The sequence below is a fragment of the Stenotrophomonas sp. 59 genome (assembly GCF_030291095.1).
Taxonomy (GTDB): Bacteria; Pseudomonadota; Gammaproteobacteria; order Xanthomonadales; family Xanthomonadaceae; genus Stenotrophomonas; species Stenotrophomonas maltophilia_Q.
The window spans coordinates 1953093-2066918 of sequence record NZ_CP127408.1; the positions used below are offsets into that span (position 1 = coordinate 1953093).

The window sequence follows — 113826 nt, forward strand, 5'->3', positions numbered from 1 at the left end:
GTGGAGAGCCAACGGGGATTGACGCCGAAGTATCGCGCCCAGCCGGTGAGGAAGACCCCGTTCGGGTTCTGGTTCTGACTCTTCTCCAGGCGGCCGACGTACTGCTTTGTCGTGCCAACCACGTCAGCAACCTGTTGCTGGGTCAGCTGCGCGGCCTTCCTGAGTTCTTCTAAGCGGGCGCCAATGCTCATGTAACAAATGATTGACGGATTCGTGGAAATTATGGTTGACTGCACGAGGTAACCAATGATTTACTAAGCCAATGAACCCGACCCTCGCCCAAGCAAAGACCGCCCTCGGCATTGAGACGAACGCCGAGTTCGCCCGTTTCCTTGGCCTGCCTCGCCAGTCCTTGACTGGCCGTGGAGAGGACAAACCGATCCCTGACGCGTGGTGCTGGAAGGCTGCGCAGAAGCGCCCCGACGTCTTCGGCCCGGCCCCCAAGAAGAAGGGGGCCCGACGTGCTGCCTGATATCGAACCGCCGCCCGTGTGGACGCCGCTCACCAGCTGGGGCCATCCCCGCGTCTGGCTGCGCCAAGCCGTAAAGGCCTTCTCGGCCTGGTTGAACAAGCCAACCAAGGCCGAGAGGGCGGACACCGAAGCATGGTGCGAAGCGGTCAGTTCTTGGTCTATGCGCGCCTGCGGGGAATGTTCATCGGATTCAACGCAGCAAGTGCGTCCTGCAATGCCTGTTTCATCGGTTCCGGCTCCGCAGCAGCGCGGTGATTGACGGTCTGGACGGCTCTCAATAGAGGCGTATCCAGCACTGCATTGATGGGCGGAAGCATCTCCACCAGTGCACGAATTACCGCCGACTGCACCGCGTTCTCGGCTTCCAGCTTCACCAAACGTTCTTCGAGTTCCATCCCTGTCTCCGTCGTAGTTGAGGTTGTGTCGCAACTCCAATGCTACGGCGGGGGCAGGGGCTAAGTAAGTACCCATCACTGACAAGGCTCCATCTATGTACGCAGACCCCACACACCTCCGCGACAACCCGATCAAGGTCCGTTTCAACGACTCGGAAAAGGCAGTGATCGAGGCTCTCGCCAACTTCAACGGTCGTCAGCCCGCAGTGTTCGTGCGGGAGCTGGTCCTGGCTGGGATTGCTTCTTTGGAACAGCGTAGCTCCGACCGCGATGCGGCTTGAAGGTCCATACAAGTCCCCGGGGAGGGCCTATGGAAATACAGCTGTCGCGCGATGAGCGCCGAAGGCTAAAGGAATACGCGGAGGCCCTAGGGCTTCCAGAGCATGAGGCTCTTATCCACGCCGCCCGTATCGAGCTGGACCGGCGATACAGGCTCAAGGCCCAGCAGGGCTCAGTAGTGAACTTTGAGGGACTCAAGCGTGACCGCACCGACCCCTAAGAAGAAGCCGCTTCACCCCTGGCGCAACTTCTCACCCGGCTGGCTGCAGCGGGAATCAGACAGACAGCGCGCCGAACGAGTCATCCCGCTCCACGCCCGCCCAATCAAGAACTGAGATGAGCCACGTACTCACAACCGCCTGCAGGTCGCTCCAAATGCCTCCCACTGCCAAGGCGGTGTTGATGGCTATGGCGGACTACGCCGACGACCAGGGCGTGTGCTGGCCTTCAATTGCGGGCCTGTGTGAGTACACCTGCTTTGGCAAGTCTGCGGTCATCGAGGCAATCAAGCATCTGGAGAAGATCGGCGTAGTTATCGCGAACCGCGCCGACCGATATCGCACCACGTACAGCATCCGCCCCGAGGACTTTTCGGGGTCCGGAGTAGCCCGTAAGGCGGACATGTCCGGGAGCCGGACTAGTCCATCTAACGGCGGACTAGTCCGTTTGGCGGAAGACGAGGTCCGGCAGCCGGAAGACGAGGTCCGGGAAACGGACACGAACCACCACAAACCATCAAGAACCACCAGTAAAGCAACCACCAAAGGCGCCTGCGCGCTGGTGTTGCCGGACTGGATTGAACCTGCCGTGTGGGCTGATTGGGTCGAGTACCGCCGAAAGGGCAAGAACCCGCTGACCGACAAAGCCACCGAGTTGTCGATCCGGGAGCTGGACAAGCTTCGATCCCAGGGATTCGACGCCCGTCACGTGATCGAGAACGCAATTTTGAGCGGTTGGCGAGGCCTGTACGCCCCACGTGGAGGCCCTCAAAAGACCTCAACCGTGGTCCCAATTCGCCCCTCCGCATCCGCCGACTTCCGAGGTAAATCCTATGCAGGCACAGCCATCGAAGACCTACCCCCCGACCTTCGCGACGCTGCCCGAGCAGCCATTGCAGACGGTTGACGCGGTCTGTGGGAGCCACGGCCCGTACACGGCCAAGGTTCTGGACATGACCGAGCTGGGCGGATCGAAAATCATCATGAAGTGCCCGCAGTGCTCGGCTGAGCAGCAGGCTGCAGCTGACGCACGGAAGGCAGAAGAGGCCGCCCGGGAACGGATGGGGCAAGTCGTTCGGCTGTTCCATCGCGCAGGTATCCCGCCCCGGTTCTCCGACCGGAGCTTCGACGGGTACGTGGCAACTCAGCAGGGGCAGAAGATCGCCCTGGGCGTCTGCCGAGCCTATGCCGAGAAATGGACCGACAAGCGCAAGGTAGGTGCATCGCTGGTCCTGACAGGAGCCCCTGGCACTGGCAAGACCCACTTGGCCTGCGCTATCGCCAGCACGGTCATGGAGGCGCACCTGTCCTCGGCCCTGTTCATCACGGTCTCCTCAATGCTGCGGTCGATCAAGGAAACCTACCGCAAGGGCAGCGAGAGGTCGGAGCAGGAGGCTATCGACGCCTTCGGGAAGCCTGACCTTCTGATCCTCGATGAGGTCGGCGTACAGGTCGGTAGCGACCACGAAAAGCTGCTGATGTTCGAAGTCTTGAACGAGCGCTACCAGTCGATGCTTCCGACCATCCTGATCTCCAACCTGTCCGTGGACGAGCTGGAGGAATTCCTAGGCCACCGCGTCATGGACCGCTACCGAGAGTGCGGTTCGGTCCTGGCATTCGACTGGCAGAGCCACCGGGGGCAGCGATGAGCAAAGCATCAACCGTCCGCCTCCTGCACGCCGAGCGCTGCAGCGTGGCCGAGATCGCAGCAGTCGTGGGCTGGAAGCTGTGCGACGTGCGCTGGTTCATCCGTACCTGGATTGGGGGTGAGAAGTGAGCATCCTCGACAACAGGTCGTTTCAGATCGCGATCACATTCGCTGTTTTCTTTGGACTACTGGTGGCCATGTTCTGGGCCGGATTCTGGATGGTGTTCTCACTGTCACTGCCTCGCCTCATCTCGATGGTGCTGTCATGACCCAGATCATCACCCTCCCGCCGAATGGCCGCGAATCGGCGATCAAGAACCTGTCCGAGATGCTGCGCTTCTACAGCGCCGGTAAACCGGTGAACGTGAAGATCAGCATTGCGCGTCCGGAGCGGACTCCGCCGCAGTGCGCGTACCTGTGGGCCGTGGTCTACCCGCTTCTGGCCGACGCCAAGGGCTACGAGCGCGACGACGTGCACGAGTACCTGCTGGGCTGCCACTTCGGATGGCGCGAAAAGCGGCTGCCAGGTGGGCGAGTCGAGCAAGTCCCGATCCGCACCACAACCACCGACGAACACGGGAACCGTGACGTGCTGGAAGGCCGCGCATTCTGGGATTACGTCGAATTTTGCCAACGAGTCGGCGCCCGCGCTGGGGTGTTCATCCCTGATCCGGACCCGTCCTACAACCTGCAGAGGGCAGCAGCATGAATACCAATAGCAATGCGTGTGAGCGCTGCGGCCGTTGCCGTGAAGGCCGTTTCGACCTTTGCAAGAACGCAACACGGTTGGCAGACGCCGGTAAGGCCGCACTGCCATTCGTCGCGTTCGCATACGCACATGGAGTAGACGGCGCGGAGACAGCAGGGCGAGAGCTGGAAGGCGCCATCGGAGCGGTCGACCCCAACTTCAACCACGAGGGCATCTGATGAACCTCGAACAGATCGACACCAGCACTACGGCGGGGAAGGCCGAGGACTTCGCCAACGTCGTGTGGCTTGTGAAGCGGGCGGGGCATCCACCGCTCGTTTGCTGGAGCAGGACTGAGGCGGACTACTTCGCGATAACGGGCGGCGGTGAGGCGACGGCCTACATCCGCGCCGACCTCGCTGGGGAGAAGGGCTGATGGACTTCTCCGACTACAAGACGCGTAGCCGCCTGACCAAGGCTAGCAACGCTGGTTATAGCGCCAGGCTCGACCGCAAGCCGATCACCTCGTGCCCGTTCGATGAAGGGACGGACGAGGCCAAGGCGTTCCAGCACTACTGGGGCCGGGCGGATCAGGACGAGCATCGGCGGCAGGGGAGGGCAGTATGAACCCGTGGCCTTTGAGTGACCTACAAACAGATATCACCATGCATTGGGTGATCAATACGCGAGGGATGGGGAATTCCCTCAACCCGCTGGATCATCCATGGAATTTCGATTCCGCTACCGTGGCGAAGCATCGTCTGCGTTTCGTTATCAAGGCAGACCGTGAGAGCTGTGAGAGTTGGAGATGGGTAAAGAAGAAAGGCACGACCTACACCCCAATCGCTTATAGCCCCCATACGCCTATCGATCTTCTTCGATTTTGGTGGCGAAACGACAAGGCACGCTACCGCTGGGAGCGCCGCCGATGAAGCACTCCACCGGAATGCCGACCGCAGCCGAGGCCGCACGCATCGTAGCCTGCAAGGAGGGTCTGTGCGTGGCCTGCGTCATCCGTAGCGAGCAAGAGGATGCGCCGCAGTTCTTCATGGTCCATCCGGGCTGTGACTACCACCACCTGTTGAGTGGCGGCCGGCGCATCGGCCATATGGATGGCCTGGGTCTCTGCGCTTGGCACCATCGTGGACTGGTCAACTGGGGCTGCACCCATCAGGAAATGAGGGCCCATTACGGCCCCAGCCTGATGGACGGCAGCAAGACGTTCCACGCGGCATTTGGTAGTGACGCCGATCTGCTGGAGCGCCAGAACAAGATGTTGGGCATCGGGGAGGCTGCGTGAGCCTCGTCATCCTCCCATGGCCCCCATCGGTGAACCGGTACTGGCGGACGTTCCGAGGCCGAATGCTCATCTCGGCAGAAGGTCGTACCTACCGCCAGGAGGCAGTAGCCGCGGCTGTCATTGGTTATAGGTTCGGAGCTTCGAAGGTCCGGGTAAGCATCGAAGCATGGCTGCCCGACAACCGGCGCCGGGACGTAGACAACTTGCTCAAGGCCCCCCTTGATGCCCTGTGCCACGCAGGCATCTACGAAGACGACAGCCAGATCGTGGAGCTTTCCATCAGGCGGGCAGGGCTGGACAAGGCCAATCCCCGCCTGGAAATCACGCTGGAGGCAGCATGAGCCGCGCCCAGCAGATCCGGCAGTGGCTGGCAGAGAACCCGGGGTGGCACTTCCCAGCCGATGTGGCCGAAGTAGTCCCCGCCTCGACGCAGAGAGTTGCAGCCTGCCTGAGTGAGATGGCGAGCCATCGCCAGATCGAAAGAGCAGGCAAGCGCGGAATGTTCAAGTACCGATCCAAACAGGAGAGTATCCAATGACTGACGTTCGCGAACTGCCCGCACGGCTCAACCAGCAGACCGTCAGGCTGGACACTGGCCGGGGTGGGATTCCAGAGCTGACCAATCAGGACATCGCCGCTGCGCTGGCCTTCGTCCCGGCTGGGCTGGGACGCGAGGTGTTCATCGCCTGCCACTGGCCGGATGGGGCGGCATTGAGCCGACGCAGGCTGGATGCCCTATTCAATCACCTCGCGATCACCGAGTGGCGAAAGCGGATCAACCGCGCCATCGACGCCAAGGTGACCTATGGTCTCGCCGTGGCCCTGCGGCAGTGGCAACGGGCCGAGACAGCAGAGCAGCGAGCCGAGGTCTACCGTGCCCAGGTGGCGCTGGACAAGGCCAAGGAGGAGCAATGGCCCGAGAGCTTGCCGGAGATGCTGCCGGGGCTGCTGCGGGTCATCGTGGAGGAGATCGCATGCCCGAGGAACTGCGGGACTTGCCAGGGGCGTGGCACCGTTCTGGCTGGGGAGCTGGTCAAGGCCTGCACTGACTGCGACGGCACCGGCCACACCAAGAACAGCGACGGCTGGCGGGCCAAGAAGCTGGGCAAGGATCCGTCCAACTTCCGGCGCGACTGGAAGGGCTGCTACCAGTGGCTGTTTGAGCGGGTGCGTGACGCTGAGGCCGAGGCGGCGCACCAAATGGCCGACGCTGTGAAGCGCGAGGCAGCATGAGGTCGTGACCTGACCTCGTTTTAGGTGTCATCCTACGCGCGACCAAAGTAGCCCCTGCAGAGATGTGGGGGCTTTCTTTTTGCCCGGAGGAACCCGTGTCTGCCCTTGCCTATGCCATCTCACTGATAAAGCGGTGGGAAGGGTGCGAGCTGGAGGCATACCCGGACCCCGGCACTGGCGGAGATCCCTGGACGATTGGCTACGGAGCCACCGGCCCGGGTATCTCCAAGGGGGTTAAGTGGACGCAGGCGCAGGCTGACGAGCGCCTAGCGCAGGACGTGAGCCGATTCCTCAAGGGCGTGCAGTCGGCGGTGAAGAAGCCAGCCACTGACGCCCAGATCGGGGCAATGACCAGCTTGGCCTACAACATCGGCGCCAAGGCATTCGCCAACTCCACCCTGCTGCGGAGGTTCAACGCCGGGGACGTGGCTGGCGCGGCTGCTGAGTTCACCCGATGGAACAGGGCTGGCGGTCGGGTCATGAAGGGCCTGACCAACCGGCGCCTGGACGAACAGAAGGTATTCCGGGAGTGAATGCTTTCCAGATCTTGGCGACCTGTGGGACGGCCTTGGGACTCCTGCTGACCGTCGCCCTGTCCATTGCGGGCTGGGTCATCAGTGGGCAGCGGGCCAAGATCACCGAAATAACGAGCCTGATCGGCAGCCTGCAGAAGGACATCGCCAAGGTTCACTTGACGATGGTCGAGGAATACGTAAAGGACCACGACCTGCAGTCCACGCTGGAGCGTCTGGACAAAACCCTGGACAAGATGGCGAGCAGCATCGAATCGACCGGAGCCCAGCTGCAGGCCTTGGGCCTGACGATGGCTCGGATTGAGGGCGCTAGCTCGGCATCGGCAACCAACAGGAGCGCAGGGTGAAGCCTGATGCAGATATGGCAGAGGGCGTTGGCCTGTTGCGGGGCCTCATGGGCGCACGGGTTGGGGGTGACTCCAACATCAACGTCAACCTAGTTGGCGGCAGCTCGTGGATGGTCTGGATCTCTGGAACCTGCTGCATGGTCATGCTCGCCGTTGCCCTGATGGGCGGCATGTGGCTGATCAGCGACCGCGCCGAGATCCGCGCCCAACTCCGAGAACGACGCGACGGCGAGAACGCCATCCGCGCCTACATCAACACGGGCATCCTCAAGCCCCAGAACGACAAGGACAAGAGCGATGCCGAGTGAAGAAGAGACCATCATCATTGGCGGTGGAAAGAACGCTGCCCGCTCCGGCCTGCTTCCGAGAGGTCTGATGCCGATCCGGGACACCCTCAAGCACTACAGCACCTGGGCGCTGGCCGTCCTTGTCGCCTCCCCGGACCTGTACCAGGCTGCCAACTCGCTGGGCATGCTTGCTGACGAGGCGATGCCCGAGGCCGTGAAGTGGTCCATCCGTGGCGTGGCCGGCATCGGCCTGATCGCCAAGTTCATCAGCCAGCGGAAGCCAAACTGAGGTCATATGGAAAACCAACATCGCAAGATCACGGGCTACCGTGAGCTGAGTCAGGCCGAGATCGACCTGATGAACGAGATCAAAGCCAAGGGCGCTGAGCTGCAGGCCCTGGTGGAGAAGGTCAACGACACCAACACCGTCATCGAAGGCGACAAGGGCGACTGCTATCGCTGGTCCGCTATCGCGAAAACCGACTTCCAGACTGGGCTGATGGCCCTGACCCGCGCCGTGGCGAAGCCGGAATCCTTCTGACGTGAGCATCCTGTCCCGTGTCCTGCTGGGAGCTGTACTGCTCCTGGCAGGCATCGCCGTGTGGCAGCGCGGGACAGTGGCTCAGGCAGAGCGCGCTCGGGACTACGCCCAGACGGCCAAGGCAGTCGCCGAGCAGGAACGCGACAACGCCATCGCCGTGATCGCGGTCGAGCGGCAGCGGGTCAAGCGGGCCGAGGCAGTTGCAACCCAATACGAGCAGGAGAAGGCAGATGCTGAATCGAAAGGCGCGGCTGTCGCTGATGGCCTGCGTGCTGGCAACCTCCGCCTGCAGCAGCGCTGGGCAGGCTGTGAGGCCCGAGTGTCCGACCTTGCCGCCGCCTCCGGCCAGCCTGATGGTGCCGCCGACGACCGAGCAGATAGTGCGGGCCGAATTGTTCGTGCCGCTGCCGCCTGCGACGCCCAGGTCCGTGGGCTCCAAGCCTTGGTGAGGGCTGACCGTGAGTGACATGGGCCGCGCTACCCGCAACGTGGTCAGTGGCTACAACCGAGACCGCGTGTTCCAGGCTCGCATCTATGCGCCGGAACGCCGTGCGCTGGTCACAGACTTCAATGGCGCGCTGCCTGCTGACGTGAAGATCACCAAGGCAACGTGGAACACCTGGGACAACTACCCGGCAGTGATGGCAAGCCCGTCAATCGACGCCAATGGACGTTCCTGTCAGGTCATGGTCACCGCCCAGGTAGACGGCATCTCCTGCATCCGACTGGCGGTTGACCTGGACAACGGTGAGCGATTCGTCGCCCATCACGTCATCCAGGTCCTGCCAGCCCGCTACATGCAGCCGGACAACTGGATCAACGGGCCGACGCAGTTGGTTGCTACGGCCTAACTAAAGTGGATTGAACTAGATATGGGCGCGCCAAAAGGTCGAACCAAGGCCGGAGGCCGGAAGAAGGGCACCCCCAACAAGCAAACAGCGGAGTTCCGCGAGACTGTTCGCAAGCTGCTGGAGGACAACAGCGCCAATGTCGGGCGCTGGTTGAGCCAGGTTGCCGAGGGCGATGGCACCGATAACGGGAAGCCGGACCCTGCCAAGGCTCTGGATCTGCTGTGCAAGCTGGCTGAGTACGCTGCACCGAAGCTCAACCGCACCGAGCATGTTGGCGAGGACGGTGGCCCTGTGAAGACGGTTACCACCTTCAAGCTTGCTGATCTGGAATGACTGAGCTGACCATCCGGCTGCCGCGCAAGTTGCGGCCGGTGTTCCTTGGGCGCGCTGACGTTCGCGGTGCCCACGGTGGTCGTGGCTCAGGCAAGACGCGCTCCTTCGCCAAGATGGCAGCGGTGCAAGGCATGCGCTTTGGGCAGGCCGGTATTAAGGGCCAGATACTTTGCGCTCGCCAGTTCATGAACTCTCTGGACGACTCCTCGCTGGAGGAGGTCAAGCGGGCCATTGAGGACGAGCCAGCGCTGGCTGCCTATTGGCAGGTCGGCGAGAAGTACGTGAAGAGCATCGACGGGAACGTCTGGTTCTCCTTCGCTGGTTTGGACCGCAACATCGGCTCGGTGAAGTCGAAGGGCAGGATTCTGCTGTGCTGGGTAGATGAGGCTGAGCCAGTAACCGAGCATGCCTGGAACACGCTGATCCCCACGCTGCGTGAAGAGGGCGAACAGTGGAATGCCGAGCTGTGGATCACCTGGAACCCGGCCCGTAAAACGGCGCCGGTTGAACGGTTCCGTAACTCGGGTGACCCGCTGGTCAAGGTCGTGGAGCTGAACTGGCAGGACAACCCGCGATTCCCGGCCAAGCTTGAGCGTGACCGGCAGCGCGACCTGCAGGAGCGGCCTGACCAGTACGACAACATCTGGAATGGCGGGTTCGTTGTCGCCATCTCTGGCGCCTACTTCGCCAAGTCCATCGCCGTGGCTCAGGAAGAGGGTCGCATTGGCCGTGTAGCCATCGACCCACTGATGACGCTGCGGGCCTATTGGGACATTGGCGGGACCGGCGCCAAGGCCGACGCATGCGCAATCTGGGTCGTCCAGTTCATCGGGCGTGAGGTGCGCGTCCTGCGGTACTACGAGGCCATTGGGCAGCCGCTGGCGACCCATGTGGACTGGCTGAGGCGCAACGGCTACGAGCGCGCTATGTGCGTTCTGCCCCATGACGGTGCGGCGCACGACAAGGTGTTTGCGGTCAGCTACGAGAGCGAGCTGCGCAAGGCTGGGTTTGAGGTCAAGGTGATCCCGAACATGGGCCAAGGCGCGGCGATGACCCGCATTGAGGCTGTCCGCCGACTGTTCCCGAGCATCTGGTTCCACGCGGACGGCACTGAGCCTGGGCGCGATGCGTTGGGCTGGTATCACGAGAAGCGCGACGAGGCACGAAACATCGGCTTCGGCCCCAATCACGACTGGGCCAGCCATGGCGCAGATGCCTTCGGCTTGATGGCCGTTGACTACCTCAGCACTGACCACAGCGAGCCGGACATGTCGGCCCTGGACAACTACACGACGGATTACTGATGGCCGAGAAGAAGCGGGACGATGCGCTGGCTGAAATGCTCAAGCGCAGGGATCTTGCGTCCGAAGCCTGCGTGGAGCTGTACGACAAGGCCCGCGACGACGTTCGTTTTGTGACGGTCCCGGGCGCGCAGTGGGACGAGAAGCTCAAGGCTCGGCGTGGCGATCGTCCTACCTACGAGTTCCCCAAGCTGGCCTCGCACGTGCGTCAGGTCGTGAACGAGATGCGCCAGAACCGTCCTCAGGGCAAGGTGCGCGGTACGGAAGAGGGCGATACTGGGCTGGCCGAGATCATGCAGGGCCTGTGCCGGAACATTGAGTCAGTCAGCAACGCAGATCAGGCCTACGACATCGGCTATGACTTCGCGGTCAAGGGTGGGTTCGGCGCGTGGCGTATCTGCACCGACTACCTGAACGATGAGGACTTCGAACAGGACATCTTCATCGAGCCGATCCGCAACCCGTTCGCGGTGAAGTTCGACCCTGCTGCCATTGAGATCGATCGGTCAGACGCTGGGTTCGCGTTCGTGGAGGAACTGATCTCCAAGGACGACTTCGAACGCCGCTGGCCAAACGCCAGCATCTCGGATTGGGAAGACAACCATGACTGCGTGACCTGGCGCGAGAAGAACCAGGTTCTGATCGCAGAGTATTGGTACAAGGATCCGATCAAGGTCGAGATGTGGGCGCTCTCCAACGGCGCCGTTGTCTCGGTCGAGGAGCTGGAGAGGCGCGCCAAGGATCAGGGCCAGCAGACCGACGCATTGACGCTGGAGGCGCTGCTGGCCGCTGAGGGGATTGCCGTCACCAAGCGCCGTGAGGTCGAATCGCACGTCGTGAAGATGCGGATGACCAACGGCAACGAGTGGCTTACGGAGCCCTACGAGTTCCCGTCCAAGTACATCCCGATCATCCCGTGCTGGGGCAACATCACCAACATCGATGGCGAGGATTTCTGGTATGGGATGGTCCGACAGAACAAGGACCAGCAGCGTCTTCACAACATCCACCGCACAGCTGCCATTGAGGCGGTGGCAAAGGCTCCCAAGGCTCCGTTCCTAGTCAAGCTGGGGTGGATTAAGGGACTTGAGGACAAGTGGCGGCAGGCAAACTCCGCTGATTACCCCTACCTTCCGGTGCATGACAGTGCTGACGGCATGCCACAGCGTGCGCAGCAGGCGGAAGTTCCTGCAGCCTTGATCCAGCTTGCCCAGCTGGACAATGAGGACATCAAGGCCAGCACGGGCATGTACAACCCGAGCCTGGGTGCACAGTCGTCGGAGACGAGCGGACGGGCAATCCTCGCCCGCAGCCAGCAGGGCGCCACGGCCACCTTCAACTACATCGACAACCTGGCTTACGCCATTCGTTACACCTACAAGATCCTCGTGGACATGATCCCGCGCGTGTACGACACGCCGCGAGTGGTTCGCGTCCTAGGGCCGGACGGTGGCGAGAAGTGGAAGCAGCTGTATCAGAGCGTGGTTGACCCTCGCACGGGGCAGTCGATCACCCTCAATGACCTGAGCAAGGGCAAGTACGACGTAACGATCACGGTCGGCCCGAGCTTCGCCACGCAGCGTATGGAGGCTGTTGATGCCTTCACGACACTATTGGGCCAGATGGGCCCGGGTCTGCCGCCGCCGATTGCCTCTCTGATGGCCTATTCGGCGATCAAGAACATGGACCTGCCTGGGATGGACGACGTTGACAGCGCCTTCCGCCAGATCCTGGTCAGTGGCGGCGTGCTCAAGCCGAAGGACGGCGAGGAAGCGCCAGAGCCGCAGCAGCCGGACCCGAAGATGCTGGCCGAAGCGAAGAAGGACGATGCAGACGCCGCGAGGTCGCAGGCGCAGGCCCAGCTCTACGGCGAACAGGCCATCGGTCAGGCCCTGGAGAACGCAGCCGGTATGGCGCTTCTCGGGCCTCCACCGCAGCCGCAACCCATGCAGATGAATCAACCGCCTCCGGGCGGTTTTTTTGTGCCCGAAGAAACAGGCGGCTTCCCCGTCTGACCGCATCGGCCCGGTCAGGCCGAATCCCGAGAGGAAGACATGAGCGACGAGAACAACGCCCTGGAACAGGGTGGCGGCGAAGCAGTGGCCGCAACTCAGCCGAAGAACGATGCGGAAGCGGCCCAGCTGGAGCAGTCAGCCACGCAAGAGGCTGACAAGGCGAAGGAGGCCGAGGCCAAGAAGGCTGAGGAAGAAGCTGCCAAGCGCAAGAACCGCACCAGCCAGTACATCGACCGGCTGAAGGGTGATGCCGATTCGGCACGCCGCGAGAACGCCGAGCTGCGCAAGCGCCTCGACGCCATCGAATCCCGCTTCCCCAAGCAGGAAGCCAAGCCGCCCACCTTTGAGAGCGCTGGATTCGACCCGGAAGAGCTGACCCGTCAGACGGTCCGCTATGAGGTCGATAAGGCCCGCCAGACGTGGGAAGAGCAGCAGAAATCCGAGTCTGCAGCCCGCTCGGAGCAGGAGAAGGTCCAGACGTACATGAACCGTGCGCAGGCCTTCGCGTCGCAGAACCCGGACTTCGAAGAGGTCGTTTCGGGTATCCCGATGCAGCTGCTTCCGATGGAGCTGCAGAAGGCGGTGATGGTCCACGAGCGTGGCCCTGAGATCGCCTACAAGCTCGCTTTGAACGAAGACGAGCTGTTCCAGCTGGCCTCAACCCGGCCGGAACTGATGGAGCTGGCAATCGCCCGCTACGCATCGCGCCTGGACGCAGCGCCGCCGCAGCAGGAAGCCGAACAGGCTCCCCCGGCATTCGCGCCAACCCCAACCAACAAGCCCATTTCGCAGGCGCCCGCACCGGCACCGCGCGTCAGCGGTCGCGCTCCGACGGAAATCCCGTCCGAGAAGTTGACTGATGACGAGTGGTATCGCCGCGACCGCGAGCAGCGCCGCAAGCGATAACCAATCGAGGAATACGCAATGGCAAACATCAATCAGGCGCTGACCCATCAGATGATCGCCCGCGAGGCGGCCAAGATCCTGTGGGAAGAGAACAGCGTTGTCCGCAACATCAACCTGGACCGCGAAGTCGAGTTCAGCGAGGAAGTGAACGGCTACAAGAAGGGCGACTCGGTCCGCGTCATGATCCCGCCGACCCCGGTCACCTACAGCGGTTCCAACTTCGCTGGCGGTGGCGCCGCTCCGGCCGTCAACGAAACCTCGGTCAACCTGACCGTTGACCAGCAGCTGCACGTCCCGCTGACCTTCACCGCGAAGGAGAAGAAGCTGGAGCTGAGCCGGTTCCGTGAGCGCTTCCTGCGTCCGGCCATGTCGTCGCTGAACAGCAAGATCAACCAGGTGCTGCTGGCTTCGATGGTGGCGCAGACCTCCAACGTCGTCGGCACCTGGGGCACTGTCCCGGCCACCCGTACCCCGTGGCGCAATGCGTCCTCGATGCTGGATCGCTTCCTGGCCCCGGAAGACGAGCGTTACGCGCACTTCTCGGTGGACGCCAACGATGCTCTGGCCGAGGCCAATGCGCCGCTGTTCCACACCGCCGACGAACTGCGTGGCGAGTTCAGTGAGAACGCTGTTGGAAAGTTCGCGGGCCTGGAGTTCCACAAGCAGCTGTCGCTGCCGGTCCAGACCAACGGCGCTGGTACTGGCTACACCGTCAACGCTGCAGGCCAGACCGGCACCACTCTGGCTGTCACCGCTGGCACGGGCGCGATCACTGCGGGCTCCATCATCAGCATCGCGGGCGTCAACGCGGTCCACCCGATCACCGGCGCTGACATGGGCGTGCCGCGCTATTTCCGCGTGACCGCCAACTACGCGGGCGGCGCGGGCAACGTGCAGATCTTCCCGGCCATCATCCCGACCAGTGCCAGCCAGATCGGCACCGTGACCGCTTCTCCGGCTGCTTCGGCTGCCATCACGATCTTCGGCGCCGCCTCGGCTGGCCGAGTCCAGAACCTGGTGTTCCACCGCGATGCGTTCGCCTCTGCGTTCGTCCCGCTGCCGGTCCTGGCGTCCTGCGAGGGCTACACCTCCAAGATCGGCAACGTGTCGTGCCGAGTGATGAGCTTCGGCAACGGCCTCACCGACCAGGAAAACACCCGAATCGACGTGCTGTTCGCGCTGCCCGCAGCCGTCCGTCCGGATCACTCCTGCCGCGTCACCCAGTAACGCCCAACGGGGGCGACCGTCTTGGTCGCCCCCTTCTTTTTGGAGGGCACATGGAATTCCCGAAGATGATCTATCTCGGCGGCGATCTCGCTGCTGAGTGGCGGATCGTGGCCGATGAGGCAGAGCAGGGTGCTGCAGCCAAAGAGGGGTTCTATCCCCATGGCGAAGGCAAGAAGGTCGCTACCGAGCCGGTTGCAGACGATCAGCCCAAGCGTCGTGGCCGTCCGCCGAAGGCCGCCCAATGAGCAAGGTCAGCGAGGTCATCCGCGATTCGCTGCTGCTTCTCCGCGTCGTTGACGCTGATGAGGCGCCGGAAGCCAAGGATGCAGAGGACGCTATCCGCGCTCTGAACCTGATGATGACCACGCTGGAGGCTGAGGGCCTGAGCCTTGGCTGGTCGGCGGTATCGAAGCCGGATGACGTGATGCCGGTCCTTCCGGAAGCGGAAGAGGCGATCACCTACCTGCTGGCAACGCGCCTGCGTGCCAAGTACGGCGTGGCAATGGATCCGGATGTGTTCCAGATGGCTCAGGACCTGCTGGGCAACCTCCGCGCGCAGGTCGCATCCGCCGACTACTCCCGAATTTCCTACCCGGATCTCCCTGTCGGACAGGGTCAGCCATGGGGCGCTTGGTATGAGGGGTACTACCGCTAATGCGCGCCAATCCCGTTGACCTGATCGGCGGCGTCTACAAGGACGACAGCCTGCCGTGGTCATGCCAGGACACGGTGAACTGGTTGCCGGTGATGGCCGAGGTTGGCGGCACCCGAACGGTGTCGAAGTTCTCCACGGTGCCTGGGTTGAAGCCGTATCAGCGTATCGGCGGTGGCCCGATTCGCGGCATGCACGACTGCGAGGGCCTGCGCCTGATCGTGTCGGGGCGGATCCTGTACCGCATCGGCTCGGACGGCATCGGCGTGCCGCTGGGTACGATCCCCGGCGTCGGCCGCGTCCAGATGACGCACAACCAGTTCAGCACCGGCTACCAGGTGCTGGTTGAGAACGGGCAGGGCGGGGGCGGCTACGTCTACAACACGGTAGACGGGACGTTCATCAAGATCACGGACGAGGGCTATCCGGGGTCGATTTCGTCGGACTACCTCGACTCGTTCCTGCTAGGCGTGGAGCCGCAGGGCCGCTTCTGGTTCCACTCCAATCTAGCCGATGCGACCGACTACAACACGCTGGATCGGTACGAGGCTGAGGCATCGCCTGACCGGATCATCGGCCTTGCGGTCAGCCAGTTCGAAGTGGTGGTGTTTGGTCAGCGCACTATCGAGTTCTTCTTCAACTCCGGCGCTCAGACTGGAACCTTCCAGAACCGCCGTCAGTCGATCACCCGTGGCTGCGCATCGCGCCACACCATCCAGAAGCTGGACAACACTCTGTTCTGGCTGGGTGATGACGGCGTTGTCTACCGCTTGAATGGTTACTCGCCCCAGCCTGTCTCCACACGTGCGCTGGAGAAGTCCTTTGCCGAGTCCAACTGGTCTGAGGCCATTGCCCATGTGTGGGAGGATCGCGGCCACAAGGTCTACTACCTGACCTTCCCGGACGGCCAGTCCTACGGCTACGACGTGATCACCGGCCTGTGGCACCGCCGCCAGTCCTTCGGTCTGGACCGCTGGCGCCTGAACCATACGATCAAGTGGGGTCGTGATTGGTACGGCGGCGACTACCAGAGCGGCCGCATCTGGCAGCTGGATTGGGACTATTTCCTTGAGGGTGATCAGCCCATTGTCAGCGAGCGCATCTCGGGCGTCATCGCAGACAACCAGAGTTCGCTGGTCATCCCGAATGCCGAGCTGATCTTCGACACCGGCCAAGGCCCAGGCACCACGCCAATCGTATTCCCGCCTCAGCCTACCGCACCGACGGTCACTGGCTCGGCGCCGGACGGCTTCGTCAACTTCCCATACACCTACACCTATGTCGCGACAGGTGGCACTGGCGCGCGCACGTTCTCGATCCATTCGGACACGGGCGGCGCGGTTCCGGGCGTCACCATCAACCCGACCACGGGCGTCGCCACGTTCAGCGCGGCAGCTGCAGGTACGGCTCGTTTCTACGTTCGCGCCACCGACTCTCTGGGCATCTGGGGTGAGGTCTACGACACGATCCAGATCGCGGACCGGTTGCCGTTCCTCGATATGGCGGCTGCATTCTCCGGCGTATCGGTTGCAGCATTGCATTATGACGCGCTCACCAAGATCGTTACGCGAGAGGCGTTCGCCAACGTATCCGGGGGCTCAACTGTGATGGGGGCCGCTGTTGTCGGGGACGTTTACCTTTCGGCCAATCTTGCGTCGCCATATGTCGCCGCCTGGAAGCGAAGCGGCGCAACAATGACGGCCATGGCAGCTCCAGCATCCCCGCCAACTGGTGCCGCTCAGACGATTTCGTCGTTTGGGGATGTTGTGTTCGTCGGACATTCCACTGCGCCATACATCTCGGCCTATCGAATCAACCAAACGACCGGCTTCGCCAGTAAGTTCGCAGCCCCTGCCAGTCCTCCGCCCGATACTGTGTATGGTGTGAAGATGCACCCTAGCGGCCAGTATGTTGTGGTAACCACAGCGCTGCCGCCCTATGCCATCGTCTACCGATGGGACAACACCACCGGGTTTGGAGCAAGGCTAACTTCTCCAAGTCTCAATGGCTGGTCAACTGGCATCGCATTCAACGAGTCAGGAACGCACGTCGCCATTGCGAGCTACTCAACGCCGAGTGCTCGACTTTTCCAGTGGTCTGACGGCTTTGGCGCTCCTGCTGGATCAATGCCAGAGAATGTTGGCTCTGTCGCAGTAGCGCTTTCGGATAAGGCTGGACTCTTCACTGCGGGCTCTGAAAGCGGGGGCGGAAATGCACGCGTGTACCGATGGAGTGCATCAACCGGGATCGGCGCACTTGTACCTAACCCTCCAAACTTCGTCTCCGTGGTGCGTTCCATTGCCATCTCCTCCGACGGCAATGTTGTCGCGCTGACATCCACCGGGAACGACGGTGTCGGTCTTTGTGAATGGGACAAGGACGCAGGCGTTCTGTCGTCGCCCTCCAAATATGGGGCGTCCGCTGGCATCTCCATCCAATTCAAGGCATAGCCATGGCCGACACAGATCACTTTGTAGAGGTCTGCTACAGCAAGGACGGCGGCAGGAACTGGAGCAACTGGAAGCGGCGTGACCTGGGGGCCATTGGCCGCTATGAGGAGCGCATCCGCCTGCAGCGTCTCGGCCATGGCCGCCAGTGGGTGTTCCGCATCCGTGTCTCATCGCCGCGAAAGCATGACCTCCTCGGCGCCGTATTGACCACCGAACCGACAGACGGCTAATGAAAATCTCGACCGATCCATGCTTCCTGCAGGAAGTCATGGATCACCCCGCCGTGCGTCCGTGGATTGCCCCGGATGGCGTGGATGGCCCGTTGCCGCTGTCTGCCATCTTCGATCAGGGCATCGGCATTGAGTTCGACGGTGGCGGGTTCTTCTTCCACCGCCTTGGCGACGGAGTGGTAGAGGTTCACACGATGTTCCTGCCTGGCACCAAGGGTGTGGCTGGCTTCTGTGCGCAGGCGGCGGAATACCTGTTCTGCGGGACTGAGGTCACCAAGATCGTGACCAAAGTGCCCGTGGACAACGTCCCGGCCATGCGTCTGACCGAACGCGTCGGGTTCCGCCTGGATTACATCGCCGAGAAGGCATTCCAGCGCGGCGGTGTGGCCCACGACGTGAAGCACTACAGCTGGGACATCGATCTCTGGGTACGCGGCACAGAGGGCCCTGTGTGGGCGCTCAGGCGCTGCTGCGAGCTGGGCAACAAGAACAAAGGGCTGCGGCTGGCGTATCGCTGGGCCGTGACGAACGACGACTACTCGGTATTGGAGAGCTGATATGCCTGCTGCAGGCGCAATTGTAGGAGCTGTGGGTAGCCTCGCTGGCGGAAAGATGCAGGCCGATGCGGCTGGCCGGGCTGGTGACGCGGCGACGAACGCCTCCCGTGACGCTATCAACGCCCAGGTGGCGATGTACAACCAGAGCCGAGCCGATACGCTGCCGTATCAGGTGACCGGCACTGGCGCACTGAACCTTCTGGCGCAGATGTACGGCCTTCCGACCTATTCGGCACCGATCTCGGGCGGAATCCAGATCACCCAGCCCGAACCGGCCAAGAAGAAGAAGCGAAGCCTGTTCGACAAGATCACCGACCCGGCCAACCTTGCCGGTCAGTTCGGCGGCACCAGCTACGACCCCATGGGGTTTTTCAGCAGCGGCAGCACTGGCGGCGGTGGGAGCCTCCAGTTCTCCACTGGCGGCGGAACTGGCAACGCGCTGGCAGGCGGCGGAACGCTCAATCAGGGCACCGGAACACCTGATTTCAGCATGTTCTACCAGACGCCCGACTACCTGGTTGCGCGGGATGAAGGCATCAATGCCCTCGACCGTGGTGCTTCTGCGCGCGGTGGCCTGTACTCCGGCGGTGCCGACGCCGACCGGATGACCTTCGCGTCGAACCTTGGTTCAAAGGCTTTCGGCAACTTCCAGAACAACCTTTTCCGCCTCTCTGGGCTGGGCAGCAACGCAAACAGCGAGCTGAACAACCTGGGGCAGAACACCGCAGGCCAGATCGGCAACCAGCTTGCCAACGCAGGCAACGCCCGCGCGTCGTCCTTCCTCAATCAGGGGCAGGCATGGAACAACGCGCTGGCCGGTGTCGGCGGTGCAATCGGTGACTACTGGTCCACTCGGAGGGGCTAATGGCAAATTTCTACGAGGCTTTCGCGCAGGGTCAGGCAAACGGGCTCGAGCGTCAGAAGGCGATCACCCAGCGCAATCAGCTGGCGGAACTGCAGTCCCTGGCACCGCAGGTCATGAGTGGTGATCTCAACGCAACGAGCCGCGCCTTTGCTCTCAATCCGCAGGCTGCGCAGGCCTATCAGACCGAGGGAAACCGGCAGAACCAGCAGCTTGTGGGGTTGGCAAAGACCCTCAAGCAGTACGCCGACAATCCGCAGATGCAGGCAGGCGTGTACCGCTCAGCGCTGCCGTACCTCAAGCGAAACTTTGGGGCCGAGATCCCCGATCAGTTCGACCCCGTGACCGTTATGCCCATCGTTGAGCAGGTGCTCTCGGTGGCGAACAACACGCCGAATTTCAACGGTCAGACGCCTACTGATGTGCGCTCCTTCCAGATGATGACCCAAGGCCTCAAGCCGGAGGATGTTGAGCGCGCGCGGCGGATCAACCTCGGCTTGGATGGACGTGAGTCCTCGGCTGCCATTGGCTACCAGAAGGTCAAGGGTCCAGACGGAATTGAACGTCTGGTCGCGGTGGATCCGCGCCAAATCGGCGCCCAGGTGGTCGGTGATGGAGTGGGGTATGGCTCCTTCTCGCAACCAGCGCCGGTGGCAGCCGGTGGTGGCAGCCACTTCGCCGCCTTCAGTCAGCTGGCGACCGAGTTCCCCTCTGTTTCGATGACCAGTGGTGTTCGCTCGGCTGAGCGCAATGCCCAGGTTGGCGGCCAGCCCAACAGCCAGCATCTCAGCGGGACCGCTGCTGACTATGCCGTCCCGGCCAATCAGAAGCCCGCCTTCATCTCCCGCGCCCGGCAGCTTGGCTATCAGGCCATTGATGAGGGCGATCACATTCACCTGCAGCTGCCTCGTGGTGCTGGCGGCGGTGGGCAGAATCCGTTTGCTGGCCGTCGCCCTGAGGATGAGGCCGCAGCGGTGGAGGCAGCAAAGCTTGGCGCGCAACAGCAGTTCCTCCCGCAGGAGCTGGCAATGCGTACTCAGGCAGCAATCCAGCAGGCTGGCGGCTCGGCTCAAGCGAAGGGTGAGGCTGAGGCAAGGCTGGAGGCAATTCAGGGCTTGCCCCGCGTGATGCAGGAATCCACGAATGCCATCAACCTGATCGACAAGGCTCTCAGCCACCCCGGCCTAGCGACTGCTGTTGGCGCATCTGGCCGTACCGATCCCAGGAACTACATCCCCGGGACAGACGCAACTGACTTCCGCGTCCTGCTAGATCAGATCAAGGGTGGTACGTTCTTGCAGGCCTTCCAGAGTCTCAAGGGCGGCGGCGCAATCACCGAAGTGGAAGGCACCAAGGCCGAGCAGGCAATAGCTCGACTGAACCGAGATCAGAGCGAAGCGGCGTTCCGGCAGTCGCTGCAGGATCTTCGCGACGTTGCCCAAGCCGCAATCACTCGCGCTCAGACCAAGGCCCAGGCTGCTGGCGGTGGTCAGGCACCTATACCGCCGCAGGGGGCGCCGCGCCAGATCCAGTCTGCCGCTGAGTACAACGCACTCCCGAGCGGAGCCCTGTTCATTGCGCCTGATGGCACCCAGCGGAGGAAGCGCTGATGGCAAACCCCTGGGACAACGATCCAATCGTTGAGGCCCCGGCTGCGCCTCAGATGCAGGCGCAGGGCAACCCGTGGGACGACGACCCGATCGTGGCGGATGACGGCCAAGGCTTCGATCAGGCTCCCCTGAACCTCGAGATCGTGGGCGGAACGCGCGCACCTGATGGATGGGAGTATGGCCCTGCCCGTGACCTGGCCTATGGCGCCCGCTCGGTGCTGCAGGGCGCTGGCGGCTTGCTAGGCGCTGTTGGCGGAGATGCCTTCAACAACTACGTTGCCAACCCCATCGCCCGTACTCTCGGCATGCAGGAGGCGCGTCCATATCGTGAGGAAGCCGCCGCATTGGCCGACCGTCTCGGTTTGCCTCAGGCGCAGACATCTGGCGACCGCGTGCTGGGCGATGTGGGCGAGGCGCTGACCGGAACCGGCCTGACTCTTGGAATCGGCGGCGGCATCAATGCCCTAGCCAACGCTGGGCGCGGTGCTGCCGCTCCGGCATCCAACCAACTGGCAAACTTCCTCACGGCGCAGCCAGCCATGCAGGCAGTATCGGCTGCTGGCGGTGCTGGCGCATCCTCGGTGGCCCGTGAGTCTGGCGCATCGCAGGGCAACCAGCTCCTGGCCGGTTTGGCTGGCAGCCTCGGCCCGGGTGCGCTGGCAACTGGAACTGGCGCAGCACTCCGTGGCGCCGTTCGCGGCAGCTCCGGCGAGCAGATGCGCAACACTCTGGCCGACTTTGAGCGACTTGGCGCTACTCCGTCTGTGGGGCAGGCATCGGGCAACCGGATGGTGCAGGGTGTCGAAAACCTGCTGGCAGGCGGCCCCACCAGTGCTGGCGTGATGAACCGATTTGCTACGCGCCAGGGCGAAGACATCGGCCAAGGCCTGGGCAGGCTGGCAGAAGACCTGACGCCGCGCGCCAGCGCAGAGCGGGCAGGGCGCGCTATTGAGCGCGGAACCGAGACATTTGCCAAGAACGTCAATGCCCAGAAGCGGGCGCTCTACTGGCAGGCCGACAGGTTCATCCCGGAGTCCACGCCAGTTGGCCTGAGCAACACCATGCAGACCGTGCAGAAGCTGACCACGCCGATGCCGGGCGCTGTGGAGACGACGGGCTCCCTGATCAATCCTCGCATCGCAGCCCTGCAGCAGAATCTTTCTGCCGACCTGCAGGCCGGAGGCGGCCAGATCCCGTATTCGGCGCTCAAGCGTATCCGCACCGACATTGGCGAGCAGATCAGCGATTTCTCACTGTCGCCCGAAACGCCGACCCGCGAGCTCAAGCAGCTCTATGCCTCCCTGTCGAGGGATATGGAGGCTGCGGCGCAGTCCCAGGGGCCGCAGGCGGTTGCAGCAGCCAAGCGTGCCAACAACTACACCCGGGCCGCGGCTGATCGGCTGGAGCAAGTCCAGCGCGTCATCGACAAGAACGGGGGTGGCGAGGCTATCTACAACGCCGCGATGTCGGGCACCCGGGATGGCGGCACCACTCTGCGCGCTGTGATGCAGTCGCTACCGCAGGACGGCCAGAAGGCTGTGACAAGTGCCGTTATCAAGCGCATGGGCCTCGCCAACCCTGGCGCTCAGGACGCAACTGGCGAAGCGTTCAGCGCCGCCACATTCCTGACCAACTGGAACCGCGTCAGTCCGGAGGCCAAGCGCGCATTGTTTGACAGGCATGGGCCAAGTTTCAGCCGAAGCATGGACCGTATCGCGAGCGTGGCTGACAACATCAAGAGCGGTTCTCAGGTATTCGCCAACCCGTCGGGTACTGCGAACCGTGGCGCCGCAATGAGCTATGCAATCGGTCTTCCGCTATCGATCGCTCAGGCTCCAGTAACCGGTCATTACTGGCCGGTGATTGCCACTATTGGCGGTGGCGTTGCTGCGAATGTGGCCGCACGCGCAATGACAAGTCCACTGGTAGTCAACTGGCTTGCAAACTCAACGAAGCTTCCGCTCGGCTCTATCAATGCGTCAATTCAGCAGCTTGCACGAGCGGCGGAGAAGAGTGGCGATGAGGCGGCGATGGAATACGCGGCGGCGCTAGCCAGCCAACAGCCGGAATCCACCCCAGACCAAAGCGGCAATCGTCAGCAGAACAAGCGCACCGGCACCCAATAGGAGCAGGCTGCCCTTCGCGCCCAGGCCTGGCGCGATGCTCTTTTCATGTTCCTTCTGCATCCAATCCTTCGGCTGTCCGCCGACGTTGGAGAGGTCGAACTTTTCCTTACTCATGGCCCGGGCCTGTGGATATCTGGCCCGAATCCTACCACCCAAATGTCAATGGCGCTGATCTTAGATATCCACAGGATTGCCCATCACTAAGAGGCGCTGTCTATAGCTAGCATTTACGTAGCGGTGAGCGTGATTGAGCTTACCGACCCTTAGATACGGCGAAGGGCCACCAGGTGCGAACTGGTGACCCTTCATTGATCCACACGTGTCTGCACCACGGAGGACTATGAGCAATCGTACACCCAAAACCCATGTTGGAGTTAAAGGAAACATGACGGCGAAAGGCGCTGATCGTGTGGGCCTCGTCCTGGCCTTCACGGCAATGCTAGCCGTGGCCCTTTCTGGGGCTGCCCTGATTGTGTGGGCAGCCTCCTAGCCAGCGGCTAACAACCTGAACACCCGAAGCCCCGCCTTGAGCGGGTTTTTTTATGCCCAAAGCCCGGCCACAGCGGGCTTTTTCTTTGGGAGAGCCCATGACCAGCCCGTTCTACAACCCCGCCCCCATCTTCCTGGACAACACTGGGAAGCCGGTGGCCGGAGGGTTCCTGTACTTCTCTGAGTCAGGGACCACAACGCCGAAGCTGACGTGGTCAGATGAAGCCCTGACGATCCCGAACCCGAATCCTGTCCCCCTCGACAGCGCGGGCCGAGCCAACAACAACATCTGGATCAAGGGCAGCTATTCGGTCCGGTTGACGGACAGCCTCGGCGCCATGATCTGGACCCGGAATGTCAGCGACGGCTCTACCGGCCAAGCCCAGTTCCCCCCGATGGAGTCTGGCAAGTTCCTGACCAATGACGGTTCGGCGTACCTGTGGGACGACGTGCGCCAAGTTCCGGACCCGACTGGCTCGGCCAACAAGATCCTCAGCACGGACGGCGCCAACCTGATCTGGATTGCCCAGCAGGCTATCCCGGCCTCCAATGCCTCCTCGGGGGCTGGGTTCCTGCGAATCGGGGACTACATGCTCCAGTGCGGCAAGTCCCAGTGCCCGGCGACCGGCACGCCTGCCACCTCGACCACTGTGACGATCCCTGTGGCCTATACGCAGACCCCGTTCGTGGTCGCCACAGTCGGCACCTTCCCGTTCTACACCCCGTCGTGGGGTGGTGCTGGCGTCATCATGGCCCGGCCGTCCAGCCTCAACTCCATTGAGGTCCAGATGCACGGCAACGCAGGCACGATCAACAGCGAAACCATCGTGGTGGCACCCATCGACTTCTGCTGGTTCGCGTTCGGCAAGGTGACCTAAGGATGCCGACTCCTGCGGAGCAGCCGCGCTTTTCGGAGCCGGTAGTCGACCAGCGAGGCTACGTCACCAGGGCATGGGCCGACTACTTCCTGCGCATGGCCAGTGCGCAGAGCAACGACGATCTGCGCCAGCTATATGAGGCATTGGCAGCCCGGGTAGCCGAGCTGGAAGACGGCCAGCTGGCCTCGTTCCAGATCCTTGGTCCTCAGTCCGTAATCGTGCAGGGCGTCCCCAGCAACGGCGTGGTGATCCTGTCCCTGCTGGGCGACAACCCGACACCGGGCAGCACCGCCTACTACGGAACCGGCCCGGATGGCATCAAGGGCTGGCACCCGGTGGCTGAAACCATCACGGTGGTGGCTGGCGACCTGGTGAAGACGGTCAGCCCGCAGGGTGTGATTACCCTCGGGCTGGCGAATGTGGACGATTCGGGCACTGGGACGCTGCTGGCGACTACATTCGACGCCAAGGGCCGGAAGACCGGCAGCAAGGACGCCACGATCACCGGCACCGCCCAGCAGATCAACGTGGCCAACGGCAATGCGGCAGCTGGATTGCCGACGTTGTCGCTGGCGCCGGAAGTGCTGGCCTCCCTGGGAAAGGCGGACAGCGCGGTTCAGTCCATCGTCCCCGGCGTCGGGATCACGGTGAACAACGCCGACCCACGCAACCCCATCGTCTCAGCGCCAGCGTCAGGCTTTGGGCCACCGCCTACGGATGACAGCCCCTACGTTGGGCTCAACGGCGCATGGGAGCGAACCAACTCTGCGGATTCTCGGTTCTGGCTGATCGAGTATCCACTGCTCACCGATCAGGCTGGTAACCAGTTGACCGACCAGGCTGGCAATTTCCTGATGGGCAACAGCCCCATCGTGCCGCCCGGCTGGCCGTCAACCACGACCGTCATCAACAACGTGAGCAGCGGCGCTCTGCAGTCCATGATGCTGGCTCAGGCCAACGCATTGGCATCTCCGGGCGACTTCCAGATGGTCGCAATCACCGACCTGACCGGCGGCCGCGAGCCTTGCTGGTACGACGCAACGGTAGCCAGCGGGACGAAATGGCGCCGCTTCTCTGACCGGAGCATCGCGAACTAATGGCCCTCGACCCGTCAATTTCTATCATTCGTGGCCTGCAGGCCTCTGTGGCGCTCAATGGCCTGACGGTCAGCGTCACGCCGGGCATGTGCTATGTCCCGGGGACGGGGCGCATCCTGAGCGACGGAACGGCTACGGTAACCTTGTCCAGCCCGACGCCGAACACGTTCTATCACCTCTACGGCTACGACGCTGGAGGCGGCGTGATGGCGCTGGAGGCCAGCACCACTGCACCAGACACGCCATACCTTGGCAGTGCGCGGTGCAAGACAGGCGACCCGACCCGGCGCTACCTGATCTCAGGCCGCACCAATGCCAGCGGCGTTCTGCGCCCCGGTCGGCATACGCGCCCTGGAGAGATGGGCAACCGCGTCATGCTCGATGCCGCCAGCGCTGCTGGTTCCGTACCGGTGATGCTGCTTTCGGGCCTTGTGGCAACGACGCCGCAGACCATCGACTTGTCGTCGGTGATCCCGGTGACGGCAACCCGGGCAATCATCCAGATCCTGAACCCAACCAATTTCAGCCTCTACGTGGCGCGCTCGGACGTGGGCGCTCCATCGGCCACCAATTTCCAGTGGGTCGCGCTTCCTGGGTCATCTCCGGCCTGTGATGTGACGCTGGACGCAAACCGTCAATTCACGGTCCTGCTTAGCGCGACCCTCCCTCTCATCGGCCCGATCTTGGGCATCCTCACGGGCTCGGTGTCGATCACCCTCGTGGGGTACGAATTCGACCGCTAGGAACGCCATGACCAACATCAAGTATGCCGACCCCAGCTACACCGATACCAATGCGACCGACGATGACCGGGTGATGCTCCGCACTGGAGCCGGTGGCGACGCTCGAGCCCCGCTCGTGCAGCCAAAGGGCTATATCGACGGCCTCAAGATGGTTTACGTATCGGCTACCCAGATCCAGATTACCACTGGGGCTGCCTATGTCCCTGGGCCCAAGCGCATTGCCGAGCTCACGGCAGCCATTACGCTTACACCCACCCTGGCGGCAAGCACGTGGTATCACCTGTACTTGACCGTGGCGGGAGCAACGGTTGGCGTTGAAGCGGTGACTACGGCCCCAGCGGCACCATATGCGGGGACCGCACGTGCGAAGACCGGCGACACCTCGCGTCGGTACATCGGTAGCTTTCGAACCAATGCAAGCAGCCAAGTGTATGACTTCGACCACAATTGGCAGAAAGGCGAAGTGATGTATCGGTTGCCGGGTACGTTGTTCCGCGTCCTGTCCAACGGATCCGCGACTACTGCGACAACAGTGGCATGTGCAACCGCAATCCCTGTGACGTCAAAGTCAGTCTATGGGCGCGTTCTTAACCTATCCACATCGGCAAACCTGATTGTCGGGCCTGGTGATGCTGCCATCACGACCAATGACTATTTCCTGGGAGTAAGCTTTGGCGGCCAGGCAGTGGTGGCCTTCCTGCCAACTGATTCGTCCCAACAGCTTCGCTATCTGATGAGCGCCGCTCAGTCTGGCGCCTACATTGACGCCTATGGGTTCGCTTATGAGCGCTGAATTCTATGCAGTGACGGACTCCAGCTTCCGGGCCGTGAGCGCAGGTGCGCCATTGAACCCAGGAGAATCCCTCGTCCAGCAGATCCCATCCTCCATCCTGGCCAAGATCAAAGCCAATGAGGTACTGGTTGAACGCAGCCAGAGGCTCAGAGATACGGACTGGACGCAGATGGCCGATGCCCCGCTGACTGCAGCCGAGAAGCTGGCACATCAGGTGTACCGCCAGGCGCTGCGCGATATTCCGAGCCTTCCAGGGTTCCCGAACATCACATGGCCGGTGCCTCCAGCCCTGAACGATGGCGCTGCCAGCGGCGCAGAGATTCCCGTGACGCCCTGATCGCAACCCCTGAGACGGGGAGGCGTATCCTCCCCGGCATGGAACTACCGTCCGACTTCAAGTGGCAGAAGGCTTCGACTTACGCACAGATCCCGGACATGATCTGCTTTGACTTCGTGTGCGTGGCCAGGATCCAGCAGAGGGTGGACGATCTGAGGTGGCAGGCGTTCCTAGACTTCCATCTGGACTACCGGCAGCACATCGTCCGCCCCTGCGAGAACCAGTGGACGGGCAGGGCCGGGATGGAGCAATGGGTGATCCGGCATCAGGACAGGCTGCGGCAGGAAGTCGCAGCTATCCTGGCGGCGAAGGAGGCGGGGAAGATCAGGCCCGCAGAGTGAGTTGGCACAGTTCGGTCACAGTATACGCGTAAGCAATTGAATCATAAGGCCATGCAATCCCCCTCCTAAGGGGAAGGTCGCCCGTTCGAATCGGGCCGGGGTCACCAGAATCAATAACTTAGGCGGTCTCAGTGGTGCGCATTTCCCACTGTTTTCCGCATATCCTCAGGATTTGGTCCCGGTGGTCCCAGCGGCGCAGATCAGTACTTGAGCTTTGCTACGGCTCCGTCGTCGCCCTCAGGCGTTAGGTGGGCGTAGAACTTCTCGGTCGTGGCGTAATCAGCGTGCCCGGCCAGAATCTGCGCCCGTCGCAATGGCACTCCGGCCATGACCATGTGGGCGCAGAAGGTGTGCCGCAGCCGGTGGAGGCTGCCACCGATTCCCGCACGTTTGGCATCCGAGGCGAACCAGTCGGACAGCGTGTCCCTGTGCACGGCCACCAGTGGATCGGGTAGGTGGCGAAGCGCCCAGCGCGCATACCGGTTCAGCGGCACCTCGCGCCACTTGCCCGACTTCGTGCGTCCCTGGCCATCTTCGTCTGGATCGCTTTCGACCCTGAGCATGCACCCGGTCACCGCATCCTTGCCCATTCCAACCACCTCACCGCGGCGCAGACCCGTGTGGGCCATGAACAGCCACAGGGGTGCCCGGGCAGGGTTTGCCCGGTACAGCTTGCGCATCGCGGCCCGGTCGTAGAACCGCACCGCCACGCTACGCACGCCTCGCGGAGCCCTGGTTTCCTCCAGCGGGTTGAAGTCCAGTTCCTTCCACTGCAACCCACGTCGGAACGCGGCCTGCAGCCTGCGCACTTCCTTCCCCACGGTCTCCGGTGAAACCTTGTCCTTGGTCAGGCGGTCCGTCTTTTAGGACTCCATTTCCATCGGGCGCAGCGTATCGATGGGGCGATGACCGAAGCGGGCAATGAACAGCCGAACCTCGCTCTTGGCCTTGCCGTGCGTGGTGGGATGCTCGGCCTTGTACCACTCCAGGTCCCGACCCAAGCGGGTGAAGGCCAGGCCGGTCGCCGCTGGTCCGGCTGAAACGGTGGAGGAATTCAAGGCGCGCGGCGGGCGGGTGCAGTACCTGACGGCAAGCTGGGGGCGGCGTGCATGAACACCGTGTTCCACGTGGGCCAGTTGGTCGTCGTGAAGGAGGATCCCGACGTGTTCCCGTTCTGTGGCGAGATCGCGCGTGTTTCCGTTCTCGATGTGCCTTGTATGGATGGGATCGGAATGGAGGTGGTCAGCAATCACCTGGGCCGGTTCAAGGGCACCTACGAGCAGTTTGAGCCGATTCCTGAAATCAAAGGGAGGCGCTGATGGACGGCATCGAGAAGCGGGCGCGATCGCGCGCTGCACGAGCAAGCCACCAAGGGGAAGGCGCATGGAAATGAGCAAGGCACGCGAACTGCTGGCAAGTCGCATGGGGCCGGCCACGCAGAGGTTCGACGCATGCGGCGGCGGCGGACGCCCCGAGCTGACGACGCAGGACATTGCCGCTGCCATGGCGTACGTGCAGGACGGTCTTGGCCGGGAGCTGATGGAGGCGCTGTGGTGGCCAGAGAGCGCTTCTCGGCGCCGCGAGCATCTGCGCAAAGCGGTAATCGGGCTGGTTGCCCCGGAGTTCATCCGGCAGATGCATGGCTTGGCTACCGCACGAACAGAGTTCGGCATCGCCAAGGCATGCATGGGGTGGGGTGGCAGCCAGGTGACGGAGGCGCAGCGGCGCGAACTACAGAGGACCGAGAACGCGCTGGATGAGGCGCGCTCTGCAGCCTGGCCGAACAACACCATGGAGCAGCTTGGGGTACTGGCCGGCGCAGTGATTGCGGAAATGGCCAGCTGCGGCTGCTGCAAGTCCTGCGAGGGCACGCGGGTTCAGGCCGCGCCGACGGGGAGTGGTGTCGTTGAATGCGAGGTATGCGGCGGCATGGGGTTGGAGCAGCTCAGCGGGCGCAAGCGCGGGGTGGCGATCGGCGCTTACGATGCGGCGTATCGACGGTTCTGGCGCCCGGTATACGAGTGGATGCTTGAACGCATGCGTAGTGCGGAGCATGTTGCTGCGGAGCAGTTTTCGAGGGCGCTGAATCGCGCCGCTTAGTGAGGACTTGCAGGGTCCGCAGATTGGCGGGCAAATTGACCACCATCCAGACGCAAGCCCCGGCCCAGCCGGGGCTTTTTCGTTGCAGAGGGCTTTAGCAGTTCTCCAGGGCGTCAAAGATCTCAGAACGAGCTTGCAGGGCGGATTTCTCAGAAGGATAGGCCTCCGACAACGTGACGCCGGCGACAATGATGTTGACCTGATAGCGACTGCTGCCAGCTTGCGGTCCGCAATCAACAACGTCGCTGATTGCACTGATGTGAGCAAGGCGGATGGTGTAAGCGGCGAAGTCGGTGAAATCGTCGGCGTTCATGCCCAATGGTCCGTTCTGAATGAGTGCCCATCGTGCGCCATGGGCAGCACAAGCGCAAAAAAAACTGCAGAGATTCCATGAATTCCACGCCTCTCTCAACAATGAGAAGGTGATGGACATTCGCCAGTCTGAGGCCGCCACCCTGTATGTATCCCCAGGCTCCTACTTCGTGAAGCTCGACACAGGCGGTGGCGCCTGTCCGAACATTTCAACTTCCCAGAACCTGACCATCAACGCGGGCGAAAGGCAGGTCTATCGAATCCTGCTCCCGTCCGACGGGAGCCTTCGCCTGACCCGCGAGCAGTAGCCAAGCGCTGCAGGTCATGCAACGCCATCTCCGACGAACGCGGTGTACCCCGTTTCGACCAGCACCATTGGTGGCGGCGTGCGTCCGGGCTGAGTACCTGGCCCAGGTGGAGGCTGGATTCACGCGCGACCGCAGGCCATGCAACTGCTGGCCGCCAAGCTGGGCCCGGTAAAAAGCAGGCAGAGTCGGATTGTCGCGCCCGTGAAAGTCGGAATCCTGTGGTAGTAAAGGCCCCAGCGGTGGCAAGACGCCGCCGACAGGGGGCAACATGAAAGCGATGATCGCTGTTCTGGTTGCGGCTGTGCTTTGCGTTGGCTGTTCAACCACGGGTGGTTCTACTGCGCCTTACAACGTCTCTTTCGTTGGCCATCCTTCCCGGGCCGACGTAGCACCACCTCCACCTCCGCCGCCCCCCGTTGGGGGGCAGACCCAGGCGCCTGATCCCAACGGGGTCAAGCCTCCGAGGAGGCATCCCCGCGACGGATGGCATGAGCCTGAAGGGGAGGTCGATGACGCCTCAGACGTTGAGGAGGCGTTGCCAGCGGTACTGGCGGAATGCAAGAAGCTCATCCTCGGGATGGAGAACAAATCCGTTGATCAGCGAAAGGCGTCCCTCTGGGTGTACGGGATCGGGCTGGTCGCGGGCACGGTCATCGCACCTGCACTCACGGCGGCGAACGCTGCCAAGCACGCCGGTGCGATAGCCGGACTAAGTGCATTGGGGGGCGCCTCTGGGATGGCGGGAAAGGCGCTGGAGGACTCTGGGTTTGGCGGATCCGCAGCAATTGCTGATCGTAGAGCCGTCGCTGACGTGATTCGTCTGAAGCTCCCGGTGATCACGGATCGCAGAGAGACGTCGCACGATCGACGGAAGGCGCTTACCGAAATGCAGGCTGCATGCTTTGCCTACGATCTAACCACTCCGAAGCCCATCCAGTCGTCAACAACTGGAAAATGAATGAAGAGGGGCCCGCTCTCCAGCGGGCCTTTCTTTTCTGCACCCCACCCAGTTCGCCGCCGTCGCCATCGCCCAGGTGAAGGAGGTCGGCGCCATCGTCGTGCGGTACGACCTGCCCGATACCTTGATGGCCCTGAAGGGAAAGGGCATCGGGAAGAAGCGCCCGAAGACCCCGAAGGCGATGGACGATACGTTGCGTCTGTGGGTGAGGCCGACTGGGTTTTCTGTTGGGGCAGCCGGCATGTATTTCAGAAAGGCCAGTAGAATCCGCGCCAGTCCCCTCTCTTCCGGGTCATCATGTCAATACGAGTAGCGTGCCTGTGCGGGAACGTCGCCATTGAGCTGGCTGGAGCGCCGGTCGCACGCGCCAACTGCCACTGTTCATCGTGCAGGGACTTCTACGGTGTCACCATGTTCTCGGCGACGGCTTGGGAGGCTTCGTCGGTTCAGATGGCCTCCTTCGATGCGAGAAGCTTCAGCCATCCCCAGAAGCAGCTGAAGAAGACCTTCTGTGCTACGTGCGGCGAGGTTGTATTCGGCACGAATCGTCTGGGCATGTGTGTTGTTCCCAACGCCATGCTCGCCCGAGCAAGCGATGGATGGCTGGACGTTGCCATGGCGCCCACAATGCATCTCTACTACCGGCAGCGCGTAGTTGAGGTTCGCGATGAGTTGCCGAAGTACCTTGATGGGTGGGACGGCCCTACCTACCTGCAGGGCTGAAGCTGCGGCTGTGGTGGTGATGGTGCAATGGCATTCTGATCGGTCTGCAATTTGGTGACTGCGGCGTTGTAGGCCTGCCGCCCTGTGGTGAGAGGCATGCAGGGCTGCTGCAACGCGGGCTGGCCCGGCTAGCGCAGCCCAAGCTGCTCAAGCACGTTCGCTACAACCGCCCGGTCATCACCCTCCAGGCCAAGCAGCGGCCGCGGCAGGTTGCCGTGCCCACTCAGCCCCATCAATGCCGCAGCGCACGCCATTACACGTATCCCACCGAACCGGTCATACAGCGCCCACAGTGGCGCCAGCCTCGCCGACAAGGCCTTCGCCGTGGCGATCTCGCCGCCGAGGGCCACGCGCGTGATCCGCAGCGCCACCTCGGGGAACAGCCCGCCGATCACCGAATACCAGCCATCGCAGCCGGCGGCCAGCCCACGCACTGCGGCCGCATCGCCGCTGATGCCCAGCGTGACGTGCTTCGGGATGAGGGCGCGCAACGTGGAAACCCGAGCTACCGCTTCCGCAGGGTCATCGGAGAGGCGAGGCATCTTGATCGAGGCGATGTTCGGCAGGGCAGCGATTCGCCCATGCAGTTCATCGCTGAACCGGAAGTGGGTGGCAACGGGGTTGTCGTAGACACAGATCGGGGTACGCACTGCATTGCACACCGATTCGAACAACGCGTAGACCTCGTGTTCCTTCAACGGATGGTAGGACACAGGTGCCAGCAACAGACCGGCGGCGCCCGCATCCTCGGCATCCTTGGCCAGTTCCACCACGTCGCGGGTACGCAGTGCGCCAATCCCGGCGATTACTGGAACGCCACCGGCGTTGGCCAGGGCCTGGCGCAGCACCCGCTTGCGTTCGGCCTTTTCCAGGTAGGCATAGCTGCCGGTGGAGCCAAGGATGCCCATCGAGTCCACTCCCGACGCCGCGAGGCGCTCGACCAGGCCGGCGAACGCGCGGGTGTCGAGGTCTTCGTTGTTGAAGGGCGTGAGCGGAAACGCGCTGAGACCTGTGAACATGAGGGGGCCTGGAGAGGTGAAGGGAGGGCTGCCGGGCGCAGGCAGGTGCATGGACGCATGGCATTGTTTATTGTCCTAGGACAAAACTCAAGGGCTGCCGCGCAGCGTGACGGCGCCGGCCGGGTCGCTCACAATCAGCAGACCAGACCACACTGGCATCCTCATGCCCGCTCAGTTGCAACCGGTTCAACCTCCGCATTACCCGTGTATCGCTGGCTGGCTCGATTCGGTTGCAGCGACGCAACGCTGGGCTGGCCCAGGCGTCGCGTTTCCTCTGCCGCCTGAAGCGTTCGCACAGACACTTGAACTGGCCAAGCGCCCGGGTTGGGTGCTGCTGGACGGGGAGGATGCGTGCATGGGGTTCGGCCAGTACTGGTTGACCGCGCCTGGCACCGCCCACCTGGGCCGCATCATTGTTTCGCCGCAGGCGCGTGGGCGCGGCCTGGGGCGGGTGCTGATGCAGTTGTTGGGTGCCGAGGCCCTGCGGTCGCCGGCGGTGCAGCGCCTGACCCTGCGTGTCTATCGTGACAACGTCGCGGCGGTGGCCCTCTACAGCGATCTCGGCTTCCAGCCGGTGGAAGACGCTTCAACGCCGGAGCTGCTGTTCATGCAGCGCAGCGGGGGCTGATCCAGCCCCAGCGTCGGCTACTGCGGGTGGGGGCGGTATCTTGAACATTTCGGTACTTTTCACAAGTCTGGCAACGGGCCCGATATGCTGGGCCCCGGAATCCAGCCGGATCAGCCCGTGGATCGCATTCCCCAGCTTCTGGAACAGGAAGAATCCATGCGCCTGGAGGTCAGCACGCTGGCTGAAGGCTTGGGTGTTCCACTGTCGTTCGGGCACGCGTACCTGGCGGTGCTGGTGTGCGTGTCCGGGCGTGCGCGTTTTGCACTGAACTTCCGCGAGGCGGCGGTGCAGCGGCACGACGTGCTGGTGCTGGCCGAGGATACGCTGGCGCTGCTGCGGCAGCGCTCGCGCGGTTTCCTGGCGGTGGTCTGCCTGATGCCGAAAGCGCTGGCGTCGGAGGTGGCCTATGTGCTGCCCGATGCATTGTTCAAGTTCCTGGACGAGCATCCCCATTGCGTGCCGTCACCGCTGGAGGTGCCGCTGCTGCAGGGTTGGCTTCAGCAGTTGATGGATGTCCAGCACAACGGTGGCCGCCACCGGCACGTGATGCTGCGCAACCTGCTGCAGACCTTTTTCCTGAAGTTTTCCACGCTGCTCCCGGCACACTACGAGGCCGCGCCGCAGGTCGGCCGGCGCGAGCGCCTGGCCTGGAACTTCTGGGAGCTGGTCGGCCAGCGCAGCATGCGCCAGCGCGACGTGCAGTCCTATGCCGAGGCGCTGTGCATCACCCCGTTCTATCTCTCGCAGTTGACCCGGGAATGCTTCGATGAAACGCCGAAGGCGTTGATCGACCGCCAGGTGGTGCTGGAGATCAAGGCACTGCTGAGCTACAGCGAACTGCCGATCGGACGCATCGCCGAACGCCTGTGCTTCGAGGATGCGTCCTACCTGTGCCGCTATTTCCGGCGGCATACCGGACAGTCACTGACCGGCTACCGCCGCGCCGGGCAGGGCGGCACTAGTGCGATACGAACAGCGGCGCCGGAACTTCGGCCAGCAGATCCTCGGTGACGCCGCCGAGCACGCGTTCGACCACGCGGCTGCGGCTGTAGGGCCCAAGCACCAGCAGATCGGCTTCGGCATCGAGTACATGCTGGCGGATAGTGGCGGCAACGCCGCCCTGGCTGGAGCTGATTGCCTGGATTTCGACCTCGACACCGTGCCGCGCCAGATGCTGGGCCATTTCGGCGCCGGGTGCAGCCTCAGCCTTGGGCGTGTCGACCATCAGCAGGTGCACGGCCTGCGCCCGGGCCAGCAGAGGCAGGGCATCTGCCACGGCACGGCGGGCCTGTTTGCTGGCATTCCAGGCCACCACGATACGCCGGCCGACCTGCTCGCCCTTCCAGTGCGGCGGCACCAGCAGCATCGGCACCCCGGTCTGGCGCAGTGTGCCCAGCGGATGCCAGCCGGAGGGAGCGCCGGGCGTATGCGGATAGCCGGCGACGATCAGGTCGCAGTACAGCGACTGCAGGGCCAGATCGGCGCCACCCAGATAGTCCGAGACGATGCGCAGTTCGGTGCTGATCTGCAGCGGTTCGGCGGCGTCGCGCAGGTTCTGCATCAACTGCGCGGTGCAGGCGGCGTCAGCGCGGGCTTCATGGTCGAGTGCGGCGGCGATGCCCGCACCACGCGCGAAACCGTTGGCGATGTCGGTGGGATGCTGGGCGGTCGATACCGCGACCAGATGCGCCTGCTGCGCCTGCGCCAGATGCGCGGCAATGTTCAGTACGCGGTCCCCGGTATCGCTGGCGTCGAACAGCACGGCGATGTCGCGTAGCGGATGCAGCATGGCGTTGTCTCCTTCGATGCCTGTGACGCGTTCCCTGCCGTGCACCGACCCGGGTGCACCGGACGCAGGCCTGTTGTAGCGCATTCGTGATTCGAGTGAATCAAATGTGATTCAGTTTATTAATTGATGATTCATGCTAGCGTGGCCGGACCCCGCATCCAGGCCCCTCCATGCGACCTGCCGCTGCCCGCACACGCCGCGACCTGCACCACGCCCTTGCTGCCACCCTGGTCAGCCATCCTCGCTGCACGCTCAGCGAACTGGCGCGCGGGGCAGGCATCAGTCGCGCGACCCTGTACCGGTTCGCGCCAACGCGGGAGGCGATTGACGAGGCCTTGTTCGCGGCGGGATTCGAACGCCTGGAAGCAGCGGCAAGCTCGTTCGATGGCAACGTGGATGCGCAGCAGGTGCTGGAGCAGGTCACGGCGGCGCTGCTGGCCGACTGGGAGTTGGTGACGCTGGTGTTCGCGCGGATGATGGAAGAGCAGCAGCGCCAGGGTGACCTGCATCTGCTGCCGGAGCGCTGGGCCCCGATCGGTGAACGTTTCGAGGCGTTTTTCCTGCGCGGCCAGCGAGTGGGTGAGTTCAACGTGGAGTTCACCGCGGTGTGGCTGGCCGACTTCTACTGGACCTGCTTCTACGGCATCACCTGGTCGCTTGCGCGCGGCCGCCTGGCTCCGGCAATGGCCGCATCCACGCTGTTGGCCTCGTTCCGGCATGGGGCGATGAAGGGCTGATCGTGGCGCCCATGGCGCATTTCGTGCCGACGCGAGTCATGCGGAAACCTGCGCCGAATTCGCGTGACGTCTTGCCGGAAAGGGCGTTCGCGCTGCCGGAATCGTGCACGGTGCCGCACTTCCGGATTGCTACAACTGTGGTCGTCGAATAACGCCGGAATCGGCAAAACTAAATGAGACGTTCATCACACTTTTGTTGCGGTGCGGTATCGTAGTCACTGAACTTCATACCTGACCAACGAGGTCCAGGGACGGTTGTAGTGGCCATCGAGCCGGCAGAACGTGCTTCGCGCGCGTTGCGTGGCTGATGAGTTCGTCCCAGGCGACCTACTGAACAGCGGCCTCTGCGGGCCGCCCGGGGAAATCACCATGTGGCAGTCGACGACGTCGCGCATTCGCGCGGGCGGTGGATGCGTTCATCCCAAGAAAAACACCCGATGCGTGCGGCCCGGCCGCTGGATCGCGCTTGTGCTGATCCTGCTGCTGTCGATGGTGGCGCCATCGCTGGCCTGGGCAGCCGCCTACGCCACCGGTGGCAGCAGCCCGTATCGCAATACGGTGTTGTGGTTGACCTGGGGGGGCGGTGCCAACGGTGTCGACAACGTCGTGCTCAATGATGGGGCGCTGTCGTCCATCGACATGCCGATTGCCGCGGGCATCAACCTGCGCGTCGATTGCCGCTTGAACACGGCCGAGACCGGCGTGCTGCGCAGCTATCGGCCAGGCAACTTCGGCGGTGACAGCCTTGACGATCTGTACAACATCGGCGGCACTGGCACCAGCAACCAGCTGATTGCCGGCATCGCACGTGCGGGCGGCACCTCCAGTTTCAACATCACCTGTACGTCGACCCTGGGGGGCGCGCCCTACCGCCTGCGCGGCGTGGTGATGGCCGACGCCGAATCGATCAACAACAGCGGCGAGTTCGTCGAAGCCAGCGCGCAGGGCACCTGGAACGTGGTGGAGGTTCGCAAGAACCTGGCCAATGCCACGCCCTATCTGGTGAACAAGTCGACCAGCGGCGTCAACCAGGTGATCCGCTTCGGCCCCGGCAACGACGACAACACGGCGGCCGTTACCTTCCTCAATTTCGACAATGCTGCACACGCGCCGGGCAACCTGGCGGTGAACATGGGCTTCTCGATGCGCGGCGGCGGCACCACCGCCATCGCCATCGGCCTGCTGGTGCCGTATGCCGACTTTGGTGACGCACCGCAGAGCTACGGCGATGCGATGCATGTGGTGGACGATCTGCAGTTCCGTTCCGATGGCATTCCGCAGGGCGCCAGCAACTTCAACATCAACACCGCCGGTTACACGCCGGGTGGCCTGGCACCACCGTTGACCGATTTCCTCGGCAGCCTGGGCCCGGATACCGAACAGAAGAGCAGCTACAGTGCGGACGCACTGGGTGATGACAACTTCCCGCAGGCGGGTAGCCGTGAGGAAGACGCGTGGCCGACCAGCTATCGGTTGACGGTGATGCAGGCCGGCACGCTGATCACCCAGGCGGTGGCCTGCGTGGGCAATGGCAGCGTCGCCGGCTGGATCGACTTCAACCGCAACGGCCAGTTCGATGCCAACGAACGCAGCACCACGGCGCTGTGCAGTGGTGGCCAGGCCAACCTGGGTTGGACCGTGCCGACGTCGGTCAGCGCGGGTACCAGTTACGTGCGCCTGCGCTATGCCACCAACGCCACACAGATACAGAGCCCGACCGGCGTGGCCGATGACGGCGAGGTGGAAGACCACCGCATCACCATCACCGCCCCGTCGTTGAAAGTGGTCAAGGGCAACAACGCCACCGGTGGCATCTGGAACTACGGGCAGGCCGGCACCCAGTACACGCTGACGGTGAGCAATACCAGCGATGTCCCCACCGGCAATCCACCGAATGTGCCGGCGGGCGCGATCATCGTGCGCGACCAGCTGCCGGCCGGGATCGTGCCGAACTGGACGGGTGCCCATGTGAGCGGCAGCTGGAGTTGTACGGCCAGTGGCCAGGACGTCACCTGCACCAGCAGCCAGGTGCTGGCCGCAGCCGGCAGTCCCGGCTCCAGCTCGGCGTTCACGCTGCCGGTGACGGTCACCGCGGCTGCGAGCGGCGTGCTGACCAACCATGCCAGCGTGGGCGGCGGCTACGATCCCTTCAACAACGGCAATCCGCCGGCACCCGGCAGCAGTTGCACCGACGTTGACCACTGCACGCGCAGCGATGTGACCGTGCCGGTGACGCGGGTGGGCTACGCCAAGCGTTCGAACACCACCGGCCCGGTCGCGGTAGGCGCGACCGTGAGCTACACGGTGGATGTCACCGTGGCCGACGGCAACACCCGCGATGTGCTGACCCTGACCGACACCCTGGGCACCGGCCTGGATTTCGCCAGCGTCAGCAGCCCCGGTGCATTTACCTGCAACGCGGCCAACCCGCTGGTGTGCACGCTGCCGGCAGGCACGGTGCCGGGCACCTACAGCCTGAGCTACACGGCCACGGTCAATGCGCAGGCCAGTGGCCAGGTGGTCAACACCGTGGTCGGAACGGGTACTGACACGCCCACCTGCAGCAGCAACTGCACCACCACCACGCCGGTGGCGGCGCCGCGCATCTCGGTATCCAAGGCCAGCGGCACCGCCGGTCCGGTTGCCATCGGCGACAGTGTTGCCTACACCGTGACGGTGCTGGTGGCCGACGCGCGCACCACGGCGGTGACCACGCTGACCGACACGCTGGGTACCGGCCTGGACTTCGGCAGCGTCACCAGCGCAGGCAGCTTCAGTTGCACGCCAGGCAATCCGCTGGTCTGCACGCTGCCGGCTGGCACCGTGCCGGGCAGCTATGCGTTCTCCTACACCGGCGTGGTCAACGCGCAGGCCAGCGGCCAGGTGCGCAACGCCGTCGTACCCAGCGGTACCGACAATCCTTCCTGCGTGGGTGCGTGTGATACCACCACACCGATGGCTGCCGCGCAGGTGGTCTATGCCAAGCAGGCCTCCACCGGCGGCCCGGTACGGGTGGGTGACCGCATCGACTACACCCTGACTGCAACCGTGACGCGCGCGCGCACCAGTGCCGTGGTCACCCTGACCGATACGCTGGGCAACGGCCTCGATTTCGCTGGCGTCAGCAGCGCAGGCATCTTCACCTGCAACGCCGCCAATCCGCTGGTGTGCACGCTGCCGGCCGGCACCGTGCCCGGCACCTACAGCCTCACCTATGGCGCCACCGTCAACGCGCAGGCCAGCGGCAGCGTGCGCAATGCCGTGCTTGGTAGCGGCACCGACAACCCGTCGTGCAGCGTGAACTGTGACACCACCACCCCGGTGGCGACACCGGGCGTGAGCTACGCCAAGTCGGTGAACAGCACCGGTCCGGTTTCAGTGGGCGATCGCCTGACCTACACCCTGACCACGGTAGTGACCAACTCGCGCACCACCGATGTGGTGACCCTGACCGATACGCTGGGCACCGGCCTCGACTTCGGCGCGGTGACCAGCGCGGGCGCCTACACCTGCAATGCCGCCAATCCGCTGGTGTGCACCTTGCCGGTGGGAACCACGCCGGGCAGCTACAGCCTGACCTACACGGCGGTGGTGAACGCGCAGGCCACCGCCCAGGTCACCAATGCCGTGCTCGGCAGCGGTGGCGACAACCCATCGTGTACCGCCAACTGCGGTACCAGCACGCCGGTGACCGGCAGTGCGATCGACTATCGCAAGACCTCGGCCGCGGCGGGCTCGGTGAAGGTGGGTGACAACATCGCCTACACACTGACCGCGGTGGTCAGCAACTCGCGCACCACGGCAGTGTTCACCCTGACCGACACGATGGGCCCCGGCCTGGACTTCGGTGCGGTGACCGCCAGCCAGGGCTTCAGCTGCAATGCCGCCAATCCGTTGGTGTGCACGCTGCCGGCTGGTACGGTGCCGGGCACCTACACGGTGGACTACACCGCGCGGGTGAACGCGCAGGCCAAGGGCAGCGTCAGCAACGCAGTGCTCGGCAGTGGTACCGGCATCAACACGTGCACCAGCAACTGTGGCACCACCACGCCCGTGCTGTCGGCGGTGGTGACCTACCGCAAGCAGTCGAGCACCGTTGCTCCGGTTGCCGTGGGCGATGCGGTGGACTACAGCGTGGAAGTGACGGTCGCCAACTCGCAGACCCTCGATACGCTGACCCTGACCGATACCCTGGGCACGGGCCTGGACCTGCAGTCGGTCACCCAGCCCGGGCCGTTCTCCTGCAGCGCCAGCAATCCCCTGGTCTGCACGCTGCCGGCCGGCACGGCGCCGGGCACCTATACGCTGGGCTACCGCGCGCTGGTCAATGCCCAGGCCAGTGGCAGCGTGCGCAATGCCGTACTCGGCACCGGCGGTGACACGCCCACCTGCAGCGGCGACTGCAGCACCGAGCACGCTTTGGCCGAACCGCGCGTGGTGCTGGAGAAGCAGTCCGGACCTGCCAGTGGCACCGAAGTGCGACCGGGCGACCGCCTGCGCTACACGCTGGTGGCCACGGTCGAGCGCGCTGCGCTGCGTCGTCCGCTGCAGCTGGTGGATACGCCCGATGCCGGCTTGAGCATCGAGGGCCTGCCGGCCGGATGCGTCCAGCAGGCGCCGGACATCGTCTGCACGGTGCCGACGGGTACCGCTATCGGTCGCCACGAATTCGTCTACGAGGCCGTGGTCAACCAGGAGGCCCGCACCGAAGTGCTGAACCGTCTGCGAGGCCAGTATCCGGACGGCTCGCCGCCGCCGGACTGCACGACCTGCGAGACGCGCCACAAGGTGGTGTCCGATTTCGCCCTGCGCATCACCAAGACCGCCAGCCCGCGCCGGGTGAAGGTGGGCGACCTGGTGCGCTACCAGCTGGTGGTCGAGAACGTGGGCGGCAGCCATTGGCGCGACGGCGTGGTGGTCGATACGCCGCCGCCGGGCTTCAGCTATGTCGACGGTTCGATGCGCGTGGCTGACGATGACGGTGCGTTCGCGCTGGCCAGCAGCCAGCCGCCGTTGCGCATCGGTGCGGTGGACATCGCGGTGGGTCGCAGCGCGACCATCACCTACCTGTTGCGGGTGGGCGCCGGCGTGCGCGCGGGCAACCACGTCAACCGGGCCGTTGCCACCGCCGACGATGGCACGCCGCTGTCGAACATCGCCACCGCCGAGGTGGCGATGGACGCCGATCCGCTGCTGGAAGACAGCCTGGTATTCGGCACGGTGTTTGATGATCGTGACGGCGACGGCTGGCAGGACAGTGCGGAGCTGAGCGGCGTTCGCGTGCAGGGTGGCTTCGCTGCTTCGGCCTATGTCCCGGGCTCGACCACGCTGGATCGCGGCGATGGCCCGCAACCGCTGGCCGATGCCAGTGCACCGCTGCTGCACGGTGTTCAAATTGGCGTGGTGCATGGCCGCGCGTCCACGTCCGACACCGCCGAGGCGCATCAGGTGGTGCTGCGCCAGCGCCTGCGCGAACTGTCCTTCAGCGATGACTTCGTGCTGGAAAGCGCGCAGGGCCACCGCCTGCGGATGGACGCGCAGGGCGCCACGCGCGTGGAACGCAGCGGTGAGGCCGGCAAGGGCTTGACTGCGGCCGAGCCGAGCGTGCGCCGCGAGATCGCCCGTGTCGCCGAGGGCTACGAAGTGGCCTACGTGATCGGCAACGAAGGCATCCAGGAGCAGGGCATCCCCGGCGTGCGCCTGGCCACGGTGGAAGGCCTGCTGGTGGAGACCGATCCGTTCGGGCGCTACCACTTGGCTGACGTGCACGGTGGTGACGCGCGCCTGGGCCGCAACTTCATCATCAAGCTGGACCCGGCCACGCTGCCGGCCGGTGCCGAACTGACCACCGAGAATCCGCTGCTGCGGCGGGTGACGCAGGGCGTACCGACCCGCTTCAGCTTCGGCGTGCGGCTGCCGCCGTCGCCGCAGGCTGCCGCTGAGCGCATGGAGATCGCGTTGGGTGAGGTGCTGTTCGCGCCGGGCAGCAGCGAGCTGCAGTCCAGCTATCGCCCGGTGCTGAAGAAGATGGCCGAGGTGGTGGACCGTTACCAGGGTGGCGACGTCGTGATCGCTGCCAATGGCGAGAGCCAGGCACTGGCCTTTGCCCGCGCCGCAGCGGTACGCGATGCACTGCAGGCCGAAGTGGCAGAGAGCGCACGCGCCGGCCTGACCGTGCAGCTGCGCACCGATGCGCGCGATCCCCACTCGCTGCTGGCCGGTGTGGATGCCGGTGGCGCGCTGCTGGGCAACGTGCTGTTCGACACCGACAAGGCCACCGTACGTGACGAGTTCAAGCCGCTGCTGGCCGCCATCGCCGCGCGCCTGGAAAAGCTGGGCGGTGGCCAGGTGAGCCTGGTCGGCCACACCGATGTGCGCGGCAGTCATGCCTACAACCAGGCACTGGGCCTGCGCCGTGCCAACGCCGTGTTCGAGGCGCTGCGCAGCCAGCTCAGCCCCGCCGTGCAGCAGCGCCTGCGCGTTCGCAACGAGGAGAGCGCCGCCACCCGTGCGGCTGCCCGCCAACAGGAGGCACGCCGATGAGCGCGCATCACTCTGCCGCCCGCCGTGCGGCCCGCCTGCCGCGCGCTGCGCTGTATCAGGCCCTGCTGCTCGGCCTGGCCGGCGCCGCCCAGGCCACGCCGCCCGCCGCCGAGCCGGCGCCGATCCGTTGTGACGGCACCCAGTGCAATGCCGACGGCGAACTGTTGTTCAGCCTGCGCTCGCGCAGCTACGACGAACCGGTGACCGAGGGCACCTCGACGCGTTCCAGTTCGCAGGCCCTGCAACCGGACCGCCGGGTCAGCCTGGCGATCGATGAGCCGGGCAAGGCCACGGTGCGCGGTGAGTTCATGATCCGCCTGCCGGAAGGCGGCGCGATCTGGGCCACCGAAGATCCGGCGATGGGCCAGCCGGAACTGTCGGTGTCCGCACCGGGCATGGTCGCCTTCGACGAAGGCCGCATCGTGCGGCCGGTCGAGTTCTACGTGCGTGGCAACTACACTGCCTTCATCCAGCGCCTGGAAGTCAGCGTCTATCGCGGCAGCGACACGGATCGCGTGGCAGCACTGGCGACGTTCGAACTGCCGGTGGCCGCGGTTGCCCAGGGCGTGTGGGATGGCACGTTGCCAGCCTCGGCGCCGCTGCGCCGGGGCGATCGCCTGGTCTACGTGCTGCGCGCCTTCGATGCCGAGGGCAATGTCGATGAAACCACCGCGCAATCGATGCAGCTGGTGACGCCGGCGGAATTCGAGCGCGGCAACCAGCAGTTGCGCGACGCGCTGGAAGACCGCCGCGGTACCTCGGTGGACGCCAACCAGGCAGCGTCGTTGTCACTGCTGCAGCAGGTGTTCGATGGCAATGGCCTGCGCCAGCAGAACATCCCGGTGTACGGATCGCGGGTGCGCCTGCGTGGCCGCGACCTGCCGCTGGGGGCGTCGCTGAAGATCAATGGCGACAGCTATCCGCTGGACCAGGATCGCAAGTTCGCCGCCGAGTACCTGATGCCGATCGGCCATCATGCGTTCGACGTGCGCGTGGAGCGACCGGATGCGCCGGCCATCGCGCGCACGCTGGAAGTCGATGTCAGCGGCCAGTATCTGTTCGGCGTCGGCCTGGCCGACATCACCGTGTACCAGAACAAGGCCAGTGGGGCAGGGCAGGATCTGGCGCGGGGCGAGCGCAATGATGACGTGCTCAGCGATGGCCGCCTGGCCTTCTACCTGAAGGCCAAGACCCGTGGCCGCTACCTGCTGACCGCGCAGGCCGATACCCAGAACCGTCCGCTGGACGAGCTGTTCACGGGGTTCACCAACGCCGATCCGCGTGACCTGTTCCGCAGCCTGGACCCGGACCTGTACTACCCGACCTATGGCGACGACTCGCTGACCCAGCGCGATGTCGACAGCATGGGCCGGTTCTACCTGCGCGTGGACTGGGACAAGAACCAGGCGCTGTGGGGCAACTACAACACCGGCCTGACCGGCACCGAGTACGGGCAGTACGTGCGTTCGCTGTACGGTGCGGCACTATCGTGGCGCTCGCGCGGTGCCAACGCCTGGGGCGATGCGCGCAGCGAGCTGCGCCTGTTCGGCTCACAGGCCGAGACCGCGCCGGGCCACAGCGAGTTCATCGGTACCGGCGGCAGCCTGTACTACCTGCGCCATGCCAGCATCCTCAGTGGCTCGGACCAGGTGGTGCTGGAAATCCGTGACCGCACCACCGGCCGTGTGGAGCAGCGTGTGCCGATGGTGCGTGGTGCCGACTACGAGATCGACGCCCTGCAGGGGCGCATCCTGCTGACCCGGCCGCTGGCCCAGGTCAGCCGTGAGAACCTGCGCCGGATCAGCCGCGACGTGCCGCTGGACGGCTATGAGCAGCGCCTGATCGTCGACTACGAATGGGTCCCGACCGGATTCGACAGCGATGACATCACCGCTGGCGTGCGTGGCAAGCACTGGTTCGGCGACCACGTTGCCGTGGGCGCCACCTACGTGGACGAGCAGCGCTCCGGCCAGGACTATTCGCTGAAGGGCGCGGACCTGACCCTGCAGGCCGGCCGTGGCACCTACCTGAAGGTCGAGCACAGCCGCAGCGAGGCGACCAGTGCGCCGGTGTTCTTCTCCGACAACGGCGGCCTCAGCTTCAGTCGCCTCAACCCGGAGGGGCCGCGCGAAGGCGAGGCGACCGCCGTGGAAGCGCGCATCAACCTGCGTGAGCTGGGCTGGACCCAGCGCGACTGGAGCGCTGGTGCCTGGTGGCGCCAGGTGGACGGCGGCTATTCGGTGGGCCGCTTCGACACCGGCCAGCGCGTGCGCGAGCAGGGCGCCGAGCTGCTGGGCTACGTGACCGACGACTTCAGCCTGTATGCGCGCTACAGCGAGGCCCGCCGTGGCAATGAGTCGTTGATCCAGTCGCAGGCCACCGCCGAATGGCGGATCGGCGAGAACGACCGCCTGTCGGCTGAACTGCGTCGCGTGCAGGAAGACCGCGGTGCGGGCGGCAACGTGGCCGGCGTGCTGGCTGCGGCGCGCTACACGCACCGCATCGGTACGTCGCTGGACGTGTACGGTGGCGGCCAGCTGACCGTCGACGACGACCATGGCCGCTATGCCGACAACGACGCGGTGGTGGCCGGTGGCACCTGGACCTTCGCCAATCTCTCCACCCTCGGTGCTGAAGTCTCGGACGGCGACCGTGGCACCGCCGCGCAGGTCAACGCCGAGTACCGGTTGACCCCGCAGCACAGCTTCTACGGTGCCTTCACCCAGTCCACCGACCGCAGCGAGTACGACCCGTTGTTCAGCCCGAACGCACAGGATGGCTGGACCCTGGGCCAGCGCTGGCGCCTGTCAGATCAGGTCAATGTGTTCAATGAAAGCCAGTTCCTGAAATCCGGGCAGGAGTCTGGCCTGGCACACACCTTCGGCATGGACTTCTATCCGGCAGTGGGGTGGAACGCGGGCTTCACGCTGAGCAACGGCAAGCTTGATGCCAGCAGTGGCCAGGTGGATCGCAAGGCGGTCAGCCTGTCCGGTGGCCGCACCGCGCCGGGCACCGAGTGGCAGAGCAAGCTGGAATGGCGTCGCGATACCGGTGCCGAGCGGCGCACGCAGTGGGTCAGCACCAATCGCCTCAGCCACCGCCTCAACGACAGCTGGCGCATCGCGGCGCGTTTCAACTATGCCGACACCGACGATGCGATCAATCCGGTGGCAGGCGCGCGCTTCATCGAAGGCAACCTGGGCTTCGCCTACCGGCCGTGGGACAACGACCGCTGGGCGTTGTTCGGTCGCTACAGCTACCTGTACGACCTGTCGACGATGGGCCAGGTGAACGGCGTGGACTACGATCAGCGCACGCAGATCCTGTCGCTGGAAGGCGTGTACCGCATCGACCAGCGCTGGGAGGTGGCGGCCAAGGCGGCGCGGCGCGAAGGCGAAGTGCGCTATGGACGCGGCACAGGCCCCTGGTTCGACTCGGCCACCAACTTCGCTGCGGGACAGCTGCGCTATGACCTGTATTACCAGTGGCACGGCCTGCTGGAGTACCGCGTTCTGGACGTCCGCGATGGCGGCAGCAGGCAGGGTTGGCTGGCCGGTGTCGACCGCGATATCGGCCGCAACTTCCGCGTGGGTGTGGGCTACAACTTCACCGACTTCAGCGATGACCTGACCAGGTTCGACTACACCCATCGCGGGTGGTACCTGAACCTGGTGGGGCGTTATTGAGGAGCGCGGCCGGGCATGGGCCCGGATCTACAGGAACGGATACGCCGGGCCATGCCCGGCGACGGATCATTCCTGCCTGAGCAGCTGCACCAGCTGGCGCAGGCGATAGGGCTTGGGCAGGAACTCCACCTGCTCGGGCAGCGGCGGCAGCTGCGAACGGGCATAGCCGGATGACAGGATCATCCGTGCCTGCGGCTGTTCGCGAGCCACATGCTCGCTCAGCTCGATGCCGGACATGCCGTTGGGCATGCTGACGTCGCTGAACACCACGTCGAAACGTGCCTCCCCCTTCAGCAGGGCGGCGGCCTCATGCGCGTCGGCGGTCGTGGCCACGTCGATGCCAAGGTCGCGCAGGGCCAGGCCGATCATTTCACGCAGATCGGTCTGGTCTTCCACCATCAGTACGCGGATCGGGTCATCGGTCATGGGCAGGGTCCTCCATTGCGGGTAGCAGCAGGCTGACCGTGGTGCCGACACCGGGCGTGGTGGACACGTCGACGAAGCCGCCGCTCTGGGTAGTGAATCCGAACACCTGGCTCAGGCCCAGGCCGCTGCCCTTGCCGATGTCCTTGGTGGTGAAGAAGGGCTCGGTGGCCCGTTCGGCGATGTCGGCCGCCATTCCGTGGCCCTCATCGCAGACGCTGAGCGTGACATAGCCACGTTGCAGCGTGGAGTCCGCATCCGGGTCGAGGCGATGCTCCAGTGCGGTGCCGATCAGAATGCGCCCACCCTCGAGGGTGGCGTCGGCGGCATTGGCCACCAGATTGGCCAGTGCGGTCTGCAGCTGCATCGCATCGGTGTTCACCGCGGGCAGGCCGGGCGTCAGCTGGGCATCCAGCACCACCGTTGGTGGGCAGGCGCGCTGCAGGTCCGGCAGCCATTGCCGTACCAGCGTATTGATGTCCACGGGCTCGCGGATCAGGGTCTGGCCGGTGCTGAACGCCAGCAGCTGGCGGGTCAGCAGCGCGCCGCGGTCGGTGGCGGCCTGCGCAACATCCAGCAGCTCGGCCGCGCGCGCATCGTCACCACTTACGCGCAGCGACAACAGGTCCAGCGCGTTGCCGATGGTGGTCAGCAGGTTGTTGAACTCATGCGACAGGCCGCGGCTGAGGCGGCCGACGGTCTCGAACTGCTGGGTGTTGCGCAGTGCACGCTGGGCATCGCGCAGCAGCCGCTGTGCCTGCCACTGCTCGGTGATGTCGCGGGTGATCTTGACGAAGCCGAGCAGCTCGCCCGCCTCGACGACCGGCTCGATGACCACGCTGGCACGGAACGAGGAGCCATCGCGGCGTACCCGCCAGCCTTCACTGGCAACGTGGCCATGCTGCGCCGCCAGGCGGAGCAGGCGCTGTGGTTCACCGGCATCGCGGTCGTTGGCCAGGTAGAAGCGGCTGAAGTGCGTTCCTACCACTTCATCGGCTGAATAGCCCTTGATGCGTTCGGCACCCGGGTTCCAGCTGCAGACCACGCCTTCCGGATCAAGCAGGTACAGCGCATGGTCGCGCACGCTGTCGATCAGCAGTCGCAGTTGTCGGGAAGGGTCCGTCAGCACGGACGTCGTAGAAGCGGCTGCGTCCACGTGGAAATGAGCATTACCCCTGGGAGGGACGTGAAGCTAGGCAGTGCAGTGTGAAGAGTGTGTGGAGGCGTGGCACGTGCCATTTGTCCTGTGCGGCTGAATACGACACGGAGTAACATCACCGACCCTTTGTGTTCTGGAACCGACCTGCATGCGTCCTGGTGCGACCACGCGTGACCGCTGGATCTGGATGACCTCCGCCGTGCTGCTGGCGGCAACCATCGCCCTGGAACTGGTGGTTCCACTAGGCTATGCCGTGTGGCTGGCCTATTTCCTGGCCGTGGGCGTCACGGTGTTCCAGCGCAGTCCACGCGCGCCGTTCATCGTGGCCGTGCTCGCCTGCGTCCTGCTGGTCATCGGGTTCAACATCGCCCCGGCCAGCTCGAATTCGGCGTTCTCGCTGGTCAACCGAAGCATCGGCGGTTGTGCGTTCCTGATGATCGCGCTGATCGTTTCCCGCGCGATCCAGGCACGCCGGGATGCAATGCGGGCGCTGTGGCTGCAGGAGGCCGAGAACGCAGTGGCGATGAGCCTGCGCGGCGACCTCGGTCCGGAGCAGATTGCCGAGGCGGCAGCCACCAGCCTGGGCGCCCAGCTGCAGGCGGACGTCGGTGCCGTATATCGGCTGGACGGAGGGCGGTTGCAGCTGACCGGTGGCCTGGCGTTGCCGTCCGGCATGCCGGCGTCGCTGGCATTGCAGGAGGGCGTTGCCGGGCAGGTGGCGCGGGACGAGCGCATCCGTCACCTGCAGGGGGGCGACGACGCTGTACTTGAACTGCAGACCAGCCTGGGGCGCCTGCCGGTGCGCGAGCGCATCCTGGCGCCGATCAGCAGCGACGGTACCGTGGTCGGCATCATCGAGCTGGGACGCGCCCGCACGGGCGAGCAGCGCGATCTGGACCGCGAGCTGCTGGAGCGCTGCGCCGAGACGATCGGCATGGCGCTGCGGGCCTCGCTGCTGCGTGCGCAGCTGGTTGTGCTGCTGGAAGAGTCGCAGCGCCAGGGCGAGGAGCTCCAGGCGCAGCAGGAAGAGCTGCGCGTGGCCAACGAGGAGCTGGAAGAGCAGAGCCGAAGCCTGCTGCAGTCGCAGAGCCATCTGGAAGAACAGCAGGCCGAACTGGAACAGAGCAACGTCCAGCTGGAAGAGCGCACCCATGAGCTGGAGGCGCAGAAGCAGGCGCTGCTGGTTGCACAGTCGCAGCTGGTGCGCAACAGCAACGAGCTGGCGGCTACGTCGCGCTACAAGTCCGAATTCCTGGCCAACATGTCGCACGAGCTGCGCACGCCGCTGAACAGCTCGCTGATCCTGGCCAAGCTGCTGGCCGACAACAAGGACGGCACGCTCACCGAAGAGCAGGTGAAGTACGCCCGCGCGATCCTGTCGTCCAACAATGACCTGCTGGCGCTGATCAACGACATCCTCGACCTGTCCCGCATCGAGGCCGGCCACGTCGAGCTGGCCGACGAAGTGGTGGTGGTGGACAGCGTGCTGCAGCGCCTGAGCGAGACGTTCGAGCCGATGGCGCGGCAGAAGGGCCTGTCCCTGCAGATCGAGGCCGACGCACTGGCGCCAAGCCAGCTGATGGCCGACAGCCAGCGCCTGCAGCAGATCCTGAAGAATCTGCTGGCCAACGCACTGAAGTTCACCGAGCACGGCAGGGTCGGCCTGCAGGTGCGTGCGGGTGGCAATGGCCGCGTCCGGTTCGAGGTCAGCGACAGCGGCATCGGCATCGCGCGGGAGCAGCTGCAGGTCATCTTCGAGGCGTTCCGCCAGGCCGACGGCAGTACCCGCCGTCGCTATGGCGGCACCGGCCTGGGCCTGTCGATCTCGCGCGACCTTGCCGAGCGCATGGGCGGCAGCATCCAGGTCGACAGCGAACCGGGTCGAGGCAGCTGCTTCATCCTGGAACTGCCGTTGCAGGGCGCCCCGGTGTCTGTGCCCGGCGACACCCCCGTTGCCGCATCTCCGTTGCCGCTGCCTGCGGTAGCGGTGGTCGATGCACGCAGCCCGACTGCGCCCGTGGTTGCGCCAGCACCTGCGTCTGGTGCCGCCAGCGTGGCCGATGATCGCGGCCGCCGCCAGCGTGCCGGCCGGCTGATCCTGGCGGTGGAGGACGACGCCACCTTTGCCGAAGCCCTGGTGGCATTGGCCCATGAGCTGGACTTCGACTGCGTGGTGGCCGGTACCGCCGAGGAGGCCCTGGCCCTGGCCAGCGAACTGCGACCGAACGGCATCCTGCTCGATATCGGCCTGCCGGACGTGTCCGGCCTGAGCGTGCTGGAACGCCTGAAGCGCAACCCCGATACCCGCCACATTCCGGTGCACGTGGTCTCGGCGATGGACCGCAGCCAGGTCGCGCGCGAACTCGGTGCGATTGGTTTTGCGATCAAGCCGACCACGCGCGAACGCCTGGTGTCGGCCATCGAGCAGCTGGAGCAGACCAGCCAGCGCGACGTGCGGCGCCTGCTGATCGTCGAGGACGACAACGAGCTGCGCCACAACCTGGAACTGCTGCTGGGTCGCGAGCAGTTGCAGATTGTCGCGGTGGGCACCCTGGCCGGTGCGCTGGAGCAGCTCAGCACGGTCACCTTCGACTGCATGGTGATGGACCTGTCGTTGCCCGACGGCAGCGGCTACGACCTGCTCGAGCACATGGCCGGCAACGACGATGTCGGCTTCCCGCCGGTGATCGTCTACACCGGCCGCGCGCTCAGCCGCGAGGAAGAGCAGCGCCTGCGCCGCTACTCGAAGAGCATCATCATCAAGGGCGCGCGTTCGCCCGAACGCCTGCTCGACGAAGTGACCCTGTTCCTGCACAGCGTGGAGGCCAGCCTGCCGAGCGACCAGCAGCGCCTGCTGCGCGAGGCCCGCCGTCGTGACACCGTGCTCGATGGCCGTACCGTGCTGCTGGCCGAAGACGACGTGCGCAACATCTTCGCGTTGTCCAGTGTGCTCGAGCCGCTGGGTGTGACGCTGGAGATCGCACGCAACGGCCAGGAAGCGGTGGACCGCTTGGCCGAGCGGGACGTCGACCTGGTGCTGATGGACATCATGATGCCGGAGAAGGATGGCCTGGCCGCGATGCGCGAGATCCGTGCGCAGCGCCACCTGCAGGACCTGCCGATCATCGCGCTGACCGCCAAGGCCATGCCCGACGATCGCGAGCGCTGCCTGCAGGCCGGCGCCAACGATTACATCGCCAAGCCGATCGACGTCGACAAGCTGGTCTCGCTGTGCCGGGTCTGGTGCTCGCGGCAATGAACGAACAGGCCCTGTTCGACCTGGAGCTGAAGGTCCTGCTGGAGGCGCTTTACCAGCGCTACCACTATGATTTCCGCAGCTACGCGGTATCGTCGCTGCGCCGGCGCATGCGCCAGGCCATGCTGCGTTACGAATGTGAGCGCCTGTCTGACCTGCAGCACCGTCTGCTGCACGAGCCGGAACTGTTTGCCCAGGCCATGCAGTTCTTCACCGTGCAGGTCTCGGAGATGTTCCGTGATCCGGCCTATTTCCGTGAGCTGCGCGAGCAGGTGGTACCGGTACTGCGCACCTATCCCTCGGTGAAGCTGTGGGTGGCCGGCTGCAGCACCGGTGAAGAAGTGTGGTCGCTGGCGATCCTGCTGCACGAGGAGGGCCTGCTCGAGCGCAGCATCGTCTACGCCACCGACATCAACCCCTCGGCGCTGGCCACGGCCGAAGCTGGCGCCTATGGCATCGACCGGATGGCCCAGTTCAGCCGCAACTACCTGGCCGCCGGTGGCACGGCGTCCTTGTCCGACTACTACGCCACCGCCTATGACGGTGCAGTGTTCGACCGCCAGCTGCGCCGCAACGTGGTGTTCGCCGATCACAGCCTGGCCACCGATACGGTGTTCTCCGAAGTGCACCTGGTGTCGTGCCGCAACGTGCTGATCTATTTCAACCGCGACCTGCAGGACCGCGCCGTCGGCCTGTTCCGCGAGGCGCTGGTGCATCGTGGCTTCCTCGGCCTGGGCAGCAAGGAGTCGCTGCAGTTCGGGCGCCACCACGATGCCTTCGAGGTCTGTTCGCGCGAGCACCGCCTGTACCGGAAGGTGGCCTGATGGTGGTGCCGGCGCGTCCCGCGCTGCTGGTGGTCGGTGCGTCGGCGGGTGGGGTCGCGGCCCTGCAGGCCGTGCTGGGTGCGTTGCCGTCGGGGCTGCCGGCGCCGGTGCTGGCCGTGCTGCACCTGCCGCGTGACCGCACCAGCCGCATCGCCGAAGTGCTGGCGCCGTACTGCGCGTTGCCGGTGCGCGAGGCCGAGGACAAGCAGCCACTGCAGCCCGGTACGGTGACGTTCGCGCCACCGGACTATCACCTGCTGGTGGAGGACGCCGGTTCGCTGGCGTTGTCGGTGGACGCGCCGGTGCTGTTCTCGCGGCCGGCCATCGACCCGTTGTTTGAATCCGCCGCCGCGGTGTTCGGCCCGCAGGTGCTTGCACTGTTGCTGACCGGTGCCAGCAGCGATGGCAGCGAAGGTGTCGCCGCGGTGCGTGCTGCCGGTGGCCGTGCCTGGCTGCAATGTCCCGAGGAAGCCGAGGCGTCGATGATGCCGGCGTCCGCCCTGCAGCACGCCGGTGCCGATGCCGTGCTGCCTCTTGAAATGATGTGTCGCCGCCTGAAGGAGTTGTTTGCATGAACCTGCTGCCACCGGACCCTGCGCACTCGCAGACCCGGGTCAACCTGCTGATCGTCGACGACGTGCCGCAGAACCTGGTAGCCATGCAGGCATTGCTGCAGCGCGAAGGGGTCAACCTGCTGCTGGCTGCCTCGGGCGCACAGGCACTGGAGCTGCTGCTTGAGCACGAAGTGGCGTTGGCGCTGCTCGACGTGCACATGCCGGAGATCGATGGTTTCACCCTGGCCGAGCTGATGCGCGGTTCGCATCGAAGCCGCGACGTGCCGATCATCTTCCTGACCGCCTCGCCTGACGATCCGCTGCGCGTTTTCAAGGGCTACGAGAGCGGCGCAGTGGATTTCCTGCACAAGCCGGTGGCGCCACAGGTGATCCTGAGCAAGGTCAACGTCTTCATCGAGCTGTACCAGCAGCGGCAGCTGCTGAAGGCGCGCAACGAGGCACTGGAGCGCGCGTTGAAGCTCAACGAGACGATGGCCGCGGTGCTGACCCACGATCTGCGCACGCCGCTGTCGGCGATCCTGCTGTGCACCGACAAGCTGGCGCTGGAGCTTCCGGAAGGCAACGCAGGCGCGCAGCAGACCCTTCAGTTCCTGGAAGCCAGCACCCTGCGGATGGCGCGGATGGTCGAGCAGCTGCTGGATTTCTCGCGGATCCGCAGCGGTGGCCTGAGGCTGGAGGCAAGTGCCTGCGATCTGGCCGACGTGACGCGCGCGGTAGTGGCCGAAGCGGGCAGCGCGCATGGGATGGACCGGATCCGCCTGGACATGCAGGGAGACACGCGGCTGCAGGGCGATCTGGATCGCCTTGGCCAGGTCGCCGCCAACCTGGTCGGCAACGCGCTGACCCATGGCAGCGAGGCGAGGGTGGAGGTGGATGGGCGCGACCCGCGCAGCGTACTGCTGCGGGTCAGCAACGCCGGCCGGATCGATGACGCGCTGTTGCCGCGACTGTTCGAACCCTTCAAGGCCAGCTTCCACCAGAGCAAGGGCCTGGGCCTCGGCCTGTACATCGTCGATCAGTTCGTCCGCGCACACGGCGGGCGCATTGCGGCCCGCAACGAAGCGGGGCAGGTGGTGTTCGAGGCAGTGCTGCCACGGCGTTGCGACGGCGCGGTCATGGCGGCAACCTGAACTCTTCAGGCAACGTCCTGGCGGACTGAGACGGACTCGTCCGCAACTGCTACCGTGGGTGCACATCCTGTCAAGGAAGCACCATGCCATTGAGCGCCATCGCCTACGTCAGCCGGGCGCAGCCGGACCTTTCCGCCGAGCGCCTGCATCGGCTGGTCGAGGACGCGGCACGTTTCAACAAGCTGGCAGGGGTGACCGGTGTGCTGCTGCATGACGGCGAGCGTTTCCTGCAGTACATCGAGGGCCCACCGGACGGCATCGATTCGGTCTACGAGCGCATCCTGCAGGCAGGAAGCCACATCGACATCATCGAACTGGGACGCGGGCGCCTGGGCCAGCGCCAGTTTCCCTATTGGGCGATGCGTTCGCTCCCGGTCGACGCGGCGATGCTGCGCCAGCTTTCTTCCAGCGACTGGTCCGGATTCACCCGGGCCCTGCAGGGCGACCGTTCGGCACCGACGCCGGTGGACCTGCTCGATCAGGTGGTGCAGCCGGCGCTGCACGCTGGCTGAAGGCCTGCGCCGGATTCAGCGCGAAGTACCACCGCAGTAGGCCGCATGCAGCGCCTGCAGCACGCCCAGCGCCGGCCCTTCAACGACCCGGTAGTGGATCGCCTGTGCTTCGCGCCGGGTCGCCACGATATCCAGTCCGCGCAGTACCGCCAGGTGCTGTGACAGCGCTGATGCGCTCAGGCCGGTCAGTGCCTGCAGTTCCGGCACCGGTGCCTCACCTTCGACCAGGCGGCACAGCACCCGCAACCGGGCCGGGTGGGCCAGGCTTTTGAGCAGCGTGGCTGCCTGTGAAGCGTGTTCGGCCATCGCGGCGCTGTCGAGCTGGGTGCGGGCCATGGTTGACCATTTTGTTTAGGATAATCTAATTTAGAATAATCTAAATAAATGGGCAATCCCATGTGCGGCAGCGAAGAGGGTGGGGCATGAACCTGCCATGGAGTGCGGTGGCAGGCGGTGCGTTGATCGGCGCCGCTGCGGTGCTGTTGCTCGCCACCATCGGACGCGTGGCGGGCATCAGCGGCATCGCCGCGGGCAGCCTGCACGCAGCCAAAGGCGAGCGTGGCTGGCGCTGGGCCTTCCTGGCCGGCCTGCTCGCGTCGGCTGGGCTGGTGCTGTGGTGGCAATCGGTGCCCGAGGCATCGCCACGCGTGTTGCTGCGTGATGCTCTGCCGGCCTGGCAGTTGATGGGAGCCGGCCTGCTGGTCGGCTTCGGTACACGGCTGGGCAATGGCTGCACCAGCGGTCACGGCGTCTGCGGCATGGCCCGCGGTTCGAAGCGATCGCTGGCAGCCGTACTGGTGTTCATGGCCTGCGCGATGCTGACCACCTTGCTGATCCGTCATGGTGGAGGCCTGGCATGAGCCGCGCAGTCTGGGCCGCCGGCGCGGCGGGCGCATTGTTTGGCATGGGGTTGGCGCTTTCGGGAATGACCGACGCGCGTCGTGTCCTCGGCTTCCTCGACATCACCGGCGACTTCGATCCCACGCTGATGTGGGTGCTGGGCTCGGCGTTGCTGGTCAGTGTGGTCGGGCAGCGCTGGGTGCTGCGGCGCGTGCAGCCGAGGTTCTCGCTCCACTTCCAGCTGCCTGCTGCCCGAGGTGTCGATGCTCGCCTGCTGCTGGGTGCCGCGCTGTTCGGCGTCGGCTGGGGCTGGGCGGGCTATTGCCCGGGCCCGGCCATCGCCGGGCTGGCCGTGGCGTCGCGCGAAGCCCTGTGGTTCGTGCCTGCGATGCTTGCAGGATTCTGGCTGCACGACCGCTTCGTCCGTTGAGGCTTCACCCCTGTGTCACCCTGCTTGGGGTCCTATCCCTGGATCACGGGGAAAGGAGTGCAATGACATGGCACGGTTGAAGTGGATGGGAAGGGGGATGCTGGTGGTCGCGCTGGCCGCAGCCGTGGCACCGGCTCTTGCCTGCACGCGCGCGGTGTACCTGGGCGACAACGGTGATGTGATCACCGCGCGCTCGATGGACTGGAAGGTCGATGTGGCGACCAACCTCTACATACTGCCGCGCGGCATTGCGCGCACCGGCCAGGCAGGCCAGAAATCGTTGGCCTGGACCGCGCGCTACGGCTCGGTGGTGGCGACCGGCTACGACGTGTCGACCACCGATGGCATGAACGAAAAGGGGCTGGTGGCCAACCTGCTGTGGCTGGTCGAATCGGAGTATCCACAGCAGCGCGGCAACAAACCGGGCCTGGCGATATCGCTGTGGGCACAGTACGTGCTGGACAACTTCGCTACGGTGGAGGAGGCCGTGGCAGCGCTGAAGCGGGAGCCGTACTCCATCGTCACCGACAAGGTGCCGGGCGAGGATCGGCAGGCAACACTGCATCTGTCACTGTCCGATGCCAGCGGCGACAGCGCCATCGTCGAGTACATCGGCGGTCGCCAGGTGATCCACCATGACCGGCGCTACCAGGTGATGACCAACTCGCCGATCTTCGAGCAGCAGCTGGCGCTCAACACCTACTGGCAGCAGATCGGCGGCACGGTGATGCTGCCCGGCACCAACCGCTCCGCGGACCGTTTCGCGCGCGCCTCGTTCTACATCAACGCCATTCCCAAGGCGGAAGACCCGGTGGTGGCCCTGGCCAGTGTGTTCAGCGTGATCCGCAACACCTCGGTGCCGTATGGCATCACCACGCTGGGCGAGCCGAACATTTCATCCACGCGCTGGCGCACCGTGGCTGACCACAAGCGGCGGCTGTACTTCTTCGAATCGGCGCTGACCCCGAACACGTTCTGGGTCGACCTGAACAAGGTCGATTTCGCCGGCAAGGTACTCAAGCTCGACCTCGGCAAGGACCAGCGCAATACCTTCGCCGGCGATGCACTGGGCCAGTTCGTGCCCAGCGCACCGTTCACCTTCCTCGGCGTCGACGGTTAGTTCGACGCCTGGCCGGAGGCCGGGTAGACCGCCTGGATCGTGCAGCTGCCGCGGGTGTACTGCGGCAGCGGCGCGATCCCGTCATGGCGCAGGTCGCCTGCTTCGAACCCGGCGGTCGTGACCCGGTCGCCGGGATTGCCGCAGATCAGGCCATTCTGCAGGCCGGAGTGGAAGCTGAGCTGTGGCGCACGATCGAGCTGGCGGCAATGGCTGCCCAATTCCACACGGTAGTAGCGATGCCCGCCATTGCGGCGCGGATTGGTCTCCACCAGCATGCCCTGCGGGTCGGACGACCATGCGCGCACGTTGCGGGTCGCGAAGCAGTACGAGGGCGAGCCGCCGAAGCTGCGGCGCACCTCCTTGCGTTCGCGGATGGTCATGGTGGGCAGGGTAGCGGTGCGCAGGCGGTCGCTGTCGCGGGCCACGCTGGCATAGTCGCGGTTCTGTACCGGCGTGACCGCGCTGACGGCGCAGCTGCGGCCGTCAACCACGACGCGCTCGCTGGGTCGGCCGCAAGCCCAACCGGCGGGCGCTTCCAGCTTCAACGTGGTGGCTGCGCGGACCCCCGGGCAATCCTCGCTGAAATCGATGCGATAGGCCTGGCCGGACGCAGCGCGCAGGGCAATCGAGCGCGGCGAGGCCTGCTCCACTTCCTGCACTCCCACAGCGTCCATGCAATGCGGTGCCGGTGGCGTACGTTGCTGTGCGGAGGCCGTCGCGGCGAGGGCCAGGCCGAGGCTGGCAGCAAGCACCAGGCGCACGTACTGATCGGTCATGACCTGCACTCCCTGCGTTGGATGACGGATCGACTGTAGCAGCGGTTTGCGCGGCCGGTATTACACGCGCACACTGCGCCGATGGGCGCCATCTTCCACCTGCGGCACTACGGCCAGGCCACCGGCCTGGACCGCCATGACTACGCGCAGTGGGTGCTGCCACTGCAGGGTGAACTGCAGTTCGAAATGGAAGGCCGCGGTGGTCGCCTGGACGTCCTGCAGGGGGCGTTCGTTGCCGCCGGCGAGGCGCATGACCAGATGGCCGATGGGCCGAATGGTTTCGTGATCGTCGATTGTGCCCCGGGCGTGCTTGATGACGGCACGCAGGAACATCTGTGCCGCCAGCGCTGGCTCTACTTGCCATTGGCGCTGCGCCAGCGCCTTGCCAGCGTGCAGGCAGGGCAGCCGATGCCGGCGCTGTTGCCGCAGTTGCTGCAGGTGTTTGCCCCGGCCGGCAGTGGCGCACGCATGCAGGGGCTGTGCGCGGCAGTGCAGGCGGAGCCCGGCCAGGCGTGGCCGGTGGCGCGCATGGCGGCGTTCGTGGGTGTCAGTGAGAGCCGCTTGCATGCGCTGTTCCAGCGTGAGTTCGGGCTCAGCCCGCAGGCATGGCTCAGTGCATGCCGGTTGCGCTGGGCCAAGCACCAGCTGCGCACAGGCGTTGCGCCGATCAGTGACATCGCACTTGCGGCAGGCTATTCCGAGCAGAGCGCACTGACCCGTGCGCTGCGCCGCGAGTGCGGCCAGACCCCCGCAGCGTGGCGCCGGGGTGCAGGACTGTAGCGTCGAGCCATGCTCGGCGGCCGTTCGCGGGATGGCTGGTGCAAAAGCAGTCGAGCCCACGCTCGGCTGCGATTGCCCGCTGCGTAGACAAAGGCAGCCGAGCATAGGCTCGGCTCTACAGATCAGCGGCAGCGCAGGGCAGTAGCCTGGGTCAAGAGCGTGCACCGGCCAGCGCTTACACTGCGCGGCCTGTTCTCTTTCCCCCGAAGAACCCGAATGCGCAACAACCCGATGGCCCTGGGCATCGCCAATGGCGTTGCCGCCGGCGCGCTGTGGGGCGTGGTCTTCCTCGCGCCCGCTGTGCTGCAGTCGTTCAACGCCCTGCAACTGTCCGCCGGTCGCTACCTGGTCTATGGCCTGATTGCCGTTGCCCTGCTGCTGCCGCGCTGGAAACGGCTGGCGCCGAAGCTCGGTCGTGCCGAATGGATCGGCCTGCTGTGGCTGAGCCTGGCCGGCAACCTCGTGTACTTCCTGTTGCTGGCCACTGCGGTGCAGTGGGCAGGCGGCGCGGCGGCGTCGCTGATTGTCGGCCTGATTCCGGTGGTGGTCACCCTGGTCGGCGTGCGCGAACAGGGCGCAGTGCCTTTGAAGCAGCTGCTGCCGGCGCTGGGCCTGTGCGTGCTCGGCGTGGCCCTGGTTGGATGGGAAGCACTGATGTCCGAGCACCTCGCAACACCGTGGCGGCAGCGCCTGATCGGCCTGCTGTGCGCGTTCGGTGCGCTGTTCTCGTGGGCGCTGTACTCGATCGGCAACAGCCGCTGGCTGGCGCGCCGGCCGGACCTGTCCAGCCACGACTGGTCACTGCTGACCGGCGTCACCACGGGCGGCCTGGCCCTGCTGCTGGTGCCGATGGCGTTCGTCGGCCATACCGGCAGCCACACGGCGGCGCAGTGGAGCGGGTTCTGGGCGATCAGTGCCGGCGTGGCGGTGGTTGCCTCGATTCTCGGCAATGCGTTCTGGAACCGCGCCAGCCGCCTGCTGCCACTGACCCTGACCGGCCAGATGATCGTGTTCGAGACGCTGTTCGCGTTGCTGTATGCCTTTGCCTGGCAGCAGCGTTGGCCCTCCCTGCTGGAGGCGCTGGCGATCGTGTTCCTGGTTGCCGGCGTGATGATGTGTGCGCATGCGCATCGCACGCCGCGGGCAATCGCCGAACATGCCGGCTGAATACGGCACGCAAGCGTGCTGATGTCGGCTTTGTCTCAGTTGCAACCAAATGCCGGCACGTTGGCCGATGATCGCCGCAGCGAATTTTTGCATCGCAGCACTTGACAGCCGCCCGGCGTGCAGTGTTTTCTGTACGCCATGGTCCTTGATGCCGCCCACGCCAGCCTGATCGCCCCCGCCACTGCGGGCCGTTCGACTGCGCCGGTCGCCACCACCACCATTACCACCACCACCGTCACCACTCGCCTGGTGCGGCCCGTCGTCTTCGTGTAACTCCCGAAAACCACGGCCCCGCACCATACAGGTGGCGGGGAAACTCGACACCTGCATGCGACGGGGCCTCCTGCCGAGGTCTGCATGTCATCCCACGCCCCCGCCCAACCCGTTGCCCCGGCCGATCTGGCCGCACCGTCCATTGTCGTGCACAAATTCGGCGGCACGTCGGTGGCCGACGCCGAGCGCTACCGCCATGTCGCCGGCCTGCTGCTGGCCCGTCCCGAATCGCTGCAGGTCACTGTCGTCTCTGCGATGAAGGGCGTCACCGACGCGCTGATCGAGCTGGCGCAGCTGGCGGCCAAGGGCGACGAAGGGTGGCGCGAGGCCTGGCATGCGCTGCGCGCACGCCATCGGGGCGCCGCCGTGGCGCTGCTGGGCGAGCAGGTGGGCGAGACAGTGGAATGGATCGATGCCCGCTTCGAGCAGTTGGCCGAGGTACTGGCGGCGCTGGCGGTGATCGGCGAGCTGCCGCGCGAAGTACTCGACCGCGTGCAGGGCCTGGGCGAAGTATTCTCCGCGCAGCTGCTCGGCACGCACCTGCAGGCGCTGGGCGAAGACTGCGCGGTGCTGGATGCGCGTGATGTGCTGGTGGTCGGCCATGGCGAACTGGGTGTGGATGTCGACTGGGAGGCCAGCGCGGACCGCCTGGCCAAATGGCGCCTGCGGCATCCGCAGATGCGCCTGGTCGCCACCGGCTTCGTTGCCCGTGACCGCCATGACCGCATCACCACGCTCGGCCGCAACGGCAGCGACTATTCCGGCGCGATCTTCGCTGCGCTGTTCAATGCTGATGAACTGCACATCTGGACCGATGTCGACGGCGTGCTGTCGGCCGACCCGCGGCTGGTGCCCGAGGCGGTGCAGCTGGAATCGCTCAGTTACGACGAGGCCTGCGAACTGGCCTACTTCGGCGCCAAGGTGGTGCACCCGCAGACGATGTCGCCGGCGATCCGCCTGGGCTTGCCGATCTTCATCCGCAACACGTTCCAACCGGCGCATCCGGGTACGCGCATCAGTGCCGAGCGCTCGCCGCGTGGGCCGGTGAAGGGGCTGACCCTGAGCCCCGGGCTGGCCCTGCTGAACCTGGAGGGCACCGGCCTGATCGGTGTCCCCGGTACGGCCGAACGCGTGTTCGCGGCGCTGCGCCAGGCGCAGGTGTCGGTGGTGATGATCTCGCAGGGGTCGTCGGAGCATTCGATCTGCTGCGTGGTGCGTGCTGCCGAAGCGGCGCGCGGCCGCGAGGCGCTGCTGCACGCGTTCGCGCATGAACTGTCGGTCGGGCAGGTGCAGCGCGTGCAGGTCAGTGAGGGCGTCAGCGTCCTTGCGGCGGTCGGTGACGGCATGGCCGGGCAGCCGGGTGTGGCCGCACGCCTGTTCGAGGCACTGGGGCGTGCGCAGGTGAACATCCTGGCGATCGCGCAGGGCTCGTCGGAGCGCAACATCTCGGTGGCGGTGGACAGTGCCGATGCCACCCGCGCATTGCGTGCCGCACACGCCGGCTTCTGGCTGTCGCCGCAGACGTTTGCGGTGGGCGTGATCGGGCCGGGCAATGTCGGCGCGGCGCTGCTTGACCAGCTGCTGGCGGCGCGCCCGCAACTGCTGGCCAAGGCCAATGTCGACCTGCGCCTGCGTGCGCTGGCCTCGCGCTCGCGCATGCGGTTGGAAGTGGATGGCCTGCACGCCGATTGGCGGGAGGCACTGCAGGACGCGGGCGAGTCCAGCGACCTCGATCGTTTCACCGAACACCTGCTGGCCGCGCACCTGCCGCATGCGGTGGTGATCGACTGCAGTGGCAGCGCCGACGTGGCCGAGCGCTATGAGGGCTGGCTGGCGGCCGGCATCCATGTGGTCACCCCCAACAAGCAGGCCTGTGCCGGGCCGCTGCCGCGCTACCAGCGCATCCGCGCTGCTGCGGCCGCCAGTGGTGCGCGCTTCCGCTACGAGGCCACGGTGGGCGCGGGCCTGCCGGTGATCACCACGCTGCGTGATCTGGTGGATACGGGCGACGAGGTGCTGGCAATCGAAGGTATTTTCTCCGGCACGCTGGCCTGGCTGTTCAACCGCTTCGACGGCAGCCAGCCATTTTCTTTGCTGGTCGCGCAGGCGCGGTCGATGGGCTACACGGAGCCGGACCCGCGCGATGACCTGTCCGGCGTGGACGTGGCACGCAAGCTGGTGATCCTGGCGCGCGAGGCCGGCCATGCGCTCAGCCTGGAGCAGGTGCAGGTGGAAAGCCTGGTGCCGGCGCTGCTGCGCGAGGGCAGCGTGGATGACTTCATGGCGCGCCTGGGCGAGTCCGATGCCAGCCTGCTGCAGCGGTTGCACGATGCGCGGGCGCGCGGTGCCGTGCTGCGCTATGTGGCGCGGCTTGGCGCCGGTGGTGCTTCGGTGGGCCTGCAGGAGCTGCCGGCCGATCACGCCTTCGCCAACCTGCGGCTGACCGACAACGTGGTGCAGTTCCGTACCCGCCGCTACTGCGACAATCCGTTGGTGGTGCAGGGGCCGGGCGCCGGCCCCGAAGTCACCGCCGCCGGTGTGTTCGCCGACCTGCTGCGGGTGGCTGCCGGTGAAGGAGCGCGCCTGTGATCGCACGTGCGTTTGCGCCTGCGTCGGTGGCCAACGTGGCGGTGGGCTTCGACATCCTCGGCCATGCCATTGCCGGGGTTGGCGATAGCGTGAGCGTGCGCCGCATCGAGGAGCCGGTGGTGCGCATCGAAGCGATCCGTGGCAGTGCGGTCGAGCTGCCGCTGGATGCAGCCGGGAACACTGCGGGCGCTGCGCTGATGTCACTGCGCGAAGGCCTGGGCCTTGACTTCGGCTTTGCGGTCGAGATCGACAAAGGCATTCCGTTCGGTTCCGGCATGGGGGGCTCTGCGGCGTCATGCGTCGCGGCGCTGGTTGCCGCCAACGCGCTGCTGGATGCGCCACTGTCGCGCGGGGCGCTTTACCCGTTTGCGCTGGATGGCGAGGCAGTGGCCAGCGGTGGCCGCCACGGTGACAACGTAGGTCCGTTGCTGCTGGGCGGTCTCGCGCTGTGCACGGCCGATCGCCTGCTGCCGATCGCGGTGCCGGCCAACTGGCACAGCCTGCTGGTGCATCCGCATGCGGTGCTGGAAACGCGTCGCGCCCGCCAGGCGCTGCAGGGCAGCTATGCACTGGGTGAGTTCGTGGCGCAGAGCGCGAATCTGGCGCTGGTACTCAGTGGTTGCCATCGCAGTGATGCGGCGCTGGTGCGGGCTGGACTGCGTGATGTGCTGGTGGAGCCACGGCGGGCCGGCCTGATTGCGGGTTTCGTGGCAGCCCGCGATGCGGCGCTGTCGGCGAATGCGATGGGCGCAGGCATTTCCGGTGCCGGTCCCAGCGTGTTCGCCTGGTTCGAAGACGCCGACCAGGCCCACGCCGCGGTGGCGCCGGTGCGGGCCGCCTTCGCGGGTGCCGGCTTTGACAGCGATGCCTGGGTGTCGCCGCTGGACGCGCCGGGAGCCCGGCTGTGCTGAATCCTTCCCCCTTACTGGATACCTGACCCATGCAATTTGTTTCGACCCGCGGCCAGTCGCCGGCCGTTGGCCTCAGCGCGGCCATCGCCGCAGGACTGGCGCCCGATGGTGGGCTGTATGTACCCCAGGTGCTGCCGGCGCCGCGTGAGCTGCAGGCCGGTGCGACGCTGGCCGATACCGCCGCCGACCTGCTGGCGCCGTTCTTTTTCGGCGACGCGCTGGAGTCTGCGTTGCCGTCGATCTGCCGGGAAGCGTTCGATTTCCCCGTGCCGCTGCGCCCGCTCGGCGATGGCGACCATGTGCTGGAGCTGTTCCATGGGCCGACCGCAGCGTTCAAGGATATCGGTGCGCGGTTCCTGGCCGGTACGCTGTCGCGGCTGCAGGCTGGCCAGGATCGCGACCTGACGATCGTCGTCGCCACCTCCGGCGATACCGGTGCCGCGGTGGCGGCGGCGTTCCATCGCCAGCCCGGCGTGCGGGTGGTGGTGCTGTATCCGGATGGCCGCGTGTCACCGCGGCAGGCACACCAGCTCGGCTGCTTCGGCGACAACATCCAGGCGCTGCGCGTGGCCGGTGCATTCGACGACTGCCAGGCCATGGTCAAGCAGGCGCTGGCCGACCACGAACTGCAGGCGCAGGTGCCGTTGAGCTCGGCCAACAGCATCAGCCTCGGCCGCCTGCTGCCGCAGATGAGCTACTACGCGCATGCGGCACTGACCCATCATGCTGAAACCCGTCGCCGGCTCAACCTGGTGGTGCCGACCGGCAACCTTGGCAACGCAATGGCTGCGGTGCTGGCGCGTGCGCTGGGTGTGCCGATCGGGCAGATTGTGCTGGCGACCAATGCCAACGCCGTGTTGCCGGCCTACTTCAATGGCGGTGATTACCAACCGCAGGCCAGCGTGGCCACCGTGGCCAATGCGATGGACGTGGGCGCGCCGAGCAACTTCGAGCGTCTGCGCTGGCTCTATCACGGCGATGATGCAGAGCTGCGTGCGGCCTTCCGTGCGTTCGCGGTGGACGACGTGACCATCCGTGCCACCATTGCCGCTGCGCATGCGAGCCGCGGCGAACTGTTCTGCCCGCACACGGCGACGGCGGTGAAAGTGTTGCAGGACCTGCGTGCGCGCGGCGCCAAGGGTGACTGGGCGGTGGTGGCCACCGCACATCCGGCCAAGTTCGAGGCCGTGGTGGAGCCGTTGATCGGCGAAGCGGTGGCGGTGCCGCCGGCGCTGGATGCGTTGCTGCAGCGACCGGCGCACGCCGAGCCATTGGCGGCCGATTACGCGGCGTTGCGCGAGGTGTTGTTGGGTTGAGCAAGAGCCGCCGAGCATGGCCCGGCGCTACCGAAGGTCAGCGAGCGGGGTAGCGCCGGGCCATGCCCGGCGAGCGTTAGCGGAGGTCAGGCCAGGCCTTCGCCCGCCAGTCCGCGCAGTCCGTCCTCGTCGAGGATCTCCACCACGTTCAGGTGGGGCAGGGCAATCAGCCCCTGCTGGCGCAGTTTGGTGAAAGTACGGCTGACCGTTTCCATGGTCAGGCCCAGATGGTCGGCGATATCGCCACGGCCCATCGGCAGCGAGACGCGCAGGCCATCGCCGCCCAGCTTGGCTTCGCGCGCGGCCAGGCGCAGCAGGAAATCGGCCAGCTTCTCGGCCGGCTGCAGGCGCGCCAGTGCCAGTGCGGCGTCCTGCGCGGCGTCCAGCTCCTGGCAGGCGCGTTGCAGCAGCTTGCGCTCCAGGTGCGGGAAGCGGCTGCGAAGTGCCTTCATCTGCGGCAGGGCGACGCGGCATACGCGGCTGTCGGCGATGGCCTCGATATCGTAGCGATGGTGGTCGCTGCCGCTCAGGCCCAGGTAGTCGCCGGGAAGTACGAAGCCATTGATCTGGCGGCGACCATCGGCCAGGGTGCGCACCAGGCGCAGGGCGCCGCCGGTCAATGTATAGACATGGCCGCGCTCTTCGCCGGTGCGGGCCAGGGTACTGCCCATGCTGACCTGCTGGGAAACGGTGACCTGTTCCAGTGCCTGCACTTCATCGGGCGACAGCGCCGAGCACACCGCAAGGTGGCGAACCGAGCAGTGCAGGCAGTCCAGCGTGGTGCAGGACGGCGAGGCGGGATCGTTGGTGGCGGGCGGAGCGCCGGAAGGCCGTGACATGTTGCGGGGGCGTATCGCGGGCGGGGAGGGCCTTATGATACTTCAAGCGGCCGTTCGACCCTGCCCGAGGCGGGGGCGCTAGAATGTCGCCCCCTCCCACGTCCCGTTCCAGCAGGAGTTCCGCCCGTGATCAAGCCCCGTACCCCGCCCGGCACCCTTGAACTGCTGCCGCGCGAGCAGATTGCGTTCCAGCGCATGCTGGACGTGATCCGCCGCAACTACGAGCGCTTCGGGTTCCTGCCGGTGGAGACGCCGGTGTTCGAGCTGTCCGACGTGCTGCTGACCAAGTCCGGTGGCGAGACCGAGCGCCAGGTGTATTTCGTGCAGTCCACCGGTGCGCTGGCCAACGCCGCCGAATCAGGTGACCGTTCGCTGCCGGAGATGGCGCTGCGCTTCGACCTGACCGTGCCGCTGGCACGCTACGTGGCCGAGCACGAACACGAACTGACCTTCCCGTTCCGCCGTTACCAGATGCAGCGCGTGTACCGCGGCGAGCGCGCCCAGCGCGGCCGCTTCCGCGAGTTCTACCAGTGCGACATCGACGTGATCGGCAAGGACAGCCTGAGCGTGCGTTACGACGCCGAAGTGCTGGCGGTCATCCACGCCGTGTTTTCGGAACTGCGCATCGGCGACTTCAGCATCCAGCTGAACAACCGCAAGCTGATGCGCGGCTTCTTCGAAAGCCTGGGCGTGGCCGAAGGCGAGCGCCAGCTCGCCGTTCTGCGCGAAGTGGACAAGCTGGACAAGCGCGGCGCCGATTACGTGCGCGAGACGCTGGTGGGCGAGGGCTTCAACATCCCGGCCGAGCAGGTCGAGAAGATCCTGGCATTCGTGGCCGTGCGTTCGCAGGGCCATGCCGATGCGCTGGCGCAGCTGGCCGCGCTGGAAACCGGCGCGGCTTCGTCGGAAACGCTGCGTACCGGCGTGGCCGAACTGCGCGAAGTGCTGCAGCTGGTGCAGGCGCTGGGCGTGCCGGAAAGCGCCTACTGCCTGAATTTCTCGATTGCGCGTGGCCTGGATTACTACACCGGTACCGTGTACGAGACCACGCTGACCGACCACCCGCAGATCGGCTCCATCTGCTCGGGCGGCCGTTATGAAGACCTGGCCAGCCACTACAGCAAGTCGAAGCTGCCGGGCGTGGGCATCTCCATCGGCCTGTCGCGCCTGTTCTGGCAGCTGCGCGAGGCCGGCCTGATCGACGGCATCGAAGCCAGCAGCGTGCAGGCGCTGGTGGCGCTGATGGACGAGCAGGGCATGCCGCAATCGCTGGACATCGCCCGTCGCCTGCGCGCCGGCGGCATCAACACCGAAGTGCAGATGGAGCCGAAGAAGATCGGCAAGCAGTTCCAGTACGCCGCCAAGGCCGGTATCCGCTTCGTGGTGCTGGCGGGTGAGGATGAGCTGGCGCGCGGCGTGGTGGCGGTGAAGGACCTGCTGCGTGAGCAGCAGTTCGAAGTCTCCCGCGATGAGCTGGCCAGTACCTTGCAGGTGGAGCTGGAGCAGTCGAAGGCGATGGTGTGATGCGGGTCGCGGCAGGAGGGCTGTTCGTCCTCCTGCTGGCGGGCTGCCAGAGCGATCCGGCGCTGCATGCGGCGCGGATCGGCCCGGCACAGTACCGGTTGCAGGTCGATCGCTGCCATGTGATCGATCGCGCGCAACTCGAAGGCGACCTGCACGCCCTGGCCGCACAGAAGTGCCCGGTGGGCGTGGGTGCGTTGGAAAACATCCAGTCCCTGCCGAGCCGGCAGGGCAGCCTGTTCGGCGAATGCCTGCGGCGCGGGGCGCTGCAGGCCGAGGTGCGCTGCTTGAAGCCCTGAGTTGTGCCAAATCCATGATTTAGAAGAAAAACGCCCACCTTTGGTGGGCGTTTTTCTTTTCCGGCTGCCCGTTAAGGGGTCAGATCCGTTTTCCGCAGGAAAACGGATCTGACCCCACGCCGCCCGGATTTGACGCACTGCGCAAGAATGCGCTAATGTACTAACGCGCTATTACATTGATGCATGGAAACGACCCCGTGAAAGCCCGCCCCGAAATTGCCGCCAAAGACCCGAAGGCCGACCTGGAAGCCCTGGCCCGGGCCTTTGCCGCCCTGCGCGAGCCGGAGCAGGTGGAAGCGTTCCTGCGCGATCTGTGCACTCCTGCCGAACTGGAAGCCATGGCCGACCGCTGGAAGGTGGTGCCGCTGCTGCAGCAGGGCGTGCCGTATCGCGAGATCCACGAGCGCACCGGGGTCAGCGTGACCACCACTGGACGGGTGGCACGCACGCTCGAGCATGGCCATCGAGGCTATGCCACCGCCATCGACCGCCTTGCTTCGCGCTGATCCGCGCCCCGTTCCGAACTTCGAGACCTCCCCCATGAGTGCAACCCAGGCAGCGCCGGCACGCGACCGGCTGCGTATCGCCATCCAGAAGAGTGGCCGGCTGGCCGAGCCCGCCCGCAACCTGCTCAGTGCCTGTGGCCTGAGCTGGCGCGAGAGCCGCGACAAGCTGTTCTGCTACGGCGAATCGCTGCCGGTGGACCTGTTGCTGGTGCGCGACGACGACATCCCGGGCCTGATCGCCGACGGCGTCTGCGACCTCGGCATCGTCGGCCGCAACGAGCTGGATGAGCAGGCTGCGGCTCGCCGCCAGATCGGCCTGCCCGATGCCTACCAGGCGCTGCGCGGGCTGGGCTTCGGCCAGTGCCGGCTGATGCTGGCGGTACCCGAGGAATGGCAGTGGCAGGGCCCGGCGCAGCTGGCCGGCACCCGCATCGCCACCAGCTACCCGGCGATCCTCAAGCAGTGGCTGGATGAGCAGGGCGTGGATGCGCAGGTGGTCGAGCTGTCCGGTTCGGTGGAGATCGCGCCACGCCTCGGTACCGCCGACCTGATCTGCGACCTGGTCTCCAGCGGCGCCACGCTGCGCGCCAACCAGTTGACCCCGGTGCACAACCTGCTCGACAGCGAGGCGGTGCTGGCGGGCGCGGTGCGCGTGCCGGATGACGCACGCGCGTCGCTGCGGGCGATGCTGCTGCGCCGTCTCGACGGCGTGGTGCAGCGCCAGGATCGCAAGCTGCTGATGTTCCGCGCAAGCGAGGATCGCGTCGATGCGCTGGCACAGTTGCTGGCCGATGCCGAGCCGCTGGTGCGGCTGCCGGCCGATGGCGGCGCACTGCGCCTGCAGACCATGTGCCCGGGTCCCTTGAGCTGGCAACGCATGGAAGAACTCGAGCGCGCCGGCGCGCAGGGCCTGATGGTGTTGAGCGTGGAGCGGTCGCTGGCATGAACCGTCTGATCTGGTCCCGACTTGATGAGGCCGCGCGCAGCGCGGCATTGACCCGCCCGGTGCAGACCGTGGCGCAACAGACCCGCGACGCGGTGGCGGCGCTGATCGCGCAGGTGCGCGCACAGGGCGACGAGGCGCTGCGTGCGATTACCGCACGTTTCGATGGCGTGGAGCTGGCGTCCTTCGAAGTGTCCGATGACGAGTTCGCGGCCGCCGAAGCGGCGGTACCCGCGGAACTGCGCCAGGCCATGGTGGAAGCTGCCGAGCGCATCACGCGCTTCCACGAGGCTGGCATGGGCAAGGGCTATGCCGTGGAGACCGCGCCGGGCGTGGTCTGTGAACGCATGCTGCGGCCGATCGGCCGGGTCGGCCTGTACGTACCGGCAGGCAGTGCACCGCTGCCGTCCACCGCGTTGATGCTGGGCGTGCCGGCGCAACTGGCTGGTTGCCCGCAGGTAGTGCTGTGCACGCCGCCGCGCGCCGACGGGACTGCCGATCCGGCGGTGCTGGTGGCCGCGCGCCTGACCGGCGTGCAGCGCGTGTTCAAGCTCGGCGGCGCGCAGGCGATTGCCGCGATGGCCTATGGCACCGCCACCATCCCGGCCTGCGACAAGCTGTTCGGGCCCGGCAACAGCTTCGTTACCGAAGCCAAGCAGCAGGTCGCACAGGACGGCGCCGCCGCCATCGACATGCCGGCCGGCCCGTCGGAAGTGCTGGTGATCGCCGATGCGGGTGCCAATCCGGCGTTCGTGGCTGCCGATCTGCTGTCGCAGGCCGAGCATGGCCCGGATTCGCAGGTGCTTCTGCTGACCGACGATGCCGCGATGCTGGCGGCGGTCGAGGCCGAAGTGGAGCGCCAGGTGGCCCTGCTGCCGCGCCAGCAGATCGCACGCCAGGCATTGTCGGCTTCGCGGTTGATCCAGGTGGAGACGCTGGGTGAAGCCTTTGCGATCAGCAACCGCTATGCGCCCGAACACCTGATCCTGGCGTTGCGCCAGCCGCGCGATTGGCTGGACCAGGTGCAGGCGGCCGGCTCGGTGTTCCTCGGCGATTACACGCCGGAAGCACTGGGCGACTACTGCAGCGGCACCAACCACGTACTGCCGACAGCAGGCGCCGCACGTGCCTACAGCGGTGTCAGCGTCGCCAGCTTCCAGAACCTGATCAGCGTGCAGAGTGCCAGCGCTGCAGGACTGGCGGCGATCGGTGGTTGCGCGCGCACCATTGCCAGCGCCGAAGGCCTGGACGCGCACGAACGTGCGGTGGCCCTGCGCATGGAGGCCGCCGCATGAGCGCCCCTATTGATGATGTGCTGGCACTGGTACGCCCGGATCTGCAGGCCTTTGCCGGCTACAGTTCGGCGCGCAGTGCCGCGGTGCAGGGCGAGGTCTGGTTGAACGCCAATGAATCGGCCTGGGCCAATCCGGCCGATGCCGACGGCAGCAGCCGGCGCTATCCCGAACCGCAGCCGCTGGCGCTGCGTGAAGGCCTGGCCGCACTGTATGGCGTGCAGCCGCAGCAGCTGCTGGTCGGGCGCGGCAGTGACGAGGCCATCGACCTGCTGGTGCGCGCACTGTGCGTGCCCGGTCGTGATGGCGTGCTGGTCACGCCGCCGGTGTTCGGCATGTACGCCGTGTGTGCAAGGTTGCAGGGCGCCCCGCTGATCGAAGTGCCGCTGGTGGACGGCGAAGACGGCCTGCGTGCCGATCTGGATGCGGTGATCGACACCGCCAGGGCGCGCAATGCCAAGCTGGTGTTCCTGTGCGCACCGTCGAACCCAGCCGGCAGTGATATCGCCCTGGATGAGGTCGAGCGCGTGGCCACGGCGTTGCGCGGGCAGGCGCTGGTGGTGGTGGATGAGGCCTATGTCGAGTACGCGCAGCGTCCGTCGGCGACCACGCTGCTGGCCGTGAACCCGAATCTGGCGGTGCTGCGCACGTTGTCGAAGGCGCACGCGTTGGCGGCTGCCCGCATTGGAACCCTTATCGCCGCACCGGAACTGATTGCCGTGCTGCGCCGCTGCCAGGCGCCGTACCCGGTGCCGACCCCGTGCGCCGAACTGGCTGTGCAGGCACTGCAACCGGCCGCACTGGCGCGCACCGCCGAACGCGTGGCCACGGTCATCGTCGAGCGTGAACGCCTGTTCGCGTCGCTGTCCGGCCTGCCCGGCGTGCGCCGCGTGTATGCCTCGTCCGGCAACTACCTGCTGGTGCGCTTCGCCGATGCCCAGGCCGCATTCGATGCGCTGCTGGCTGCTGGCGTGGTGGTGCGCGACCAGCGCGCCGCGCCACAGCTGGGCGATGCTCTGCGAGTCAGCATCGGCAGCCCCGAAGAGAACGACCGCGTGCTCGCGGTCCTGTCGGCGCGGAGGGCCGCCGCATGACCCCGATCCTGTTCATCGACCGCGACGGCACCCTCATCGAGGAGCCGGCCGATTTCCAGATCGACGCCTATGAGAAGCTGCGCTTCGTGCCGCAGGTGATCCCGGCGCTGCTCAAGCTGCGTGATGCCGGCTACCAGTTCGTCATCGTCAGCAACCAGGATGGCCTTGGCAGCGATAGCTATCCGCGCGCCAGCTTCGATGGCCCCAACGACCTGATGCTGCAGATCTTCGAGAGCCAGGGCATCACTTTCCGTGACGTGCTGATCGATTGCAGCTGGCCGCAGGACAATGCGCCGACCCGCAAGCCGGGCATCGGCCTGATGACCGCCTACCTGCAGGACCGCAGCATCGACTGGGCACGCTCCGGCATGGTGGGTGACCGCATCACCGACCTGCAGTTCGCCGACAACCTCAATATCCGTGGTTTCCAGCTGCGTACCGAGCAGTTTGGTGGCGAGTGGGACTGGCCGGGCATCGCCCACGCGCTGGCCGACGCGCCGCGTACCGCTGTGGTCCAGCGCGATACGAAAGAAACGAAGATCCGCGTCGAACTGGATCTGGATCGTGCGGGCGATGCGTGCATCTCCACCGGACTGCCGTTCTTCGACCACATGCTGGAACAGATCGGCAAGCATGGCGGCTTCGCCCTGGACATCCAGGCCGAGGGCGACCTGCACATCGACGAGCACCACACCATCGAAGACACCGGCCTCGCGCTGGGCCAGGCGCTGCGCGAAGCACTGGGCGACAAGCGCGGCATCGGCCGCTACGGTTTCACCTTGCCGATGGACGAGACCCTGGCCAGCGCTGCGCTGGATTTCAGCGGCCGCCCATACTTCGTGTTCGACGGCGAGTTCAAGCGCGAACGGGTGGGCGACATGCCGACGGAACTGGTGCCGCACTTCTTCCGTTCACTGTGCGATGCCAGCGGGCTGAACCTCAACCTGCAGGTACGCGGTGACAACGACCATCACAAGGTGGAGGCCTGCTTCAAGGCACTGGCGCGCGCGCTGCGGCCGGCGTTGGCCCGGCAGGGCACGGCGTTGCCGACCACCAAGGGGGCGCTGTGAGTGACGTAGCGCTGATCGACGCGGGCGGTGCCAATCTTGGTTCGGTGCGCTACGCGCTCGAACGCCTCGGCGCCAGCGTTCGGCTGGTGCGCGATGCCGATGGGCTGGTCGGCGCGCAGCGGGTGATCCTGCCCGGTGTCGGTGCGGCGGGTCCAGGCATGCAGCGCCTGCATGCGCAGGGCCTGGTCGAGCCGTTGCAGCGGCTGGAAGTGCCGTTGATGGGCATCTGCCTGGGCATGCAGCTGTTGTTCGAGCGCTCCGAGGAAGCGGGCGTGGAAACGCTGGGGCTGATTCCCGGCGTGGTACGCAAGCTGGTGCCGGCCTGCGGCATCCGGGTGCCGCACATGGGTTGGAACCGGCTGCTGCCGCTGCGGGAGTCGCTGCTGTTGCAGGGTGTACCGGAGCGGGCCAGTGCCTACTTCGTGCACAGCTATGCGGCGCCGCTGAATACCCACACCGTTGCTGCCTGCGATCACGGCGGCCTGTTCACGGCCGTGGTGGAGCAGGGCCGCTACTACGGTGCGCAGTTCCATCCCGAGCGTTCCGGCGAAACCGGTTCGCTGATGCTGCGCAATTTCCTCGAGGGCACTGCTGCATGAGCTTCATCGTTTACCCCGCGCTGGACATCCGTGATGGCCGCGTGGTGCGGCTGCGCCAGGGCGACTACGCGCAGGAAACCTCGTATGGCGACAACCCCCTGCCGCGCGCGCAGGCATTTGCTGCGCAGGGCGCGCAGTGGATGCACCTGGTCGATCTGGATGCGGCGCGGGCCGGCGGCTATACGCTGGCGCCACTGCTGGCCGGGATCCGCGCGCAGACGCCATTGCGGGTGCAGACCGGCGGTGGCGTACGCGGTCGCGATGACGTGGCGCGCATCCTCGATGCCGGCGCCCACCGTGTGGTGGTCGGTTCACTGGCCGTGCGCCGCCCCGATGAGGTGGTGGGCTGGCTGGAGGAATTCGGTGCCGAGCGCATCACCATTGCGCTTGATGCCCGCCAGGATGCGCAGGGCCAGTGGCAGCTGCCGGTGCACGGCTGGACCGAGAACGCCGGGGTGACCCTGGATGATCTGGCCCAGCGCTACGCACGCGCCGGCATGCGCCACCTGCTGTGTACCGACATCGCCCGCGACGGCATGCTGGCCGGGCCCAACATCAGCCTCTACCAACACCTTTCGGCGCTATTGCCGGGCGTGGCCGTGCAGGCTTCCGGCGGCATCCGTGACGTGGCCGACGTTGCCGAAGCGCGAAGTGCAGGCTGCGGTGGCGCGATCCTTGGCAAGGCGCTGCTGGAGCAGCGCATGGACCTGGCGGAGGCACTGGCATGTTGAGCCGGCGCATCATTCCCTGCCTGGACGTGCGCGATGGCCGCGTGGTCAAGGGCGTGCGTTTCCGCGACCACGTCGACATGGGCGATATCGCCGAGCTGGCGCAACGCTACCGTGACCAGGGCGCCGACGAGCTGGTGTTCTATGACATCGGCGCCAGCCCCGAGGCGCGTTCAGTGGACGTGGCCTGGATCGAGCGTATCGCGCGACTGATCGACATCCCGTTCTGCGTGGCCGGTGGCATCGACAGCGTCGAAACGGCACGCCGCGTGCTGTTCGCCGGTGCCGACAAGGTGTCGATCAACTCGCCGGCGCTGGGGCGCCCGGAACTGATCACCGAGCTGGCCGACGAGTTCGGCGTGCAATGCGTGGTGGTCGGTGTCGATTCGGTGCGCGAGGCCGATGGGCAGTGGCGGGTGCGGCGTTTCAGCGGCGATCCGGACAAGACCCAGGCGGTGCCGCTGCGCACGCTGGACTGGATTGTCGAAGCACAACGGCGTGGCGCCGGCGAAATCGTGCTGAACTGCATGGACAGCGATGGTGTCCGCCGCGGCTACGACGTCGCGCAGCTGCAGCAGGCGCGTGCACTCTGCCAGGTGCCGCTGATCGCCTCCGGTGGCGCCGGTGCGATGGAACACTTCGCCGAGGCCTTCGACCAGGCCGATGTGGATGGCGCGCTGGCCGCCAGCGTGTTCCACAGCGGCGCCATCGCCATTCCGGAATTGAAGCGCTACCTGCGCGAGCAGCAGATCGAGGTGCGGGATGTCTATTGAAGTGAGGCCGTCACTGGATGCGCTGCAGGCGCTGGACTGGGGCAAGGGCGAAGGCCTGCTGCCTGCTGTCGTGCAGGATGCCGATACCCTGCAGGTGCTGATGCTGGGCTATGTCAGCGCTGAATCGCTGGCGGCCACCCTGGCGATCGGCCACATGACGTTCTTCAGCCGCAGCAAGCAGCGGTTGTGGACCAAGGGCGAGCAGTCCGGAAACGTGCTGGTGGTGCAGTCGATCAGCGTGGACTGCGATGCCGATACGCTGCTGGTGATGGCGCGCCCGGCCGGGCCGACCTGTCACACCGGTGCGGAGAGCTGCTTCGATGGCGCGCCGAAGGACTTCCTTGGCGGGCTGGGCCAGCTGGTGGCGATGCGCGAGGCACAGCGGCCACCGGGCAGCTACACCACGAGCCTGTTCGAGGGCGGTATCCGCCGCATCGCGCAGAAGGTGGGCGAGGAGGGCGTGGAGACCGCGCTGGCAGCGGTGGCGCAGGACGATGAAGCGCTGCTGGGCGAGGCCTCGGACCTGCTTTACCACCTGCTGGTGCTGCTGCGCGCGCGTGGCCTGTCGCTGGAGGATGCGCGGGCAGTGCTGGAAAAGCGCCATCGTTGAAGGAGGCGTGCGGACCAACGGTCCGCACCCACCTCTGCAATGCAGCCAAGCATGGCTCGGCTCTACAATAGGGAGTCTTCTTCTCTCCCGGACCGTCCCATGAAACTGCCTGCCGCCTGGCTGTGCTGCCTGTTGCTGACCTCGCCGGCCTGGGCCGCGGACACCGTGGTCACCGGCAAGGTCTATCTGGAGCGCGACGGCAAGCCGGGCCGCGGTGCCACCGATCCGGGCCTGGCCGGGGTGCAGGTCTCCAACGGCGAGACCATCGTCAAGACCGCTGCCGATGGCAGTTACAGCCTGCCGGTGCGCGACGGCCAGACCGTGTTCGTGATCAAGCCCGATGCCTATGCCTTCCTGAAGGCGGCCGACGGCCTGCCGTCGTTCTGGCGCCACTACCGTCCGAACGGCTCGCCGGCGCTGAAGTACGGTGGCATCGCCGCCACCGGCGATGTCACCCGCAACTGGGATTTCGCTCTGCAGCCGGACCGCCATGACAGCCGCCGCGGCTTCCAGATGCTGGTGTTCACCGATTCGCAGACTGCCAGCCTGAAGGACATCGGCTACTACCAGCAGTCGATCGTGGCGCCGCTGGTCGGCCAGACCAGGGCGCGCCTGGGTACCACGCTGGGCGACATCGTCAACGACGACCTCACCCTGTATCCGGCGATCAACAAGGTCACCACGTCGCTGGGCGTGCCGTGGTTCCATGTGCCGGGCAACCACGACCTCGACTTCGATGCAGCCAGCGACGACCATTCGCTGGACAGCTGGCGCAACATCTATGGCCCGGACACCTACGCGGTGGAAGAGGGCGGCGCCAGCTTCGTATTCCTCGACGACGTGGTGTACGACCCCAGGGCCAGGCCGAAGTATGTCGGCGGCCTGCGCGAAGACCAGTTCGCCTTCCTCGCCAGCTATCTGAAGGGCCTGCACAAGGACCGCCTGCTGGTACTGGGCATGCACATTCCGCTGTTCGATGCGGCGCCAGGGCGCGAGACCTTCCGTCATGCCGACCGCCAGCGCCTGTTCGACCTGCTCAAGGACTTCCGCAACGTGCTGGTGCTCAGCGGCCACAGCCACACCCAGCAGCACGTCTATCACGGCAAGGCCGAGGGCTGGAACGGCGACAAGCCGCTGCACGAATACAATGTCGGTGCCAACTGCGGTGCATTCTGGTCCGGGGTGAAGGATGCCGCCGGCGTGCCGGACAGCACCATGAGCGATGGCACGCCAAAGGGCTATGCGCTGCTGGATGTCGCCGGCAATGGCAGCTACAAACTGCAGTACCGCGTGGCCGGCAGGCCAGCCAGCGAACAGATCGGCCTGCATGCACCGAAGGTGCTCCGCCAGGGCGCCTACCCGGCATGGGGCATCTATGCCAACGTCTACATGGGCGAGGATGCCAGCGTGGTCGAGTACCGCGTCGACGGCGGCGCCTGGCAGCCGATGAAGCAGGTCAGCCAGCCGGACCCGCGCCTGATGGTGGAGAACGTGGCCGACGATATGGCAAACAGCCTGCGTGGCTACGATCGTTCGCCGGAGGCCACCGCATCGCCTCACCTGTGGCGTGGCGCACTGCCGACCGATCTGGCGGTGGGCAGCCACAAGGTCGAGGTACGCTCCACCCAGCCCGATGGCGCAGTGTTCACTGCCACCACCAGCTACAGCCTGCAGACTGCCCAGCCCTGATACGCCGCAAGGCCTCTCCAGCGAAAGGACCCCGCATGGATATCCGCTTCATGGCCGGCACTACGCCGGTGACCCTCAGCCGCCACTGGTTCACCGGCGCGATGCTGCTGCAGAGCGCCACCGAGAAGGTCTGGGTGCAGCACCCGCTGCATCCGGGCACCCACTTCTCGTTCTCGCTGGTACAGTCGTGGCTGCGCCACATTGCTGGCCATGAAGTGCTGGTGGAACGCACCCGGCCGCTGCTGTTCGCCGGCTTCCGCCCGCAGCGCCTGCGCGTGCTGGTGGACGGCGTGCAGGTGGCCGAACAGGAAGGCATGTAGGCCAACCTGAACCACCGGCGTGCTAGGCAAAGCCGCCCCGATGCCTGAGAATCGGGGCGATTCAATCGATCCAAGCAGGCCAGCGTGACCATCGCAGCAGCGTCCCCGGTTTCCTCCGACTCCGCCCGCGGCGGTCTTCCGCGCCATCTGGTCGTCGCCGATGTCGGCGGCACCTTCGCCCGTTTGGCGTTGGCTGAAACGCAACCCGGCCAGGCGCCGCTGCTGGGCAGCCATCGCACCTACGCCTGCGCCGAGCATCCCAGCCTGGCGGCGATCCTTGCTGATTTCACCACTGGCCTCAGCCAGCCGGTGCAGACCGCCGTGGTGGCCATCGCCGGCCTGCTCGATGGCGATGTGCTGATCAATTCCAACCTGCCGTGGACCGTATCGCTGTCGGCCACCCGCGCGCAGTCCGGGCTGCGCGAGCTGCAGCTGATCAATGATTTCGAGGCGGTGGCACTGGCCATCCCGTACCTGCAGCGCGAGACGCTGGTGCCACTGAACGGCGACGCCGATCCGGCGCAGGCGTTCCCGGCGCTGGTGCTGGGCGCGGGCACCGGCCTGGGCGCCGCGCTGCGTTTCGCCGATGGCGAGCGCCCGGTGCTGGCCAGCGAGATCGGCCATGCCGCGCTTGGCGCCGGCAACGCGCTGGAACTGCAGGTGCTGGGCAAGCTGCTTCAGCGCTGGGCGCACGTGGACAACGAGCGCGTGCTTTCCGGCAGCGGCCTGATGAACCTGTATCCGTGCCTGTGCGAACTGCGTGGCGTCACCCCGGTGTGGTCCAGCACCGAGGCGCTGATCGGCGCCGCCCGCAGCGGCGAGGATGCGCTGGCGGTGGAGACGCTGCAGGTGTTCTGCGCCTGGCTGGGCAGCCTGGCCGGTGACGCGGCGATCGCCGTCGGCGCACGCTCGGTGTACCTGGCCGGCGGCATTTCCGCGCACGTGCAGGATTTCCTGGCCGATGGCCGTTTCCGTGAGCGCTTCCTCAACAAGGGCGTGCTGACCGAGGTGCTGCGCCAGGTGCCGGTATGGCGGGTGGAGCATGGCCAGCTGGGGGTGCTGGGCGCAGCGGTCTGGCACGCCGCACGGCAGCCCGCGCACGACTGATCGCTGCGACCGGCATCGTGCCGGCCGCACATTGCAGACTGGGAGGGGAAGATGGTGGATCGCAGGCAGTTCCTGCAGGCCGGAGCACTGGCTGCAGGCATGGCAGCATTACCGGGCGTACACGCGCGCGCGCAGGGTGGAGCCAAGGTGGTTTCGACCTGGGACTTCGGCGTGCCGGCCAACCAGGCTGCGTGGAAAGTACTGGCGCAAGGTGGCAGCGCGCTGGATGCGGTGGAAGCCGGTGCGCGCTGGGCCGAGAGCGAACTGTGCAATCCCACCGTCGGTCATTGCGGCAACCCGGATCGCGACGGCGTACTGAGCCTGGATGCCAGCATCATGGATGGTGATGGCCGCTGTGGCGCGGTGGCCGCGCTGGTCGACATCCTGCATCCGGTGTCGGTGGCCCGCAAAGTGATGGAGAACAGCCCGCATGTGCTGCTGGTGGGCGAGGGCGCACAGCAGTTTGCCGTGCAGCAGGGCTTCGAACGCCAGCGCCTGCTGACACCGCAGGCCGAAGCGGCTTGGCGCGAGTGGCTGAAGACCGAGAAGTACCAGCCGCAGATCAATGCCGAGCGCCGTGGCATCCCCGGCAACAGCGACAACCACGACACCATCGGCATGCTGGCGCTGGATGCCAAGGGCCATCTGGCCGGTGCCTGCACCACCAGCGGCATGGCCTGGAAGCTGCACGGCCGGGTCGGCGACAGTCCGATCATCGGTGCCGGCCTGTATGTCGACAACGAAGTGGGTGCGGCCACCGCCTCTGGCGTAGGTGAGGAGATGATCCGCAACGCCGCTTCGTTCCTGGTGGTCGAGCTGATGCGCCAGGGGCGCTCGCCGGCGCAGGCTTGTCGCGAGGCGATCGACCGTGTGGTGCGCAAGCGCCCGGAAGCGAGCAGAACGCTGCAGGTGTGCTTCCTGGCCATGAACAAGCAGGGCGAGGTGGGCGCGTACGCGTTGCACCGCGGTTTCGTCTACGCGGTGTGTGATGCGCAGCGCCAGGATGACCTGCGCGACTCGCCGTCGATCTACACGAGCACGCAGGCGTGAGCACGCGGCGCACCCTGGAGATCGCCAGCAACTCGCTGGCCTCGGCGTTGGCCGCACAGGCCGGCGGCGCCGACCGCATCGAGCTGTTCGACAACCTGGCCGAGGGCGGCACCACGCCGTCGTTCGCCAGCATCGCCATCGCCCGCGAACGCCTGTCGATTCCGCTGTTCGTGCTGGTGCGCCCGCGCCCGGGTGATTTCCACTACGACGCGCTGGAAACCGAACTGATGCTGCGTGACATCGCGCAATGCCGTGCCCTCGGCTGCGATGGCGTTGTGATCGGCGCACTGGATGTGCAGGGCAACATCGATCTGCCGCTGTGCCGCGAACTGGTGCAGGCCGCCGGGCCGTTGCAGGTGACCTTCCACCGCGCCTTCGATGCCGCCCGCGACCTTCCTGCCGCACTGGAGCAGGTGATCGGGCTGGGATGCCAACGGGTATTGACCTCGGGGGGCCAGGCAAGCGCCGAGGCCGGTGCCGAGGTGCTGGCGGGCCTGGTCACCCAGGCGGAGGCGCGCATCACGGTGATGGCTGGTGCCGGACTGGGCCCGGCCAACATTGCCACGGTCGCGCGGAAGAGTGGCTGCAGCGAACTGCACGCCTCGGCCAAGGGCCTGCGGCGCTCGGCCATGCAGTTCCAGAATCCGGCCCTGCGCGGCCTGGACCCGGACTGGAGCCAGACCGCCACCGCCACCGTGGCCGCACTGCGGCAGGCGCTGGACGGCTGATTGCAGGCGCGGGGTCGGATCCCTTCGCAGAAGGGCTCCGACCCCGACCGCGCACGCAATTGGGTCAGAGCCCTTCTGCGAAGGGATCTGACCCCTGCAGCAGGCTTGCCGCGGACAAAACCGTTCCGCGCGTGATTGTCGCAATCGTGTCATGCATTCCTGCGCTGTTCTCTCAGCCATAGTCCGCAACCCATTGATTGCTCTCGATACCGGTAGCCAATAACGGCACGCCGTCACCGGTTTGTGCGTCGCCGCATGCCGGGCATGGTTCAGCTGTGCTTTAGTTTGGATCGATCCACAGGGGAGGGCGCCGCGACGGTCTTGAACCGATCCAGGCGCCCGGATCAGCCGTAGTGCCGCGCCACCACCCGTCCGTGCGTCCACACTTTCGAAGAGCAACCACCCATGGCTCAGATCGTCCGCAAGCGTCGTCACCTGCTGTCCCAGGCCCTGGTCCTGGCCCTGCTTCCCCTGGCTGCCAATGCGCAGGAAACCTCAAGCTCGTCCACCAAGGATCTCGACGCGGTCACCGTGACCGGCTCGCGCATCAAGCGCGCCAGCGTCGAAGGGCCGGCGCCGGTCAATGTGATCACCGCCGCGCAGATCCAGAAGGAAGGCTTCGTCAGCGTGTACGACGCGCTGAAGACGCTGACCGAAGCGACCGGCACCGTCGAGGCGGCCTCGCAATGGGGCTCGCACACACCCAACGCCAGCGGCCTGAACCTGCGCGGCATGGGGCCGAACCGCTCGCTGCTGCTGGTCAATGGTCGTCGTGTGGCCGACTACCCGCTGCCGTACGGCGGCGAGACCAACTTCTCCAACTACGGCAACATTCCGGCTGCTGCGGTGGAACGCATCGAAGTACTGACCGGAGGCGCCTCGGCCATCTACGGTTCCGATGCGATTGCCGGTGTGGTCAACGTCATCCTGAAGACGAACTACGACGGTGATGAAGTGCGCGTACGCGGCGGCACGTCCACCGAAGGCGGCCGTGATACCTGGGATCTGTCCTGGGCCGGTGGCAAGACCGGTGACAACTGGAGCGTGACCTACGCGCTGCAGTACACCAAGCGCGATCCGTTGTTCGGCCGTGACCGCCCGCAGATGGACGACGCAGACGATGCGCCGTACCCGTCCTGGAACATGGAACAGCGCAAGGTCGGCTTCCGTCCGACTGCCGGCCTGGCGCTGATCGATCCGAGCAATGGCCAGCGCCTGGCGCCACCTGCCGGCACCTGCGAGAAGTTCAACGGCGAGTACTACACGGCCGACCGGCTGGTCTACAACTACGCTGCCAACACCGTCACCAACACCGGCCGCCTGTGCGGCATGAGCGCCGACTACGCCAACTGGCTGCTCACCGGCGGTGCCGAGAACGTGTCCGGCAACCTCTATGCCACCTTTGATTTCAGCACCGACCTGCAGGCCTGGACCAACCTGGCGGTGTACCGCTCGGAGGCGATATGGGGCACCAATCCACCCAGCGTGTCGCTGATCGACGATGACAACGGCTATTATTGGGATGCCAACCGCAACCGCCCGATCCTCGGCGTGCGCCAGTTCACGCCGAACGAGGTCGGCGGCCTGGATACGCTGCGCAACACCAATCGCGAACTGTCCTGGGACTGGAGCGCCGGCCTGCGCGGGCGCCTCGCCGACCGCTTCGACTGGAGCGCAACGGTCGGGCGTTCGTACTACCGTGTGGAAGAGCGGCAGAACGTGGTCGACAAGCAGAAGTCGTACGACTACTTCCTCGGCCCGAAGCTGGGCACCACTGCCGATGGCGAGGCGATCTACGCGTTGAACGAATCGCGCTGGTGGAATCCGCTGACGCCGGACCAGTACTGGCAGATGGGTACGCTGGCGAAGAACCGCGCGACCTCCTGGGTCAACCAGGCGTCGGCGGACATCACCGGCGAACTGTTCCAGGGCTGGGCCGGACCCATCTCGTTCGCAGCCGTGGCCGAAGTCGCGCAGCAGGGCTACCACCTCAGTCCTGACCCACGCGCCGGCATCGACTTCGATCTGCAGAATGTCGACCGTGGTGGTGGCGAGCGCACCCGCTATTCGGCGGGCGTCGAGTTCAAGATCCCGCTGCTGGAGAGCGTGACCGCCACCGCGGCCGCGCGCTATGACCGTTATGGCGACTACAAGGCCGACGACAGCAGCGAAGCGCTGAACATCGGCAGCCAGAAGGAAACCACCTGGAATGTCGGCCTGGAATGGCGCCCGGTGGAATCGCTGCTGGTGCGCGGCTCGTATGCCACCAGCTTCCATGCGCCGGACATGCACTACCTGCTGGGCCAGCCAAGCAGCTCCGAAGTACAGACCTATGACCGCCTGCGCTGCATCCAGAGCGGCGCCTATCTGGTCAACAACTGCGGCGTCGGCAACACCGATGTCTGGTACACGTTCGATGTGAACCGCCGTGGCACGCCGCTGCTGCGCTCGGAAACCGGTGATTCGTGGACGGTCGGCTTCGTCTGGGACGTGCTGCCGAACCTGTCGGTCAGCGCCGACTACTGGGCGATCAAGCTGGAAGACATGATCGTCGACGTTGGCGCCGACGAGGTGCTGGCCAGCGAAGCGGGCTGCCTGACCGGCAAGAACATGGACGGTACGCCGTGGGCGAATCCGGCCGGTGGCGAGTACTGCGCCGGCATCCTGGCCCGCGTGAACCGTGACAGCAACGGGCGCCTGGTATCGATCGAGCGCGGCCCGTTCAACCTGGCCAGCCGCGAGGTGCGTGGCATCGACCTGACCGCACGCTATCGCCTGGACACCGCGCAGTGGGGCAGCTTCCAGCTGGGCCTGAACTACACCAACCAGATTTCCACAAAGGAACAGCGCTACGCCAACGACCCGAATCCGGAGCGGCGCGATCGTGACCTGCGCAGCAAGCTGCGCGCGAGCCTGGCCTGGCAGCGTGGCAACTGGAACGCCAATGTCTACGCCGACCGCGTCGGCTCGGTGCCGGGCGTGCGCTACCACTGGGGCACCGACCGCCTGGACAACCCCGGCGGCTGCCTGCCGTTCGCCGATGGCTACGTGCCCAGCGACAGCCCGTCGCTGAACTGCCTGGAGCCGGCGACGCGTCCGGATGGCTCGCCCAACCCGAACCCGAATGCGGGCCAGCAGACCGCCCGCTATTTCGGCCGGGTCGGGCCGTTCATCACCTGGAACTTCAACGTGGGCTACCAGGTGACCGAACACGCGAAGGTGAACGTGTACGTCAACAACGCGTTCAACTCGGCCAGCTGGAACCACAAGGATCCGTACAAGCTGGACTACGACTTCGCCCCGACCCGCCTGCTGGGCGCGGTGGGCCGTGAGTTCGCGCTGGAGTACGTGTTCACCTTCTGAGGCGGGTTGCAGGCGGTACGCCGGGCATGGCCCGGCGCTACCGCTTGGTCCCGGGGCGGCTGGATTTGACCTTCCCACGATGGCAAGGTTTAGCCTGTCCGCATCCAGAAGGAACCCCGGGAATCCGATCATGAGCACGCCGCGCGCTACTGCAGTCCCCGCCAGCCCCTCCACCATCAGCCTTCCCATCGAGGGCATGACCTGTGCCAGCTGTGTCGGCCGGGTCGAAGCAGCGCTGTCCAAGGTCGAGGGCGTCGGCAGTGTCTCTGTGAACCTCGCCACCGAGCGCGCGGACATCCGGCCCTCCGGTCCGGTTGATCGCGCGGCGCTGATCCAGGCGGTTGAACGGGTGGGCTACGACGTACCCGCCGCGACCGTTGAACTGGCGGTGGAGGGCATGACCTGCGCATCCTGCGTGGGTCGCGTGGAGCGCGCGCTGCTGGCGGTGCCCGGGGTCAGCCAGGCCAGCGTGAACCTGGCCACCGAGCGTGCCACCGTGCGCGGCGTGGCTGATACGGCCGCCCTGGTGGCGGCCATCGACAAGGTCGGCTATGCCGCCCGCCCGATCGAGGCCGGTGTGCAGTCCGATGATGAAGCCGCTGAAAAGAAGGATGCCGAGCGCGCCGAACTGAAACGCGACCTGATCGTGGCGTCCGCGCTGGCGCTGCCGGTGTTCGTGCTGGAGATGGGTTCGCACCTGATTCCCGGCATGCACGAATGGGTGATGGCCAACATCGGCATGCAGACCAGCTGGTATCTGCAGTTCGCACTGACCCTCCTGGTGCTGGCCATCCCCGGTCGCCGTTTCTACCAGAAGGGTTTCCCGGCGCTGCTGCGGCTTGCGCCGGACATGAATTCGCTGGTGGCGGTGGGCACCGCCGCAGCGTTCGGTTATTCGGTGGTGGCGACCTTTGCACCGCGGCTGTTGCCGCCGGGCACGGTGAACGTCTACTACGAAGCGGCAGCGGTGATCGTTGCGCTGATCCTGCTCGGCCGCTTCCTCGAAGCCCGGGCCAAGGGCCGCACCTCCGAAGCGATCAAGCGCCTGGTCAACCTGCAGGCCAAGGTCGCCCACGTGATCCGTGACGGCCGCGCAGTCGATATCCCGGTCAATGAAGTGCAGAGCGGCGACGTGGTGGAAGTGCGGCCGGGCGAGCGCGTGCCGGTCGACGGCGAGGTGGTTGAAGGCCGCAGCTACATCGATGAATCGATGATCAGCGGCGAGCCGATTCCGGTCGAGAAGCAGCCGGGCAGCGGTGTGGTGGGCGGTACGGTCAACCAGAAGGGCGCACTGACGGTACGTGCCACGGCGGTGGGCGCGCAGACCATGCTGGCGCAGATCATCCGCATGGTCGAACAGGCGCAGGGCTCGAAGCTGCCGATCCAGGCGGTGGTCGACAAGGTCACGTTGTGGTTCGTGCCGGCGGTGATGCTGGCTGCGCTGGCGACCTTCCTGGTCTGGTTGATCTTCGGCCCGTCACCGGCGCTGAGCTTCGCGCTGGTCAATGCGGTGGCGGTGCTGATCATTGCCTGCCCGTGCGCGATGGGCCTGGCCACGCCGACCTCGATCATGGTCGGGACCGGTCGTGGCGCCGAACTGGGCGTGTTGTTCCGCAAGGGCGAGGCGCTGCAGCTGTTGAAGGATGCGCAGGTGGTGGCGGTGGACAAGACCGGTACGCTGACCGAGGGTCGCCCGCGCTTGACCGATCTGGAGATCGCCGACGGCTTTGATCACGGTACGGTGCTGGCAGCGGTGGCGGCAGTGGAGTCGCGCTCGGAGCATCCGATTGCCCGCGCCATCGTTGACGCGGCTGCCGAGCAGGGCATGGCGCTGCCGGCGATGGCCGATTTCGAATCGGTCACCGGCATGGGCGTGCGTGCCAGCGTTGATGGCGCGCGCGTGGAGGTTGGTGCTGATCGATTCATGCGTGAGCTCGGCGTCGACATCGGCCCGTTCGCTGAACTGGCCAGCCAGCTTGGAACGCAGGGCAAGTCGCCGCTGTATGCCGCCATCGACGGCTGCCTGGCCGCGATCATCGCGGTGTCCGATCCGATCAAGCCGAGCACGCCGGCCGCGATCGCGGCGCTGCACCAGCTTGGCCTGAAGGTGGCGATGATCACCGGCGACAATGCGGGTACCGCGCAGGCGATCGCGCGGCAGCTGGGCATCGACGAGGTGGTGGCCGAGGTGCTGCCGGAAGGCAAGGTTGAAGCAGTGCGCCGGCTGAAGGCCGCGCATGGCCATGTCGCGTTCGTCGGCGATGGCATCAACGATGCGCCGGCGTTGGCCGAGGCCGATGTCGGCCTGGCCATCGGCACCGGTACCGATATCGCGGTGGAATCGGCCGACGTGGTGCTGATGTCAGGCAACCTGCAGGGCGTGCCGAATGCCATCGCGCTGTCGAAGGCGACGCTGGGCAACATCCGCCAGAACCTGTTCTGGGCCTTCGCCTACAACACCGCGTTGATCCCGGTGGCGGCCGGCGTGCTGTACCCGGTCTGGGGCGTGCTGCTGTCGCCGGTGTTCGCGGCCGGTGCAATGGCACTGTCCAGCGTGTTCGTGCTGGGCAACGCGCTGCGCCTGCGCCGTTTCCAGCCACCGATGGCGGATGCCCCCGCAGCGACTCATTGAAGGAGATCCGTATGAACATCGGCGAAGCCGCCAAGGCCTCCAGCGTGTCGGCGAAGATGATCCGCTACTACGAACAGATCGGCCTGATTCCTGCGGCCGATCGCACCGAGTCGGGTTACCGGGCGTACTCGCAGGCGGACATCCACCGCCTGCGTTTCATCCGCCGCGCACGCGATCTCGGCTTCCAGGTTGCCGAAATCACCGACCTGCTGGGCCTCTGGAACGACACCTCGCGGCACAGTGCCGACGTGAAGCGCCTGGCAGAACAGCACATCGTCGATCTGGAGCAGCGCATCGAGAGCATGCGGCAGATGGCCGACACGCTGAAGTCGTTGATCAGTTGCTGCGCGGGCGACGAGCGCCCGGAATGCCCGATCCTGCAGCGGCTGGGCGAGGATGACGAAATAGAGTCACCGGTTGATGCTCCGAAGACCGGTGCGGTGCGGCGCCGTCCACACAAGCACTGAGCCGCTGTCGCGCACATGAAAAAGCCCGCCCGATGCGGTTGCACCGGGCGGGCTTTGTTGTTGAAGCGAGGCTGCGGATCAGGCGGTGCGCGGCGGGAACCCGGCATCGTTCACCGCGGCGAAGACATCTTCCTGTGATGCGGTGGTCTGCACCTTGACCAGGCCGGTCGGCGGGTCGGCGACCACGCTGGCATTGGGATCGATCTGCTGGATTGCACGGGTCACGCTGCGTGCGCAGCTGCCGCAGGTCATGCCGTCAACATGGAATTCCATCTGTAGCTCCTTCTGTGCTCTTGGGTGGAGCCAGTGTGCACCTTCCAACGATGGCAGGGTCAAGCGCCGGACTGAACGCCGGGCATATCGGAGCCAATGAAAACGGCAGCCACCTGTACCAGCGCGGCTGCCGTGGAGGAATGGCCCCGCGCGGAGCGGGGCGGGGCAATGCCGGGCAGGACCCGGCAAGCCCGGTCGGGCCTTAGAACTTCCAGGTCAGGCCGACGTAGTACTGGCGGCCCGAGTAGGTGTTGGACAGCAGGCGCGCCTTGGTGTCGTTGCCCAGGTGCACGCGCTGCTCGGACTTGGTGACGTTGAGCACCGAAGCGGTCAGTGCCAGGTCCTCGCGGATGTTGTACGCCGCGTTCAGATCCAGCTGGTCGTACGGCTCGGAATAGGAGCTGAAGCCGTTGTTGAGGCCACCGACCACCACGCCGCGACGGTTGTACGAGGCGCGTGCCAGGAACTTCTCGTTCTCGTAGAACATGGTGAAGTTGGCCTGGTTCTTGGCACTGCCCACCAGCGGCGAGGAACCGATCTGTTCGCCGTTGATCTCCACCGAGGCCATGTTGGTGTCGTTGTAGGTGTAGTTGGCCTGGAAGCCGAGACCGAAGTCCAGGGTGTACTGGCCGTAGATTTCCACGCCCTGCGACACGCCGTCACGGCCGTTGGCCTGGGTCTCGTACTTCTGCACGGTCACGTTCTGGCCGCCGACGTTCATCTGCTGGTCGCGCACCACCGGCACGGTGAAGTTCTTGACGTCCTTGCGGAACACGCCCACACCCGCCACGGCACCCGGCTTGAAGTACCACTCCAGGCTCAGGTCGTACTGGGTGGCCTTGAACGGTTCCAGCTCCTTGTTGCTGCCCGAGCCATACCAGCCGGGGTTGGTGGCACCACCGGCCACGCGACGGTCGTTGCTGTACTCATCGGAGTAGTAGCTCAGGCCGCCCGGGTAGGCGATGTTGGTGTAGCTGGGGCGGGCGATGACCTTCGACGCAGCACCGCGCAGCACCAGCGAATCGGTGATGTCCCAGGCGATGTTGAAGCTCGGCAGGATGTCGGTGTAGGTCTTTTCCAGCGAGGACAGTTCGTAGGTCTTGGCGCGGGCCAGTGCATCCGGCAGGCGCACGAAACCGCTTTCGCAGCCATAGCCGCTGTTGGAGCCGAGCAGGGCAGCTGCCGACGGATCGGTGCAGGCCAGCGGCGAGCCGGCGGCGTTGTCGGCGAAATAGTCGTTGAAGCGTTCGACAGAATCGCTGGAGGCGGCGTGCTGCTTGGTCCGTGCCACGCGCACGCCGATGTTGCCGCGCAGGCGCTCGGTGCGGAAGTTGGCCTGGAAGTAGCCGGAGTACACCTTTTCCTGCACGTCGTAGACGAAGTCGTCCTCGGTACGGTTCTGCACGCTGCCGTAGCGGTTGTTCAGGTAGTCGATGTAGGCCGGGTAGTTGATGCCCGGGAACACATTGGCGTTGAACCCACCGGCGATGTTGTCCATCGGCTTCGACAGGAAGAAGCCGGGCTGGGCGATGCCGGCGGTCGAATCACAACCCGCCTGGTAACGCTTGCTGTAATCGCTCGGGTCGGCCCCCTGGCAGACCCAGTAGGTGTTGCCGGTATTGCGGTGGACCTTGCCATCGCTGTACTTGGCGCCGAACTGGATCGAATCCAGCCAGCCGGCCTCGAACAGCTTGGTGACGTCAGCCTGGAAGTGGTTCTGCTTGACCTCGGTGCGCTTCCACGACGAATCGGTCGAGCCGGTGTCCACTTCGGCGATGCCGTTCATCAGCTGCTGCTGCAGGTCGGGCGAGAAGTTCACCGACGGCGTGCCGGTCAGGTCCCACGCGCTGTAGGTGTTGCCGGCCTGCCACTGGCCGTTGACCTGGCGGCGCGGCTTGGCCGACATGCGGAAGTTCATCGACGGGCCGCCTTCGGACCACGTCCGGCCACCGGCGAAGCTGGCCTTCCACAACGGGCTGATGTCCCAGTCGATGGTCAGGTCCGCGGTCTGCGACAGCGCCTTTTCCTTGCTGTAGGTGCCGGTCAGCTGCGGGGTGGGGATGGTGCAGTCATCCGGGCCCCAGCCGCCTGGACGCAGGCCGGCGGCGGCGGCCTGGTCTTCGCTGCAGATGTAGTTGCGACCCGGCTGCATCTGGTACTGCGCGCCGGTCACGATGGTGCCACTGGGGTCCATGGTGAAGCCGTTGAGCATGCGGCCGCCTTCCCAGTTGCCGTCGCCGGCCACGCGCGCGAGGTTCCATTCCGGAACCTTCAGCATGTTCTGGGTGTAGTTGCCCTGCAGTTCGAAGCGGAAGTAGTTCGCCGTCATCGTGACGTTGTCGAGCGGCTTGAACTGGAACGTCAGCTGGCCGCCGGTGCGCTCGCGGCGCTCGTCACGCACGGCGAAGTTGACCGACGTCGGCATGAAGAAGCCGGAGTAGTGGCCACCATTCTGGTTGTAGATGCCCGAGCGGCCCCAGAACTGGGAGGCGTCCGGCAAGGCGTTGCCGTACACGTCGACGGCCGGATTGCGCGTGCGGCCCGCGGCGTTCCAGACGTAGTCATGGATGACGCCGCCGTTGGCATCGACACGGTCGCTGTACCACTGCCAGTCTTCGGTACTGACTTCCATGCTGCGGTTGGTGCGGACCTGCTTGGTCGCACCGATCAGCAGGCCGAAGCGCTCGTCCTTGCTGTGCCAGGAGTACATCGCCGATGCCTGCGGGTCGACACCACTGCTGGTGTCCGACGAGGTGCCTTCGATCGAGGCGAAGCCGGAGTTGGCTTCCATGTCCAGCGGACGGCGAGTGCGCAGGATCACGGTGCCGCCGATGCCGCCTTCGTCGATGCGCGCTTCCGGCGTCTTGTACAGCTCGGCTGCCGACAGCATGTTCGATGGCAGCAGGGTGTAGTTGAACGAACGCGAGGCCTCGTCATTGGTTTCCGAGGTGGCGACGTAGTTGCCGTTCAACTGGGTCAGGGTCAGGTCCGAGGCCAGGCCGCGCACGCTGACGTTCTTACCCTCGCCACCGCTGCGGGTGATGATCACGCCAGGCACGCGCTGCAGTGCGTCGGCCACGTTCTTGTCGGGGAACTTGCCGACGTCCTCAGCGGTGATCACTTCGACCACGGCATTGGCGTCGCGCTTCTGCTCAAGGCTCTTTTCGATGGCGTAGCGGTAGCCGGTGACCTGGACGCTGTCCAGGTTGGTGGCTTCCTGCGAGCCGGTGGACGTTGCCTGCTGCGCGGCGGCGCCGGCCGGAACGACGGCGGCGGCCAGGGCCAGCGCGATGGCCAGCGACAATGCGTCCTGGCCATGCGTACGTGTTGAATGCTTCATTCCCATCTCTCCCTCTCTCCTGGATTGATCCGGTGACGTGGCACGGACAACTTGAATCGATCTAATTTGAAGTGACATTGTCGCTATCGCCATGCAGTGGCAGTAGCACCGTGCGCGTGGCCTGGTACGTCCTGTTGCTGCTCCCCCAACTCCCGGCCATCGCAATGTCGGCTTGGATCGATCTAAGCGATGGGCGGGCGTTTTTTAGCATGGGTCGCCCGTGGGCGCATGCTGCTGCGCAATATGGTACTGGCGTGGCGAAGGGATGACGGTTTGCTGAAAACAGTGGAAACGTTTTCGTGCGCAGGAGAGGGTGGGTCGGCAGGGCTGCGCCCTGCACCTGCAGAAGCCTTCAAGCCAGAGCAACGTCAAAGGCAACAGCCGGCTCTGGGGTGTCTGCTGGTTGGGCGGGGCGGTGTGGGCTTGCAGGACACGCCGTAAACCCCCAGACCGGCCCAGCCGCTGGCGGCTGGGCGTTCGGGCGCTTGCGAAGCAGTGCTTCGCAAGCAAAGCGCCCTCACCCCTGGGGGCTCGATGGCGCCATCCATGGCGCCAACGGTCCTGCCAGCCCACACCGCCCCGCCTTCGACAGTCTCCCGGTGACGGTTGGATTGATCCTGGAACAACATGGGGTCGTGGGGTCAGATCCGTTTTCCTTTGGAAAACGGATCTGACCCCGATTGATTTCGTTATCTGTCAGAGATTCATCCACGCATGGCGTGGATCCACAGACCGCAGAGATCTGTCGAAGGCGGGGTGGGTCCGGTTGCGGGGGGGGGGCCGCGGCATGGATGCCGCGGCCAAGCCCCCAGGGACGGGTTTACGGCGTCCCCCGCAACCGGACCCACCCCGACTCCCCACAGGAAACCGGCTTCTGCTGTTGCTGTCGGTCCAGCTCGTAGCAGGTGCAGGGCGCAGCCCTGCCGAACACCCCCTCTCATGCTGCGCCGCAGAATGCATTCGGCTGAACCTGCATGCTCTACTTGAATCGATCTAAATTCACGGTCGAATGGGTCGGGCGTCATTCCAGGGGGAGCTCTCTGCCGGTCACGGCGGGGCTCAGCGGAACGGTGCCGGAAGGCCCCGGCCGTCTGCCTCCGCATCATCGACTACAGGAACCCGACATGCGTCCAGTGCCGTCCGCTCCCGCCGTCCCATCGACCTCGCGCCCGTTGGCGCGCCTGGCCTGCCTGCTGGCGCTTTCGGCCGTGCCGATGCTGCTGCAGGCGGCACCGGCGGCGCTGGAGCGTGAGGTCAACACCTTCATCGGCAGCAAGGACGACGGCAATACCTTCCCGGGCGCGTCGGCACCGTTCGGCCTGATCCAGGTCAGCCCGATCGGCAGCCACTATTCCGGCTGGCGCTACGACGACGAGAAGATCCGAGGCTTCGGCCACTCCTTCATCTCCGGCGCGGGCTGCTGGGAGCAGGGCGGGCAGGTATCCATCCTGCCGGTGACCGGGAGCATCGGCCCCGGCGGTGATTTCGATACCGGCAATGCCAAGCAGTTCGACCACAAGGCCTACGCCTCGAACTACACCCATGACGGCGAGATCGGCCAGGCCGGCTACTACAAGGTGCGCCTGACCAGTTACGGCGGCATCGATGCCGAGGCCACCGCGCGTACGCGCGCCGCGGCCGAGCGCTACACCTTCAGCCAGCGCCAAGGCGATGGCCACGTGCTGGTCAATGTCGGCCAGGCCAACGAGCGCCATTCGGTGATCGGCAGTGTGGTCGATGTGGTCGGCGACCGCGTGGTCGAAGGCAAGCTGGTGACCAAGAGCTTCTGTGGCGGCCACCAGTACACCACCTGGTTCCGCATCGAGTTCGACCGTCCGTTCAAGGCGCACGGTACCTGGGGTGAGGGCGGTGGCCTGCCGGGCGCGCGGCACAGCATGGAAGGCGAGCAGAAGCCCAATGGCGCCTGGCTCAGCTTCGATCTGGCCAAGGGCCAGTCGGTGACTGCGGTCAGCGCGATCTCGCACGTGGATGCCGAAGGCGCGCGCACCAACCTGCGCGCCGAGGGCATGCAGGGTGGGGCGCTGCTCGGTTTCGACCGCATGCGTGCGCTGTCGCAGCAGTCCTGGCGCGAGCAGCTGGGCCGGGTGCGCGTGCAGGGTGGCAACGCCGACGACCGCGCCGTGTTCTACAGCGCGGTCTACCACGCATTGCTGCAGCCGATGACCGGCAACGATGCGGACGGCCGCTATCGCGGCTACGACGATGGCATCCATCGCGCCGATGGCTGGACGTACTACGAGTACTTCTCGCTGTGGGATACCTACCGCGCGCAGAACCAGTGGCTGGCGCTGACCCGCCCGGACGTGGCACGCGATATCGGCCGCACGCTGCTGGCGATCGACGAGCAGGGCGGTTGGCTGCCGCGCTGGGGCTATGCCAACTTCGAGACCAACATCATGACCGGCGACCCGGTCACCCCGTTCATGGTCGACCTGTGGCGCTTCGGCGCGCTCAAGGGCCGTGAATCGCAGGCCTGGGACGCGCTGCGCCGCAATGCCTTCGGCACTCCGCCGCTGAACTCGCGCATGGCTGGCCGCTCCGGCAACCCGACCTACCTGGACAAGGGTTACGTGGTCTACGACCGTGCGTTCCCGTCCAAGGGCATGGACGTCGATCCGCACCACGGCGGTTCGGCGACGCTGGAATATGCGCTGGCCGACTGCGCGCTCTCGCAGATGGCCGATGGCCTTGGCCACGCGCAGGACGCGGCGACGCTGCGTGAGCGCGGCCGCAACTGGCGCAAGGTGTGGGACCCGCAGGTGCGCGATGCCGAGACCGGCTTCACCGGTTTCCCGCGCCCGCGTACCGAGGACGGCCAGTGGTACACCCCGGCCGATGGTCACTACAGCCCGCGTTCGCACCACGGTTTCCATGAGGGCACCGCGTGGCAGTACCAGTGGCTGGCGCAGCAGGACGTACCGGGCCTGGTCGAAGCGATGGATGGCCGCGAGCAGGCCGGTCGTCGCCTCGATGCCTTCTTCGCGATGGATGCGCTGCAGGCGGACCCGCTCAACGCTGCCCGCAAGGAGTGGGTGGTCGGGCCGTACAGCTACTACAACCAGTTCCGTTACAACCCGAACAACGAACCGGACCTGCACTCGCCGTGGCTGTACACGCTGATCGGCCAGCCGTGGAAGACCGCTGCCGTGGTGCGTGCCGCGCAGCAGCTGTTCACCAACGCCCCGAACGGCGTGACCGGCAACGACGACCTCGGCACGATGTCGGCCTGGTACCTGTTCAGTGCCATCGGCGTGTACCCGGCGGTGCCGGGCAGCGGCCAGTTCCTGCTGCACACGCCGCGCTTTGCCAAGGTGGAAGTGGACATGGGCAATGGCCGCACGCTGCGCATCGATGCGCCGGGCGCCGATGGCCGCCGCCTGCAGTACGTGCAGGGCGTGCAGGTCGATGGCCAGGCGCATGCACCGGTGTGGCTGGACTGGAACCGCCTGCAGCAGGGCCCGCGCCTGCACTTCGCGCTCGACGGGAAGGCGCCGGAGCAGGGCTGGGGCACGGCGGTGAAGGACCTGCCGGTGTCCTGGTGCGCGGCACCGGGCAGCCAGCTGCGCTGAGCCGGACTGTGCCGTTCGCGGTGACCCAGCGAACGGCACGGCACGACACGGTCCTGATCCATTAGGCTTGAGCCTCCAGCGGAGTCCGGGAAGACGATGAACGACAACGGCAGCAGTCCCAGCAAGCGCGCCGGCAAGGCGGTGACGGTGACCGACATCGCGCGTGCCATCGGCGTGTCACGGGCAACCGTGTCGCTGGTGCTGCGTGGCAGCCCGCTGGTCAACGTCGATACCCGGGCCAAGGTCGAGGCCGAGCTGCGTCGCCAGCGCTATGTCTACAACCGCGCGGCCGCCAACCTGCGTCGTCGTACCTCGTCGAGCATCGCGCTGGTGATCAACGACCTGTCCAACCCGTTCTTCGCCGAATTTGCGTCCGGCGTGGACGAGGCGTTGGGCGGGCGTGGCTACGTGACATTGCTGGGCAGCACCGGCGAATCGCCGGAGCGGCAGCAGGCGGTGCTGTCCACGCTGATGGAACACACCCCGGCCGGACTGATCCTGTCGCCGGCCGAGGGCAGTGATACCGCGCTGCTGCGGCAGGCGCTGGGCGCCAACGCCAACGTGCTGCTGTTCAACCGCGAGCTGGAAGGGGCCGACTGGGATTTCCTGACCCTGGACAACCAGCACGGTGCCTACCTGGCGACGCGTCACCTGATCGAGCGCGGCCATCGCCAGATCGCTTTCTTCGGCGGCCACGCGGCGTCGAGCTCGTGCCACCAGCGCCGTGCCGGCTTCCAGCAGGCGCTGGCCGAGGCCGGTCTGTCGCTGCCGCCGGGCTGGATGATCGAGTCGGCACCGAACCGCCTGGAAGCCGCGGCGCGCACCGATGAGTTGTTTGCCGATGGCCATCGCCCGAGTGCAGCGGTCTGCTACAACGACACCGTCGCGCTGGGCCTGATGCTGGGCCTGAACTCGCGAGGCATTCGTCCGGGCGGTGACTTTGCCGTGACCGGCTTCGACGATATTTCCGAGGCATCGGTCGCGGTGCCGCCATTGACCACGCTCACCGCCGATCCGCGCGAGCGAGGCCGGCAGGCGGCCGCGCTGCTGCTGCAACGATTGGACGAACCGGACGCGCCACCACGGCGCACGGTGGCGCCGGTGCAGTTGCGCATCCGCGAAAGCAGTGCCGCACGGCCGAACTGATTCCTCCCACGTACCCCTTCCACGCAACAACGACCTTCCGCGCATCGAGGCGCGTACCGCATGCCGATCTCCGCAACGCCCCGTCCATCGGGTTCTTTGGGCAACGCACCCGCCGTCACCAACGGCAAGGCGCTGGCCGTGGTCACCACGATCTTCTTCATGTGGGGCTTCCTGACCTGCCTCAATGACATCCTGATCCCGCACCTGAAGGCAGTGTTCGAGCTGAACTACGCCAAGGCGATGCTGGTGCAGTTCACCTTCTTCGGCACCTATTTCCTGATGTCGCTGCCGGCCGGCCGCCTGGTGGCGGCGCTGGGCTACAAGAAGGGCATCGTGGCCGGCCTGGTGATCGCCGGTATCGGCGCACTGGGCTTCTGGCCGGCGGCCGAGCTGCGCGTTTATGGCGCCTTCCTCGGCGCACTGTTCGTGCTGGCCACCGGCATCACCGTGCTGCAGGTCGCTGCGAACCCCTACGTCGCGCTGCTGGGCCCGGAGCAGACCAGCTCCAGCCGCCTGACCCTGGCGCAGGCACTGAACTCGCTGGGCACGGCCATCGCCCCGATCTTCGGCGGCATGCTGATCCTGTCCAACACGGTCAAGAGCGCCGATGAACTGAACGCGCTGCCGGCTGCCGAACAGCTGGCCTACCGCGCCGCCGAGGCGCAGGCCGTGCAGGGCCCCTACGTAGGCCTGGCGGTAGCGCTGGTACTGCTGGCGCTGTTCGTGTTCCTGTTCCGCCTGCCGGCACTGAGCGACGCCACCGAACAGGCCGACCAGGGGCACCACCACAGCTATCTGGATGCGCTGCGCAAGCGCCACCTGCTGCTGGGCGTGCTGGGCATCTTCTTCTACGTCGGTGCCGAAGTATCGATCGGCAGCTTCCTGGTCAACTACCTGTCGATGCCGAACATCGGTGGCTTCAGCGAACAGGAGGCCACCCACTACGTGTCGGCCTACTGGACGATGGCAATGATCGGCCGCTTCGCCGGCTCGGCGCTGCTGGCGCGCTTCTCGCCCAGCCGCCTGCTGGCGATCTTCGCGCTGGTCAACGTGGTCCTGCTGGTCACGACCATGCTGACCTCCGGCAACATCGCGCTGTACTCGGTGGTGGCGATCGGCCTGTTCAATTCGATCATGTTCCCGACCATCTTCGCGCTGAGCATCGAGCGCCTGGGCCCGCTGACCAACAAGGGCTCCAGCCTGCTGATCATGGCCATCGTCGGCGGTGCCGTGGTGCCGTACCTGCAGGGCGTGCTGGCCGACCACATCGGTGTGCAGGCCAGCTTCATCCTGCCGCTGCTGTGCTACGGCTACATCATTTTCTACGGACTGGTCGGCGCACGCACGCCGGCTTCCGCAACGCAGGGAGGCTGAGTCCGGAATGGGTTCCATCGTTTGCTTCGGCGAAATTTTGATCGATCTACTAGCGCAGCCGCCGGCCTCGGCCGACACGCCGCGCGCGTTCCTGCAGTACGCCGGCGGGGCGCCGGCCAACGTTGCGGTGGCGGCAGCGCGACTGGGTGCGAAGACCCAGTTCGTCGGCATGCTGGGCCGCGACATGTTTGGTGACTTCCTGGCCGAGAGCCTGGTCGAACACGGCGTGGGCACGGATTACATCGTGCGTACCGATGCGGCCAAGACCGCACTGGCCTTCGTCGCGCTGGATGCCAGCGGCGAGCGCAGCTTCAGTTTCTACCGCCCGCCGGCCGCCGACCTGCTGTTCCGTGACAGCGACTTCCAGGCCGCGTGCTTCGACAGCGCGCAGTGCTTCCACGTCTGCTCCAACAGCCTGACCGAGCCGTCCATCGCCGAGGCGACCTTCGCCGGCATGGAGCGCGCCCGTGCCGCCGGTGCGGTGGTCAGCCTGGACCTCAACCTGCGCCCGGCACTGTGGCCGGCCAGCGAAGATCCGACGCCGCGCCTGTGGCAGGCGCTGCAGCGTGCCGACCTGGTCAAGCTGTCGCGCGAGGAGCTGGACTACCTGGCGGCACCGCTGGGTGCCGATGGTGAGGCAGTGGTGCTGAAGCGCCTGCTGGCCGCGCAGGCACGCTGGGTCATCGTTACCGATGGTGCGGCCACGCTGCACTGGTACACGCGCGACAACCACGGCACGGTCACCAGCTTCCGCGTAGCCACCGTCGATACCACGGCCGCCGGCGATGCCTTTGTCGGTGGCGTGCTGGTCGGACTGCTGGAGCGTGGCGGGGCGGGCGCAGGCTTTGCCGCGTTCTGCCAGGACCCGGAGGCGATCACCGCCACGCTGCGCTTCGGTGCCGCGGTCGGCGCGCTGGCTGTTACCCGCAAGGGCGCGTTCGCCGCGATGCCCTCGCTCGATGAAGTGCAGCAGCTGCTGCAGGCCCAGGACATTACCGCATGAACACCTCGCCCGATTTCCGTTCGCCCGCGTTCCTGCGTGCGCATATCGCCGACACGATGGCGTTCTACCACCCGCGCTGCATCGACCCGAACGGTGGCTTCTTCCACTACTTCCGGGATGACGGCAGCATCTACGATGCCAGCCACCGCCACCTGGTGAGCAGCACCCGTTTCGTCTTCAACTACGCGATGGCCTACCGCGAATTCGGCAACGCCGAATACCGCGACGCTGTCGAGCACGGTGTGCGTTACCTGCGCGAGGTGCATCGCAATCCGGTTACCGGTGGCTATGCCTGGACCCTGCGCGACGGCAAGGTCGAGGACGACATGAACCACTGCTACGGCGTGGCGTTCGTGCTGCTGGCCTACAGCTGCGCGCTGAAGGCCGGTGTCGAGCAGGCCCGTGACTGGATGGACGAGACCTGGCAGCTGCTGGAAGCGCGCTTCTGGGAACCGCAGCACGGCCTGTACAAGGACGAAGCCGATGGCCAGTGGAACTTCACCGGCTACCGTGGCCAGAACGCCAACATGCACATGTGCGAGGCGATGCTGGCCGCGTTCGAGGCCAGTGGCGAACAGCGCTATGTGGAGCGCGCGCTGCAGCTGGCCGACAACATGACCCGCCGCCAGGCCGCCAAGGCCGGTGGCCTGGTCTGGGAGCATTACAACGTCAACTGGGAGATCGACTGGGACTACAACCTGGACGATCCCAAGCACCTGTTCCGCCCGTGGGGCTTCCAGCCCGGCCATCAGACCGAGTGGGCCAAGCTGCTGCTGATCCTCGATCGCCATGTGCAGGCCGACTGGCTGGTGCCGACCGCGCAGCACCTGTTCGATGTGGCGGTGGCGCGCAGCTGGGATGACGCCCGCGGTGGCCTGTATTACGGCTTCGCGCCGGAAACGCGCCGGCAGCCGGGCATGGACGGCGCCCCGATCGGCGGCGACAGCTTCGTCTGCGACGATGACAAGTACTTCTGGGTGCAGGCGGAAACGCTGGCTACGGCCGCGCTGATGGCCAAGCGCACCGGCGATGACCGCTACTGGCAGTGGTACGAGCGCATCTGGGCGTACTCGTGGGAGCACTTCGTCGACCACCAGTACGGCGCCTGGTTCCGCATCCTCGATGCCGACAACCGCAAGTACAGCGACGAGAAGAGCCCGGCCGGCAAGGTGGATTACCACACCATGGGTGCGTGCTACGAAGTGTTGAACGTCGTGCGTTGAGGTCTGCCGCGCTGCGCCCTCGCCGGACGTGGTCCGGCGCTACCGTGGCGTGTTGAATTGGTAGCGCCGGGCCATGCCCGGCGGAAAAACAGGAGCATCCCGTGCATCGCCTTCCCCTCGTTGTCCGCCTGCCCCTGCTCCTGCTGCTGATCGCAGCCTCTGTGTTCCCTGCACCGGCGGCCCCGCTGCAGGCGCAGTGGGAGTTCCGCATGTTGCCCGGCGACGCGCAGGGCGCGGCCCATCCGGGCCTGCAGCAGTGGCGTACGGCGAGCGTACCCGGCAGCGTGCACACCGACCTGCTGGCCCACGCGCTGATCCGCGATCCGTATGTCGGCGCGCCGGAGGCCGAGCTGCAGTGGATCGGCCTGGCGGACTGGGAATACCGCGCCCGCTTCGATGTGGATGCCGCGACGGTTGCCAAGCCCAATGCCGAACTGCGCTTCGACGGGCTGGATACCTATGCCGAGGTCGTGCTCAACGGCAAGCCGCTGCTGCGCGCGGACAACGCACACCGCACGTGGCGTGCCCGGGTCGAAGGCCGCCTGCGTGCGAAGGACAATGAGCTGCAGATCGTGTTCCGGTCGCCGATCCGCACGCTGTTGCCGGGCGTGCAGGCGATGCCGCACAAGATCGCCGGCAACTATCCTTCGCCCTATGGCGATGAGCCGAAGGACGCGATGGTCGGCAACTTCGCGCGAAAACCGGCCTACCACTTCGGTTGGGACTGGGGCCCGCGCTATGTCACCGCCGGTGTCTGGCGTGGCGTCGACCTGCAGGCCTGGGATACGCATCGATTGACCGACCTGGCCGTGCGCACCGATGCATTGAGCGCGGAGCAGGCGAAGCTGGCGGTGCTGCTGCAGGTGGAGCAGGGCAGTGCAGCCGGTTCTGCGGTGGTCAATGTGGATGTGCGCGATCCGCAGGGTCGCAGCGTGGCCCAGGTGAAGCGCACGGTGCTGTTGAAGCCCGGCCAGAACAGCATCGAGGTTCCGGTTGAACTGGCTGATCCGCGGCGCTGGTGGCCAGTAGGCCACGGTGCGCAGGACCGCTACACGGTGCAGGCCCGCCTGGACGACGGTGGCGCGCCGGAGCTGGCCCACGAGCAGCGCATCGGCCTGCGTACGGTCGAACTGCGCCGCGAAACGGACGACAAGGGCGGGCAGGGCTTCGCTTTCGTCATCAATGGCGTGCCGATCTTCGCCAAGGGCGCGAACGTGATTCCGTTCGATGCCTTCCCCGCACGCGTTGATGCCGCGCGCCTGCGCCAGGTGCTGGTGGCCGCGCGCGACGCCAACATGAACATGTTGCGCAACTGGGGCGGCGGCTATTACGAGGACGACGCGTTCTTCGACATCGCCGACGAGCTCGGCCTGCTGGTCTGGCAGGACTTCATGTTCGGCGGCGGCATGCAGCCCGGTTACGATCCGGCGTTCCGCGCCAGCGTGGTCGCCGAGGCGCGCGACAACGTGCGGCGTCTGCGGCATCACCCCAGCATCGTGCTGTGGTGTGGCAACAACGAAGAGGAAACCGCCTGGAAGGACTGGGGCCACGGACGCGACCTGAAGGCGGCCGATCCGGCGTTCGCGGCGAAGGTCTGGCAGGGCTATGTCGACCTGTTCGGCCACGATCTGCGTGCGGTGGTTGGCGAGGAAGGGCTGGGCGTACCGTACTGGTCCAGTTCGCCCAGCAACGATCTGGATGAAAAGGCCAACGACTCGAGCCGCGGCGACAAGCACTACTGGCAGGTCTGGGGCAATCCGGCGCTGCCGGTGCAGGCCTACCTGCGCGAGACGCCGCGCTTCATGTCCGAGTACGGCCTGCAGGCGTGGCCGTCGGTGGCGACGGTGGACCAGATCGCTACCCGTGCCGAGCAGCGCATCGACAGCCCGGTGATCCGCGCACACCAGAAATTCATGGCCGGCGAGGGCAACAGCCGCCTGCTGCATTACATCGAACTGGGCTACGGCACGCCGAAGGACTTCGAGGACTTCGTCTACCTGAGCCAGGTGATGCAGGCCGATGGCATCGCCCTGGCGGCGCTGCATCACCGTGCCTCGCGTCCGTACACGATGGGTTCGCTGTACTGGCAGCTCAACGATGTCTGGCCGGGCGCTTCATGGTCCAGCGTGGACTACTTCGGCCGCTGGAAGGCGCTGCACTTTGCCGCGCGGCGTTTCTTCGCGCCGGTGACGGTGGCTGCGCTGCGCGACGAGGGCAATACGCGGGTGCGTCTGATCAATGATGGCGCCGCGCAGGATGCACGTTGGCGGCTGCGGGTGGTGGACGTGGACGGCAAGGTGCTGCGGCAGCGCGAGGAGGCGGTGGCGTTGACCGCGGAAGGTGTCACCGCGCTCGGTGACTTCCGCGACGCGGAGCTGCTGGCCGGTGCCGATCCGAAGCGGACGGTGGCGGTGTTCGAACTGCTGCAGGACGGCAAGGTGAGCGCGCGGCAGGTGGTCGGTTTCGTAGAGGCCAGGGACCAGGTGCTGCCACGGCAGAAACTGGAGGCGACTCTCGCCATTGACGGCGATCATTATCGCCTGAGGCTGCAGAGCGCGACCTATGTGCGTGCGGCGTGGATCGACTTCGGCGCGCTGGATGTGAAGCTTGAAGACAACCTGCTGGACCTGCTGCCGGGTGAAACGCGCGATATCGCGGTGCGTGGTCCGGTGGACCTGACCACCCTGCGCGACGCGCTGAAGGTGAAAACCCTCAACGACCGTTGACGGCATCCGCCGGGCCATGCCCGGCGAGGGCGCGGACCGTTGGTCCGCACACCCTTACAGCTGGATCTGCTGGAAATTCTCAACCCGCTCGTGGCCGTTGGCGGCCTGGCCGGTGCGCGGCAGCGGGTAATCATCCAGGCGGTCGATCAGGCGGGTCTGCAGGCCGGCTTCGCGGGCAGCGTCCAACTCTTCCACCACATCCGACAGGAACAGGATCTCGCCGGCCGGGACGCCGATCGCCTGCACGATGCGGCGGTAGCTGTCGGCCTCGCGCTTGCCGCCGACTTCGGTATCGAACCAGCCCGATACCAGCGGGCTGAGGTCGCCGGCATCGCTGAAACCGAAGAACAGCTTCTGCGCCGGCACCGAGCCGGACGAGTACACGTAGAGCGGCAGGCCCGAGGCATGCCAGCCCTTCAGCATCGGTGCCACTTCCGGGTAGAAATGCGCGGTGTAATCGCCCCGGCGGTAGCCTTCGTCCCAGATCTGGCCCTGCAGCGCCTTCAGCGCGGTGTGCTTGCGGTCCTGGTCGATCCAGCCCTGCAGCGTCTCGGCCACCAAGCTGTCCTGGCAGGCGCCGCCGATCTCGGTGGCCACCGCGTCCAGCCAGCGGCGCACGTCCGGGTCCTGGCCGTGTTCGGCGACGAAGCCGGGCAAGGCCTTGCGGGCATAGGGGAACAGCACGTTCTTGACGAACGAGATGCTGCTGGTGGTGCCTTCGATATCGGTCAGGATGACGCGGGGCTGCATGGATCAGGACGCCTGGGTGGGTACGTAACGGGGGAACTTCTGCGCGATGTCGGTGCCGGTGAAATGACCGACCCAGCCATCCGGCTCGGTGAAGAAGCGGATCGCCACGAAGCTGGGCTCATCGCCCATGTCGAACCAGTGGGTGGTGCCATCGGGCACGGCGATCAGGTCATCCTTCACGCACTCGATCTCGTAGACCTTGTCTTCCACGTGCAGGGTGAACAGGCCGGAGCCGGCGACAAAGAAGCGCACCTCGTCTTCCTTGTGGAAGTGCTCGTCGAGGAACTTCTTGCGCAGCTCGGCGCGGTTCGGGTTGTCCGGGGCGATCGAGGCCACATCCACGCTCTTGAAGCCGTTCTCGGCCACCAGGCGGTCGATGTCGGCGCGGTAGGCGGCGAACACTTCCTCCTGGCTGGCGCCGGGTGCGACCGGTGCAGTGGCCTGCCAGCGTTCGAAGGTGACGCCGATCTTCTGCAGTTCGGCAGCAATGACCGCGCCGTCCTGGGTGTCCAGCAGCGGCGATTCGGGGCGGGTGTCGTCGTAGATGCGCAGTCGGCTCATGGCGGCAGCTTGAACGTCTCGGGGGGAAGACAGGGTAGCAGGGCGGGGGCAGGGCGCAGATTCCGGATCGGCATCTGTACCTGCGCGCGGGTTCAGCCGCGCAGCTTGCGCAGCTCCAGCTCGCAGTGGAACAGGAATTCGAAGGCTTCCAGGTGGCGGCGCGCTTCGGCCATGTCGCGGCCCCAGGCGTACAGGCCATGGCCATCGATCAGGTAGCCCCACAGGTTCTGCCGGTCGAGCAGGTCGTCGACCTGGGCCGAGAGCAGGTCCATGTCCTGGGTGTTGGCGAACACGGGCACGTCCACGGCCATCTCATGGGTGCTGTTGCCGGCGAAGGCCTTCAGCAGCTCGTAGCCTTCCAGGTGCACATGGCCCTGCGGCGCGTACAGGCGCGAGGCAATGGTCTGCACCGGCGAATGGGTGTGCAGTACGCAGCCGATTTCCGGGAAGCGGCGGTACAGCTGGGTGTGCAGCAGGGTTTCGGCGGAGGGGCGCAGCGGGCGGCCGACGGCCTTGCCATCGAAGTCCACCACCATGATGTCGTCCTCGATCAGGCGGCCCTTGTCCTTGCCCGAGACGGTGATCGCGGCGTGGCGGTCGTCCAGGCGGTGGGAGAAGTTGCTGCTGGTGGCCGGGGTCCAGCCGGCCTGGGCCAGTTCGCGGACGTTGTCGATCAGCAGCTGGGCCAGTTCGCCCAGGCGGGCGGTGTCGTAGGGGAAGGTGGTGGTGTCCATGGACGGCATTTTACGTGATCCGGCCCGATGCTGGGCCCGCGCGGCGACCGCCTGCCTGCTGCGTGGGCAACGCGAAGCGGTGCGCTGGCAGGCGGCGCGCAGGGATTGGATCGAGGCAAGCACAGCGCTGGCTGAATGGGGAAGGCAGCGCTCCCGCTGGAAGCGATTCCGGTCGTGGACAGCCCTCTTGCCGCGAAACATCATCGGATTGCCGCAGAGATTCCGGCGAGCGCCAGGGAAAGGAGTACTTCGATGATCGCGCGCGCGATGGGGATGATGGGGGTGATTGGCATCATGCTTGCCAGCAGTGGCTGCACGATGGAATGGGTGAAGATGGATGCGGGTGCCCGGTCATTCGGCCCCGCCCATTCGAGTTGCAAGGCGCAGGCCGACGATCATTGGCCGGTCAGGAATGAAGTGGCCACGCGCACTGTCTACGAAGACCGCAAGGTGCCCTGCAGGCTTGATGAAGTCTGCGCCATTGACGGCAAGTACAACATGGTGCCGATGCCGAAAGATGAGAGTTACATCGTGGACGTCAACGCGTCCGACCGCAGCAGCGAGTTCAATGCCTGCATGGCCGGTGCCGGCTGGCAGCAGCAGCTCATCTGGTTCAATCGCCGCTAGGCGGGGCCGGGCAGTGGACGACAGCTGCTCGACCGGTTGATGCTCAACGGAGTCCAGGCAACAGTGGCCAGCGGAGAATGCCGTGGCTCTGCGAACCGTTTAGTCGTAGAGGCTGGAGACGTGCAGCGAGCAGGACAAGAACACGTACGACGTGGATGGAAAGTACAAGTGCGTCCAGCGGCCGGAAATCGAGTGCGGCGCCCTGGACGTGAACCAGAGCCACTGCCGTGGCACACACAGGTTGGATACAGAAGACCATCTGGTTTGGTCGTAGGTGATTCTCATCCGATAGCCGGCACATTCACGGTGCGGATGATATCCACGCATGGCGTGGATCTACCGGACACGCCGGGAGACTGTCAGGGGTGGGGAGGCATGGGTTCGCGGGGGTGTCAGCCGCATGGATGCGGCTGCCAAGCCTTATCTGATCGGAATCTGGCAGCGTAGGTGCCGAGAGCCGGCGTGGGCCGCCGTACAAGCCTGGATCTCGACGATCGCCATGTAGCTTGGCGCCCACGCCGGAATCTCCCTTGATCCGCCCGAACAGTTGCTGGAGCTGACACTCGCAGTGATAAGACTGGGCAAGCGGGGGAGCTCTCGACCCTTCCAGACTATACGGAGTCCGGTGATGAACGGGATCGGGATTGATGTCAGCAAGCGCCAACTGGATGTCGGCACGACGGACGGAGAGACCCTGCAGGTCTGGAATAGCCGCTCCGGCTTTTCTGAATTGGATGATTGGCTGAAGAAGCGTCCGGTCAGCCAGATCGTGCTGGAGGCCACCGGCGGCTACGAGCGGCCGGTGCTGGATTTTCTGCACGCAGCGGGCCATCCGGTGGTCCGCGCCAATGCCCTGCGGGCCCGCAGGCTGGCCCAGGGGATGGGCCAGATGGCCAAGACCGACCGGTTGGATGCCTATGCATTGGCGCAGATGGCAGCCTTGGTGAAACTGCCCGCCTACCAACCGCTGGAGCCTTGGCAGCAGAAAATGCGGGAATTCGTGCGGGCACGTCGACAGGCGATGCACGCGCTGACCATCGCGCGGCAGCAGCAGGAAATGGTCGGTGATCGTGAATTGCGCCGGCTACTGCAGGCCAACATCACCCGCTTGCAGACGCTGGTTGAACGTCTGGGAAAGCAAATTGCCGAGCAGGTTGCCCAACAGCCTCAACTGGCTGTCCTGAAGTCGATGAAAGGCGTTGGCTCTGGCCTGCAGGCGGTATTGGCAAGCTATCTTCCCGAGTTGGGGAAGATCAGCGGCAAGGCCATCGCCAGCCTGGTCGGTGTAGCACCCATGTCCCACGACAGCGGGACCATGCGCGGCAAACGAAGCATCCACGGTGGCAGGGCCGAGATCCGCCAAGTGCTTTACATGGCCGCCATGTCGGCCATGCGGCATGAACCTCGACTGCGCGATTTCTATCAGTCGCTGCGGGCTCGCGGCAAGGAAGGAAAAGTGGCCATCGTGGCGGTAATGCGCAAGATGCTGGTGATTCTCAACGCCCGCGTACGCGACGCCCGAAGCGGACCGGTCCCTGCCTAAGGACAGTTGCGGCGTTCCCCCAGAGACTGTCGGCCAGCGGCCGGCACTACCGTGCCTGTCTGCCGGAGAGGGCCAGGCCTCCCCGGCAACACAGTTGCTACATGGACGTACTTGCGGCGTCCCCCGCGTACCCATGCCTCCCCGCCAAACCAACACACCCGCTCTTGGCGTTGCTCCGGCGGGTGCAGGGCCGCAGGCCCTGCACTGCAAAACCTCACTTGCCCCGCAGACGGCTGTGCCTGAACCCGTAGCAGAAATAGATCACGAAACCGACGAACGTCCACACGCCCATCAACATCCAGTTGTGCATCGTCATCGCCGACAGCAGCGCCAGGCAGCTCAGCACGCCCAGGCTGCAGATCAGCCAGGCCATCGGCATGCGGAACGGGCGCGGCAGGTCCGGCTGGGTGCGGCGCAGGATCAGCACGCCGGCACACACGGCGGCGAACGCGATCAGCGTACCCATCGAGGTCAGCTCGCCGAGGATGTCCAGCGGGAACAGCGCCGCCAGCAGCGCGATGCCGATGCCGGTGATCACGGTGTTGATGTGCGGGGTGCGGTACTTCGGGTGGATCTTGGTGAACACCGGCGGCAGCAGGCCGTCGCGGCCCATGATCATGAAGATGCGCGGCTGGCCGATGATCATCACCAGCACCACCGAGGACAGGCCGACCAGCGCGCCGACCTCGACCACCCAGCGCAGCCAGCCCAGCTGCGGATGCGCGGCGACCGCGGTCACCACCGGCTCATCGGTGCCCAGCAGCTGGAATGGCACCAGGCCGGTCATCACCGCGGCCATCGCGATGTAGAGCACGGTGCAGACCACCAGTGACAGCATCATGCCGATCGGCATGTCACGCTGCGGGTTCTTCGATTCCTGCGCCGCCACCGACACCGCCTCGAAGCCGATGTAGGCGAAGAACACCATCGCCGCGCCGCGCAGCACGCCTTCCATGCCGTACTTGCCGGGGCCTTCGTTGGCGGGGATGAACGGCGTCCAGTTGCTGGTATCCACGTACTTCCAGCCGACCACGATGACCAGCACGATCAGGCCGGTCTTGAGCACGACCATCGCCATGTTCATCGCCGAGGACTTGCTGATGCCGACGTAGCACAGCCAGGTCAGCAGCAGGACCAGGGCCGCAGCAGGCAGGTTGGCGATCGCGCCGGTCGGGCGCAGCTGTGCGTCCAGTGGCGCACTGACCAGCGCGGCTGGCAGATGGATGTCGAACTGGCTGAGCAGGCTGAGGAAGTAGCCGGTCCAACTGACCGCTACTGCCGAGGCGGAGACGCCGTATTCGAGCACCAGCATCCAGCCGATGAACCAGGCCGACAGTTCGCCGAAGGTGGCATAGGTATAGGTGTAGGCGCTGCCGGAAACCGGCACCATCGAGGCGAACTCGGCGTAGGCCAGCGCGCAGAAGGCGCAGCAGATGGCGGCCAGCACGAACGACAGCATGATCGCCGGGCCGGCGTGGTTGGCGGCGGCCTGGCCGGTGATGACGAAGATGCCGCCGCCGATCACCGCGCCGATACCGAGGGCGGTCAGCCCCCAGGGGCCGAGGTGGCGGCGCAGGCTCAGGCCGTTGGCGTCTTCATGGGCGGCATGCGGGTGCTTGGTGGCCCACAGTTGCTTGAACATGTGTGGTGGTCTTGTCGAAGCGCGCCATGACCGGCGCGCGGGGAAAACGGACGGGCCGGCGCGAGGCCGGCCCGTAGGCGGATCAGGGCGACTTGGCCAGCTTGCTGTTGCGGATGCCGTAGCCCAGGTAGATCAGCAGGCCGAGCAGCGTCCAGCCCACGAACAGGTGCCAGTGCACCACGAACGCCTGCCAGAACAGGAACAGGCAGGTGGCCGCGCCCAGCGGGCAGATGATCCACACCGCCGGCACGCGGAACGGACGATGGATCTCCGGCTTGGTATAGCGCAGCACCAGCACGCCGATGCATACGGTGGCGAAGGCCAGCAGGGTGCCCATCGACACCAGCTCGCCCAGCACGTTCAGCGGCACCAGGCCGGCCAGTGCGGCAGCGATCACGCCGACCACGATGGTAGCGACGTACGGGGTACGGAAACGGGCGTGGACCTTGCCGAAGAACTTCGGCAGCAGGCCATCGCGGGAGATGGTGTAGGCGATGCGGGTCTGGCCCATCATCATCACCAGCACCACCGAGGACAGGCCGGCGATGGCGCCGATTTCCACCGCGGTCTTCAACCACGCCAGCTGCGGGTAACCTTCCAGCGCGGTGGCCACCGGCTTGTCGGTGCCCAGCAGGTGGTACGGCATCATGCCGGTCAGCACCGCGCAGACGATGATGTAGACGATGGTGCACACCGCGAGCGAGCCGAGCAGGCCGATCGGCATGTTGCGCTGCGGGTCCTTGGTTTCACCGGCGGCGGTGGAGACCGCATCGAAGCCGATGTAGGCGAAGAACACGATGGTGGCCGCGCGGAACACGCCGCTCCAGCCGAACTCACCCGGCACGCCGGTGTTTTCCGGGATGAACGGCTGCCAGTTGGCGGGGTCGATGTGGGCCGCGCCGATGCCGATGAACAGGCAGATGACGGTGACCTTGATCGCCACGATGATGGCGTTGACGAAGGCCGACTGGGTCACACCCACGTACAGCAGGCCGGACACCGCCGCCACGATCAGCACGGCCGGCAGGTTGAACAGCTTGCCGGAGGAGACGAACTCGCTGCCGGTCCAGGCAATGGGCGCGGCGCTGAGCAGGTCCGGGAACGGCATGTGCAGCGTGGTGGTGATGAAGCTGATCAGGTACGCCGACCAGCCCACCGCGACCGAGGCCGAGGCGAACAGGTACTCCAGCACCAGGCACCAGCCGATGAACCAGGCCATGCCTTCGCCGAGGGTGGCGTACGAGTAGGAATAGGCACTGCCGGAGACCGGCATCATTGCCGCGAACTCGGCGTAGCACAGGCCCGCCAGGGCACAGGCGAAACCGGCCAGCACGAACGACAGCATCACCGCCGGGCCGGCATGGTTGGCCGCAGCCTGGCCGGTCAGCACGAAAATACCAGCGCCGATCACCGCACCCACGCCAAGCAGGATGAGGTGTTTAGCCGTGAGGGTCCGTTTCAACGTGGCGTCGCCGTCCAGGCTGCCTTCGATGGGTTCGCCGGCATCGACGTGCCCGGCCGGCTGGACCGGCTTGACCCTCAACAGAGCTTTCAGCATGCAGTACTTCCTAATGATCGGATTTGGGTGGGCCGCCGATACGTTGCCGGCAACCTTGAATGGTGAAGGCCGCGCGAACGGCCCGCTGTACCTTAGCCAAAGCTGAAGCCAACGCACAAGCGCAATCGCAACAATGAACGGCGATAATGAGCAGTATTTTTCCAAACGCCGCCCATTCATGAGCCAGAACGCCGAAACCCTTGCCGTGCTTGACGATCGCCTGCGTGGCCTGTTGCGGGACTATGCCCGTCGCGAGCCCGCCCACGACGCACTGGCTGCCGAATTCGGCACATTGTTGGACGATCCGGAAGATCCGTTCCGCCGCGAACGGCTGGCCGGGCACTTCACCGCCAGCTGCTGGCTGGTCAGCGCCGATGGCCAGCGCCTGCTGCTGACCCATCATCGCAAGCTGCAGCGCTGGCTGCAGCTGGGTGGCCACGCCGACGGAGAGCGCGACCTGGCCCTGGTCGCGCTGAAGGAGGCCGAGGAGGAGTCGGGCCTGAGCGGGCTGATGCTGGAAGACCCGGCCATCTTCGACATCGACAAGCACTGGATTCCGGAGCGCAAGGACGTGCCGGGACACTGGCACTATGACGTGCGTTTCGTGATCCGGGCGCTGGGTGGCGAGGCCTTCGTGCTCAGCGAGGAGTCGCTGGAGCTGGCCTGGCGGCCGGTGGCCGAGGTCGCCGCAGACCCGGAATCGGACGAGTCGATGCAGCGCATGGCGCGCCGGTGGTTGGCGCGCTGAACGAGCCCGCCGGGCATGTCCCGGCGCTACCGTGATCGCGTGGGCCGGGACATGCGCGGCGACGCAGAACCCAGGGGTAGCGCCGGGCCATGCCCGGCGACGCGTTAATCAATACAGAATGCGGGTACGCAATGTCCCCGGGATCGCGGCCAGTTCGTCGCGCACGGCGGCGGCCTGTTCCTCGCTCGCGGTGATGTCGATCACCACGTAGCCCACCTTCGGGTCGGTGCGCAGGAACTGGCCGTCGATGTTGACGTTGTGGCGCGAGAAGATCTCGTTGACCTTGGACAGCACGCCCGGCACGTTCTGGTGGATGTGCAGCAGGCGCAGGCTGTCGGCGTGCTCGGGCAGGGTCACTTCCGGGAAGTTGACCGCCGACAGGGTGCTGCCGTTGTCGCTGTAGCGCACCAGCTTGGCCGCAACCTCCACGCCGATGTTGTCCTGCGCTTCCAGCGTGCTGCCGCCCACATGCGGGGTCAGGATCACGTTGTCGTGGCGGGTCAGCGGCGATTCGAAGATATCGCCGTTGCCCTTCGGCTCGACCGGGAACACGTCCAGCGCGGCGCCGCCGACGTGGCCGCTGGCCAGCGCCGCGTCCAGTGCATCGATGTCGACCACGGTGCCGCGTGCGGCATTGATCAGGTGCGCACCCTTGCGCATCTTCGCCAGCTCGGTACTACCGATCATCCACTGCGTGGAAGGGGTTTCCGGCACGTGCAGGGTGACGATGTCGGCGCGCGCCAGCAGGTCGTCCAGGCTGGCCGCGGCACGCGCATTGCCCAGCGCCAGCTTGGTTTCCACGTCGTGGAAGATCACCTGCATGCCCAGCGATTCGGCCAGCACGCCGACCTGGGTGCCGATGTGGCCGTAACCGATGATGCCCAGGGTCTTGCCGCGCACCTCATGGCTGCCGCTGGCCGACTTCGACCAGCCGCCGCGATGGCACTCCGCGTTCTTCTGCGGGATGCCGCGGGTCAGCATGATCGCCTCGGCGATCACCAGCTCGGCCACGCTGCGGGTGTTGGAATAGGGCGCGTTGAACACCGGGATGCCGGCCAGCTCGGCCGCGTCCAGGTCCACCTGGTTGGTGCCGATGCAGAAACAACCCACCGCGATCAGGCGCTTGGCCTCGGCCAGCACCTCGGCGCTGAGCTGGGTGCGCGAGCGGATGCCGACGATGTGCGCTTCGGCGATGCGCGCCTTCAGTTCGTCCTCGGGCAGCGCCTTGGTGTGCGCTTCGATCTGGCTGTAGCCGGCGGCGCTGAACACCTCCACGGCGGTCTGGCTGACCCCCTCCAGCAACAGCACGCGGATATCCTGCTTCGGGAACGAGGTCTTCTTCGGCGACATGGGGCGACACGGCCAGTGGGACAGGGGCCAATCACTATGCCAGATCGCGACGACCATGGTGCAGTGCGCAATTGGTTGCATCGGTAGCTATCTGCCTGCCTGCGGGGCTGGACGCTGGCGCGTGCCGCTGGCACGCTTGCCCGTTCTTCACGCACCGCGCTGGACCGTCATGACCGATTCCCGCATTGCCTCGCTGCAGCTGGCCTGTCCCGGCCTGAAGCTGAAGACCGACCCGGCCGACCTGGAGCATTACGGGCGCGACTGGACCCGGCGCTGGACACCGGCGCCGCTGGCGGTCGCGCTGCCGGCCACGGTCGAGGAAGTACAGGCGGTGATGCGCTGGAGCGCTGAGCACGACGTGGCGGTGGTGCCGTCCGGCGGCCGCACCGGCCTGTCCGGTGGAGCAGTGGCGGCCAACGGCGAGCTGGTGCTCAGCCTGGAACGGATGAACAAGGCACTGGCCTACGATGCGGTCGATCGCACGCTGGTGGTGCAGGCCGGCATGCCGCTGGAAGCCGTGCACAATGCCGCGCTGGACCATGGCCTGATCTACCCGGTGGATTTCGCCGCGCGTGGTTCCTGCACGATCGGCGGCAACATCGCCACCAATGCCGGCGGCATCCGCGTGATCCGCTACGGCAATACCCGCGAGTGGATCGCAGGGCTGAAGGTGGTCACTGCCAGTGGCGAACTGCTCGAGCTCAACAAGGGCCTGATCAAGAACTCCAGCGGCTATGACTTCCGCCAGCTGCTGATCGGTTCGGAAGGCACCCTGGGCGTTATCGTCGAGGCGACGGTGAAACTGACCGACCCGCCGCCTGCAAGCAACGTGATGCTGCTGGCGCTGCCCAGCTTCGAGGTGCTGATGCAGGTATTCGCCGCGTTCCGCGCGCGCCTGCAGCTGCAGGCCTTCGAGTTCTTCACCGACCGGGCGCTGGAGCATGTGCTGGCGCACGGAGCGCAGGCGCCGTTCGACGAGGTGCACCCGTACTACGTGGTCACCGAGTTCGCGGCCAATGACGAGGCGCAGGAAGCGGCGGCGATGGCCGCCTTCGAGGACTGCATGGGCAACGGCTGGGTCAGCGACGGCGTGATCAGCGCCAGCGACGCACAGGCCGCCCAGCTGTGGCGCTTGCGCGAAGGCATCACCGAATCGCTGGCGCGCTACAAGCCCTACAAGAACGACGTGTCGGTGCGGATCTCGGCGATGCCGGCGTTCCTTGCCGAGACCCAGGCGCTGATCGGGCAGGCCTATCCGCACTTCGACGTGGTCTGGTTCGGCCATATCGGCGACGGCAACCTGCACATCAACGTGCTCAAGCCCGACGACACCGGCGACGCCGAATTCGTGGCGCAGTGCGAACATGTGACCAAGCTGCTGGCGCAGGTGCTGGCCCGCTTCGACGGCAGCATTTCGGCCGAACACGGCATTGGCCTGGTCAAGAAGGGTTACCTGGACAGCACCCGTGGCCCGGCCGAGATCGCCCTGATGAAGGCGGTCAAACGCGCGTTCGATCCCCAAGCGCGGCTGAATCCCGGCAAGCTCTTCGACCTCTGAGCCGGGAAAATCCTTCACGTACCCGTTACGCTCCACGCACCTTCACAACCGGCTTCGCACCGATGACCCGTCCGCTTCTGCTGCTCGCCCTGCTGTCCCTGCCGCTGGCCGGCTTCGCTTCCAGCTTCGCCGGCACCTCGGCCGGTTCCGCCACCGGCGCATCGTCGGGCTCTTCGGCCAGCAGTTCGGGCGATGACAAGGTGGTGCAGGCTGCACGTGATGATGCCGCTGCATTCGTTGCCAGCGACGGCCAGATCCGCGGTGCGCGCCTGCAGGCCGCGCTGGTCCATCTGCGCGAGCAGAGCACCGCCGCACAGCAGCAGAGCGATCTGGAGCTGGCCCGCGCGCTGCTGGCGCGCTGATCCAGGCGGCATGACCTCCGCGTCATCGCTTTCTGTAGAGCCGAGCCATGCTCGGCTGAGCGCCAGGCGCAGATGGGCAGTTACAGCAGCCACGCATGGCGTGGCTCTACTGCTGATCGCCCACGCCGCGCATGCAGCCGATCGCCTTCAGCTCGACCCGGCAGGGCTGAACCCTGCACAGCAGCAGCTCGCCAGCCAGACCCTGGCCGACGTGCGGGCGCTGCTGCCGGATGGCCTGCTGGCTGCATTGCCGGCGCGGGTCCAGGTGCGCTGGAGCGATGACCTGCCGGCCGATGTACACGGCCGCGCTTTCGCCGGGCACATCGCCCTGCGTCGCGAGCTGCTGGATGATGCCGTGCCCGGCGCCCGCCGCGCGCGGCGCAGCGCCCTGGTGCATGAGCTGACCCATGTTGCAGACCGTAGCGGCGCGAACTGGTCGCGCAGTGCACGCTGGCGTGATCTGGCTGGGTGGCAGCGCAAGCCCTGGCATCTGGGCCGTGGTCACAACGACTTTCGTGACCGTAGTCCGGACACCTATGAATTGAAGGACCCGGCCGAATATCTGGCCGTGAACGCCGAGCATTTCGTGCTCGATGCCGAGTTTGCCTGCCGTCGCCCGGCGCTGGCGCAGTGGTTCCTGGCGCATTTCGGATCACCTCCGTCGCTGCCGAAATCCCATTGCGCCACCGCGCTGCCGTTGCTGCAGGCCGATGCGGAAGAGGGCGCTGCGTCATTGCTGCAGCTCGATCCCTCCCGTGTCTACGCGGTGGACTACCTGTTCGCCGAAGGCAGCGCGCAGCCGATGAGCCGCTGGGGCCACAGCATGTTGCGGCTGGTGATCTGCCGGCCCGGCCGCGCTCCGGGGCCGGACTGCCGCCTGGACCTGGAGTACCACCGCGTGCTTTCGTTCCGCGCGTTCGTCGGCGACGTGCAGATTTCCAACTGGCGCGGACTGACTGGCGGCTATCCCTCGCGGCTGTTCGTGTTGCCGCTGCAGCAGGTGGTGGACGAATACACCAAGGTCGAACTGCGCGGCCTGCAGTCGTTGCCGCTGCAGCTGCAACGCGACGAGATCGCCAGCCTGCTCGAGCGCACCGCGCAGGTGCACTGGAGCTATGACGGGCGCTACTACTTTGTCAGCAACAACTGCGCGGTGGAAACCGCCAAGCTGCTGCAGGCGGGCGTGCCGCGCCTTGGGCGGGCCGGTCTGGCCCAGCTGAGCCCGCGCGGGTTGAAGCGCCGCCTGGCGCGGTTGCAGGTGCTTGACGAGCAGGTGATGGCGGATCGCAGCGCCGCGCAGGCGCAGGGCTACTACTTCGCCTCGGCACGCGACCACTACCAGCAGTTGTTCGATGTGGCGGCTTCGCAGCTGGACCTGCCGGTGCGCGACGTGCGCGGCTGGCTGAAGCTGCCCGCGCATCAACGTGCGCCCTGGTTGCTGCAGGGCGACCTGCGCGCCAGCGCC

109 protein-coding genes and 1 pseudogene (2 of these 110 running past the window's edge) are annotated in these 113826 nt (G+C 65.8%); 90 read left to right on the forward strand and 20 right to left on the reverse strand.

Features of this window, described 5'->3' with window-relative positions; all coding sequences use genetic code 11:
* Both QP552_RS09135 and QP552_RS09140 read right to left on the reverse strand, forming a co-directional pair.
* Nucleotides 1-191: the beginning of a helix-turn-helix domain-containing protein gene (locus tag QP552_RS09135; RefSeq protein WP_286075662.1), read on the reverse strand. It extends 307 nt beyond the left edge of the window; 191 of the gene's 498 nt are visible here — the first part of the coding sequence; the start codon lies at nucleotides 189-191; the stop codon falls past the left edge of the window.
* Between the two features lie 439 nt (nucleotides 192-630).
* A complete protein-coding gene (locus QP552_RS09140; protein ID WP_114618461.1) occupies nucleotides 631-867 on the reverse strand; it encodes a hypothetical protein in 237 nt (78 codons plus the stop codon).
* 95 nt (nucleotides 868-962) lie between these two features.
* Between QP552_RS09140 and QP552_RS09145 the strand changes: the two genes are divergently transcribed.
* The 37 genes from QP552_RS09145 to QP552_RS09325 all read left to right on the forward strand — a co-directional run bounded on the left by QP552_RS09145 (nucleotide 963) and on the right by QP552_RS09325 (nucleotide 27739).
* Complete coding sequence (locus QP552_RS09145; protein ID WP_019658943.1) at nucleotides 963-1148, forward strand: hypothetical protein; 186 nt, start codon at nucleotides 963-965, stop codon at nucleotides 1146-1148.
* Nucleotides 1149-1521: 373 nt separating this feature from the next.
* Complete coding sequence (locus QP552_RS09150; RefSeq protein WP_286075666.1) at nucleotides 1522-2271, forward strand: helix-turn-helix domain-containing protein; 750 nt, start codon at nucleotides 1522-1524, stop codon at nucleotides 2269-2271.
* Nucleotides 2272-2317: 46 nt separating this feature from the next.
* A complete protein-coding gene (locus QP552_RS09155) occupies nucleotides 2318-3013 on the forward strand; it encodes an ATP-binding protein (RefSeq protein WP_286075668.1) in 696 nt (231 codons plus the stop codon).
* Nucleotides 3010-3141 carry a hypothetical protein gene (locus tag QP552_RS09160; RefSeq protein WP_258012092.1) on the forward strand — a complete coding sequence of 44 codons (132 nt, stop codon included), beginning with the start codon at nucleotides 3010-3012 and terminating at the stop codon, nucleotides 3139-3141. Before QP552_RS09155 ends, QP552_RS09160 begins: the two co-directional genes overlap by 4 nt.
* Before the next feature lie 136 nt (nucleotides 3142-3277).
* Complete coding sequence (locus QP552_RS09165; RefSeq protein ID WP_286075671.1) at nucleotides 3278-3721, forward strand: hypothetical protein; 444 nt, start codon at nucleotides 3278-3280, stop codon at nucleotides 3719-3721.
* Nucleotides 3722-3938: 217 nt separating this feature from the next.
* On the forward strand, nucleotides 3939-4136 hold the full coding sequence (locus tag QP552_RS09170; RefSeq protein WP_286075673.1) for a hypothetical protein: 198 nt from the start codon (nucleotides 3939-3941) through the stop codon (nucleotides 4134-4136).
* A complete protein-coding gene (locus QP552_RS09175) occupies nucleotides 4136-4327 on the forward strand; it encodes a hypothetical protein (protein ID WP_286075674.1) in 192 nt (63 codons plus the stop codon). The genes QP552_RS09170 and QP552_RS09175 overlap by 1 nt, the downstream gene beginning before the upstream one ends.
* 301 nt (nucleotides 4328-4628) lie before the next feature.
* A complete protein-coding gene (locus tag QP552_RS09180; RefSeq protein ID WP_286075675.1) occupies nucleotides 4629-5000 on the forward strand; it encodes a Ref family recombination enhancement nuclease in 372 nt (123 codons plus the stop codon).
* 62 nt (nucleotides 5001-5062) lie between these two features.
* Nucleotides 5063-5341 carry a RusA family crossover junction endodeoxyribonuclease gene (locus QP552_RS09185; RefSeq protein WP_286075677.1) on the forward strand — a complete coding sequence of 93 codons (279 nt, stop codon included), beginning with the start codon at nucleotides 5063-5065 and terminating at the stop codon, nucleotides 5339-5341.
* Nucleotides 5338-5538 carry a hypothetical protein gene (locus QP552_RS09190; RefSeq protein WP_286075679.1) on the forward strand — a complete coding sequence of 67 codons (201 nt, stop codon included), beginning with the start codon at nucleotides 5338-5340 and terminating at the stop codon, nucleotides 5536-5538. The genes QP552_RS09185 and QP552_RS09190 overlap by 4 nt, the downstream gene beginning before the upstream one ends.
* Nucleotides 5535-6233: a hypothetical protein gene (locus tag QP552_RS09195; RefSeq protein ID WP_286075681.1), complete on the forward strand. Its 699-nt coding sequence runs from the start codon at nucleotides 5535-5537 to the stop codon at nucleotides 6231-6233. Before QP552_RS09190 ends, QP552_RS09195 begins: the two co-directional genes overlap by 4 nt.
* Nucleotides 6234-6328: 95 nt before the next feature.
* Nucleotides 6329-6766: a lysozyme gene (locus QP552_RS09200; RefSeq protein ID WP_286075682.1), complete on the forward strand. Its 438-nt coding sequence runs from the start codon at nucleotides 6329-6331 to the stop codon at nucleotides 6764-6766.
* Nucleotides 6763-7113, forward strand: coding sequence for a hypothetical protein (locus tag QP552_RS09205; RefSeq protein WP_286075683.1), 351 nt, complete (start codon nucleotides 6763-6765; stop codon nucleotides 7111-7113). Before QP552_RS09200 ends, QP552_RS09205 begins: the two co-directional genes overlap by 4 nt.
* Complete coding sequence (locus QP552_RS09210; RefSeq protein ID WP_279947757.1) at nucleotides 7110-7421, forward strand: hypothetical protein; 312 nt, start codon at nucleotides 7110-7112, stop codon at nucleotides 7419-7421. Before QP552_RS09205 ends, QP552_RS09210 begins: the two co-directional genes overlap by 4 nt.
* Nucleotides 7422-7488: 67 nt before the next feature.
* Nucleotides 7489-7689, forward strand: a complete 201-nt coding sequence (locus tag QP552_RS09215) for a hypothetical protein (RefSeq protein ID WP_286075684.1) — start codon at nucleotides 7489-7491, stop codon at nucleotides 7687-7689.
* A gap of 6 nt (nucleotides 7690-7695) precedes the next feature.
* Complete coding sequence (locus QP552_RS09220) at nucleotides 7696-7941, forward strand: hypothetical protein (protein ID WP_286075686.1); 246 nt, start codon at nucleotides 7696-7698, stop codon at nucleotides 7939-7941.
* A 1-nt stretch (nucleotide 7942) separates the two neighbouring features.
* A complete protein-coding gene (locus tag QP552_RS09225; RefSeq protein WP_286075687.1) occupies nucleotides 7943-8407 on the forward strand; it encodes an endopeptidase in 465 nt (154 codons plus the stop codon).
* 1 nt (nucleotide 8408) lies between these two features.
* Nucleotides 8409-8792, forward strand: coding sequence for a hypothetical protein (locus tag QP552_RS09230; RefSeq protein ID WP_286075689.1), 384 nt, complete (start codon nucleotides 8409-8411; stop codon nucleotides 8790-8792).
* 21 nt (nucleotides 8793-8813) lie between these two features.
* On the forward strand, nucleotides 8814-9125 hold the full coding sequence (locus QP552_RS09235; RefSeq protein WP_286075690.1) for a hypothetical protein: 312 nt from the start codon (nucleotides 8814-8816) through the stop codon (nucleotides 9123-9125).
* Nucleotides 9122-10429 carry a phage terminase large subunit gene (locus tag QP552_RS09240; RefSeq protein WP_286075691.1) on the forward strand — a complete coding sequence of 436 codons (1308 nt, stop codon included), beginning with the start codon at nucleotides 9122-9124 and terminating at the stop codon, nucleotides 10427-10429. Before QP552_RS09235 ends, QP552_RS09240 begins: the two co-directional genes overlap by 4 nt.
* Nucleotides 10429-12441 carry a portal protein gene (locus tag QP552_RS09245; protein WP_286075692.1) on the forward strand — a complete coding sequence of 671 codons (2013 nt, stop codon included), beginning with the start codon at nucleotides 10429-10431 and terminating at the stop codon, nucleotides 12439-12441. The genes QP552_RS09240 and QP552_RS09245 overlap by 1 nt, the downstream gene beginning before the upstream one ends.
* A gap of 39 nt (nucleotides 12442-12480) precedes the next feature.
* A complete protein-coding gene (locus QP552_RS09250; RefSeq protein ID WP_286075693.1) occupies nucleotides 12481-13347 on the forward strand; it encodes a hypothetical protein in 867 nt (288 codons plus the stop codon).
* Nucleotides 13348-13365: 18 nt separating this feature from the next.
* Entirely contained in the window at nucleotides 13366-14574 is a 1209-nt protein-coding gene (locus tag QP552_RS09255) for a P22 phage major capsid protein family protein (protein WP_286075694.1), read from the forward strand.
* 50 nt (nucleotides 14575-14624) lie between these two features.
* Nucleotides 14625-14819 carry a hypothetical protein gene (locus QP552_RS09260; RefSeq protein ID WP_286075695.1) on the forward strand — a complete coding sequence of 65 codons (195 nt, stop codon included), beginning with the start codon at nucleotides 14625-14627 and terminating at the stop codon, nucleotides 14817-14819.
* On the forward strand, nucleotides 14816-15229 hold the full coding sequence (locus tag QP552_RS09265) for a packaged DNA stabilization gp4 family protein (protein WP_286075696.1): 414 nt from the start codon (nucleotides 14816-14818) through the stop codon (nucleotides 15227-15229). Before QP552_RS09260 ends, QP552_RS09265 begins: the two co-directional genes overlap by 4 nt.
* The gene (locus QP552_RS09270) at nucleotides 15229-17676 is read left to right on the forward strand and encodes a packaged DNA stabilization protein (RefSeq protein WP_286075697.1); all 2448 of its coding nucleotides are present in this window, start codon (nucleotides 15229-15231) and stop codon (nucleotides 17674-17676) included. The genes QP552_RS09265 and QP552_RS09270 overlap by 1 nt, the downstream gene beginning before the upstream one ends.
* 2 nt (nucleotides 17677-17678) lie before the next feature.
* Nucleotides 17679-17906, forward strand: coding sequence for a hypothetical protein (locus QP552_RS09275; protein ID WP_286075698.1), 228 nt, complete (start codon nucleotides 17679-17681; stop codon nucleotides 17904-17906).
* Nucleotides 17906-18463, forward strand: a complete 558-nt coding sequence (locus QP552_RS09280; RefSeq protein ID WP_286075699.1) for a GNAT family protein — start codon at nucleotides 17906-17908, stop codon at nucleotides 18461-18463. Before QP552_RS09275 ends, QP552_RS09280 begins: the two co-directional genes overlap by 1 nt.
* Before the next feature lie 55 nt (nucleotides 18464-18518).
* Nucleotides 18519-19328 carry a hypothetical protein gene (locus tag QP552_RS09285; RefSeq protein WP_111189110.1) on the forward strand — a complete coding sequence of 270 codons (810 nt, stop codon included), beginning with the start codon at nucleotides 18519-18521 and terminating at the stop codon, nucleotides 19326-19328.
* Nucleotides 19328-20935 (forward strand): D-Ala-D-Ala carboxypeptidase family metallohydrolase, encoded by a 1608-nt coding sequence (locus QP552_RS09290; RefSeq protein ID WP_286075700.1) that lies wholly within the window; start codon nucleotides 19328-19330, stop codon nucleotides 20933-20935. Before QP552_RS09285 ends, QP552_RS09290 begins: the two co-directional genes overlap by 1 nt.
* Nucleotides 20935-23061, forward strand: a complete 2127-nt coding sequence (locus QP552_RS09295) for a hypothetical protein (RefSeq protein WP_286075701.1) — start codon at nucleotides 20935-20937, stop codon at nucleotides 23059-23061. Before QP552_RS09290 ends, QP552_RS09295 begins: the two co-directional genes overlap by 1 nt.
* A gap of 587 nt (nucleotides 23062-23648) precedes the next feature.
* On the forward strand, nucleotides 23649-24428 hold the full coding sequence (locus tag QP552_RS09300; protein ID WP_286075702.1) for a hypothetical protein: 780 nt from the start codon (nucleotides 23649-23651) through the stop codon (nucleotides 24426-24428).
* A 2-nt stretch (nucleotides 24429-24430) separates the two neighbouring features.
* Nucleotides 24431-25525 (forward strand): hypothetical protein, encoded by a 1095-nt coding sequence (locus QP552_RS09305; protein WP_286075703.1) that lies wholly within the window; start codon nucleotides 24431-24433, stop codon nucleotides 25523-25525.
* Nucleotides 25525-26268: a hypothetical protein gene (locus QP552_RS09310; RefSeq protein ID WP_286075704.1), complete on the forward strand. Its 744-nt coding sequence runs from the start codon at nucleotides 25525-25527 to the stop codon at nucleotides 26266-26268. The genes QP552_RS09305 and QP552_RS09310 overlap by 1 nt, the downstream gene beginning before the upstream one ends.
* A 7-nt stretch (nucleotides 26269-26275) precedes the next feature.
* Nucleotides 26276-27061, forward strand: coding sequence for a hypothetical protein (locus QP552_RS09315; RefSeq protein WP_286075705.1), 786 nt, complete (start codon nucleotides 26276-26278; stop codon nucleotides 27059-27061).
* Entirely contained in the window at nucleotides 27051-27398 is a 348-nt protein-coding gene (locus QP552_RS09320; protein ID WP_286075706.1) for a tail fiber assembly protein, read from the forward strand. The genes QP552_RS09315 and QP552_RS09320 overlap by 11 nt, the downstream gene beginning before the upstream one ends.
* Before the next feature lie 38 nt (nucleotides 27399-27436).
* Nucleotides 27437-27739 (forward strand): hypothetical protein, encoded by a 303-nt coding sequence (locus QP552_RS09325; RefSeq protein WP_286075707.1) that lies wholly within the window; start codon nucleotides 27437-27439, stop codon nucleotides 27737-27739.
* A 200-nt stretch (nucleotides 27740-27939) separates the two neighbouring features.
* On the opposite strand, the gene QP552_RS09330 is transcribed toward QP552_RS09325, so the two are convergent.
* Together QP552_RS09330 and QP552_RS09335 are read right to left on the reverse strand one after the other, a co-directional pair.
* Nucleotides 27940-28560, reverse strand: coding sequence for a tyrosine-type recombinase/integrase (locus QP552_RS09330; RefSeq protein ID WP_258394107.1), 621 nt, complete (start codon nucleotides 28558-28560; stop codon nucleotides 27940-27942).
* 42 nt (nucleotides 28561-28602) lie between these two features.
* Nucleotides 28603-28797: a hypothetical protein gene (locus QP552_RS09335; protein ID WP_258179505.1), complete on the reverse strand. Its 195-nt coding sequence runs from the start codon at nucleotides 28795-28797 to the stop codon at nucleotides 28603-28605.
* A gap of 51 nt (nucleotides 28798-28848) precedes the next feature.
* Between QP552_RS09335 and QP552_RS09340 the strand changes: the two genes are divergently transcribed.
* Together QP552_RS09340 and QP552_RS09345 are read left to right on the forward strand one after the other, a co-directional pair.
* Nucleotides 28849-29058, forward strand: a complete 210-nt coding sequence (locus tag QP552_RS09340) for a hypothetical protein (protein WP_286075708.1) — start codon at nucleotides 28849-28851, stop codon at nucleotides 29056-29058.
* 70 nt (nucleotides 29059-29128) lie between these two features.
* The gene (locus tag QP552_RS09345) at nucleotides 29129-29839 is read left to right on the forward strand and encodes a hypothetical protein (RefSeq protein WP_286075709.1); all 711 of its coding nucleotides are present in this window, start codon (nucleotides 29129-29131) and stop codon (nucleotides 29837-29839) included.
* 94 nt (nucleotides 29840-29933) lie between these two features.
* On the opposite strand, the gene QP552_RS09350 is transcribed toward QP552_RS09345, so the two are convergent.
* A complete protein-coding gene (locus QP552_RS09350) occupies nucleotides 29934-30152 on the reverse strand; it encodes a hypothetical protein (RefSeq protein ID WP_286075711.1) in 219 nt (72 codons plus the stop codon).
* Nucleotides 30153-30171: 19 nt separating this feature from the next.
* Between QP552_RS09350 and QP552_RS09355 the strand changes: the two genes are divergently transcribed.
* Both QP552_RS09355 and QP552_RS09360 read left to right on the forward strand, forming a co-directional pair.
* The gene (locus QP552_RS09355; RefSeq protein WP_286075712.1) at nucleotides 30172-30459 is read left to right on the forward strand and encodes a hypothetical protein; all 288 of its coding nucleotides are present in this window, start codon (nucleotides 30172-30174) and stop codon (nucleotides 30457-30459) included.
* A 1369-nt stretch (nucleotides 30460-31828) separates the two neighbouring features.
* A complete protein-coding gene (locus QP552_RS09360; RefSeq protein WP_286075713.1) occupies nucleotides 31829-32140 on the forward strand; it encodes a GFA family protein in 312 nt (103 codons plus the stop codon).
* Nucleotides 32141-32268: 128 nt separating this feature from the next.
* On the opposite strand, the gene QP552_RS09365 is transcribed toward QP552_RS09360, so the two are convergent.
* A complete protein-coding gene (locus tag QP552_RS09365) occupies nucleotides 32269-33159 on the reverse strand; it encodes a dihydrodipicolinate synthase family protein (RefSeq protein ID WP_286075715.1) in 891 nt (296 codons plus the stop codon).
* 163 nt (nucleotides 33160-33322) lie between these two features.
* Between QP552_RS09365 and QP552_RS09370 the strand changes: the two genes are divergently transcribed.
* Complete coding sequence (locus tag QP552_RS09370) at nucleotides 33323-33787, forward strand: GNAT family N-acetyltransferase (RefSeq protein WP_286075716.1); 465 nt, start codon at nucleotides 33323-33325, stop codon at nucleotides 33785-33787.
* Between the two features lie 117 nt (nucleotides 33788-33904).
* Nucleotides 33905-34798 (forward strand): helix-turn-helix domain-containing protein, encoded by an 894-nt coding sequence (locus QP552_RS09375; protein WP_286075717.1) that lies wholly within the window; start codon nucleotides 33905-33907, stop codon nucleotides 34796-34798.
* On the opposite strand, the gene QP552_RS09380 is transcribed toward QP552_RS09375, so the two are convergent.
* Nucleotides 34746-35576, reverse strand: coding sequence for a universal stress protein (locus QP552_RS09380; protein WP_197632263.1), 831 nt, complete (start codon nucleotides 35574-35576; stop codon nucleotides 34746-34748). The two genes, QP552_RS09375 and QP552_RS09380, sit on opposite strands and share 53 nt — an antisense overlap.
* 170 nt (nucleotides 35577-35746) lie before the next feature.
* Here QP552_RS09380 and QP552_RS09385 point away from each other — a divergent pair, with 170 nt between their 5' ends.
* From QP552_RS09385 to QP552_RS09395, 3 genes are all read left to right on the forward strand, one after another.
* Entirely contained in the window at nucleotides 35747-36313 is a 567-nt protein-coding gene (locus QP552_RS09385) for a transcriptional regulator (protein WP_106549661.1), read from the forward strand.
* Between the two features lie 468 nt (nucleotides 36314-36781).
* On the forward strand, nucleotides 36782-42856 hold the full coding sequence (locus tag QP552_RS09390) for a CshA/CshB family fibrillar adhesin-related protein (protein WP_286075718.1): 6075 nt from the start codon (nucleotides 36782-36784) through the stop codon (nucleotides 42854-42856).
* Nucleotides 42853-46542: a hypothetical protein gene (locus tag QP552_RS09395; RefSeq protein WP_286075719.1), complete on the forward strand. Its 3690-nt coding sequence runs from the start codon at nucleotides 42853-42855 to the stop codon at nucleotides 46540-46542. Before QP552_RS09390 ends, QP552_RS09395 begins: the two co-directional genes overlap by 4 nt.
* Nucleotides 46543-46608: 66 nt before the next feature.
* Here QP552_RS09395 and QP552_RS09400 read toward each other — a convergent pair whose 3' ends face one another.
* Together QP552_RS09400 and QP552_RS09405 are read right to left on the reverse strand one after the other, a co-directional pair.
* Nucleotides 46609-46968: a response regulator gene (locus QP552_RS09400; protein WP_106549663.1), complete on the reverse strand. Its 360-nt coding sequence runs from the start codon at nucleotides 46966-46968 to the stop codon at nucleotides 46609-46611.
* The gene (locus QP552_RS09405) at nucleotides 46958-48094 is read right to left on the reverse strand and encodes a PAS domain-containing sensor histidine kinase (RefSeq protein WP_286075721.1); all 1137 of its coding nucleotides are present in this window, start codon (nucleotides 48092-48094) and stop codon (nucleotides 46958-46960) included. The genes QP552_RS09400 and QP552_RS09405 overlap by 11 nt, the downstream gene beginning before the upstream one ends.
* Before the next feature lie 178 nt (nucleotides 48095-48272).
* Here QP552_RS09405 and QP552_RS09410 point away from each other — a divergent pair, with 178 nt between their 5' ends.
* The 5 genes from QP552_RS09410 (at nucleotide 48273) to QP552_RS09430 (ending at nucleotide 54421) form a co-directional block, all read left to right on the forward strand.
* Nucleotides 48273-51383 (forward strand): response regulator, encoded by a 3111-nt coding sequence (locus QP552_RS09410; protein ID WP_286075722.1) that lies wholly within the window; start codon nucleotides 48273-48275, stop codon nucleotides 51381-51383.
* Complete coding sequence (locus QP552_RS09415; RefSeq protein WP_286075724.1) at nucleotides 51380-52204, forward strand: protein-glutamate O-methyltransferase CheR; 825 nt, start codon at nucleotides 51380-51382, stop codon at nucleotides 52202-52204. Before QP552_RS09410 ends, QP552_RS09415 begins: the two co-directional genes overlap by 4 nt.
* The gene (locus QP552_RS09420) at nucleotides 52204-52779 is read left to right on the forward strand and encodes a chemotaxis protein CheB (RefSeq protein ID WP_106549666.1); all 576 of its coding nucleotides are present in this window, start codon (nucleotides 52204-52206) and stop codon (nucleotides 52777-52779) included. The genes QP552_RS09415 and QP552_RS09420 overlap by 1 nt, the downstream gene beginning before the upstream one ends.
* Nucleotides 52776-53909 (forward strand): hybrid sensor histidine kinase/response regulator, encoded by a 1134-nt coding sequence (locus QP552_RS09425; RefSeq protein ID WP_286075726.1) that lies wholly within the window; start codon nucleotides 52776-52778, stop codon nucleotides 53907-53909. The genes QP552_RS09420 and QP552_RS09425 overlap by 4 nt, the downstream gene beginning before the upstream one ends.
* Before the next feature lie 83 nt (nucleotides 53910-53992).
* Nucleotides 53993-54421: a BLUF domain-containing protein gene (locus QP552_RS09430; RefSeq protein WP_286075727.1), complete on the forward strand. Its 429-nt coding sequence runs from the start codon at nucleotides 53993-53995 to the stop codon at nucleotides 54419-54421.
* A 15-nt stretch (nucleotides 54422-54436) separates the two neighbouring features.
* Here QP552_RS09430 and QP552_RS09435 read toward each other — a convergent pair whose 3' ends face one another.
* Entirely contained in the window at nucleotides 54437-54757 is a 321-nt protein-coding gene (locus QP552_RS09435; RefSeq protein WP_106549669.1) for a metalloregulator ArsR/SmtB family transcription factor, read from the reverse strand.
* A gap of 86 nt (nucleotides 54758-54843) precedes the next feature.
* Between QP552_RS09435 and QP552_RS09440 the strand changes: the two genes are divergently transcribed.
* From QP552_RS09440 to QP552_RS09450, 3 genes are all read left to right on the forward strand, one after another.
* A complete protein-coding gene (locus QP552_RS09440; protein WP_286075728.1) occupies nucleotides 54844-55281 on the forward strand; it encodes a YeeE/YedE family protein in 438 nt (145 codons plus the stop codon).
* The gene (locus tag QP552_RS09445) at nucleotides 55278-55691 is read left to right on the forward strand and encodes a DUF6691 family protein (RefSeq protein WP_286075729.1); all 414 of its coding nucleotides are present in this window, start codon (nucleotides 55278-55280) and stop codon (nucleotides 55689-55691) included. Before QP552_RS09440 ends, QP552_RS09445 begins: the two co-directional genes overlap by 4 nt.
* Before the next feature lie 67 nt (nucleotides 55692-55758).
* Entirely contained in the window at nucleotides 55759-56811 is a 1053-nt protein-coding gene (locus QP552_RS09450; protein WP_286075730.1) for a linear amide C-N hydrolase, read from the forward strand.
* On the opposite strand, the gene QP552_RS09455 is transcribed toward QP552_RS09450, so the two are convergent.
* Nucleotides 56808-57587, reverse strand: coding sequence for a DUF6491 family protein (locus QP552_RS09455; RefSeq protein ID WP_286075732.1), 780 nt, complete (start codon nucleotides 57585-57587; stop codon nucleotides 56808-56810). The two genes, QP552_RS09450 and QP552_RS09455, sit on opposite strands and share 4 nt — an antisense overlap.
* A gap of 81 nt (nucleotides 57588-57668) precedes the next feature.
* On the opposite strand from QP552_RS09455, the gene QP552_RS09460 reads away from it, so the two are divergent.
* The 5 genes from QP552_RS09460 (at nucleotide 57669) to thrC (ending at nucleotide 64623) form a co-directional block, all read left to right on the forward strand.
* Nucleotides 57669-58367, forward strand: coding sequence for an AraC family transcriptional regulator (locus QP552_RS09460; RefSeq protein ID WP_106549674.1), 699 nt, complete (start codon nucleotides 57669-57671; stop codon nucleotides 58365-58367).
* Between the two features lie 216 nt (nucleotides 58368-58583).
* Nucleotides 58584-59534 (forward strand): DMT family transporter, encoded by a 951-nt coding sequence (locus tag QP552_RS09465; protein ID WP_286075734.1) that lies wholly within the window; start codon nucleotides 58584-58586, stop codon nucleotides 59532-59534.
* Nucleotides 59535-59891: 357 nt separating this feature from the next.
* Nucleotides 59892-62396, forward strand: coding sequence for a bifunctional aspartate kinase/homoserine dehydrogenase I (gene thrA / locus QP552_RS09470; RefSeq protein ID WP_286075736.1), 2505 nt, complete (start codon nucleotides 59892-59894; stop codon nucleotides 62394-62396).
* Nucleotides 62393-63307: a homoserine kinase gene (locus QP552_RS09475; protein WP_286075737.1), complete on the forward strand. Its 915-nt coding sequence runs from the start codon at nucleotides 62393-62395 to the stop codon at nucleotides 63305-63307. The genes thrA and QP552_RS09475 overlap by 4 nt, the downstream gene beginning before the upstream one ends.
* Before the next feature lie 29 nt (nucleotides 63308-63336).
* A complete protein-coding gene (thrC, locus tag QP552_RS09480) occupies nucleotides 63337-64623 on the forward strand; it encodes a threonine synthase (RefSeq protein ID WP_286075738.1) in 1287 nt (428 codons plus the stop codon).
* 86 nt (nucleotides 64624-64709) lie between these two features.
* Here thrC and QP552_RS09485 read toward each other — a convergent pair whose 3' ends face one another.
* Nucleotides 64710-65462: a helix-turn-helix domain-containing protein gene (locus tag QP552_RS09485; RefSeq protein WP_286075739.1), complete on the reverse strand. Its 753-nt coding sequence runs from the start codon at nucleotides 65460-65462 to the stop codon at nucleotides 64710-64712.
* Between the two features lie 126 nt (nucleotides 65463-65588).
* Here QP552_RS09485 and hisS point away from each other — a divergent pair, with 126 nt between their 5' ends.
* The 19 genes from hisS (at nucleotide 65589) to cueR (ending at nucleotide 86253) form a co-directional block, all read left to right on the forward strand.
* Nucleotides 65589-66986, forward strand: coding sequence for a histidine--tRNA ligase (gene hisS / locus QP552_RS09490; RefSeq protein ID WP_164138559.1), 1398 nt, complete (start codon nucleotides 65589-65591; stop codon nucleotides 66984-66986).
* Nucleotides 66986-67282, forward strand: a complete 297-nt coding sequence (locus QP552_RS09495) for a hypothetical protein (protein WP_286075740.1) — start codon at nucleotides 66986-66988, stop codon at nucleotides 67280-67282. Before hisS ends, QP552_RS09495 begins: the two co-directional genes overlap by 1 nt.
* A gap of 179 nt (nucleotides 67283-67461) precedes the next feature.
* A complete protein-coding gene (locus QP552_RS09500) occupies nucleotides 67462-67788 on the forward strand; it encodes a YerC/YecD family TrpR-related protein (protein ID WP_258179508.1) in 327 nt (108 codons plus the stop codon).
* 34 nt (nucleotides 67789-67822) lie between these two features.
* Complete coding sequence (gene hisG, locus QP552_RS09505) at nucleotides 67823-68734, forward strand: ATP phosphoribosyltransferase (RefSeq protein ID WP_019338500.1); 912 nt, start codon at nucleotides 67823-67825, stop codon at nucleotides 68732-68734.
* Complete coding sequence (gene hisD / locus QP552_RS09510) at nucleotides 68731-70026, forward strand: histidinol dehydrogenase (protein ID WP_111113080.1); 1296 nt, start codon at nucleotides 68731-68733, stop codon at nucleotides 70024-70026. Before hisG ends, hisD begins: the two co-directional genes overlap by 4 nt.
* A complete protein-coding gene (hisC, locus tag QP552_RS09515) occupies nucleotides 70023-71117 on the forward strand; it encodes a histidinol-phosphate transaminase (RefSeq protein ID WP_286075742.1) in 1095 nt (364 codons plus the stop codon). Before hisD ends, hisC begins: the two co-directional genes overlap by 4 nt.
* Nucleotides 71114-72187: a bifunctional histidinol-phosphatase/imidazoleglycerol-phosphate dehydratase HisB gene (hisB, locus tag QP552_RS09520; protein ID WP_286075743.1), complete on the forward strand. Its 1074-nt coding sequence runs from the start codon at nucleotides 71114-71116 to the stop codon at nucleotides 72185-72187. The genes hisC and hisB overlap by 4 nt, the downstream gene beginning before the upstream one ends.
* On the forward strand, nucleotides 72184-72786 hold the full coding sequence (hisH, locus tag QP552_RS09525) for an imidazole glycerol phosphate synthase subunit HisH (protein ID WP_006436751.1): 603 nt from the start codon (nucleotides 72184-72186) through the stop codon (nucleotides 72784-72786). Before hisB ends, hisH begins: the two co-directional genes overlap by 4 nt.
* The gene (gene hisA, locus QP552_RS09530) at nucleotides 72783-73517 is read left to right on the forward strand and encodes a 1-(5-phosphoribosyl)-5-[(5-phosphoribosylamino)methylideneamino]imidazole-4-carboxamide isomerase (protein WP_111113084.1); all 735 of its coding nucleotides are present in this window, start codon (nucleotides 72783-72785) and stop codon (nucleotides 73515-73517) included. Before hisH ends, hisA begins: the two co-directional genes overlap by 4 nt.
* Nucleotides 73511-74287, forward strand: a complete 777-nt coding sequence (gene hisF, locus QP552_RS09535) for an imidazole glycerol phosphate synthase subunit HisF (RefSeq protein ID WP_286075744.1) — start codon at nucleotides 73511-73513, stop codon at nucleotides 74285-74287. The genes hisA and hisF overlap by 7 nt, the downstream gene beginning before the upstream one ends.
* Nucleotides 74277-74897, forward strand: coding sequence for a bifunctional phosphoribosyl-AMP cyclohydrolase/phosphoribosyl-ATP diphosphatase HisIE (gene hisIE, locus QP552_RS09540; RefSeq protein WP_106549689.1), 621 nt, complete (start codon nucleotides 74277-74279; stop codon nucleotides 74895-74897). Before hisF ends, hisIE begins: the two co-directional genes overlap by 11 nt.
* Nucleotides 74898-74996: 99 nt before the next feature.
* Entirely contained in the window at nucleotides 74997-76586 is a 1590-nt protein-coding gene (locus QP552_RS09545; RefSeq protein WP_286075745.1) for a calcineurin-like phosphoesterase family protein, read from the forward strand.
* A 35-nt stretch (nucleotides 76587-76621) separates the two neighbouring features.
* Entirely contained in the window at nucleotides 76622-76906 is a 285-nt protein-coding gene (locus tag QP552_RS09550; protein WP_005409434.1) for a hypothetical protein, read from the forward strand.
* Nucleotides 76907-76990: 84 nt separating this feature from the next.
* Nucleotides 76991-78013 (forward strand): glucokinase, encoded by a 1023-nt coding sequence (locus QP552_RS09555; RefSeq protein WP_106549691.1) that lies wholly within the window; start codon nucleotides 76991-76993, stop codon nucleotides 78011-78013.
* A gap of 51 nt (nucleotides 78014-78064) precedes the next feature.
* Nucleotides 78065-79063, forward strand: a complete 999-nt coding sequence (locus tag QP552_RS09560) for a N(4)-(beta-N-acetylglucosaminyl)-L-asparaginase (protein WP_286075746.1) — start codon at nucleotides 78065-78067, stop codon at nucleotides 79061-79063.
* Nucleotides 79060-79791, forward strand: coding sequence for a copper homeostasis protein CutC (locus QP552_RS09565; RefSeq protein WP_286075747.1), 732 nt, complete (start codon nucleotides 79060-79062; stop codon nucleotides 79789-79791). The genes QP552_RS09560 and QP552_RS09565 overlap by 4 nt, the downstream gene beginning before the upstream one ends.
* Before the next feature lie 405 nt (nucleotides 79792-80196).
* Entirely contained in the window at nucleotides 80197-83154 is a 2958-nt protein-coding gene (locus QP552_RS09570; RefSeq protein ID WP_286075748.1) for a TonB-dependent receptor, read from the forward strand.
* Between the two features lie 130 nt (nucleotides 83155-83284).
* Entirely contained in the window at nucleotides 83285-85786 is a 2502-nt protein-coding gene (locus tag QP552_RS09575) for a heavy metal translocating P-type ATPase (RefSeq protein WP_286075750.1), read from the forward strand.
* Between the two features lie 11 nt (nucleotides 85787-85797).
* Nucleotides 85798-86253 (forward strand): Cu(I)-responsive transcriptional regulator, encoded by a 456-nt coding sequence (cueR, locus tag QP552_RS09580; RefSeq protein WP_106549696.1) that lies wholly within the window; start codon nucleotides 85798-85800, stop codon nucleotides 86251-86253.
* Between the two features lie 78 nt (nucleotides 86254-86331).
* Here the strand turns inward: cueR and QP552_RS09585 are convergent, their stop codons facing one another.
* The gene (locus QP552_RS09585) at nucleotides 86332-86526 is read right to left on the reverse strand and encodes a heavy-metal-associated domain-containing protein (RefSeq protein ID WP_106549697.1); all 195 of its coding nucleotides are present in this window, start codon (nucleotides 86524-86526) and stop codon (nucleotides 86332-86334) included.
* Nucleotides 86527-86728: 202 nt separating this feature from the next.
* On the reverse strand, nucleotides 86729-89872 hold the full coding sequence (locus QP552_RS09590; RefSeq protein WP_111113092.1) for a TonB-dependent receptor: 3144 nt from the start codon (nucleotides 89870-89872) through the stop codon (nucleotides 86729-86731).
* A gap of 1244 nt (nucleotides 89873-91116) precedes the next feature.
* On the opposite strand from QP552_RS09590, the pseudogene QP552_RS09595 reads away from it, so the two are divergent.
* The 6 genes and pseudogenes from QP552_RS09595 to QP552_RS09620 all read left to right on the forward strand — a co-directional run.
* Nucleotides 91117-93456: pseudogene (locus QP552_RS09595) on the forward strand (GH92 family glycosyl hydrolase); the annotation flags it as partial.
* A 96-nt stretch (nucleotides 93457-93552) separates the two neighbouring features.
* Complete coding sequence (locus QP552_RS09600; RefSeq protein WP_014037023.1) at nucleotides 93553-94602, forward strand: LacI family DNA-binding transcriptional regulator; 1050 nt, start codon at nucleotides 93553-93555, stop codon at nucleotides 94600-94602.
* Between the two features lie 60 nt (nucleotides 94603-94662).
* Complete coding sequence (gene fucP / locus QP552_RS09605; RefSeq protein ID WP_286075751.1) at nucleotides 94663-95976, forward strand: L-fucose:H+ symporter permease; 1314 nt, start codon at nucleotides 94663-94665, stop codon at nucleotides 95974-95976.
* A 7-nt stretch (nucleotides 95977-95983) separates the two neighbouring features.
* Nucleotides 95984-96979 carry a carbohydrate kinase gene (locus QP552_RS09610; RefSeq protein WP_049426745.1) on the forward strand — a complete coding sequence of 332 codons (996 nt, stop codon included), beginning with the start codon at nucleotides 95984-95986 and terminating at the stop codon, nucleotides 96977-96979.
* The gene (locus tag QP552_RS09615; RefSeq protein ID WP_111112303.1) at nucleotides 96976-98202 is read left to right on the forward strand and encodes an AGE family epimerase/isomerase; all 1227 of its coding nucleotides are present in this window, start codon (nucleotides 96976-96978) and stop codon (nucleotides 98200-98202) included. The genes QP552_RS09610 and QP552_RS09615 overlap by 4 nt, the downstream gene beginning before the upstream one ends.
* Nucleotides 98203-98303: 101 nt before the next feature.
* Entirely contained in the window at nucleotides 98304-100928 is a 2625-nt protein-coding gene (locus tag QP552_RS09620; RefSeq protein ID WP_286075753.1) for a glycoside hydrolase family 2 protein, read from the forward strand.
* 54 nt (nucleotides 100929-100982) lie between these two features.
* On the opposite strand, the gene mtnC is transcribed toward QP552_RS09620, so the two are convergent.
* From mtnC to QP552_RS09635, 3 genes are all read right to left on the reverse strand, one after another.
* On the reverse strand, nucleotides 100983-101678 hold the full coding sequence (gene mtnC, locus QP552_RS09625) for an acireductone synthase (RefSeq protein WP_164147372.1): 696 nt from the start codon (nucleotides 101676-101678) through the stop codon (nucleotides 100983-100985).
* A 3-nt stretch (nucleotides 101679-101681) separates the two neighbouring features.
* Nucleotides 101682-102239 (reverse strand): acireductone dioxygenase, encoded by a 558-nt coding sequence (locus QP552_RS09630; RefSeq protein WP_099485066.1) that lies wholly within the window; start codon nucleotides 102237-102239, stop codon nucleotides 101682-101684.
* A gap of 92 nt (nucleotides 102240-102331) precedes the next feature.
* Entirely contained in the window at nucleotides 102332-102973 is a 642-nt protein-coding gene (locus tag QP552_RS09635; protein ID WP_099485070.1) for a methylthioribulose 1-phosphate dehydratase, read from the reverse strand.
* A gap of 252 nt (nucleotides 102974-103225) precedes the next feature.
* Here QP552_RS09635 and QP552_RS09640 point away from each other — a divergent pair, with 252 nt between their 5' ends.
* Together QP552_RS09640 and QP552_RS09645 are read left to right on the forward strand one after the other, a co-directional pair.
* Complete coding sequence (locus QP552_RS09640) at nucleotides 103226-103600, forward strand: hypothetical protein (protein WP_286075755.1); 375 nt, start codon at nucleotides 103226-103228, stop codon at nucleotides 103598-103600.
* Between the two features lie 628 nt (nucleotides 103601-104228).
* A complete protein-coding gene (locus QP552_RS09645) occupies nucleotides 104229-105143 on the forward strand; it encodes an IS110 family transposase (protein ID WP_286075756.1) in 915 nt (304 codons plus the stop codon).
* Between the two features lie 214 nt (nucleotides 105144-105357).
* Here QP552_RS09645 and QP552_RS09650 read toward each other — a convergent pair whose 3' ends face one another.
* Together QP552_RS09650 and QP552_RS09655 are read right to left on the reverse strand one after the other, a co-directional pair.
* Nucleotides 105358-106785, reverse strand: a complete 1428-nt coding sequence (locus QP552_RS09650; RefSeq protein WP_286075758.1) for an amino acid permease — start codon at nucleotides 106783-106785, stop codon at nucleotides 105358-105360.
* Between the two features lie 82 nt (nucleotides 106786-106867).
* The gene (locus QP552_RS09655; protein ID WP_286075759.1) at nucleotides 106868-108343 is read right to left on the reverse strand and encodes an amino acid permease; all 1476 of its coding nucleotides are present in this window, start codon (nucleotides 108341-108343) and stop codon (nucleotides 106868-106870) included.
* 133 nt (nucleotides 108344-108476) lie between these two features.
* Here QP552_RS09655 and QP552_RS09660 point away from each other — a divergent pair, with 133 nt between their 5' ends.
* Entirely contained in the window at nucleotides 108477-109091 is a 615-nt protein-coding gene (locus tag QP552_RS09660; protein ID WP_286075760.1) for an NUDIX hydrolase, read from the forward strand.
* A 108-nt stretch (nucleotides 109092-109199) separates the two neighbouring features.
* Here QP552_RS09660 and serA read toward each other — a convergent pair whose 3' ends face one another.
* On the reverse strand, nucleotides 109200-110441 hold the full coding sequence (gene serA, locus QP552_RS09665) for a phosphoglycerate dehydrogenase (protein ID WP_014037034.1): 1242 nt from the start codon (nucleotides 110439-110441) through the stop codon (nucleotides 109200-109202).
* A 169-nt stretch (nucleotides 110442-110610) separates the two neighbouring features.
* On the opposite strand from serA, the gene QP552_RS09670 reads away from it, so the two are divergent.
* From QP552_RS09670 to QP552_RS09680, 3 genes are all read left to right on the forward strand, one after another.
* Entirely contained in the window at nucleotides 110611-111999 is a 1389-nt protein-coding gene (locus tag QP552_RS09670; protein WP_286075761.1) for an FAD-binding oxidoreductase, read from the forward strand.
* Nucleotides 112000-112061: 62 nt separating this feature from the next.
* Nucleotides 112062-112361, forward strand: coding sequence for a DUF2388 domain-containing protein (locus QP552_RS09675; protein ID WP_111113400.1), 300 nt, complete (start codon nucleotides 112062-112064; stop codon nucleotides 112359-112361).
* Between the two features lie 100 nt (nucleotides 112362-112461).
* Nucleotides 112462-113826, forward strand: the 5' portion of a protein-coding gene (locus QP552_RS09680; RefSeq protein WP_286075762.1) for a DUF4105 domain-containing protein. Its footprint extends 399 nt past the window's final position; 1365 of the gene's 1764 nt are visible here — the first part of the coding sequence; its start codon is at nucleotides 112462-112464; the stop codon falls past the right edge of the window.

Bases quoted from the DNA above. Each gene is read 5' to 3' on its own strand.
- QP552_RS09590 (WP_111113092.1), bottom strand. From the start codon at position 89,872: ATGGGAATGAAGCATTCAACACGTACGCATGGCCAGGACGCATTGTCG.
- QP552_RS09400 (WP_106549663.1), bottom strand. From the start codon at position 46,968: ATGACCGATGACCCGATCCGCGTACTGATGGTGGAAGACCAGACCGAT.
- QP552_RS09365 (WP_286075715.1), bottom strand. From the start codon at position 33,159: ATGTTCACAGGTCTCAGCGCGTTTCCGCTCACGCCCTTCAACAACGAA.
- QP552_RS09445 (WP_286075729.1), top strand. From the start codon at position 55,278: ATGAGCCGCGCAGTCTGGGCCGCCGGCGCGGCGGGCGCATTGTTTGGC.
- QP552_RS09545 (WP_286075745.1), top strand. From the start codon at position 74,997: ATGAAACTGCCTGCCGCCTGGCTGTGCTGCCTGTTGCTGACCTCGCCG.
- QP552_RS09395 (WP_286075719.1), top strand. From the start codon at position 42,853: ATGAGCGCGCATCACTCTGCCGCCCGCCGTGCGGCCCGCCTGCCGCGC.
- QP552_RS09585 (WP_106549697.1), bottom strand. From the start codon at position 86,526: ATGGAATTCCATGTTGACGGCATGACCTGCGGCAGCTGCGCACGCAGC.
- thrC (WP_286075738.1), top strand. From the start codon at position 63,337: ATGCAATTTGTTTCGACCCGCGGCCAGTCGCCGGCCGTTGGCCTCAGC.
- QP552_RS09295 (WP_286075701.1), top strand. From the start codon at position 20,935: ATGGCAAACCCCTGGGACAACGATCCAATCGTTGAGGCCCCGGCTGCG.
- QP552_RS09360 (WP_286075713.1), top strand. From the start codon at position 31,829: ATGTTCTCGGCGACGGCTTGGGAGGCTTCGTCGGTTCAGATGGCCTCC.
- QP552_RS09380 (WP_197632263.1), bottom strand. From the start codon at position 35,576: ATGCTGCATCCGCTACGCGACATCGCCGTGCTGTTCGACGCCAGCGAT.
- fucP (WP_286075751.1), top strand. From the start codon at position 94,663: ATGCCGATCTCCGCAACGCCCCGTCCATCGGGTTCTTTGGGCAACGCA.
- QP552_RS09570 (WP_286075748.1), top strand. From the start codon at position 80,197: ATGGCTCAGATCGTCCGCAAGCGTCGTCACCTGCTGTCCCAGGCCCTG.
- QP552_RS09670 (WP_286075761.1), top strand. From the start codon at position 110,611: ATGACCGATTCCCGCATTGCCTCGCTGCAGCTGGCCTGTCCCGGCCTG.
- QP552_RS09140 (WP_114618461.1), bottom strand. From the start codon at position 867: ATGGAACTCGAAGAACGTTTGGTGAAGCTGGAAGCCGAGAACGCGGTG.
- QP552_RS09630 (WP_099485066.1), bottom strand. From the start codon at position 102,239: ATGAGCCGACTGCGCATCTACGACGACACCCGCCCCGAATCGCCGCTG.
- QP552_RS09500 (WP_258179508.1), top strand. From the start codon at position 67,462: ATGCATGGAAACGACCCCGTGAAAGCCCGCCCCGAAATTGCCGCCAAA.
- cueR (WP_106549696.1), top strand. From the start codon at position 85,798: ATGAACATCGGCGAAGCCGCCAAGGCCTCCAGCGTGTCGGCGAAGATG.
- hisF (WP_286075744.1), top strand. From the start codon at position 73,511: ATGTTGAGCCGGCGCATCATTCCCTGCCTGGACGTGCGCGATGGCCGC.
- QP552_RS09675 (WP_111113400.1), top strand. From the start codon at position 112,062: ATGACCCGTCCGCTTCTGCTGCTCGCCCTGCTGTCCCTGCCGCTGGCC.
- QP552_RS09300 (WP_286075702.1), top strand. From the start codon at position 23,649: ATGACCAGCCCGTTCTACAACCCCGCCCCCATCTTCCTGGACAACACT.
- QP552_RS09275 (WP_286075698.1), top strand. From the start codon at position 17,679: ATGGCCGACACAGATCACTTTGTAGAGGTCTGCTACAGCAAGGACGGC.
- QP552_RS09495 (WP_286075740.1), top strand. From the start codon at position 66,986: ATGCGGGTCGCGGCAGGAGGGCTGTTCGTCCTCCTGCTGGCGGGCTGC.
- QP552_RS09385 (WP_106549661.1), top strand. From the start codon at position 35,747: ATGCGACCTGCCGCTGCCCGCACACGCCGCGACCTGCACCACGCCCTT.
- QP552_RS09155 (WP_286075668.1), top strand. From the start codon at position 2,318: ATGACCGAGCTGGGCGGATCGAAAATCATCATGAAGTGCCCGCAGTGC.
- QP552_RS09165 (WP_286075671.1), top strand. From the start codon at position 3,278: ATGACCCAGATCATCACCCTCCCGCCGAATGGCCGCGAATCGGCGATC.
- hisIE (WP_106549689.1), top strand. From the start codon at position 74,277: ATGTCTATTGAAGTGAGGCCGTCACTGGATGCGCTGCAGGCGCTGGAC.
- QP552_RS09635 (WP_099485070.1), bottom strand. From the start codon at position 102,973: ATGGACACCACCACCTTCCCCTACGACACCGCCCGCCTGGGCGAACTG.
- QP552_RS09315 (WP_286075705.1), top strand. From the start codon at position 26,276: ATGACCAACATCAAGTATGCCGACCCCAGCTACACCGATACCAATGCG.
- QP552_RS09215 (WP_286075684.1), top strand. From the start codon at position 7,489: ATGCCGATCCGGGACACCCTCAAGCACTACAGCACCTGGGCGCTGGCC.
- QP552_RS09440 (WP_286075728.1), top strand. From the start codon at position 54,844: ATGAACCTGCCATGGAGTGCGGTGGCAGGCGGTGCGTTGATCGGCGCC.
- QP552_RS09190 (WP_286075679.1), top strand. From the start codon at position 5,338: ATGAGCCGCGCCCAGCAGATCCGGCAGTGGCTGGCAGAGAACCCGGGG.
- QP552_RS09265 (WP_286075696.1), top strand. From the start codon at position 14,816: ATGAGCAAGGTCAGCGAGGTCATCCGCGATTCGCTGCTGCTTCTCCGC.
- QP552_RS09240 (WP_286075691.1), top strand. From the start codon at position 9,122: ATGACTGAGCTGACCATCCGGCTGCCGCGCAAGTTGCGGCCGGTGTTC.
- QP552_RS09370 (WP_286075716.1), top strand. From the start codon at position 33,323: ATGCCCGCTCAGTTGCAACCGGTTCAACCTCCGCATTACCCGTGTATC.
- QP552_RS09410 (WP_286075722.1), top strand. From the start codon at position 48,273: ATGCGTCCTGGTGCGACCACGCGTGACCGCTGGATCTGGATGACCTCC.
- QP552_RS09550 (WP_005409434.1), top strand. From the start codon at position 76,622: ATGGATATCCGCTTCATGGCCGGCACTACGCCGGTGACCCTCAGCCGC.
- mtnC (WP_164147372.1), bottom strand. From the start codon at position 101,678: ATGCAGCCCCGCGTCATCCTGACCGATATCGAAGGCACCACCAGCAGC.
- QP552_RS09245 (WP_286075692.1), top strand. From the start codon at position 10,429: ATGGCCGAGAAGAAGCGGGACGATGCGCTGGCTGAAATGCTCAAGCGC.
- QP552_RS09645 (WP_286075756.1), top strand. From the start codon at position 104,229: ATGAACGGGATCGGGATTGATGTCAGCAAGCGCCAACTGGATGTCGGC.
- QP552_RS09660 (WP_286075760.1), top strand. From the start codon at position 108,477: ATGAACGGCGATAATGAGCAGTATTTTTCCAAACGCCGCCCATTCATG.
- hisC (WP_286075742.1), top strand. From the start codon at position 70,023: ATGAGCGCCCCTATTGATGATGTGCTGGCACTGGTACGCCCGGATCTG.
- QP552_RS09280 (WP_286075699.1), top strand. From the start codon at position 17,906: ATGAAAATCTCGACCGATCCATGCTTCCTGCAGGAAGTCATGGATCAC.
- QP552_RS09170 (WP_286075673.1), top strand. From the start codon at position 3,939: ATGAACCTCGAACAGATCGACACCAGCACTACGGCGGGGAAGGCCGAG.
- QP552_RS09425 (WP_286075726.1), top strand. From the start codon at position 52,776: ATGAACCTGCTGCCACCGGACCCTGCGCACTCGCAGACCCGGGTCAAC.
- thrA (WP_286075736.1), top strand. From the start codon at position 59,892: ATGTCATCCCACGCCCCCGCCCAACCCGTTGCCCCGGCCGATCTGGCC.
- QP552_RS09485 (WP_286075739.1), bottom strand. From the start codon at position 65,462: ATGTCACGGCCTTCCGGCGCTCCGCCCGCCACCAACGATCCCGCCTCG.
- QP552_RS09450 (WP_286075730.1), top strand. From the start codon at position 55,759: ATGGCACGGTTGAAGTGGATGGGAAGGGGGATGCTGGTGGTCGCGCTG.
- QP552_RS09260 (WP_286075695.1), top strand. From the start codon at position 14,625: ATGGAATTCCCGAAGATGATCTATCTCGGCGGCGATCTCGCTGCTGAG.
- QP552_RS09180 (WP_286075675.1), top strand. From the start codon at position 4,629: ATGAAGCACTCCACCGGAATGCCGACCGCAGCCGAGGCCGCACGCATC.
- QP552_RS09575 (WP_286075750.1), top strand. From the start codon at position 83,285: ATGAGCACGCCGCGCGCTACTGCAGTCCCCGCCAGCCCCTCCACCATC.
- QP552_RS09145 (WP_019658943.1), top strand. From the start codon at position 963: ATGTACGCAGACCCCACACACCTCCGCGACAACCCGATCAAGGTCCGT.
- QP552_RS09355 (WP_286075712.1), top strand. From the start codon at position 30,172: ATGAGTGCCCATCGTGCGCCATGGGCAGCACAAGCGCAAAAAAAACTG.
- QP552_RS09560 (WP_286075746.1), top strand. From the start codon at position 78,065: ATGGTGGATCGCAGGCAGTTCCTGCAGGCCGGAGCACTGGCTGCAGGC.
- QP552_RS09640 (WP_286075755.1), top strand. From the start codon at position 103,226: ATGATCGCGCGCGCGATGGGGATGATGGGGGTGATTGGCATCATGCTT.
- QP552_RS09460 (WP_106549674.1), top strand. From the start codon at position 57,669: ATGGGCGCCATCTTCCACCTGCGGCACTACGGCCAGGCCACCGGCCTG.
- hisD (WP_111113080.1), top strand. From the start codon at position 68,731: ATGAACCGTCTGATCTGGTCCCGACTTGATGAGGCCGCGCGCAGCGCG.
- hisB (WP_286075743.1), top strand. From the start codon at position 71,114: ATGACCCCGATCCTGTTCATCGACCGCGACGGCACCCTCATCGAGGAG.
- QP552_RS09235 (WP_286075690.1), top strand. From the start codon at position 8,814: ATGGGCGCGCCAAAAGGTCGAACCAAGGCCGGAGGCCGGAAGAAGGGC.
- QP552_RS09255 (WP_286075694.1), top strand. From the start codon at position 13,366: ATGGCAAACATCAATCAGGCGCTGACCCATCAGATGATCGCCCGCGAG.
- QP552_RS09340 (WP_286075708.1), top strand. From the start codon at position 28,849: ATGAACACCGTGTTCCACGTGGGCCAGTTGGTCGTCGTGAAGGAGGAT.
- serA (WP_014037034.1), bottom strand. From the start codon at position 110,441: ATGTCGCCGAAGAAGACCTCGTTCCCGAAGCAGGATATCCGCGTGCTG.
- QP552_RS09230 (WP_286075689.1), top strand. From the start codon at position 8,409: ATGGGCCGCGCTACCCGCAACGTGGTCAGTGGCTACAACCGAGACCGC.
- QP552_RS09220 (WP_286075686.1), top strand. From the start codon at position 7,696: ATGGAAAACCAACATCGCAAGATCACGGGCTACCGTGAGCTGAGTCAG.
- QP552_RS09325 (WP_286075707.1), top strand. From the start codon at position 27,437: ATGGAACTACCGTCCGACTTCAAGTGGCAGAAGGCTTCGACTTACGCA.
- QP552_RS09420 (WP_106549666.1), top strand. From the start codon at position 52,204: ATGGTGGTGCCGGCGCGTCCCGCGCTGCTGGTGGTCGGTGCGTCGGCG.
- QP552_RS09285 (WP_111189110.1), top strand. From the start codon at position 18,519: ATGCAGGCCGATGCGGCTGGCCGGGCTGGTGACGCGGCGACGAACGCC.
- QP552_RS09150 (WP_286075666.1), top strand. From the start codon at position 1,522: ATGCCTCCCACTGCCAAGGCGGTGTTGATGGCTATGGCGGACTACGCC.
- hisG (WP_019338500.1), top strand. From the start codon at position 67,823: ATGAGTGCAACCCAGGCAGCGCCGGCACGCGACCGGCTGCGTATCGCC.
- QP552_RS09345 (WP_286075709.1), top strand. From the start codon at position 29,129: ATGAGCAAGGCACGCGAACTGCTGGCAAGTCGCATGGGGCCGGCCACG.
- QP552_RS09415 (WP_286075724.1), top strand. From the start codon at position 51,380: ATGAACGAACAGGCCCTGTTCGACCTGGAGCTGAAGGTCCTGCTGGAG.
- QP552_RS09655 (WP_286075759.1), bottom strand. From the start codon at position 108,343: ATGCTGAAAGCTCTGTTGAGGGTCAAGCCGGTCCAGCCGGCCGGGCAC.
- QP552_RS09435 (WP_106549669.1), bottom strand. From the start codon at position 54,757: ATGGCCCGCACCCAGCTCGACAGCGCCGCGATGGCCGAACACGCTTCA.
- QP552_RS09320 (WP_286075706.1), top strand. From the start codon at position 27,051: ATGAGCGCTGAATTCTATGCAGTGACGGACTCCAGCTTCCGGGCCGTG.
- QP552_RS09250 (WP_286075693.1), top strand. From the start codon at position 12,481: ATGAGCGACGAGAACAACGCCCTGGAACAGGGTGGCGGCGAAGCAGTG.
- QP552_RS09430 (WP_286075727.1), top strand. From the start codon at position 53,993: ATGCCATTGAGCGCCATCGCCTACGTCAGCCGGGCGCAGCCGGACCTT.
- QP552_RS09175 (WP_286075674.1), top strand. From the start codon at position 4,136: ATGGACTTCTCCGACTACAAGACGCGTAGCCGCCTGACCAAGGCTAGC.
- QP552_RS09615 (WP_111112303.1), top strand. From the start codon at position 96,976: ATGAACACCTCGCCCGATTTCCGTTCGCCCGCGTTCCTGCGTGCGCAT.
- QP552_RS09600 (WP_014037023.1), top strand. From the start codon at position 93,553: ATGAACGACAACGGCAGCAGTCCCAGCAAGCGCGCCGGCAAGGCGGTG.
- QP552_RS09310 (WP_286075704.1), top strand. From the start codon at position 25,525: ATGGCCCTCGACCCGTCAATTTCTATCATTCGTGGCCTGCAGGCCTCT.
- QP552_RS09160 (WP_258012092.1), top strand. From the start codon at position 3,010: ATGAGCAAAGCATCAACCGTCCGCCTCCTGCACGCCGAGCGCTGCAGC.
- QP552_RS09290 (WP_286075700.1), top strand. From the start codon at position 19,328: ATGGCAAATTTCTACGAGGCTTTCGCGCAGGGTCAGGCAAACGGGCTC.
- QP552_RS09465 (WP_286075734.1), top strand. From the start codon at position 58,584: ATGCGCAACAACCCGATGGCCCTGGGCATCGCCAATGGCGTTGCCGCC.
- QP552_RS09610 (WP_049426745.1), top strand. From the start codon at position 95,984: ATGGGTTCCATCGTTTGCTTCGGCGAAATTTTGATCGATCTACTAGCG.
- QP552_RS09185 (WP_286075677.1), top strand. From the start codon at position 5,063: ATGCTCATCTCGGCAGAAGGTCGTACCTACCGCCAGGAGGCAGTAGCC.
- QP552_RS09455 (WP_286075732.1), bottom strand. From the start codon at position 57,587: ATGACCGATCAGTACGTGCGCCTGGTGCTTGCTGCCAGCCTCGGCCTG.
- QP552_RS09350 (WP_286075711.1), bottom strand. From the start codon at position 30,152: ATGAACGCCGACGATTTCACCGACTTCGCCGCTTACACCATCCGCCTT.
- QP552_RS09650 (WP_286075758.1), bottom strand. From the start codon at position 106,785: ATGTTCAAGCAACTGTGGGCCACCAAGCACCCGCATGCCGCCCATGAA.
- QP552_RS09270 (WP_286075697.1), top strand. From the start codon at position 15,229: ATGCGCGCCAATCCCGTTGACCTGATCGGCGGCGTCTACAAGGACGAC.
- hisA (WP_111113084.1), top strand. From the start codon at position 72,783: ATGAGCTTCATCGTTTACCCCGCGCTGGACATCCGTGATGGCCGCGTG.
- QP552_RS09195 (WP_286075681.1), top strand. From the start codon at position 5,535: ATGACTGACGTTCGCGAACTGCCCGCACGGCTCAACCAGCAGACCGTC.
- QP552_RS09305 (WP_286075703.1), top strand. From the start codon at position 24,431: ATGCCGACTCCTGCGGAGCAGCCGCGCTTTTCGGAGCCGGTAGTCGAC.